Source organism: Streptacidiphilus rugosus AM-16, assembly GCF_000744655.1.
Taxonomy (GTDB): domain Bacteria; phylum Actinomycetota; class Actinomycetes; order Streptomycetales; family Streptomycetaceae; genus Streptacidiphilus; species Streptacidiphilus rugosus.
Window position 1 is genome coordinate 6,472,881 of record NZ_JQMJ01000004.1, and the last position, 115,343, is coordinate 6,588,223.

General features: G+C 72.6%; 95 protein-coding genes and 5 pseudogenes (2 of these 100 cut by a window edge). 33 read left to right on the forward strand and 67 right to left on the reverse strand.

Annotation, left to right across the window (positions count from 1 at the left end; translation table 11 throughout):
• The 3 genes in view from BS83_RS38240 to BS83_RS38250 are tightly spaced (each overlapping or abutting the next) and all read right to left on the reverse strand, a layout consistent with a single transcriptional unit that may run on beyond the window.
• On the reverse strand, positions 1–1,040 hold the beginning of the coding sequence (locus tag BS83_RS38240) for an FtsX-like permease family protein (protein ID WP_037607898.1). 1,801 nt of this gene lie to the left of the window's left edge; only the first 1,040 of its 2,841 coding nucleotides appear in the window; it begins with the start codon at positions 1,038–1,040; the stop codon falls past the left edge of the window.
• A complete protein-coding gene (locus BS83_RS38245) occupies positions 1,037–1,831 on the reverse strand; it encodes an ABC transporter ATP-binding protein (protein WP_037607899.1) in 795 nt (264 codons plus the stop codon). Before BS83_RS38245 ends, BS83_RS38240 begins: the two co-directional genes overlap by 4 nt.
• A complete protein-coding gene (locus tag BS83_RS38250) occupies positions 1,828–2,436 on the reverse strand; it encodes a PadR family transcriptional regulator (protein ID WP_037607901.1) in 609 nt (202 codons plus the stop codon). Before BS83_RS38250 ends, BS83_RS38245 begins: the two co-directional genes overlap by 4 nt.
• 62 nt (positions 2,437–2,498) lie before the next feature.
• Here BS83_RS38250 and BS83_RS38255 point away from each other — a divergent pair, with 62 nt between their 5' ends.
• On the forward strand, positions 2,499–3,437 hold the full coding sequence (locus BS83_RS38255) for an endonuclease/exonuclease/phosphatase family protein (protein WP_198035390.1): 939 nt from the start codon (positions 2,499–2,501) through the stop codon (positions 3,435–3,437).
• 181 nt (positions 3,438–3,618) lie between these two features.
• Here BS83_RS38255 and BS83_RS38260 read toward each other — a convergent pair whose 3' ends face one another.
• From BS83_RS38260 to BS83_RS38280, 5 genes are all read right to left on the reverse strand, one after another.
• Positions 3,619–4,815 carry a PP2C family protein-serine/threonine phosphatase gene (locus BS83_RS38260; protein ID WP_051944930.1) on the reverse strand — a complete coding sequence of 399 codons (1,197 nt, stop codon included), beginning with the start codon at positions 4,813–4,815 and terminating at the stop codon, positions 3,619–3,621.
• Between the two features lie 160 nt (positions 4,816–4,975).
• Complete coding sequence (locus BS83_RS38265; protein ID WP_051944933.1) at positions 4,976–8,218, reverse strand: ATP-dependent helicase; 3,243 nt, start codon at positions 8,216–8,218, stop codon at positions 4,976–4,978.
• Positions 8,219–8,278: 60 nt separating this feature from the next.
• Complete coding sequence (locus BS83_RS38270; RefSeq protein ID WP_037607902.1) at positions 8,279–9,037, reverse strand: hypothetical protein; 759 nt, start codon at positions 9,035–9,037, stop codon at positions 8,279–8,281.
• A gap of 67 nt (positions 9,038–9,104) precedes the next feature.
• Positions 9,105–12,941: an ATP-dependent helicase gene (locus tag BS83_RS38275; RefSeq protein WP_063774312.1), complete on the reverse strand. Its 3,837-nt coding sequence runs from the start codon at positions 12,939–12,941 to the stop codon at positions 9,105–9,107.
• A 198-nt stretch (positions 12,942–13,139) separates the two neighbouring features.
• Positions 13,140–13,487, reverse strand: a complete 348-nt coding sequence (locus BS83_RS38280; RefSeq protein WP_037610859.1) for an MGMT family protein — start codon at positions 13,485–13,487, stop codon at positions 13,140–13,142.
• A 225-nt stretch (positions 13,488–13,712) separates the two neighbouring features.
• Here BS83_RS38280 and BS83_RS38285 point away from each other — a divergent pair, with 225 nt between their 5' ends.
• Together BS83_RS38285 and BS83_RS38290 are read left to right on the forward strand one after the other, a co-directional pair.
• A complete protein-coding gene (locus BS83_RS38285; RefSeq protein ID WP_037607904.1) occupies positions 13,713–16,442 on the forward strand; it encodes a lysylphosphatidylglycerol synthase transmembrane domain-containing protein in 2,730 nt (909 codons plus the stop codon).
• A gap of 244 nt (positions 16,443–16,686) precedes the next feature.
• Positions 16,687–17,325, forward strand: a complete 639-nt coding sequence (locus BS83_RS38290) for an SIMPL domain-containing protein (RefSeq protein ID WP_037607905.1) — start codon at positions 16,687–16,689, stop codon at positions 17,323–17,325.
• 69 nt (positions 17,326–17,394) lie between these two features.
• Here BS83_RS38290 and moeZ read toward each other — a convergent pair whose 3' ends face one another.
• The 6 genes and pseudogenes from moeZ to BS83_RS38315 form a co-directional block, all read right to left on the reverse strand.
• Entirely contained in the window at positions 17,395–18,573 is a 1,179-nt protein-coding gene (moeZ, locus tag BS83_RS38295) for an adenylyltransferase/sulfurtransferase MoeZ (RefSeq protein ID WP_037607908.1), read from the reverse strand.
• Between the two features lie 196 nt (positions 18,574–18,769).
• A pseudogene (locus BS83_RS49060) lies at positions 18,770–18,880 on the reverse strand (reductase); the annotation flags it as partial.
• A pseudogene (locus BS83_RS38300) lies at positions 18,860–19,681 on the reverse strand (NAD-dependent epimerase/dehydratase family protein); the annotation flags it as partial. The pseudogenes BS83_RS49060 and BS83_RS38300, both read right to left, overlap by 21 nt.
• 303 nt (positions 19,682–19,984) lie before the next feature.
• The gene (locus tag BS83_RS46870; protein ID WP_198035391.1) at positions 19,985–20,710 is read right to left on the reverse strand and encodes a hypothetical protein; all 726 of its coding nucleotides are present in this window, start codon (positions 20,708–20,710) and stop codon (positions 19,985–19,987) included.
• 176 nt (positions 20,711–20,886) lie between these two features.
• Positions 20,887–22,362, reverse strand: coding sequence for a glycosyltransferase (locus BS83_RS38310; RefSeq protein ID WP_051944939.1), 1,476 nt, complete (start codon positions 22,360–22,362; stop codon positions 20,887–20,889).
• Positions 22,363–22,999: 637 nt separating this feature from the next.
• Positions 23,000–23,953 (reverse strand): alpha/beta fold hydrolase, encoded by a 954-nt coding sequence (locus tag BS83_RS38315; protein ID WP_084715270.1) that lies wholly within the window; start codon positions 23,951–23,953, stop codon positions 23,000–23,002.
• A gap of 61 nt (positions 23,954–24,014) precedes the next feature.
• Here BS83_RS38315 and BS83_RS38320 point away from each other — a divergent pair, with 61 nt between their 5' ends.
• The 4 genes from BS83_RS38320 to BS83_RS38335 all read left to right on the forward strand — a co-directional run bounded on the left by BS83_RS38320 (position 24,015) and on the right by BS83_RS38335 (position 25,774).
• Positions 24,015–24,215: a hypothetical protein gene (locus tag BS83_RS38320; RefSeq protein WP_037607913.1), complete on the forward strand. Its 201-nt coding sequence runs from the start codon at positions 24,015–24,017 to the stop codon at positions 24,213–24,215.
• 153 nt (positions 24,216–24,368) lie between these two features.
• Positions 24,369–25,010, forward strand: coding sequence for a TetR/AcrR family transcriptional regulator (locus tag BS83_RS38325; protein WP_037607915.1), 642 nt, complete (start codon positions 24,369–24,371; stop codon positions 25,008–25,010).
• Between the two features lie 96 nt (positions 25,011–25,106).
• Positions 25,107–25,334, forward strand: a complete 228-nt coding sequence (locus BS83_RS38330; RefSeq protein ID WP_037607916.1) for a DUF3107 domain-containing protein — start codon at positions 25,107–25,109, stop codon at positions 25,332–25,334.
• A gap of 164 nt (positions 25,335–25,498) precedes the next feature.
• Positions 25,499–25,774, forward strand: coding sequence for a hypothetical protein (locus tag BS83_RS38335; RefSeq protein ID WP_037607918.1), 276 nt, complete (start codon positions 25,499–25,501; stop codon positions 25,772–25,774).
• A 268-nt stretch (positions 25,775–26,042) separates the two neighbouring features.
• On the opposite strand, the gene BS83_RS38340 is transcribed toward BS83_RS38335, so the two are convergent.
• Complete coding sequence (locus tag BS83_RS38340) at positions 26,043–26,876, reverse strand: ferritin-like fold-containing protein (RefSeq protein ID WP_084714756.1); 834 nt, start codon at positions 26,874–26,876, stop codon at positions 26,043–26,045.
• Positions 26,877–27,416: 540 nt separating this feature from the next.
• Between BS83_RS38340 and BS83_RS38345 the strand changes: the two are divergent.
• The 6 genes and pseudogenes from BS83_RS38345 to BS83_RS38365 all read left to right on the forward strand — a co-directional run.
• Positions 27,417–29,638 (forward strand): annotated as a pseudogene (locus BS83_RS38345) (DEAD/DEAH box helicase); the annotation flags it as partial.
• Between the two features lie 869 nt (positions 29,639–30,507).
• On the forward strand, positions 30,508–31,389 hold the full coding sequence (locus BS83_RS38350) for an alpha/beta fold hydrolase (RefSeq protein WP_037607920.1): 882 nt from the start codon (positions 30,508–30,510) through the stop codon (positions 31,387–31,389).
• A 258-nt stretch (positions 31,390–31,647) separates the two neighbouring features.
• The gene (locus BS83_RS46875) at positions 31,648–31,824 is read left to right on the forward strand and encodes a hypothetical protein (protein ID WP_198035392.1); all 177 of its coding nucleotides are present in this window, start codon (positions 31,648–31,650) and stop codon (positions 31,822–31,824) included.
• A 72-nt stretch (positions 31,825–31,896) separates the two neighbouring features.
• Positions 31,897–32,535, forward strand: a complete 639-nt coding sequence (locus BS83_RS38355; protein WP_037607921.1) for a DUF6758 family protein — start codon at positions 31,897–31,899, stop codon at positions 32,533–32,535.
• 95 nt (positions 32,536–32,630) lie between these two features.
• Entirely contained in the window at positions 32,631–33,479 is an 849-nt protein-coding gene (locus BS83_RS38360) for a PHP domain-containing protein (protein ID WP_037607923.1), read from the forward strand.
• Positions 33,480–33,595: 116 nt separating this feature from the next.
• Positions 33,596–34,069, forward strand: coding sequence for a hypothetical protein (locus BS83_RS38365; protein WP_037607924.1), 474 nt, complete (start codon positions 33,596–33,598; stop codon positions 34,067–34,069).
• A 62-nt stretch (positions 34,070–34,131) separates the two neighbouring features.
• Here BS83_RS38365 and BS83_RS38370 read toward each other — a convergent pair whose 3' ends face one another.
• Both BS83_RS38370 and BS83_RS38375 read right to left on the reverse strand, forming a co-directional pair.
• Entirely contained in the window at positions 34,132–34,749 is a 618-nt protein-coding gene (locus BS83_RS38370) for a suppressor of fused domain protein (protein ID WP_051944942.1), read from the reverse strand.
• 10 nt (positions 34,750–34,759) lie between these two features.
• Entirely contained in the window at positions 34,760–35,701 is a 942-nt protein-coding gene (locus BS83_RS38375) for a DMT family transporter (RefSeq protein WP_037607925.1), read from the reverse strand.
• A 262-nt stretch (positions 35,702–35,963) separates the two neighbouring features.
• On the opposite strand from BS83_RS38375, the gene BS83_RS38380 reads away from it, so the two are divergent.
• The 4 genes from BS83_RS38380 (at position 35,964) to BS83_RS38395 (ending at position 39,635) form a co-directional block, all read left to right on the forward strand.
• Positions 35,964–36,497 (forward strand): hypothetical protein, encoded by a 534-nt coding sequence (locus BS83_RS38380; protein ID WP_037607927.1) that lies wholly within the window; start codon positions 35,964–35,966, stop codon positions 36,495–36,497.
• 84 nt (positions 36,498–36,581) lie between these two features.
• Positions 36,582–37,889 carry a magnesium transporter MgtE N-terminal domain-containing protein gene (locus BS83_RS38385; RefSeq protein WP_051944945.1) on the forward strand — a complete coding sequence of 436 codons (1,308 nt, stop codon included), beginning with the start codon at positions 36,582–36,584 and terminating at the stop codon, positions 37,887–37,889.
• Positions 37,873–38,391, forward strand: a complete 519-nt coding sequence (locus BS83_RS38390; protein WP_051944948.1) for a DUF1003 domain-containing protein — start codon at positions 37,873–37,875, stop codon at positions 38,389–38,391. Before BS83_RS38385 ends, BS83_RS38390 begins: the two co-directional genes overlap by 17 nt.
• Before the next feature lie 89 nt (positions 38,392–38,480).
• Positions 38,481–39,635, forward strand: a complete 1,155-nt coding sequence (locus BS83_RS38395; protein WP_157597487.1) for an Mrp/NBP35 family ATP-binding protein — start codon at positions 38,481–38,483, stop codon at positions 39,633–39,635.
• Positions 39,636–40,307: 672 nt separating this feature from the next.
• On the opposite strand, the gene BS83_RS38400 is transcribed toward BS83_RS38395, so the two are convergent.
• From BS83_RS38400 to sigE, 5 genes are all read right to left on the reverse strand, one after another.
• Entirely contained in the window at positions 40,308–40,958 is a 651-nt protein-coding gene (locus BS83_RS38400) for a hypothetical protein (RefSeq protein WP_037607929.1), read from the reverse strand.
• Positions 40,959–41,133: 175 nt separating this feature from the next.
• Positions 41,134–41,565 carry a sec-independent translocase gene (locus BS83_RS38405; RefSeq protein ID WP_037607931.1) on the reverse strand — a complete coding sequence of 144 codons (432 nt, stop codon included), beginning with the start codon at positions 41,563–41,565 and terminating at the stop codon, positions 41,134–41,136.
• A gap of 112 nt (positions 41,566–41,677) precedes the next feature.
• Positions 41,678–43,030 carry a S1C family serine protease gene (locus BS83_RS38410; protein WP_051944950.1) on the reverse strand — a complete coding sequence of 451 codons (1,353 nt, stop codon included), beginning with the start codon at positions 43,028–43,030 and terminating at the stop codon, positions 41,678–41,680.
• Between the two features lie 157 nt (positions 43,031–43,187).
• The gene (locus BS83_RS48095; RefSeq protein ID WP_051944953.1) at positions 43,188–44,099 is read right to left on the reverse strand and encodes a zf-HC2 domain-containing protein; all 912 of its coding nucleotides are present in this window, start codon (positions 44,097–44,099) and stop codon (positions 43,188–43,190) included.
• Positions 44,096–44,809: an RNA polymerase sigma factor SigE gene (sigE, locus tag BS83_RS38420; protein ID WP_051944958.1), complete on the reverse strand. Its 714-nt coding sequence runs from the start codon at positions 44,807–44,809 to the stop codon at positions 44,096–44,098. Before sigE ends, BS83_RS48095 begins: the two co-directional genes overlap by 4 nt.
• A gap of 338 nt (positions 44,810–45,147) precedes the next feature.
• On the opposite strand from sigE, the gene BS83_RS38425 reads away from it, so the two are divergent.
• A complete protein-coding gene (locus BS83_RS38425) occupies positions 45,148–45,774 on the forward strand; it encodes an O-methyltransferase (protein WP_037610878.1) in 627 nt (208 codons plus the stop codon).
• Between the two features lie 105 nt (positions 45,775–45,879).
• On the opposite strand, the gene BS83_RS44615 is transcribed toward BS83_RS38425, so the two are convergent.
• On the reverse strand, positions 45,880–46,047 hold the full coding sequence (locus tag BS83_RS44615) for a DUF3117 domain-containing protein (protein WP_075003713.1): 168 nt from the start codon (positions 46,045–46,047) through the stop codon (positions 45,880–45,882).
• Between the two features lie 302 nt (positions 46,048–46,349).
• Here BS83_RS44615 and BS83_RS38430 point away from each other — a divergent pair, with 302 nt between their 5' ends.
• Positions 46,350–47,192, forward strand: coding sequence for an enoyl-CoA hydratase-related protein (locus BS83_RS38430; protein ID WP_198035393.1), 843 nt, complete (start codon positions 46,350–46,352; stop codon positions 47,190–47,192).
• Positions 47,193–47,527: 335 nt separating this feature from the next.
• Here BS83_RS38430 and BS83_RS38435 read toward each other — a convergent pair whose 3' ends face one another.
• Both BS83_RS38435 and BS83_RS43030 read right to left on the reverse strand, forming a co-directional pair.
• Positions 47,528–48,097, reverse strand: coding sequence for a DNA-3-methyladenine glycosylase I (locus BS83_RS38435; protein ID WP_037607932.1), 570 nt, complete (start codon positions 48,095–48,097; stop codon positions 47,528–47,530).
• The gene (locus tag BS83_RS43030; protein ID WP_063774314.1) at positions 48,094–48,573 is read right to left on the reverse strand and encodes a DivIVA domain-containing protein; all 480 of its coding nucleotides are present in this window, start codon (positions 48,571–48,573) and stop codon (positions 48,094–48,096) included. Before BS83_RS43030 ends, BS83_RS38435 begins: the two co-directional genes overlap by 4 nt.
• Positions 48,574–48,659: 86 nt before the next feature.
• Between BS83_RS43030 and folP the strand changes: the two genes are divergently transcribed.
• Entirely contained in the window at positions 48,660–49,535 is an 876-nt protein-coding gene (gene folP / locus BS83_RS38445; RefSeq protein ID WP_037607933.1) for a dihydropteroate synthase, read from the forward strand.
• 22 nt (positions 49,536–49,557) lie between these two features.
• Here folP and BS83_RS38450 read toward each other — a convergent pair whose 3' ends face one another.
• Positions 49,558–50,382 carry an LOG family protein gene (locus BS83_RS38450; protein ID WP_084714758.1) on the reverse strand — a complete coding sequence of 275 codons (825 nt, stop codon included), beginning with the start codon at positions 50,380–50,382 and terminating at the stop codon, positions 49,558–49,560.
• 82 nt (positions 50,383–50,464) lie between these two features.
• The gene (dapE, locus tag BS83_RS38455; protein WP_051944961.1) at positions 50,465–51,556 is read right to left on the reverse strand and encodes a succinyl-diaminopimelate desuccinylase; all 1,092 of its coding nucleotides are present in this window, start codon (positions 51,554–51,556) and stop codon (positions 50,465–50,467) included.
• A 197-nt stretch (positions 51,557–51,753) separates the two neighbouring features.
• On the opposite strand from dapE, the gene BS83_RS38460 reads away from it, so the two are divergent.
• Together BS83_RS38460 and BS83_RS42610 are read left to right on the forward strand one after the other, a co-directional pair.
• Positions 51,754–52,749, forward strand: coding sequence for a hypothetical protein (locus tag BS83_RS38460; RefSeq protein ID WP_051944964.1), 996 nt, complete (start codon positions 51,754–51,756; stop codon positions 52,747–52,749).
• 315 nt (positions 52,750–53,064) lie between these two features.
• Positions 53,065–53,787 (forward strand): hypothetical protein, encoded by a 723-nt coding sequence (locus tag BS83_RS42610; RefSeq protein WP_051944967.1) that lies wholly within the window; start codon positions 53,065–53,067, stop codon positions 53,785–53,787.
• Positions 53,788–53,925: 138 nt separating this feature from the next.
• On the opposite strand, the gene dapC is transcribed toward BS83_RS42610, so the two are convergent.
• Positions 53,926–55,074 (reverse strand): succinyldiaminopimelate transaminase, encoded by a 1,149-nt coding sequence (dapC, locus tag BS83_RS38470; protein ID WP_037607935.1) that lies wholly within the window; start codon positions 55,072–55,074, stop codon positions 53,926–53,928.
• 5 nt (positions 55,075–55,079) lie between these two features.
• On the reverse strand, positions 55,080–55,400 hold the full coding sequence (gene fdxA, locus BS83_RS38475; protein ID WP_037607936.1) for a ferredoxin: 321 nt from the start codon (positions 55,398–55,400) through the stop codon (positions 55,080–55,082).
• Positions 55,401–55,512: 112 nt separating this feature from the next.
• Between fdxA and BS83_RS38480 the strand changes: the two genes are divergently transcribed.
• The 3 genes from BS83_RS38480 (at position 55,513) to BS83_RS38490 (ending at position 58,179) form a co-directional block, all read left to right on the forward strand.
• Entirely contained in the window at positions 55,513–56,541 is a 1,029-nt protein-coding gene (locus BS83_RS38480) for a GNAT family N-acetyltransferase (protein WP_084715276.1), read from the forward strand.
• A gap of 62 nt (positions 56,542–56,603) precedes the next feature.
• A complete protein-coding gene (locus BS83_RS38485) occupies positions 56,604–57,494 on the forward strand; it encodes a transglutaminase family protein (RefSeq protein ID WP_051944970.1) in 891 nt (296 codons plus the stop codon).
• A 106-nt stretch (positions 57,495–57,600) separates the two neighbouring features.
• Positions 57,601–58,179: a potassium channel family protein gene (locus tag BS83_RS38490; RefSeq protein ID WP_051944973.1), complete on the forward strand. Its 579-nt coding sequence runs from the start codon at positions 57,601–57,603 to the stop codon at positions 58,177–58,179.
• Between the two features lies 1 nt (position 58,180).
• Here the strand turns inward: BS83_RS38490 and BS83_RS38495 are convergent, their stop codons facing one another.
• The 5 genes from BS83_RS38495 to BS83_RS38515 form a co-directional block, all read right to left on the reverse strand.
• Positions 58,181–58,786, reverse strand: coding sequence for a response regulator transcription factor (locus tag BS83_RS38495; protein WP_037607940.1), 606 nt, complete (start codon positions 58,784–58,786; stop codon positions 58,181–58,183).
• Positions 58,783–60,027 (reverse strand): histidine kinase, encoded by a 1,245-nt coding sequence (locus BS83_RS38500; protein WP_037607942.1) that lies wholly within the window; start codon positions 60,025–60,027, stop codon positions 58,783–58,785. Before BS83_RS38500 ends, BS83_RS38495 begins: the two co-directional genes overlap by 4 nt.
• Before the next feature lie 15 nt (positions 60,028–60,042).
• The gene (locus BS83_RS38505; RefSeq protein ID WP_037607944.1) at positions 60,043–60,759 is read right to left on the reverse strand and encodes an ABC transporter permease; all 717 of its coding nucleotides are present in this window, start codon (positions 60,757–60,759) and stop codon (positions 60,043–60,045) included.
• 2 nt (positions 60,760–60,761) lie between these two features.
• A complete protein-coding gene (locus BS83_RS38510; RefSeq protein WP_084714762.1) occupies positions 60,762–61,739 on the reverse strand; it encodes an ABC transporter ATP-binding protein in 978 nt (325 codons plus the stop codon).
• A 69-nt stretch (positions 61,740–61,808) separates the two neighbouring features.
• The gene (locus tag BS83_RS38515) at positions 61,809–63,959 is read right to left on the reverse strand and encodes a S9 family peptidase (protein WP_037607946.1); all 2,151 of its coding nucleotides are present in this window, start codon (positions 63,957–63,959) and stop codon (positions 61,809–61,811) included.
• Between the two features lie 266 nt (positions 63,960–64,225).
• On the opposite strand from BS83_RS38515, the gene BS83_RS38520 reads away from it, so the two are divergent.
• The 4 genes from BS83_RS38520 to BS83_RS46020 all read left to right on the forward strand — a co-directional run bounded on the left by BS83_RS38520 (position 64,226) and on the right by BS83_RS46020 (position 68,130).
• Positions 64,226–64,420: a hypothetical protein gene (locus tag BS83_RS38520; RefSeq protein ID WP_037607948.1), complete on the forward strand. Its 195-nt coding sequence runs from the start codon at positions 64,226–64,228 to the stop codon at positions 64,418–64,420.
• Between the two features lie 76 nt (positions 64,421–64,496).
• Positions 64,497–65,474, forward strand: a complete 978-nt coding sequence (gene mshB / locus BS83_RS38525; RefSeq protein WP_051944979.1) for an N-acetyl-1-D-myo-inositol-2-amino-2-deoxy-alpha-D-glucopyranoside deacetylase — start codon at positions 64,497–64,499, stop codon at positions 65,472–65,474.
• Positions 65,471–65,950: a DUF6113 family protein gene (locus BS83_RS38530; protein WP_051944982.1), complete on the forward strand. Its 480-nt coding sequence runs from the start codon at positions 65,471–65,473 to the stop codon at positions 65,948–65,950. Before mshB ends, BS83_RS38530 begins: the two co-directional genes overlap by 4 nt.
• Positions 65,951–66,474: 524 nt before the next feature.
• Positions 66,475–68,130 (forward strand): hypothetical protein, encoded by a 1,656-nt coding sequence (locus BS83_RS46020; protein WP_051944986.1) that lies wholly within the window; start codon positions 66,475–66,477, stop codon positions 68,128–68,130.
• A gap of 154 nt (positions 68,131–68,284) precedes the next feature.
• On the opposite strand, the gene BS83_RS38540 is transcribed toward BS83_RS46020, so the two are convergent.
• From BS83_RS38540 to BS83_RS38590, 11 genes are all read right to left on the reverse strand, one after another.
• The gene (locus BS83_RS38540) at positions 68,285–69,988 is read right to left on the reverse strand and encodes an ABC transporter family substrate-binding protein (protein ID WP_051944989.1); all 1,704 of its coding nucleotides are present in this window, start codon (positions 69,986–69,988) and stop codon (positions 68,285–68,287) included.
• A 65-nt stretch (positions 69,989–70,053) separates the two neighbouring features.
• Positions 70,054–72,138, reverse strand: a complete 2,085-nt coding sequence (locus BS83_RS38545; protein ID WP_051944992.1) for an ABC transporter ATP-binding protein — start codon at positions 72,136–72,138, stop codon at positions 70,054–70,056.
• Positions 72,135–73,163: an ABC transporter permease gene (locus tag BS83_RS38550; RefSeq protein ID WP_063774315.1), complete on the reverse strand. Its 1,029-nt coding sequence runs from the start codon at positions 73,161–73,163 to the stop codon at positions 72,135–72,137. The genes BS83_RS38545 and BS83_RS38550 overlap by 4 nt, the downstream gene beginning before the upstream one ends.
• A gap of 51 nt (positions 73,164–73,214) precedes the next feature.
• Positions 73,215–74,177 carry an ABC transporter permease gene (locus BS83_RS38555; RefSeq protein ID WP_037607950.1) on the reverse strand — a complete coding sequence of 321 codons (963 nt, stop codon included), beginning with the start codon at positions 74,175–74,177 and terminating at the stop codon, positions 73,215–73,217.
• Positions 74,178–74,877: 700 nt separating this feature from the next.
• Entirely contained in the window at positions 74,878–75,996 is a 1,119-nt protein-coding gene (locus BS83_RS38560; RefSeq protein ID WP_037607951.1) for an ABC transporter ATP-binding protein, read from the reverse strand.
• A complete protein-coding gene (locus BS83_RS38565; RefSeq protein WP_037610892.1) occupies positions 75,989–77,047 on the reverse strand; it encodes an ABC transporter ATP-binding protein in 1,059 nt (352 codons plus the stop codon). Before BS83_RS38565 ends, BS83_RS38560 begins: the two co-directional genes overlap by 8 nt.
• A 19-nt stretch (positions 77,048–77,066) precedes the next feature.
• Positions 77,067–78,095 carry an ABC transporter permease gene (locus tag BS83_RS38570; RefSeq protein WP_084714764.1) on the reverse strand — a complete coding sequence of 343 codons (1,029 nt, stop codon included), beginning with the start codon at positions 78,093–78,095 and terminating at the stop codon, positions 77,067–77,069.
• Entirely contained in the window at positions 78,088–79,011 is a 924-nt protein-coding gene (locus BS83_RS38575; RefSeq protein ID WP_037607952.1) for an ABC transporter permease, read from the reverse strand. The genes BS83_RS38570 and BS83_RS38575 overlap by 8 nt, the downstream gene beginning before the upstream one ends.
• Positions 79,012–79,112: 101 nt before the next feature.
• On the reverse strand, positions 79,113–80,756 hold the full coding sequence (locus tag BS83_RS38580; protein ID WP_037607953.1) for a peptide ABC transporter substrate-binding protein: 1,644 nt from the start codon (positions 80,754–80,756) through the stop codon (positions 79,113–79,115).
• Positions 80,757–81,240: 484 nt separating this feature from the next.
• Complete coding sequence (gene typA, locus BS83_RS38585; protein WP_037607954.1) at positions 81,241–83,109, reverse strand: translational GTPase TypA; 1,869 nt, start codon at positions 83,107–83,109, stop codon at positions 81,241–81,243.
• 321 nt (positions 83,110–83,430) lie between these two features.
• Positions 83,431–85,164 carry an ABC transporter family substrate-binding protein gene (locus tag BS83_RS38590; protein WP_037607956.1) on the reverse strand — a complete coding sequence of 578 codons (1,734 nt, stop codon included), beginning with the start codon at positions 85,162–85,164 and terminating at the stop codon, positions 83,431–83,433.
• Between the two features lie 253 nt (positions 85,165–85,417).
• On the opposite strand from BS83_RS38590, the gene BS83_RS38595 reads away from it, so the two are divergent.
• The 4 genes from BS83_RS38595 to BS83_RS38610 are packed head-to-tail and all read left to right on the forward strand — an operon-like array spanning position 85,418 to position 89,294.
• Positions 85,418–85,663 carry a hypothetical protein gene (locus BS83_RS38595; protein ID WP_051944995.1) on the forward strand — a complete coding sequence of 82 codons (246 nt, stop codon included), beginning with the start codon at positions 85,418–85,420 and terminating at the stop codon, positions 85,661–85,663.
• Between the two features lie 52 nt (positions 85,664–85,715).
• On the forward strand, positions 85,716–86,552 hold the full coding sequence (locus BS83_RS38600; RefSeq protein ID WP_408641074.1) for a hypothetical protein: 837 nt from the start codon (positions 85,716–85,718) through the stop codon (positions 86,550–86,552).
• Positions 86,553–86,571: 19 nt separating this feature from the next.
• Positions 86,572–88,530, forward strand: a complete 1,959-nt coding sequence (locus BS83_RS38605; protein ID WP_084714768.1) for a fumarate reductase/succinate dehydrogenase flavoprotein subunit — start codon at positions 86,572–86,574, stop codon at positions 88,528–88,530.
• On the forward strand, positions 88,527–89,294 hold the full coding sequence (locus BS83_RS38610; RefSeq protein ID WP_037607958.1) for a succinate dehydrogenase/fumarate reductase iron-sulfur subunit: 768 nt from the start codon (positions 88,527–88,529) through the stop codon (positions 89,292–89,294). The genes BS83_RS38605 and BS83_RS38610 overlap by 4 nt, the downstream gene beginning before the upstream one ends.
• A gap of 115 nt (positions 89,295–89,409) precedes the next feature.
• Here the strand turns inward: BS83_RS38610 and BS83_RS38615 are convergent, their stop codons facing one another.
• From BS83_RS38615 to BS83_RS38715, 22 genes and pseudogenes are all read right to left on the reverse strand, one after another.
• On the reverse strand, positions 89,410–91,845 hold the full coding sequence (locus tag BS83_RS38615; protein ID WP_051945818.1) for a SpoIIE family protein phosphatase: 2,436 nt from the start codon (positions 91,843–91,845) through the stop codon (positions 89,410–89,412).
• Between the two features lie 437 nt (positions 91,846–92,282).
• The gene (locus BS83_RS48100) at positions 92,283–93,038 is read right to left on the reverse strand and encodes a SpoIIE family protein phosphatase (RefSeq protein ID WP_051944998.1); all 756 of its coding nucleotides are present in this window, start codon (positions 93,036–93,038) and stop codon (positions 92,283–92,285) included.
• 145 nt (positions 93,039–93,183) lie between these two features.
• Positions 93,184–94,791 (reverse strand): annotated as a pseudogene (locus BS83_RS48105) (SpoIIE family protein phosphatase); the annotation flags it as partial.
• 339 nt (positions 94,792–95,130) lie between these two features.
• Positions 95,131–95,556 carry a (deoxy)nucleoside triphosphate pyrophosphohydrolase gene (locus BS83_RS38625; protein ID WP_037607960.1) on the reverse strand — a complete coding sequence of 142 codons (426 nt, stop codon included), beginning with the start codon at positions 95,554–95,556 and terminating at the stop codon, positions 95,131–95,133.
• A gap of 618 nt (positions 95,557–96,174) precedes the next feature.
• Entirely contained in the window at positions 96,175–96,681 is a 507-nt protein-coding gene (locus BS83_RS38630) for a winged helix-turn-helix domain-containing protein (protein WP_157597488.1), read from the reverse strand.
• A gap of 33 nt (positions 96,682–96,714) precedes the next feature.
• Complete coding sequence (locus BS83_RS42630; protein WP_051945009.1) at positions 96,715–97,305, reverse strand: hypothetical protein; 591 nt, start codon at positions 97,303–97,305, stop codon at positions 96,715–96,717.
• A gap of 1 nt (position 97,306) precedes the next feature.
• Complete coding sequence (locus BS83_RS38640; protein ID WP_051945012.1) at positions 97,307–97,879, reverse strand: RNA polymerase sigma factor; 573 nt, start codon at positions 97,877–97,879, stop codon at positions 97,307–97,309.
• 322 nt (positions 97,880–98,201) lie between these two features.
• A pseudogene (locus BS83_RS38645) lies at positions 98,202–98,633 on the reverse strand (RpiB/LacA/LacB family sugar-phosphate isomerase); the annotation flags it as partial.
• Positions 98,634–98,663: 30 nt separating this feature from the next.
• Positions 98,664–100,187 carry a wax ester/triacylglycerol synthase domain-containing protein gene (locus BS83_RS38650; RefSeq protein WP_051945015.1) on the reverse strand — a complete coding sequence of 508 codons (1,524 nt, stop codon included), beginning with the start codon at positions 100,185–100,187 and terminating at the stop codon, positions 98,664–98,666.
• A 97-nt stretch (positions 100,188–100,284) separates the two neighbouring features.
• Complete coding sequence (locus BS83_RS38655; protein WP_037607961.1) at positions 100,285–101,163, reverse strand: 4'-phosphopantetheinyl transferase family protein; 879 nt, start codon at positions 101,161–101,163, stop codon at positions 100,285–100,287.
• Positions 101,069–101,959, reverse strand: a complete 891-nt coding sequence (locus tag BS83_RS38660; RefSeq protein WP_063774316.1) for a 2-oxo acid dehydrogenase subunit E2 — start codon at positions 101,957–101,959, stop codon at positions 101,069–101,071. The genes BS83_RS38655 and BS83_RS38660 overlap by 95 nt, the downstream gene beginning before the upstream one ends.
• Positions 101,956–102,195 carry an acyl carrier protein gene (locus BS83_RS38665; protein WP_232248631.1) on the reverse strand — a complete coding sequence of 80 codons (240 nt, stop codon included), beginning with the start codon at positions 102,193–102,195 and terminating at the stop codon, positions 101,956–101,958. The genes BS83_RS38660 and BS83_RS38665 overlap by 4 nt, the downstream gene beginning before the upstream one ends.
• 61 nt (positions 102,196–102,256) lie before the next feature.
• Positions 102,257–103,279 carry a 3-oxoacyl-ACP synthase III family protein gene (locus BS83_RS38670; protein ID WP_232248632.1) on the reverse strand — a complete coding sequence of 341 codons (1,023 nt, stop codon included), beginning with the start codon at positions 103,277–103,279 and terminating at the stop codon, positions 102,257–102,259.
• 30 nt (positions 103,280–103,309) lie between these two features.
• Positions 103,310–106,324 carry a type I polyketide synthase gene (locus tag BS83_RS38675; RefSeq protein ID WP_037607963.1) on the reverse strand — a complete coding sequence of 1,005 codons (3,015 nt, stop codon included), beginning with the start codon at positions 106,322–106,324 and terminating at the stop codon, positions 103,310–103,312.
• Positions 106,321–106,611 carry an acyl carrier protein gene (locus BS83_RS38680; protein WP_037607965.1) on the reverse strand — a complete coding sequence of 97 codons (291 nt, stop codon included), beginning with the start codon at positions 106,609–106,611 and terminating at the stop codon, positions 106,321–106,323. Before BS83_RS38680 ends, BS83_RS38675 begins: the two co-directional genes overlap by 4 nt.
• 61 nt (positions 106,612–106,672) lie before the next feature.
• On the reverse strand, positions 106,673–108,409 hold the full coding sequence (locus tag BS83_RS38685; RefSeq protein WP_051945018.1) for an acyl-CoA dehydrogenase: 1,737 nt from the start codon (positions 108,407–108,409) through the stop codon (positions 106,673–106,675).
• Positions 108,406–110,229, reverse strand: coding sequence for an acyl-CoA dehydrogenase family protein (locus BS83_RS38690; RefSeq protein WP_063774317.1), 1,824 nt, complete (start codon positions 110,227–110,229; stop codon positions 108,406–108,408). Before BS83_RS38690 ends, BS83_RS38685 begins: the two co-directional genes overlap by 4 nt.
• Positions 110,230–110,232: 3 nt before the next feature.
• Entirely contained in the window at positions 110,233–112,020 is a 1,788-nt protein-coding gene (locus BS83_RS38695; RefSeq protein WP_037607967.1) for a fatty acyl-AMP ligase, read from the reverse strand.
• A 79-nt stretch (positions 112,021–112,099) separates the two neighbouring features.
• Positions 112,100–112,408 (reverse strand): DUF6059 family protein, encoded by a 309-nt coding sequence (locus BS83_RS38700; protein WP_037607969.1) that lies wholly within the window; start codon positions 112,406–112,408, stop codon positions 112,100–112,102.
• 7 nt (positions 112,409–112,415) lie between these two features.
• Complete coding sequence (locus tag BS83_RS38705) at positions 112,416–113,654, reverse strand: cytochrome P450 (RefSeq protein WP_037607971.1); 1,239 nt, start codon at positions 113,652–113,654, stop codon at positions 112,416–112,418.
• Positions 113,655–114,061: 407 nt separating this feature from the next.
• Positions 114,062–115,099: a ketoacyl-ACP synthase III family protein gene (locus tag BS83_RS38710; protein WP_037607973.1), complete on the reverse strand. Its 1,038-nt coding sequence runs from the start codon at positions 115,097–115,099 to the stop codon at positions 114,062–114,064.
• A gap of 200 nt (positions 115,100–115,299) precedes the next feature.
• A protein-coding gene (locus tag BS83_RS38715; RefSeq protein WP_051945021.1) for a DHA2 family efflux MFS transporter permease subunit crosses the window boundary here: on the reverse strand, positions 115,300–115,343 show its 3' end. 1,483 nt of this gene lie beyond the right edge of the window; only the last 44 of its 1,527 coding nucleotides appear in the window; its start codon lies beyond the right edge, outside the window; its stop codon occupies positions 115,300–115,302.

Below are 115,343 nucleotides of genomic sequence, written 5' to 3' on the forward strand. Positions count from 1 at the left end.
TGCCGCCGCGAGCGACGCGCGCCGACCGCGAACGCGGGTCCGGCCAGCAGGACGATCTCCGCCAGGGCCATCGCCACCACGAGTTCCGCCGTCGTGGCGGCACCGCCCCCGGTCGTGACGAAGTCGCCGCGCGGGGTGGCCCGGTAGAACGGCACCTCGCTGTCCGGCGGTGGGGAGAGTTGCACCGCGCGCGAGTTCACCGTGAAGCCGGCCCGGTTGGCCCTCATCACCTCGGCCCAGGTGAACGGCGCTCCGCCCGGGAGCGTGACGAGGTACACCGTGTCCACGTCCGGCGCGCCCTCCGTCCCTGAGGCGACACTCAGCGCGGCGAACGCCGAGGGGCTCACCACCAGGGCGGAGCGCCTCAGGTCACCGGGGTACTCGACCTCGCCCACGATGCGCAGCGGCGTGCCGCCGCTGCCCCCCTGCGCTCCGGTGCCGCTCGCCCCGCCGGGGGCCAGGAGCCGCGTGACCGACCCGACGGACAGCCCCGAGTCGCGCAGGAACGCCGAGGTGGCCACGGTCTCGTCGGCGGCCCCGGGCACCCGCCCCCGCACCAGGGTCGTGATGCCACGGGACACGGGATCGCCGAGGGGCAGGCCTTCGAGCGTGACGGTGTCCTGCCCCGAGGCCGTGGTCGCCTGACGGGCCGTGCTGTCGTGCGGGATAAGCCTGGCCCCGGCCGGCAGCACCGACCGCAGCAGGGCCACGGGGTCGGTCGGAACGGACGCCGGGCCGGCGGTCGGAGCGGGTGCGGGCGACGCCGCGCCGTCCGAGAGGTCCCCGCTGGTCGTGTCGTCCGGCGTCTGGGCCAGCGGCCGGCCAGGCGTCACCGGGGCGATGCTCGCCTGGGCCCCGCCGAGTGCCCGGTCCTCGCGCTGCGCCACGGTCGGCGCGCTGCTCCGGGCCACGATGTCGGCTGCCGATACCCCCGCGACCGGCAGTGCGACCATCGCGATCACCAACAGGCTGCGACCGCGGGCGCGGAGCGCGTCACGACGGGCGAGGCGCAGGGCCACCCGCCAGGAACCGAGGCTCACCGTCCCTCACCCACGCCGGAGCCCGTATCGGAGCCCGCGCCGGAGCCCGTGCCGGTCGGGGCCGCGAGCAGCGACTCCGCCGAGGCGGCCACGGTCTGGTCCACGAGCCGTCCGTCCCGCAGGAAGGCCACGCGGTCCGCCCAGGCGGCGTGACGGGCTTCGTGGGTCACCATCACGACCGCCGCGCCCGCGTCACAGCGCGCTCGCAGGACGGCGAGGACCGCCTCGCCGGTGCCGGAGTCGAGCGCTCCGGTGGGCTCGTCGGCGAGCACCAGGCGGCGGTCGCCGATCAGTGCCCGGGCGATGGCCACCCGCTGCTGCTGGCCGCCCGACAACTCCTCGGGGAAGCGGTCCGCCAGCTCGGCCATGCCGATCTCGGCGAGCGCCGCATGCGCCTCGGCCCGGGCCCTGCGCATGGACAGTCCGTCCAGCTCCCGCGGCAGGGCGACGTTCTCGGCGGCGGTCAGCGCCGGTATCAGGTTGAAGTCCTGGAACACGTAGCCGATCGAGCGCCGCCGCACGGCGGCGAGGCGCTTGGGCGAGAGCGAGCGGAGCTCCTGCCCCTCGACCAGGACCTGGCCCGAGGTGACGGCGTCCAGCCCGCCGGCGAGTGTGAGCAGGGTGGACTTGCCGGAGCCGCTCGGTCCCATGACGGCGACGAACTCGCCGGCGCCGACGACCAGGTCGACCTCGCGCAGGGCGTGGACCTCGGCGGCGCCCCGCCCGTGAACCCGGGAGACCGACCGCAGTCGCAGCACCTGCGTGTTCGCCGCCCCTCGCTGTGACGTCACTTCTTCCCCCTTTTCGCGACGGGTCGGTTCACGGCCTCCGCCGTCCGAGCCGCGGGTCGCTGGACCGCGGCACGGAGGAGGCGGGTCTCGCAGTGGTCCAGCCAGCGGAGCTCGGCCTCCGCCTGGAAGATCAGCTGGTCGAGCACCAGCAGCCAGGCCAGCTCCTTGCCCTGGGCCGGCTCGGGATCCCCCGCCGCGCCGAGCGCACCGGCCTTGAGGCGGGTGTAGTCCTGCAGCGCCCGCATGGTGTGGCTGCGCTGCGCCTGGACCACGGCGGCCACGTCCACGCCGGGCACGGTGACGGCCATGGCCAGCTTGATCGCCAGCTCGTCGCGCGGCGGGCTGTCCCGGCGCACCGGAGTCCCGAACCAGGAGCTCAGCTCCGCCCGTCCCGGCTCGGTGATGGCGTAGAAGACGTGTCCCTCGGCGTCCTCGCCGTCCGGCTCGATCAGGCCGTCGCGCTCCAGCCTGCCCAGGGTCGTGTAGACCTGACCGACGTTCAGCGGCCAGGTCGAACCTGTCCGCGATTCGAACTCCAAGCGGAGTTGGTACCCGTAGCGAGGTCCCTCGTCGAGGAGGGCGAGCAGTCCGTGACGGATCGACATACCGCGTATGTATACCGAGTATGCATCCCCGCGACAAGCCCCCTCTGGCGTAGGTTCGACCCGTGAGTCAGCTGCGGATCGCGACGTTCAACCTCCTGCACGGCCAGCCGATGGACGCCCACGGGAGGCCGCTCCCCCTGCATGCGGAGGACCCCGCCGCGCCGCTGGCCGAGGCGATCGCCGCGCTGGACGCGGACGTGCTCGCACTGCAGGAGGTCGACCGCTTCCAGGAACGCTCCGGCCTCGTCGACCAGGCCGCCGTCGCCGCGAAGGCGCTCGGCGCGCGCGACCACCGCTTCGCCGCCGCGGTCGTCGGACGCCCCGCGCCCGTCGCCGGCTGGGTGCACGCGCCGGACGCGACCGCGCTTCGCGTCTACGGACCCGACAGCTCCGAGCGGGACGTGGACCAGCCCGCCTACGGGACCGCCCTGGTCACCCGCCTCCCGGTGTTGCACTGGCGCGCCCGGCGCTTTCCCGCCGCGCCGTTCGGTCTGCCGCTGCGCGTCGCCGGGCGGCGCGGACTGACCCCCGTACCCGACGAGCCGCGTGCGGCACTGGCCGCGGTGCTGGAGGGTCCGGCCGGTCCGTTCACGGCCCTGGCGGCGCACCTTTCCTTCGTCCCGGGCTGGAACATGGGCCAGCTGGCCGGGATGCGGCGCTGGATCGCGGACCTGCCCGCGCCGTATCTGCTGCTCGGCGATTTCAACCTGATCGGCCCGGTCCCCCGGACCGTCCTCGGCGGAGCCTCGGTCGTCGACGGCAGCCGGCTCCGGACCCGCCGCCCGCTGCGGGCGGCGTCACCGCGGGGTCGCCTCCAGGGCTGGCGCGACCTGGCCCGCACCCCCACCTACCCGGCCCACAAGCCCACCGTCCAGTTCGACCACGTCCTCGCCGTGGGCGTGCCCCGCACCGCGGTCCAGCGCATCGAAACGCCGACGACGAGCGTCTCCGACCACCGCCCGCTCCTGGTCCAGCTCTCCCTCCCCGAAGCAAGCCGCTGACCCTCGGGGCGCGAGCCGTGCTTGATCAACTGCCCGCGCGACAAGCCACCGAGGTGGTGGGTCGCCGAACGCGCATGCGCAGGGTCGTCCATCGCGGGTGGTTCTCGCGCTCGCAGTTGATCAAGGAGAGCCCCGCGTCCCCAGGGCAGCGCACCCGGCCCTCTCGCGAAGGCTGCGCCCCTCAGTCCGTGCGGCCCTGGGGCGTGCTGCGGTCGTGGACCGCGCGGGGGTGGACGACGGAGCGGACCGCGAGGGCGGTCCCCGGGGTGGGGACGGGCGCGTACTGGAGCAGGAGCATCGCGGCGTCGTCACCGAGCTGGTGACCGACGTGCCGACGCACGTCCTCGTGCAGGCGGTCCAGGACCACCGCCGGTGCGTCCGCGCTCGCGCAGTCGGGGACCCGCTCCGCCAGCGGGTAGAAGACGCCCCAGCTGTTGCGCGCCTCGATCACGCCGTCGGTGTACAGCAGCAGCCGGTCCTCCTCCTGCAGCGGCAAGCGCAGGATCGGCGCCACGACGTCCTCCGGCTCCAGGACGCCGAGCGGCGGGACGTTCGCCGGCGGGTCGAGGAAGCGCACCGGAGTGCCCCTGCGCAGCAGCAGCGGGGCGGGATGGCCGCAGTTGACGATCTCGACCACCGCGTCCGGGCGGACGCCGACCAGGACCAGGGTCACGAACTCCTCGTCGCTGCCCTCGTGCTCGCCGCCGTTCTCGTGCAGGGCGCGACCGAGGCTGTCGGCCAGCCAGGCGGCCACCTTGTCCAGGGCAGGCTCCTGGTGCGCGGCCTCACGGAAGGCGCCGAGGATCGCGGCCGCCGTCTCCACCGCCGCCAGGCCCTTGCCCCGGACGTCGCCGATCACCGCCCGGACGCCGTAGCGGGTCTGCACGACCTCGTACAGGTCACCGCCGATGCGGGCGTGCGCCGCGGCGGCCGCGTAGTGCACGGCGGCGCGGACCGGGCCGATCCGCTCCGGGATCGAGCGCAACAGGATGCGCTGGGCCACCTCGGAGACCAGCCTGGCGTCGGCCAGCGCCCGCTCCTGCCGGTTCCGCAGCATCACGCTCGCCGCGCCGATCGCGCTGATCAGGACGATGGCCAGGACGCTGGCCGTGTGCACGGAGGCCGACATGGTGCGGTCCTCCGCCGCGATGCCGAAGGCCTCCCCGATGGTCACCCCGCCCACCAGCAGCGGGAACCAGAGACTGTTGCTCACCACGGCCGCCAGCGCGGGGCCCGCGGTCAGCGCGGGCTCGAAGGTCACGTTCGGGTTGTTGCTGGTCCGGTCGAGTATGAAGACCACCACCACGCCGAGAAAGGGCAGCAGCAGTACCCACCGGCCCCAACGGCTGAGGTGGCGGAACCTTCCGGCGGCAGTCAACGTCGTCTCTCCTGCGGGCGCTGTGCAATGAGGCTGGGTGTCGAGTCGGGGCGGCCCGACGGGACGCCCTACCGCGGCCAGAATTAGTTCAAAATTGGATCGAAGTTGACTGGTTAACGACCCCACATTAGGCGCGAAATGGACAGGCTGCACAGTCCTTTCACAAAGCCTCCGTGGCTACTCCACCTATCTGCTCCCCATTCGGAGTAATGGTGTCGAGCAGCTCCTCCAGGGCCTCACGTCCCGGCAACGCCCCGGGCCGCACCACCGTTCCACTGCGAACATACAGAAACGCGGCGGAGACCCGATCGAGCGGAAGACCCTCCCGCTCGGCCCAGGCCAACCGGTAGACGGCCAGCTGCAGCGGGTCGGCCGTCTCGCGCTGGTTGGTCTTCCAGTCGACCACCTCGAAGCCGTCCTTCGTGCGGTAGACCGCGTCGATCCGGCCACGCACCACCCGGCCGCCGAGCAGCAGCTGGAACGGCTCCTCGACCCGATGCGGGGTGCGCGCGGCGTACTCGCTGCGCAGGAACGCCTCCTTGAGCCGCTCAAGCTCACGCTCGTCCTCGATGCCGGAGTCGTCCAGGCCCGGCAGCGCGTCCTCGCCGAGCAGCAGCAGCGGCTCCACCGCCAGGCGCGACTCCACCCAGGCGTGGAAGCGGGTGCCGCGCCGCGCTGCGGGCTGCGGCGGACGCGGCATCGGCCGGGCCAGTTCGCGGGCGAAGCCCTCCGGATCGGACGCGACGCGCAGCAGCTGGGACGCCGACAGCGAGCGCGGCAGCGGCACCTCCCGTGTCCGGCTGCGGGCCCGCCGCAGTTCGGCGGAGAGCAGTTCGAGATCGCGGTCCCAGGAGGCGACCGTGCGCCGCTCCTCGGGCGTCTCCACGGAAGGGGACTCCTCGCCGCGCGGACCGGCCAGCACCCGCGCACCGGCGCTCCGGCGCGCCGCCTGGGCGGCCGCGTCGAGCGGCAGGGGCCAGGCGTGCTCGACGCCGGTGTCCAGCGCCGGGTTGGCCGCGCCCTCGGCCGGCTGCTCGGCCCATGCCTCGATCTCCGCGCCGCTCTGCGGCCGCTCCTCCGCGAACTCACGCAGCGCGGTCAGGAACTCCGACGGCCCGCGCGGGCGCTTCTGCGTCGGCCCCCACCAGTGGCCCGACGCGTACAACCGGGCGCGCGGGCGGGTGAAGGCGACGTAGCCCAGGCGCAGTTCCTCCGTGGCCGCATGCCGCTTCATCTCCGCCTCGAACGCCTTCAGCCCCGCCGCCGTCCACGCCGGATCGGCGGCCAGCGAGTCGGCGTCGCCACGCAGGGCGTGCGGCAGCACTTCCGCGCGGGCGGTCCACCTCTCGCGCCCGGTGCCGCTCGGGAACGCGCCCTTGACCAGGCCGGGAACGAAGACGACGTCCCATTCCAGGCCCTTGGACTTGTGGGCCGTGAGCACCTTCACGGTGTCCTCCCCGCCCGGCAGGTTGTTGTCCAGGCCGCGGTCGTACTCCTGTGCCGTGCGCAGGAAGCCGAGGAAGGCCCCGAGTGAAGGGTCTCCGTCGAGGTCGGCGAATCCGGCGGCGATGTCGAGGAACGCCGACAGAGTCTCGCGACGGCGGGCCGCGAGGGCGTGCGGCGAGGCGGAGAGCTCGACCTCCAGGCCGGTGACGGTGAGCACCCGGTGCAGCACGTCCATCAGCGGCTCGGCCAGCGCCCGGCGCAGTTCGCGGATCTCCGCGGCCAAGCGCTCGAAACGGACGGCCGCCTCGGCCGAGAAGGGCAGCTCGGGCTCGCCGGCCTGGCCGGGATAGAGGAAGGACTCCAGCGCGTCCGCCAGCGAGACGATCTCGGTCGGATCGGCCTCCGCGACGGCCTCGGCCAGCTTGTCCGCCCCGCCGTCGGGCGCGGACGCCACCCTGACCAGATCGCGGGCACGGCGCCCGAGCAGCGCGAGATCGCGCGGTCCGATCCGCCAGCGCGGTCCGACCAGCAGCCGCACCAGCGCCGCGTTGGCCGTCGGATCCTGCAGCACCTCGCAGGTGGCGACCAGGTCGGCGACTTCGGGCAGGTGCAGCAGCCCGGACAGGCCGACGACCTCGACCGGCACGTCCCGCTCGACCAACGCGGCGTGCACGTCGGGGAAGAGCTCCCGCCCGCCGCGGCACAGGACCGCGATCCGGCCCGGCGCGGTGCCGGTGCGGACCAGGTGCGCGATGCTGTCGGCGAGCCAGGCGATCTCGCCCTCGTGCGTCTCCAGCAGGGCGCAGCGCATCCCGCCGGACAGCTCCTCCCCCGGCGCCGGGCGCAGGGCGGCGACGCCCTCGTGCATCGCGCGCAGCGGCGCGGCCAACTCGTTGGCGAAGGCGAGCAGCCGGCCGCCGGAACGGCGGTTCTCGCTGAGCGAGTAGCGCGCGGCGGCGGTGTCGTCCGCATGGCGGAAGTGGTGCGGGAACTCGTCCAGGTTGGCCACCGACGCCCCGCGCCAGCCGTAGATCGCCTGGCAGGGGTCGCCCACGGCGGTCACCGGGTGGCCGCTGCCGTCGCCGAAGAGCCCGGCGAGGAGCAGGCGCTGGGCCACGGAGGTGTCCTGGTACTCGTCCAGCAGCACGACGGCGTACTGCTCCCGCAGCAGCACACCGACCTCGGGTCTGGTCCGGGCCAGCTGTGCGCAGGCGGCGATCTGGTCGCCGAAGTCCATCAGCTGGGCGCCGCGCTTGCGCGCGCGGTAGCGGGTGACCAGCTCGGTCAGCTCGCGCCTGGCCTCGGCCGCGACGGGAACGGCGCGCAGCGCCTCGTTGCTGAGCTTCACCCCGTCCAGGCGGGCCAGCAGCGCGGTGTCGTAGGCGGCCAGCCGCTCCGGCTCCACGAGGTGCTCGGCGAGCTCGCCGTCGAGCTTCACCAGCTTGGCGATCAGCGAGGAGACGCCGTCCTTCAGCGCCGGGTACGGGCCGGGCGCCTGCCGCAGCACCCGCGCGGCGAGCTGGAACCTGGTCGCGTCGGCGAGCAGCCTGGCGTCGGGCTCCAGACCGATGCGCAGTCCGTGGTCCTGCAGCAGCCGGCCGGCGAAGGCGTGGTAGGTCGAGATCTCGGGCTCGCCGAGCTCGGCTCCGGCCTGCCCGCCGGGCTCCGGCTCGGGCTCGGCGACCCCGGCCTGGCGCAGCGCCTTCCGCACGCGCTCGGAGAGCTCGGCGGCGGCCTTGTTGGTGAAGGTCAGCCCGAGCACCTGCTCGGGCCGGACCTGCCCGGTGCCCACGAGCCACACCACGCGGGCGGCCATCACCGTGGTCTTGCCCGACCCCGCGCCCGCGACGATCACCGCGGGCGCGAGCGGCGCGGTGATCGCGCGCAGCTGCTCCGCGGTGAAAGGGATCCCGAGCAGCTCCTTGAGCTGCTCGGGACTGGTCAGGGGGCCGGGCATGCCTCACACGCTAGCGCGGCCCGCCGACAGTCGACGCACGCGTGACGGCTCGGCGGCGGCTCACGCTCCGGGTGCCGTGACCACCGCCGCGGCGGGCGGCGGCGTCAGGTCGACCGGTTTGTCGAACTCGGAGAAGCTGACCGTGCCCCCGTCGGCGCCCGGCGAGGTCAAGGACAGCAGGTACGGCTTCGCCGAGTCGCTGACCAGGACCGTGATGCCTCCGTCCCCCTTGAGCTGCAGTGCGGGAGTCCCGTCGACCGTGACGACCGCGCCGCGGGTCAGCCCCTGCGCGTCGTTCATCTGCGCGAACACACTCTTGCCCATGTCGCAGGCGGCGATCACCGAGGCGAACTTCCCCGACGTGGCGGAGGACACGGCCAGGTACTTGCCCCGTGCCCTTTCGGCGTTCGCGCCCAGCTCCTTCAACGCCTCGCCTTCGAGCTTGATCCACGCCTTGTTGCCGTCGACCACGAGGTCGACGGAGCCGTGACCGACGCCCGCCGTGAGCGTTCCCGCGCAGCCCCGGCCCGGGATCTCGTGGATGTCCCAGCTCGGCTGTGCCGGGTCGGTGAAGTGCGTGACGAAGTGCATGGACGTGAGGGCGAGCATGTTCGCCTTGGCCTTGGCCACGATCGCCGTCAGCGGCATCCCTGCCAGGGGGTCGGCGGAGCCCGCAGGCGCGGCGCTCGCGGTCTTCGCGTCGGCCCCGGCGACCTTCACGGGCGGGGTCGGGGCAGCGGCCGACGAGCAGGCCGTCGTTCCCAGGCCGAGCGCGAGGCAGGCGACAGCCGCGGCGGGTATGCGCTGGTACATCGTCATCCGAACCGAATCCTTGGTGATCAGTCTGTGAGAGCGCACATGCTCGCACAGACCCCCTGTCCGGCCCTTACTCGACGACCTGGCGCCCCTCCGGCCGGGCGGAGCAGCTGCCGTGGAAGGAGCAGTGACCGCACTGGTCCCCCGTGGTCGGCACGAAGCGCTCGCGGACGATCCGGTCCGCCGCCTCGGCCAACAGGCCCTCGATCCACTCGCCGCCCTCCGACAGCGACGCCTGGCTCTGGACGCGCGGAGCGTCCGGCTCCGCCTTGGACGCGGGCTGGCGCAGCTGCACCAGCTCGGCGCCGCCCGGCTCGGGGTGCCCGCCTTCCGACGTCGCGAAGACCTCGTCCACCGCTCCCTCGCGCACGGCGAGCTGGTAGACCCCGAGCTGCGGATGGGCGAGGACCTGACTCTGCGTCGGCGTGCGGCGGCCGGTCTTGAAGTCGACGACGTAGGCCGCGCCCGTCGACTCCTCCCGCTCGACGCGGTCCATCGTGCCCCGGATGCGGACCGCGTACGGGCCCGCCTTCAGCTCCACGTCGAAGGGCTGCTCGGTACCCACCGGCACCCGGCCGCGCTCGGCCGCGTGCCAGACCAGGAAGCGCTCCAGGGCGGCGCGGGCCTCCCCCTTCTCCTGCTCGGACTTCCACGGCGCGTCGAAGGCCAGCGCGTCCCAGACCCGGTCCAGGCGGGCCATCAGCACGTCCAGGTCCGCGGGCGTGCGGCCGGCGCCGACCTCCTCGGCGAGGACGTGCACCACGTTGCCGAAGCCCTGCGCACCGCTGGACGCCTCCTGCGCCCGCACCTCGCGGCCCAGGAACCACTGGAGCGCGCAGGCGTCGACGGACTCCAGCGCGCTGCCGGAGAGCTCCACCGGCTTGGCGGGATCGCGGACCGGCTCGGCGTTCTCGGTGACGTCGACCATCCCCCACCAGCGGTGCGGATCGGCCGCCGGGACGAGCGGCACGCCGTCCTCGTCGGTCAGCACGGCCAGCCTGGCCAGCCGCTCCGCCGCCGCCTCACGCAGGGCGGGCGAGGCCGTCACGTCGACGCTGGTGGCCCGCAGCTCCGCGACGAGCGCGGCGACGGAGAGCGCACGCCGCGGCCGGTGCGCGACGTCCTCCACCCTGACCTCCGGCACGCGGGTACCGTCCGGGCGCTCGCGGTACAGCTCGCGCAGGAAGCGCGAGGGCTCGTCGCCGTCCTCGGCGGCGGCCTGGACGGCGGTGACGACGAGCCGTTCCTTCGCGCGGGTGACGGCGACGTAGAAGAGGCGACGCTCCTCGGCGAGCAGCGCGCCCGACGGCATGGGTTCGGCCAGGCCGTCGACGCCGATCCGGTCCGCCTCCAGCAGCGAGCCGCGCCGGCGCAGATCGGGCCACAGGCCCTCCTGCACGCCGGCGACGACGACCAGGGGCCACTCCAGGCCCTTGGCGCGGTGAGCGGTCATCAGCCGGACCGCGTCGGCGCGGACGGCGCGACCGGAGAGCGTGTCGGCGGCGATGTCCTGCTGTTCCAGCTCGGCGAGGAAGTTCAACGCTCCACGGGGGCCGTGCGCGTGGGACTCGGCGCGGGCCGCGGTCTCGAACAGGGCGCAGAGCGCGTCGAGATCCCGGTCGGCGTTCCGCCCGGCCGCGCCGCCGCGGAGCGCGGCGCGCTCCAGCCGCTCACGCCAGGACGTGCTCGCCTCCCACAGCGCCCACAGCGCCTCCTCGGCGGTGGCGCCGCCGGCCAGCATCTCGCGGACCTTGCGCAGCAGCAGCCCGAGGTCCCTGGCCCGCCGGGCGGCGTGCCCGGGCAGCAGGGCCAACCGCTCGGGCTCCGCCAACGCCTCCCTGACCAGTGCCTCCGCCGATCTGACCGCGCGCTGCCGCTCCGCCGGCAGCCCCCGCAGCTCCGCCCGCTCCTCCTCCCGCAGCACACGCCCCAACCGCCGCAGATCCCCTCCGTCGAGCCCGGCCAACGGCCCGGTCAACAGCTGCTGCGCGAGCTCGGCGGTCAGCGGGTCGTCGGACTCCACCTCGGCGGGCGCCTCGGCCAGGGAGCCGAAGACACCCGGGTCGGCGGCGCCGGAGGAGGCGTCAGCCGCAAGGAATTCCGACTCGCCCGCTTCACCGCTCCCCGCGGCCTGCGGGTCCGCGGCCCCCGGGTCGAACCCGCCGTCCTGGCCGGCACCGCCGAGAACGCCGTCGGCAGGAAGCTCCGCCACGGGCCCGGCGGTGCGCGAGCCGAAGGCACCCGCACCGGGCTCACCGACCTGACCCGCGCCCCCGAGGACGCCGTCGGCAGGAAGCTCCGCCCCGGCCCCGGTGGTCTGCGCGTCGGAGGCACCCTGGGCGAGCCGGCCGATCGGGGCGGAGGCGTCGGTGAGAGCCGTGGCCTCGGGATCGGGGAGTGTCGATCCGTCACGCGGGCCGGGGACGGTCGGTGACCCGTCGAGAGCTGCGGCACCGGTGGCGGGCGTCGGCGCGGACGGGGCGGGGGCGTCGGAGGGCGCTTGCGCGAACGGCGGTGCGTCGGGGTCCTGGCCGGCGGCGAGGCGGCGGGCGCGGGTGGCGGAGAGGGCGCAGACGTGGAGGGCGGTGAGAAGGGGGGCCACCGCGGGCTCGGCGTTGAGGGGGAGGTCGTCGCCGTCGATCTCCACGGGGACGCCCGCGGAGGTCAGTGCGCGGCGCAGCCCCGGCAGGGAGCGGGCGCCGGCGCGGACCAGGACCGCCATGTCGCCCCACGGCATCCCCTGCTCCAGGTGCGCGCGGCGGAGCAGGTCCGCGATGTTGTCGAGCTCGGCGCCGGGCGTGGGGAAGGTGAGGATCTCCACCGCGCCGCCCTCGCGCGCGGGGAGCAGTCGCCGGTGCGCCTCCAGCGCCGCCGCGGGCAGCCGCCCCGCGGGGAGGCGTTCGGCCAGCACCCGGCTGGAGGCCAGCAGTCGGGCGCCCGCCCGCCGCGAGACGCGCAGCACCCGGATCGGCGCGGGGGTGCCGTCCGCCTTCGGGAAGCGGTGCGGGAAGTCGAGGATGCCGTTGACGTCCGCGCCACGGAAGGCGTAGATCGACTGGTCGGGGTCGCCCACCGCGACCAGCTCCCGGCCGTCTCCGGCCAGCGCGCGCAGCAGCCGGACCTGGGACGGGTCGGTGTCCTGGTACTCGTCGACGAAGACCACCCGGAACGAGCGCCGCAGCTGCTCCGCCACCTCCGGGCGCTCGGCCAGCAGCACCGCGCGCTGCACCAGCTCCGCGTAGTCGAGCACGCCCTGCAGGTCCAGCACGTCCAGGTACTCCGCCAGGAAGCCCGCCGCCGCCTGCCAGTCGGGCCGGCCCACCCCTGCGGCGAAGCGGGCCAGCGCCTCGCCGCCCAGGCCGAGCTCGCGCGCGCGGGCCAGCACCGCACGGACCTCGTCCGCGAACCCGCGGGTGGTCAGGGCGGCACGCAGCTCGGTGGGCCAGTCGAGCCCCTGGCCGTGCCGGGCGTCCTCGGCACCACCGGCCAGCAGCTCACGGACCATCACGTCCTGCTCGGGACCGGAGAGCAGCCGCAGCGGCTCCGCGTAGAGGTCCGGCTCCTGGTGCGCGCGCAGCAGCGCGTAACAGAAGGAGTGGAAGGTCGTCGCCTGCGGCACCGCGCCGCCGCCCACTCGGGCGGTGATCCGGTCGCGCAGCTCGACGGCGGCCTTCCTGCTGAAGGTGAGGACCAGGATCTCCTCGGCGGGGACCCCCTCCGCGATCCGCGCGGCGACCGCCTCCACCAGCGTGGTGGTCTTGCCCGTGCCAGGTCCGGCGAGGACCAGCAGCGGACCGCCGCGATGGTCCACGACCGCCTGCTGGTAGCCGTCCAGGGCAGGGACGGCCGCAGGCGTGACCGGCTCGCGCACGAGGCGGTACGCGCCGGCGGGAACGGAGCTGGTCATGGCGTGGTCCAGGGGAAGAACTGCGGCTGCGCGGAGGGACGGGGTGCGCCTCACGCACTCCGTCCGGTAGCGAGCCTACGATCCTGCCCCGACAACCCCTGCTCTGTCCCCCGCTTCGCGGGATTCGTCACGTTGCTCCGGCCGCAGCCGCCGCCCCCTGACCCGTACGTATCAAACGGCTCGGGGTGCGCTCGCACCTCACTCGGGGCGGCCGTCCCACCGGGCCCGGCGCAGGTCCACGCGCGGCATGTGCTGTCCGGCGACCTCACGCAGCGGCGTGCCCTCGACCCGGTACTGCTCCAGCGCACGCAGCTCGTGGCCCGGCAGCAGCCGGCCGTCCGCACGGATCACCCGCCACCACGGCACCGGCGCGCCGTACAGCGCCATCACCCGTCCGACCTGCCGCGGACCGCCCTCGCCCAGGTACTCGGCGACGTCCCCGTAGGTCATCACTCGTCCGGCCGGAATGATCTCTGTTACTTCCAGCACACGCTCCGCATACGGCGGAAGCTCCGTCCCGGGCGCCTCTTCGCTCACATCCAGCATTCTGGCGCACACCTCCGACAGCGTGTGCGGCACCGCGACACCCACGGGGGAGACCGGTGCGGAACCTCCTCGCTCACCCGGCCGGGGGAATGTAGCATCCGCCGAGGGTCGGCTCGGGAAGGCCTCACCGCCACGTGCTCGATCCGACCGTGCCACCCTTGAATGACCTGAGGGGACCCTGAGGGGACGATGGCAGGCGGACGGACAGAAGGCATACAGGTACAGATGACCGGATCGAGCGCGAGCGCGGATCAGTCCGCCGACGCGTCCCGAGGCATGCCCGAAACCGCGGCAGAGCCTCCGTCCGAGCCGGTCGTCGATCTGGTGAAGCGTTCCGCCTCCTCCCCTGGCCCGGTGAACTCCTCCCCGAAGCCGCCGGCCCGCCGGTCCGGCGCACCCGAGCTGCTGGTGTCCGAGCCGACCATGTCGGAGCGCTCCTCGTCCGAGCCTGCTCCGCCTCCCGCGAGGGTCACCCACCCCGACGAGTTCGACGGACAGGAGCAGGTCACCGTCGCGGTCAACGAGCCGCTGCTCGCCGCCCGCGCGCACCGCCCCTCCGACCTGCTGCGCTTCCTGCTCGGACTGCTCGGCATCGCCGGCGTGCTCGTGCTCGCCAGCATCGCCAAGTCGACCACCACCGGGCTGACCACGGACATCACCTCGGGCGCGACCAGGCTCCCCGGCTTCCTGGTCACCATCACAAGCTTCTTCTCCACCGCGGCCGTGCTGATCGTCCCCGTGGCCTTCGCCGTCGAACGGCTGATCAAGCGGGACGGCCTCCGCGTCGCCGACGGCGTCCTCGCCGCGGTCCTCGCGCACGGCCTCTCGCTCGGCATCGACCTGTGGGTCGTACGCGCGGCGCCGGAGTCGATCAGGGCGGCCCTGGTCGTGAACAACTCCGACCCCGTCCACGGCTACCTGACGCCGGTCATCGCCTACATGACGGCCGTGGGCATGTCGAGCCGGCCACGCTGGCGAGTCGCGCTCTGGCTCGTGGTCCTGCTCGACAGCCTCTCAGAGCTGGTCAGCGGGAACACCACGCCGCTGTCGATCGCCATCACCATCCTGCTCGGCCTGACCGTCGCCTACGGCACCCTCTACGCGGTCGGCAGTCCCAACGTCAGGCCGACCGGCGAGCACCTGCTGGCCGGTCTGCGCAAGGTCGGCTTCGACCCGATCACCGCGCACCGCTCCCCCGACGGCCCCGAGGGCACCCGCCGCTACCTCGTCGTCCAGCAGGTCGGCCCGCCGCTCGACGTCCACGTGATCGACAGGGAGCAGCAGGCCTCCGGCTTCTTCTACCGGTTCTGGCGACGGCTGCGGCTGCGCGCGGTGGCGACGCGCTCGAGTCCGCAGTCGCTGCGCCAGGCGCTGGAGCAGGAGGCGCTGATCGCCTACGCGGCCAACGCCGCCGGGGCGCACTCGCCGCACCTGATCGCCACGTCCGAGCTGGGCCCGGACGCGGTGATCCTCGTCTACGAGCGGATCGAGGGCCGGGCCTTCGCCGACATCCCCGACGAGGAGATCACCGACAAGATCCTGGTCGACGCCTGGACCTCGGTCCGGACCCTGCACGACCGGCGGATCGCGCACCGCCAGCTGACCGGCAAAGCGCTGCTGGTCACCGAGGACGACGGCACCTGCCTGGTCAACCTGGCCGGCGGCGACATCGCGGCCGGTGAGATGGCGCTGCGCATGGACGTGGCCCAGCTGCTCACCACCGTCGCGCTGCGGGTCGGCCCGGAGCGGGCGGTCACCTCGGCGACGGAGGTGCTCGGCACCAACCGGACCGCGGCGGCGCTGCCGATGCTCCAGCCGGTCGGACTGAGCCGGTCCACCCGTCAGGACCTGAAGCTCTATCAGCGGCATCGCAAGGCCGAGGTGCAGGCCGCCAGGGACGCGATGATCGCCACCGGGGTGAAGGTCGAGGAGGCCCTGGAGGCCAACCCGGACCCTGCCGATCTGCTGTCGCTGATCCGCGAGGAGATCCTGGAGCTGGTGCCGCAGGCCCCGGTCGAGCCCGCCAAGCTCGAAAGGCTCAGGCCGAAGACCCTGATCAGCCTGATCGCGGGCGCCTTCGCCGCGTACCTGCTGGTCGGCCAGCTGACCAACAACCCGCTGACCCATCTCGCGCACGCCCAGTGGGCCTGGATCGCGGTCGCGGCGGGCGCCTCCGCGCTGAGCTACGTCGGCGCGGCGATGAGCCTGGCCGGCTTCGTCCCCGAGCAGCTGCCCTTCTGGCGGACCATCGCCGCCCAGGTGGCGGGCTCCTTCGTGAAGCTCGTCGCCCCGGCCGCCGTCGGCGGCGTCGCCCTGAACGCCCGCTTCCTGCAGCGGGCCGGCGTCCGGCCCGGCCAGGCCGTGGCCAGCGTCGGCGCCTCGCAGCTGGTCGGCCTGGGCATGCACATCCTGCTGCTGCTGGGCTTCGGCTTCATCGCCGGCACGGCCAGCAGCTCGGACGTGCCCTCGGCGCGGACCGTGATCACGGTCGTGCTGGTGGCTGCGGTGGTCGTCCTGATCATCGCGGCGATCCCGCCGCTGCGGCGCTGGCTCGTCCAACAGCTGCGGGCGCTGTTCGTCGGCGTGATCCCGCGCATGCTCGATCTGCTGCGCACGCCCTCGAAGCTGGCCACCGGCTTCGGCGGCGTCATCCTGGTCTCGCTGGCCTTCATCGCCTGCCTCGACGCCTGCGTCCGCGCCTTCGGCGGCTCGGCCGGCTTCGCCGCGATCGCCGTCGTCTACCTCGCGGGCAACGCGGCGGGCTCGGCGGTGCCGGTCCCCGGCGGCATCGGCACGATCGACGCGGCGCTGATCCTGCTGCTCAGCTCCGCTGCGGGGGTCCCCGGATCGATCGCCGGTCCTGCGGTGCTGATGTTCCGCATCCTCACCTTCTGGTTCCCCGTCCTCCCCGGCTGGCTCTGCTTCGGCTACCTCCAGCGCAAGGGCGGTCTGTAGGCCGCCGGAAGCCACCCGGTCTGCGATCCCGCGTTCACAACGGGCGCCGGCCTCGCCCGGCGCCGGGCCGAAGAGCCGCTGACGGGCCGTCTGCGGGTGGTCGCCCAGGCGCGCCGCGATGTCGGGCGCGCTCACGGCGGACGGGCGCCCACGCCCGGTGAAACCCGGGGAGCCTCGGGGCCGGGACCCGTGGCGCTCCAGGTAATCCGTTGCGGCGGAGGGGTGTCGGTGTTTCCATCCTCGGATGGCTGAGATCAGGGAGCCCTGGGGGCTCAGTGTGCTGGGTGCCGGGCATGTGTCGGGTGAACCGAAGGTCGCCGAGGTGAAGCTCGCCGTCGACCTCGTGGCGGCAACGCCGAAGGAGGCCTTCGCCCAGGCCGGCGCCGCGGTCGCCCGGCTCCGCGCGGTGTTTCGGGAGCGCGGGATCGCGGAGGCGGATGTGTCGGGATCTCGTCTCGCGCTCCGTTCCAGTTTCAAGGGGTACGGCGCGGAACAGGTTTTCCTCGGCTACCGCTGCGAAGCGACCTACACCGTGCGGACCGAGGATCTCGACGGGCTCGAGCGCCTCATCGACGAGGGGGTGCAGGCCGGCGCGAACCGCGTGGACGACGTGCATTTCGACGTGCTGGACAAGCCCGCGCTCCGCGACGAGGCGCGGCGCAGGGCGGTCGCAGCAGCCAGGCGGAAGGCGGAGGTCTACGCCGAGGCGTGCGGCGTGCGGCTGGGCTCGGTGATCCACATTCAGGACGTGGACCCCGAGTCCATGGGGATCCGCAGCCACGGGAGCCGGATCGGCGGCGATCCGGAGAACGACGGCACGTTCACGCCCGGCGCGGTCCGCGTCGAGGCCGCGGTGCTGCTCGGCTTCGCCCTGCTTCCCTGAACGGCGAACGCCGGCCGCTCCCCCGCAGGTGGGGGAGCGGCCGGCGTTCGTGGCGCGGACCGGGGCCGGTCAGTAGACCGGCTTGTGCGGCTCGATCGTGTTGACCCAGCCGATGACGCCGCCGCCGACGTGGACCGCGTCCGAGAAGCCGGCGGAGTGGAGGACGGCCAGGACCTCGGCGGAGCGGACGCCCGTCTTGCAGTGCAGGACGATCTTCTTGTCCTGCGGCATCTTCTCCAGCGCGTTGCCGAGCAGGAACTCGTTCTTCGGGATCAGCGTCGCGCCCGGGATGCTGACGATCTCGTACTCGCCCGGCTCGCGGACGTCGACGAGGAAGATCTCCTCCTCCTCGTCCTGCCACTGCTTGAGCTGCTTCGGCGTGATCGTGTTGCCGGCGGCGGCCGCCTGGGCCTCCTCCGACACGACGCCGCAGAAGGCCTCGTAGTCGATGAGGTCGGTGACCGTCGGGTTCTCGCCGCAGAGCGCGCAGTCGGGGTCCTTGCGGACCTTGACCTGGCGGTACTGCATCTCCAGCGCGTCGTAGATCATCAGGCGGCCGACCAGCGGCTCGCCCACCCCGGCGAGAAGCTTGATCGCCTCGGTGACCTGGATCGACCCGATGGATGCGCAGAGCACGCCCAGCACGCCGCCCTCGGCGCAGGAGGGGACCATGCCCGGCGGCGGGGCCTCCGGGTAGAGGCAGCGGTAGCAGGGGCCGTGCTCGGCCCAGAAGACCGAGGCCTGACCGTCGAAGCGGTAGATGGAGCCCCAGACGTAGGGCTTGCCGAGCAGCACCGCCGCGTCGTTCACCAGGTACCGGGTCGCGAAGTTGTCCGTGCCGTCGACGATGAGGTCGTAGCCCGCGAAGATCTCCTTGACGTTGTCGACGTCGAGGCGCTCCTCGTGCAGGATGACGCTCACGTACGGGTTGATCTCCTTGACCGAGTCACGAGCGGACTCGGCCTTGGAACGGCCGATGTCGGACTGGCCGTGGATGATCTGGCGCTGCAGGTTCGACTCGTCGACGGTGTCGAACTCGACGATGCCCAGCGTGCCGACACCGGCGGCGGCGAGGTACATCAGCGCGGGGGAACCCAGGCCGCCGGCGCCCACACAGAGCACCTTGGCGTTCTTCAACCGCTTCTGCCCGTCCATCCCGACGTCCGGGATGATCAGGTGGCGGGAGTACCTGCGAACCTCGTCCACGGTGAGCTCGGCTGCGGGCTCGACCAGGGGTGGCAGCGACACGGGGGACTCCGGTGGTGGTCAGGCGATGTGTTCTCCTGGCCAACAGTGCCACGCGGCGACGTATTCCAGAGCCCCCGTTCCAGTGTGCGAGACATATCGTGAGACGAATCACGCACCTCAGGCCACCACGCCGACCCGCAGGTCGACCGGCTCGCCGCCGGACGCCCTCCCGCGCGCCCCGCGCCCGCCGGCCACCTCAGACCCGGCAGGCGGTCTCCATCCAGATGTCTGCCAGCGACTCCTCCAGCGGCACCCGCGGCCGCCAGCCGAGCCGTTCCCGCGCCGTGCGGATGTCGGCCTGGCGCCAGAGCACCTCCATCGGGCGGTCGGCGGCGTCGGCGCCCGAGATCGGGCTCCGGCTCTCCTCCATCAGCCGTCCCTCGAAACCCGAGGCGCGTACGAGCAGCGCGGCCGCGTCGCGCATCCGGACACCCGAGCCGCCGCCGATGTTGATCACGCCCGTGGCCGCGGAGACGGCGGCGGACTGGACGGCGCGGGCCACGTCCCTGACGTCCACGAAGTCTCGGAATGCGGACAGATCCGCGGTCCGCACATGCGGCTCGCCGCGTTCGAGCGCGCGGCGCAGGCCCTCGGAGAGCCGGCCGAAGAGCGAGCCAGCAGGGACGCCGGGACCGACGACGTCGAAGATCCGCAGCACGACCGCGTCGAGCCCCGAGGCGAGCGCCAGCTCGGTCCCGGCCAGCTTGGTGACGCCGTAGGGCCCCAGCGGGCGTGGCTCGGCCGTCTCGGCCGTCGCGGTGCCGATCGGCACCGGGCCGTACTCGGCGGCGGAGCCGACGTGCACCAGCCGGGCCGGGTCGTGGCTGCGCCGGATCGCCTCGCAGACCGTGGCGACGGCCTGGGTGTTGGCGCGGACGAGGTCGCGCGGACTCCCGTACGTCGCCCCCGCGCAGTTCACGACGACGCGGGGCATGACGGCGTCCAGGAACCTGGCCAGCGCGCCGGGACTCCCGGCGGCCAGGTCGAAGCGGATGTCGGCGGAGTCGCGTCGGCCGAGGACGGTGACCTGAAGCTCCGGGTCGGCGAAGAGTCGGTCGGCGACCCGACGGCCGATGAAGCCGTCGGCGCCCAGCAGCAGCACCCTCATGAGGTGGTCCTTCCGTTGTGCGGTTGATGCTCGGTCAGGAAAGTTCGGGGCCTGCCGCTTCGGCGGACGGACGGCACGGTGGCCTAGGCGCCCGGGGCGTGGGCTCGCCGGGCGCGCGGTGGGAGGTGGGGCTGAGCAGGACCGGCCAGGCGTGGAGGAGCAGCAGGGCTGCCGTCAGCGCGCAGGCCCAGCCGCGCACCTCCGTGTGCGCCGCCGTCACGTGGGCGGCCCCGGCGCAGAGACAGCACGCGGCGAGTGCCGTGAGCGCGGCGCGGGGCCGGCCGCAGTGCCACAGCAGCAGCGTCAGCAGCAGCCCGGAACCGGCGAGGCCCTGCGCCGCCCAGGCCCCGGGACCCCCGGCCCCGACCCGGCTCCGGCTCCGGTGGCGGCGCCGGCGGCGGCGCCGGCGGCGGCGCCGGCGGCGAGCGTGAGCAGGAGGAGCAGCACCAGGAAGAGCCCCGCCGTGGCCGGCAGCACGGGACGCATCCGCGAGCGGAACTCCTTCGACGACCGGGCCAGGGCATGCCGCCAACCGATGTGACGGAACCACCGGGCACACCAGTCGGCGACGCCGACCGCTGCCGCCAGCGCCGACTGCCGCGGCCCGAGGCCCGCGACGAGCGCCGGCAGCGCGCCGAGACCGAGGGCGAGCAGGGCGCGCTGCCACAGCACCGGCCCACGGCAGAGCAGTGCCGTCGGCACCGCGGCGAGCGCGAGAACCGCGATCCGCGCGGCGAGCGGGATCGGTGCTCCCCACCCCGCCGAGAGACCCCACAGGGCCAGGGCGGCTGCCAGCGGCGGACCGCCGGCCAGCAGCGCCGGACGCGTCCGCCGCCGCCAGGGGCCCGCGCCTCGCTGAGGGGCGACGGCACGCCTCGGCACGCGCGCGTACATCTCCTCGGCCAGCGAGAAGACGTCGGCGTGCCGGTAGCGTCCGGCCGTGCGGGGGCCGATGCCCGACCGCTCCAGCACCTCGGCGACGTCGAGCGGGTCGACCGCGTCCGCGCAGAGCTCCTGATGACGCTCCATCAGGGCGTGCACGGGATCCGCCCCCGACCGGGCCCGGGGCGGAGCCGACACGGGCCGGGCCGGACGGGCGGATGCACCGTGCCGACCGGGGCCGGAACGCGCCGCCGCGGCCTGACCGGCTCCACTCGCACCGCCGTGCCGGGGGGCGGAGCCGCCACGAGCGGCATGACGGGGCGTCATCGGACGGGCACCCCCTTCGGGAACGCGCCGACCCAGTACTCGGCCGGACGCGAGAACGGCTGCGAGTCCGGCTCGGGAGCGGGCGCGGGCAGCTCGGCCGCCAGCTCCAGGTAGAGGGCACGGAAGGCGTCGATCGCCGGCTCCACCGCGTACAGCTCCTGGGCCCGCAGCCGCCCGGCGTGCCCCAGCCGGGCGCGTCGCTCCTCGTCGGACAGCAGCGCGGTACAGGCGGCGGCCAGCGGCGCCGGCTCTCCGACGGGGACCAGCAGCCCCGTCGGACCGAGCACCTCGCGCGCGGCGCCGGCGTCGGTGGCCACGACCGGGCGTCCGCTGAGCTGCGAGGCCGCGAGCAGCTGGGGGCGGACCCCCTCGCTGCCGGAGAAGACGAGGACGGTCGCGTGTTCGTGGACCGAGCGGAGCCGCAACGGCGCGCCGTCGAAGGAGACGGCGTCCCGCTCCGCACCGAAGAGGCGCTTCGCCAAGGCCCGGCAGTGCGCCTCGTACCCGGACGCCCCCGCGGACGCCTCGCCGTGCACGCGCAGCACCGCGTCGGGCAGCTCCTCGCGGACCAGGGCGAAGGCGTGCAGCATGGGCTCCAGCCCACCGCCGGGCTCCATCGGTCCGAGCCAGGCCAGCGTCGGACGCTCCGGCTCGGTCCCGACCGGCGGCTCGTCGGCCAGCGGTGTGGCCTCGTAGACGACCCGGATCCGTTCGCGCTGCGCCCCGCAGTACTCCTGCCAGCGCTGGTCGAAGGCGCTGCCCGGCGTGATCACGCCGGCCTGGGCGTAGGCCTCGCCGGCGAGCAGCCGGTGGAAGGCCAGCAGCAGCGCGCGCACCGGACGGCGGTATGGGGACTCCCGGTAACCCCGGTAGCGCTCGCGCAGATGCAGGCTGTGCTCGGTCAGCAGCATCGGCAGGCCGAGGAGGCGCTTCGCGGTCAGGGCGACGAGCACGCTGGGCGCGCCCCCGACGACATGGCAGACGTCGACCCCGGAGAGGGCCCCGCTCCTGGCGCCCTTCGCTCCCTTGGCCCCGTACAAGGGGAGGGAGAGCGGGCGCAGCACCTGCTCCAGTAAGTCGGCGGCGACCAGGACGTCCTGCACGAGCGGCACCCCCGCGTCCCCCGGCCCAGCGGCGATGGCGGAGGCGGAGCCCAGCCACACCTGTTCCAGGGTTCGCACGGCCGCGCCGGACCGCAGCAGCGCGGGGAGCCCGCCGGAGCGGCCCGCCTCCGCGAGGGCGTACAGCGCGGGCGCGAAGCCTGCGGCGGCGCGGGCGTCGACCAGCGCGCGGACCAGTTCTCCGTAGGCGGCGAGCGCGGTGCGTCGTCTGCGCCTCCCGAGGAGCGTTCCCGTCCTCCTGGGCTCGGCGGCGGGAGACAGTCGTACGAACTCGTGCTCCGCGAGGGAGGTGACGAGGCGGTCGCTCCAGGCGACGGAGGCGGCACTCTCGGTGACCAAGGCGATGCGCATGGGACCTCCGGTCCGGAAGGGGACGACGTCAGCGGCAGGTTGAGCGCAACCGGAGAGGCCCTGCCCGGCCGCCGGACCTCGCCGGCACGACCGCAGACTCCCCACCACGCGTATACCGGCCGCTCGACCCCGATGCGGGGACGCGTGTTCGGCCGACGGCACGAAACTACGGCGCGGCGCTGACGCAGAGTCGGCCATCCAGCCCCCTACCACCCGAAGGAGTGAAGCCCACGCACCGCACCCACGATCCACCCACGCAGCACCCTGCAGCGCCCCAGGGGTGCGAGGCTCTGCCGGGCGCCTTCGGCGCGTCGGCGCGGGCAACCACCCCGGGGATGGCCCTGAGCACTCGGGAACACTGCACCGCCCCCAGCGGGCGCGAGGAACTGCCCGGGACCCACCGGCCCGCCGATGGCCTGCAGGCTCCGGAACCCTGCGCCACCCCAGGGGCGCGAGGAACCACCTGCCCGCCGATGGCCCTGCAGACTCGGGAACCCAGCACCACCCCACGGACGCGAGGAACTGCGCGGGGAACCACCTGCCCACGGATCGCCCTGCGCGTTCGGGGCCCCGCCCGCGTGGGCGGCTCGTCGCGCAGTCCCCGCGCCCCCTGGGGGCACTGCAACGGGACGCCGTGCTATTCGGCGGGCACCGAGTCCTTCACGCGGGGCGCGAGTTCCGCCAGGAGTTCCTCGAAGCGCGTGGCGACCAGTTCCGGGTACTCCATCATCGCCACGTGACCGGCCAGGGGAAGGACGAGGAGGCGGGAGTCGGGGAAGGCCAGGGACGCCCGGCGGGCCATGCGGTAGCCGACGAGCTTGTCCTTGAGGCCGTAGACCAGCAGGGTCGGGGCGGTCACCCGGGCCGCCTGACGCCAGAGCGAGCGCTCGCCGCGCTCGGTGTAGGCGCGGACGATGCCGCGGGCGCTGCGGGAGAGGACGTCGAGGGCGTAGGGCAGCTCCGCTCGGCGGCGGTACTCCGCCGCCATCAGCGCCCGCCGCTCGGCGGGGATCCGGCCGGGGTCGCCGTAGCAGAGGTCGAGCAGCGCCTGCGTCTGCTGTTCCAGCGCCCGGCCGCGCGAGGCCCTGCGGATGACTCCGGCGGCGCCGGGCATGCCGAGCAGCGCCGTCGGCCAAGCCGTGGTCTGCGGCGGCAGCTCGGGCAGCGCCGGGGAGATGAGCGTGAGTGTGCGCACCAGGTCCGGCCGGAGCGCCGCCAGGCGGGTCGACACCGCGCCGCCGAGTGAGTTGCCGAAGAGGTGGACCGGGCCGCGTCCGCTCAGCTCGATGAAGTCGATCACCGCCCGCATGTGCGCGTCGAGGGAGAGGTCGGCGTCGTCCGGGGGCGGGGACTGGCCGAAGCCGGGCAGGTCGAGCGCGTGGCCGTCGACCGTGCCGGCCAGCTCCGCCATCAGCAGTTCCCAGTTGCGCGTGCATCCGCCGAGGCCGTGCACGAAGAGCGCCGGCGGCAGACCGGCGCGGTGCGGAGGCTGCGCCTCGGCGAAGAGCGGACTCCCCGGCATCCGCAGCTCGCGCAGGTGGTCACTTCCGGCGGCGGTCTCGGCCTCGAATGTCTCGCGCAGTCCACTCATGAGGACGATGCTAAGAGTGCGGTGCCGCGAGGGCACCGGGATCCGGGCCAGGGAGGCAGCCATGTCCGAGGTGAACGAGGCCGCGCTCGACTCCCTCGAGGTCGCCGAGGCGGACGAGCGGCCGGAGGTCGAGCCGGAGGACGAGGGGAACGTGGACCCCGTGCCGGAGCTCAACGAGGACGATCTCGCGCTGGAGTCACCCGAAGCGGACACCGTGCAGCAGAAGGTCGAGGTTCGAATCGACGAGGACGAGTACCGCTAGCCAGGCCCCTTGTGGAATCCTCACAACCCATGGACCGTACTTTCTGGCCTCGACCTGCGGCGCTGGGGATTACCCACAAGTAGGATGGCCGTGAGTACGGCCCGACCGGCCCCGGGGCTCCCGGTGCCGCCGAGATGTTGAGTGAGGAGCACCGTGACGGCGATCCAGGACACGGCCGAGCGCCCCCGCGGCACTCGCCTGCCGCGCAGTGCCCGACGCAACCAGCTGCTGGGCGCGGCTCAGGAGGTGTTCGTCGCCCAGGGCTACCACGCCGCGGCGATGGACGACATCGCCGAGCGCGCCGGCGTCAGCAAGCCGGTCCTCTACCAGCACTTCCCGGGGAAGCTGGAGCTCTACCTCGCGCTGCTGGACAAGCACTGCGAGGCGCTGGTCGAGTCGATCCGCACCGCGCTCGAGGCCAACACCGACAACAAGCTGCGCGTCCTGGCCACCACCGAGGCGTACTTCGCCTACGTCGCCTCCGAGTCCGGCGCGTTCCGGCTGGTCTTCGAGTCCGACCTGACCAACGAGGACGCGGTCCGCGAGCGCGTGGAGCGGGTCACCAGGGACACGGCCACGCTGGTCAGCAAGGTCATCGCCGAGGACACCGACCTCCCCGAGGAGGAGGCCATGCTGCTGGCCGTCGGCGTGTGCGGCCTGTGCCAGATCACGGCGCGCTTCTGGCTCGCCCAGGGCGGCAGCATTCCGCAGGACGAGGCGGTCCGCATGGTGTCCAGCCTGTCGTGGCGCGGCCTCAAGGGCTTCCCCATGCACGGCGGGGACGCCGCGCACTGATCCCCAGGCCGTATCGTGGGGCCGTACGGCGCGCGGCCGGTCCGGTCACGCGCGGAACGACGAACGCCTGTTTGATGGGGCCGGAGGGACGAAGCCGTGGAGGTCAAGATCGGCGTGCAGAACGCGGCTCGGGAGATCGTTCTCGAGAGCGCGCAGTCTGCCGACGAGGTCGAGAGCGCGGTCGCGGCGGCGCTGGACGGCACTGCGAAGCTGCTGAAGCTGGCGGACGAGCACGGACGCAAGATCCTGGTCCCGGCCGAGCGCCTGGCCTACGTGGAGATCGGTGAGCAGGCGCCGCGCAAGGTCGGCTTCGGCACGCTCTGATCATCCTGAGCGACGATCGGAAGATCGCGCGAAGAAACCTGGAACGCCCCGATCTCCTCCTCAGGGAGGAAATCGGGGCGTTCCACTTGTCCGGGTATTTCCTGGACACCTTCTGGGTAGGCATGTCCCGACCGCACTGACGCCGTCGGCAGGAGGCCGCGACCATGACCGTCGAGCTGATCGCATTCTCGATCGTCGGCCTGGCCATCGGGTTGGGCGCCGCCGTGCTGCTCTCCGACCTGTTTCCCGCGCCGCGCGTCGTCACCGCGCTGACCGGCCTCTGCTCGGCCCTGCTGCTCGGCGGGGTCGCCCACGCCGCTTTCGGCGACGGACACCCGGTCGAGGCGATCGTGTGCGCCGCGCTGGGATCCGCGGCGATGGTCTCGCTGCTGGCCCGCCCGGACCAGCGTTCAGCCCGTCACCGCCCCAAGCACGCCTGACGCACGCCGAGACCCGCCGCCCTGCGCGGTTCGGGGCAGATCGGGCGTCCCACCGGAACCCGACGGGCCTCGGCCGACCATGTCGGCCGGACCCGCGTCGCCTGCCGCCGCATCTCGCACGGGCTTCCTCCCGGCCGGAAGACCGGCGGACTGTCGGGCCCGGCCGAGTACGTCCCGTACGAGACCGACCCTCCGCCCTGCGACGCACGGCGCCGCCCGTCACTGACGGCGCCGCCGGCCGATCCCGCCGCGAACGGTCGGTCAGGGCCTAGGAGGCGAGACCCAGCGCCGCCATCCGCCGCGTGTGCGCCTCGGTGATCCGGTTGAACATCTTGCCGACCTCCACCAGATCGAAGCCGCGCACCTCCACGCCGCCGATCAGCAGGTTCGACAGTGCGTCGCGCTCCGCGACGACCCGCTGGGCCTGGCTCAGGGCCTCGCCCATCAGCCGGCGGCCCCAGAGGGCCAGCCGGCCGCCGATCCGCGGGTCGGCGGCGATGGCCTCGTGGACCTTCTCCACCGCGAACTCGGCATGGCCCGTGTCCGCCATCACGCCCAGGACCAGCTCGCGCGTGTCGTCGTCGAGCCGGACCGCGACCTCGCGGTAGAAGTCGGCCGCGATCGAGTCGCCGACGTAGGCCTTGACCAGGCTCTCCGGCCAGTCGGCCGGGGCGGTCATGCGGTGGAAGGAGTCGAGCGGCTCCGCGAAGGGCTGCATCGCCTCGGCCGGGACCACGCCGATCTCCGCCAGCCGGTCCCGCAGCTGCCGGTAGTGCCCGAACTCCGCCGCGGCCATGCCGGCGAGCGCGGCCTTGTCCTCCAGACTGGGCGCGAGCTTCGCGTCCTCCGCCAGGCGCTCGAAGGCGCTGAGCTCGCCGTAGGCGAGCGCGCCGAGCAGGTCCACGACCGCCGCGCGGTACTCGGGGTCCGCCGAGCAGCCGGCCCAGTCGCCGATCGACGGGTACACCACCGCGGCCTCGTCGCTCCCGCCGTTCGAGTCGTTGTCGGCGTTCACAGCGGTTTCGGACGTCTCCGCGTTCACAGCCTTCCCCCCGGCCCCGGACCCCACGGACTCGTCCTTGCTTGCTTCAGGCGTCTCCATACGCGGCACCTTAGTGGCCCCAGGTGGCCGCAGATCGCACGAAAGCGGGCGCGAACATGCGTGATGTCGTCCGCGTCACATGTTCGATCTTCACCTTGCCGGTATGGTGGTAGTGAGGCCTGGCATGTTCCGCGATTCGGAAAGGTGCCGCGCCTCACGTACGCGGATGCCCGGTCGGTCGCACGATCGGCTCCGACCGACCCCGCAGTGGCCGAGCGAGGGCCGCCGCAGACCGCGCAGCCGCGGTCCCGCGCCGGGCCTCCGATCAATGCCTCTCACTGCGCTGCGTCGCGTCCGCTCCCCAGGGACGGGTCCATGGACGAATGGCCCCGCGACGCGCCGCCGCGTGAGCTGGCCGCGAGGAAACCGGTTGCGGTCTGCGCGCCCGTCTTGTGAGGGCGCCCGGCCCGCCCCGCGATCGGCCGCACCACTTCCGGAAGAGGCACAGCCCTGACTACGTTCCGTGAACTCGGCATTCTTTCCGAGACCGCAGAGGCCCTCGAGGCCGTCGGCATCACTACTCCCTTCCCGATCCAGGAGATGACCCTCCCGGTCGCCATGACCGGCCACGACGTCATCGGCCAGGCCAAGACCGGCACCGGCAAGACCCTGGGCTTCGGACTTCCCATCATCGACACCGTCCGCGTCGCCGCCGACGTGGACGCCGGCCGGATCACCGCCGCCGAGCTGCCGACCGCGCCCCAGGCGCTGGTCGTCGTGCCGACGCGTGAGCTCTGCACCCAGGTCACCAACGACCTGCTCGTCGCCGGCAAGGTGCGCAACGTGCGCGTCCTCTCCATCTACGGCGGGCGCGGCTACGAGACCCAGATCGAGGCGCTCGAGCGCGGCGTCGACGTCATCGTCGGCACGCCGGGCCGTCTGCTGGACCTCGCGCGCCAGCGCAAGCTGAACCTCTCGGCGGTCCGCGTCCTGGTGCTGGACGAGGCCGACGAGATGCTCGACCTGGGCTTCCTGCCCGACGTCGAGAAGATCATCGACATGCTGCCGGCGCAGCGCCAGACCATGCTGTTCTCGGCGACCATGCCGGGGGCGGTCATCAGCCTGGCCCGTCGGTACATGAGCCGCCCGACGCACATCCGCGCCACCGCGCCGGACGACGAGGGCGCGACGGTCGCGAACATCTCCCAGCACGTCTTCCGCGCACACTCGCTCGACAAGGTCGAGATGGTCTCGCGCATCCTGCAGTCCGAGGGCCGCAACCTGGCGATGATCTTCTGCCGGACCAAGCGGACCGCGGCCGACGTCTCCGAGCAGCTGACCAAGCGCGGCTTCGCCGCGGGCGCGGTCCACGGCGACCTCGGCCAGGGCGCGCGCGAGCAGGCGCTGCGCGCGTTCCGCAACGGCAAGGTCGACGTGCTGGTCTGCACCGACGTCGCCGCCCGCGGGATCGACGTCGAGGGCGTCACGCACGTCATCAACTACCAGTGCCCCGAGGACGAGAAGACCTACCTGCACCGCATCGGCCGTACCGGCCGCGCGGGCGCGTCGGGCACCGCCGTCACGCTGGTGGACTGGGACGACATCCCCCGCTGGCAGCTGATCAACAAGGCGCTGGACCTCAAGTTCAACGACCCGGAGGAGACGTACTCGTCCTCCCCGCACCTGTACGAGCAGCTGAACATCCCCGCCGGCACCAAGGGCATCCTGCCCCGCGCCGAGCGGACCAGGGCCGGTCTGGACGCCGAGGAGATCGAGGACCTCGGCGAGCCGGGCGGCGGTCGCCGTAAGCCCGCGCGCGACGCCGACCGCGAGCGTCCCGCGGGGCGCCGCGACCGCGACCGTCCCCGTCGCCGCACGCGCGGCGAGGCGAACGCCCAGGAGGAGCCCGCCACCGAGCGCGGCTCCGACAGCACGCTCGCCGGCACCGCCGGTGCGGACGCCCCGAAGCGCCGTCGTCGGCGTACCCGTGGCGGCGCGGACGGTCAGGTCGAGGCCGTGCAGGCCCTGGCTCCGTCCACCGCCGTGACGTCCGAGGCCGACACCGCGGTGGAGCAGGCTCCGGCCGAGCCGCGCCGCCGCCGCAGCCGCGGCGCGAAGGCGGCGCAGGCCGCCGAGGCCCCGACCACCGAGACCACGGAGGTCGCGCAGGTCACCGAGGCGTCGACGCAGCCCGCCGCGACCGCTGCCGCTCCCGAGGCCGCGGCCGAGGTGGTGGAGGCGGCTCCGACGCGTCGCCGCTCCCGTTCGGCGGCCGAGCCCGCCGCGACCGGGACCGCCGTCGGGACGGCTCCCGCGACGACCGAGGCCGTGGAGCCCGTCGCCGAGGCGACCCGTGCTCCGCGTCGCCGCAGCCGGGCCGTCGCGCAGGCGGAGCCGGTGGCGGCCGAAGCCGCGGCTGTGGTGGTCGAGGAGGTCGCCGCTCCGGCTCCGCGCAAGCGGACCCGCGCGGCGAAGGCCACGGCGGAGACCGCTCCCGCGGAGACCCCCGCCACGGCCCCCACCGCCGTCGAGGAGGCCCCGCGCCGCGGAAGCGCACCCGCGCCACCAAGGCCACCGCCCCGACCGCGGCAGAGCCCGTCACCGAGGCCCCCGAGGCCACCGCCGCCCCCGTGGCGGAGGAGACCCCGGCCCCCCGCAAGAGCACCCGCGCCACCAAGGCCACCACCGCGCCCGTCACCGAGGCCACGCTCGAGGCCGTCGCCCCGGCGACCAGGCCGATCGAGTCGGTCCAGGACGAGGTCACGGCCGCCCCGCGCCGCCGGACCCGCGCCGTGAAGGCGACGGACGAGGCTCCGGCCGCGGCTGTGGTGGTCGAGGAGGTCGCCGCTCCGGCTCCGCGCAAACGGACCCGCGCGGCGAAGGCCACGGCGGAGACCGCTCCCGCGGAGACCCCCGCCACGGCCCCCACCGCCGTCGAGGAGGCCCCCGCGCCGCGGAAGCGCACCCGCGCCACCAAGGCCACCGCCCCGACCGCGGCAGAGCCCGTCACCGAGGCCCCCGAGGCCACCGCCGCCCCCGTGGCGGAGGAGACCCCGGCCCCCCGCAAGCGCACCCGCGCCACCAAGGCCACCACCGCGCCCGTCACCGAGGCCACGCCCGTGGCGGTCGCCCCGGCGCAGCCGGTGGCGGCCGAGGTCCAGGCTGGTGCGGTCGCGCCGCGCAAGCGGCGGCGGGCCACGTCGGGGGTGACCGACCCTTCGGCGAAGCTCGCCAAGACCCCCGAGGCGCCCGCCGAGGCCGCTCCGGCTCCGGTCGAGGCCGCGCCCGTGCCCGCTCCGCGCAAGCGGCGCCGGGCCACGGCCGGGGTGACCGACACGACGGCCAAGGCCGCCGCCACGGCGACCGCCGTGGCGAAGGCCGAGAAGTCCGAGAAGGATGTTCCCGCCCAGCGTGCGGAGGCGCCGAGCGCCGAGGCCGAGGGGGAGCGTCCGAAGCGCAAGCGTCGCAGCGTGCGTCTGGCCGAGGCCGCGGCCAACAGCGCGGCCGCGGAGACGGCGCGGGCGTAACGCCGGATCGTGCGCGACACAGGGCGCGGCGGGTTCACAGGGCTTCGGCCCGGTGAACCCGCCGCGCCCTTCGCCTTGTCCGCCACCTGCGCGTCATCTGCCCTGACTACGCTCACAGGCGCAGTCCCGCACCGCGCTTCGCCGCACGCCAGGAGGTTCCACCGATGAGCACGCCGCCCTTTCTGACCCTGCCCGCGTGTGCGAGCAGCACGCGCCTGCGGACGGAGCGCGGTGAGTTCGCCGCCCTGCACGCGGTGCCGCGGACCGGGCCCGCCAAGGCGCTCGCGCTCCTGGTCCCCGGCTTCACCGGCAGCAAGGAGGACTTCATCGCGCTGCTGGAGCCGCTCGCCGAGGACGGCTACGAGGTCCTCGCGATCGACCAGCGGGGGCAGTACGAGACCGGCGGCCGCGACGAGGTCGCGGCCTACGCCCTGGAGCAGCTCGGTCTCGACCTGCTCGCCGTCACCGCCGAGCTGGGCGAGCGCGCCGCGGGACGGCCGCTGCATCTGGTCGCGCATTCCTTCGGCGGTTACGTCGCGCGGGAGGCGGCCCTGCGCGCGAGCGGCCCGGACCTGCCCTGGGCCTCGCTGACGCTGATGAGCACCGGCCCGGCCGCGCTGGAGGATTCGGAGACCGAGCGGGCGAAGCTGCTGCTGGCGGCCCTGCCGGTGATGACGCTGGAGGAGATCTGGCGCGCGATGCAGGAGATGGACCAGGGCAGCGGCGGTGCCGCGCAGCTCGCGCCCGAGATCGCCGACTTCCTGCACCGCCGCTGGCTGGCCAACGTGCCCGCCGCGCTGACCGCGATGGCGGAGCAGCTGATCTCGGAGCCGGACCGCGTCGACGAGCTGGCGGGCCGATCCTTGCCTAAACTCGTCGTGTCCGGCGAACGCGACTACGCATGGCCGGTGGAGCTGCAGGCCGAGATGGCCCTGCGGCTCTCTGCCGAGCACATCGTCATTCCCGGCGCGGGTCACTCGCCCAACGCGGAGCGGCCCGGAAGCACCGCGCTGTCACTGTCCGCCTTCTGGTCCAGCGTCAACTGACCGCTCGTCAGTTTTCTTCTGTTTCATCCCGGAATACCGCCGGGCGGGTGAGTCGTTGGACCCTTCGAGGGACGTGACAGCAGTGCATGCAGTGCATGCAGTGCATGCAGTGAGTCCAGTGGGTCCAGTGCGTGCGGTGCGTGCAGTGACCGGGACGAACGACTGCCGCGGACTTCGACACGAGCGCTCAACGGTTCGCTCATCGGCTCGAAACAGGCCTCGCGCAGTCTGGTGAGCACCAGGAGAAGGGAGAGGCCCATGCCATTCGAGATCTTCCGCCTCGACGAGGCGGGCGGTACCGCCACGGATGCCCTGATCGCCGAGGCGGACGCCGTCCGCGACATCATCGACACGGCCGCCGCTGCAGGCGAACGGCTGTACATCCGACCGGTCTCGGCCACCGGCACGACCGCTGCGGGCGCCTCCGCCTTCTGACGTACCCGGCCGGTCCCCCGGCCGGGTGATCGTCCTTGACGGACCGGTTCCGACGGAGGACCGTGGTCGTCTATGAGGGGCGAGCCCAGTTGCCCGAGGTGCGGGGGCCGAGTCCGCGCCCCGGGATTGTTCACCGACACCTGGCAGTGCGACGCGCACGGAACCGTCTACCCACTGCAACCGGTCGTCCCGCCGAGCGTCGAAGCACTGGGCGTCGCGGTGGCCCGCGCGGAGGTTCCCGTCTGGCTGCCCTGGCCCCTGCCCGTGGGCTGGCTCTTCACCGGAATCGCGCACGCCGGTGACGACGTCTCCGGAACCCGCGCGACCGCCGTCGCCTGCTCGGGGCCGGGCCCGCTCGGCGGTCCGGGCGAGCTGCTGCTGGTCGCCGAGGAGCTCGGCGTCGGCCTGGGCGCGCGCTACGCCGGACTACCCGGGCCCGATCCGGGGGACGCCATCGCGGTCCACCGGGCCCCGCACGCCAAGGTGCTGGCGGCCGGACGGCCGACCGCGCTATGGCACGTTCCCGACGCCCCGGACGACCGGGCGGTCTTCGTCGGCGAGGCGCGCGGGCTCTGGCTCTGGGCGGTGGTCTGGCCGGAGCGGTCCGGCCTGCTCATGTACGACGAGCTGGTGCTGACCGATCTGCGCGACGCGGGCGCGGAGCTCGAACTGCTGCCCTGCGGCGCGCTGTCGCCGCGCATCCTGCAGTAGCCGCGCCACCACGCCTGGCGTCCCGGCCCGGTCCGCGCTGCCCGTAGGCTGGGGGCACCGGCCGCAGTCCCGCCTCGTCCCCAGGAGTCCCTCCGGTGCGCATCGACCTCCACGCACACAGCAACGCCTCGGACGGAACGGACTCCCCCGCCGAGCTCGTCAGGAACGCCGTCGCCGCCGGACTCGACGTCGTCGCGCTGACCGACCACGACACCACCGGCGGATACGCCGAGGCCGTCGACGCCGTGCGCGGGACCTCGCTCACGCTGGTGCCGGGCGCGGAGCTCTCCTGCCGGGTCGAGGGGATCTCCATGCACCTGCTCGCGTACCTCTTCGACCCCGAGGAGCCGGCGTTCGCACGGGAGCGCGAGCTGGTCAGGACCGATCGGGTGCGGCGTGCGCAGGCCATCGTCGAGCGCTGCCGGGAGCTGGGCGCGCCGATCGACTGGGAGCAGGTCAGGCGGATCGCCGGCCGCGGCGCGGTCGGGCGTCCGCACATCGCCTCCGCACTGGTGGAGGCGGGGGTGGTGGCGAGCGTCGACGAGGCCTTCACACCCGAGTGGCTCGCCAACGGCGGGCGGGCGGACGTGCCCAAGCGCGAGACCGACCCGGCGGAGGCGATCCGCCTGGTACGCGGCGCGGGCGGCGTCCCGGTCTTCGCGCACCCGGGTGCGTCCAAGCGCGGCCGGACCGTCTCGGACGCGGTGATCGCCGATCTCGCGGCGGCGGGGCTGGCGGCGCTGGAGGTCGACCACATCGACCACGACGAGCAGACGCGTGCCCGGCTGCGGCTGCTCGCGGGCGAGCTGGGCCTGCTGGTGACGGGCTCCTCCGACTACCACGGCAGCCGAAAGACCGTCAGGCTGGGCGCGAACACCACCGATCCTGCCGTCTACGAGGCCCTCGTCGAGCAGGCGACGGGCGCGAAGCCCGTGGTCGGCTGAGCCCTCCGCCGGGCGCCCGCACGCCCGGCGCACTGGCGTGCGGACACCTGCTAATCTCTGGCCTCTCTCGACGGGCGCCACGGACGTGCCCGCGTTCAGCAGGGGTGGGATATTTCATGGCGATTCGCCGTGCCAAGCAGAAGCAGCAGGTCATCGAGAAGCTCAGCCAGGTCGCCCCGGCCGGCGAGACCTTCATCGCGTGCGTGCACGTGGAGACCGGTCCGAGCCCCTGGCTCAACGCCCTCTTCGACGAGGTCCCGGTGCTCGGCCTCGTCGTCGCGCTGACCCGCCGGTTCTACTTCCTGACGCTGACCAACACCTCGGTCGTCGTCAACAGCGCCAGCCGGTGGACCAACCGTCCCGGCGACGTGGTCATGGCCTTCCCGCGCGAGGCCTTCCCGGTCAGCCGCATCAAGCGGGCCTCGGTGTGGAGCTCGATGTACGTCGAGCTGACCCCGGGCGCGAAGCCGACCCGCCTCAACATCCACCGCTACTGGCGGACCGAGATGGACCAGCTCCTCGGCGCGCTGCCGCAGGCGCAGATCCCCGCCCAGGGCGGCGCCGTGAAGACGGGCCAGCCGCAGTTCTGATGCGGCACCGGACTGTCGGGGCCTGAGGCCCCGTCAGCCCCCGCCGGTCCGGGCGGTCCCGGTCAGTCACCGAGCGGGACGGACCTGCGCGTCTGGTCGCGCAGGTCCGTCCCGTGCCGGAGCCAGCGCTCCTGGAGGTCGGCGGCGCCGTGGACGCGCTTGTGGGCCGCCTCGTTCGGCGTCATCGGCAGCAGCGGCAGGAACCTGACCGCCTCGGCCGGCTCCGGAAGTTCGAGATCCTCGACCAGCCCACCGGGCTCGGCGACGAGGAAGCCGGTGAACGGCGCGCCCGGCCAGAGCGGTCCGCCGAGGTCCAGCGAGGCCCCGGGCGCCACGATCAACCCCTCCACCTGCGGCGAGGCCGCGAGCGTGGCGAGCGGGCGGAGCAGTTCGTCGCGTCCGCCCCGCAGCGTGACCACCAGCTCGGCGCGAGGTCCCGCGACCGGGTCGGCGACGACGGCGGTCGGATCGGCCATGGGCGCCGCCGACATGCCGAGCGTCGCGTAGCGGAAGAGGCCGTCGGCCTGCGGGAAGCGCAGGACCTCGATCCGGTCCGTGCCCAGGAAGGTGACCGCGGCGCGTCCGTCCGGCTCACCGAAGGTGCTGATCAGACGGGCTTCGACGGCGACGAGGACGGCGTCGGGCGCGGACGAGGCGGGCGAGGCGGCAGGGTGCGACATAGGCCAGAGCCTACGACTTCCGTCCGGCCCGGATGATCAGCAGCAGGCCGGACAGGATCATCGCCATCGCCGGATAGACCGCGACCGACGGCAGCTGACCCAGCCAGACCGCGGCGATGAGCGCCGCGCCCGGGGTCTCCAGCAGGATCGCCGTCGACACGAAGGACGGCCCGAGCGTGCGCACCACGCGATTGCTCAGCGAGTGTCCGAGGAACTGCGCGGAAGCGGTCAGCAGCAGGATCTGCCACCAGGCCGTGGCGCTGTAGCCGGACAACGACTGGCCCGAGAACAGGCAGGCGACCAGCAGCAGCACCGCGGTGGTGGCGTAACAGACGAAGGTGTAGGCGGTCGTGCTGACGGTCCGTCGGACCTCGCTGCCGAGCAGGAAGTACCCGGACGCGGCCATGCCCGCGCCGAGCGCCAGCAGGTCGCCGAGGACGGCGCGGGAGGAGAGCGTCAGGTCGAACCCGGTGAGCAGCACGACACCGGCGAAGGCCAGCCCGATGCCGATCCAGACGGCGCGCGGCGGGCGCTGGCCGCGCAGCCGGAGGTAGAGCGTCGTCCAGAGCGGCGTGGCGGTGCAGAGCGCGGTGGAGGTCGCGACGGAGGTCAGCCGCAGGCTGGGCAGCCACATCGCGAAGTGCAGCGCGAGAAAGCCTCCGGCGGCGAGGGAGAGCAGGACGGTGCGGCGGCTCATGGCGCGCAGTTCGCCGCGGTGACGCAGCAGCGCGATCGGCGCGAGGACGCCGGTGGCGAGGCAGTTGCGCCAGAAGGCGATCGCGACGGCGGGCGCGGCGATGGCGCTGATCAGCGGAGCGGAGAGGGCGACACCGCCGACCGCGAGCGCGAGCAGCAGGAAGTCGACGCGCGGCACGGCGGCGAGGTCGGGGTGCGCGGCGGTGGCGACGGGTGCCGTCGCGGTGGGGGGCGCACTCTCGGCGGTGCTCGACACGGGCTGCTCCTCGGACGTGCCCAGTAAGGGGCGTTTCGATACTAGGGGAATGACAGCCCCCGCTTCCACGCCCCCGCCACCCTGGGGGCGCGAGAAACCAATGGCGCGCGGATGGCCCTGCGCGCGGCACACCATCCGCATGCCGGACGGGGTACCTCCCGATCGAAGGCTGGGGAATTGTCGCGCAGCCCCGCCACCCCGGGGGTGCGAGGCTCTGAGGGCGGATCCTCAACCGCACAGGAAACGCAATACGCTGTGCGGCATGACTGCTGAGCCGAGTGCCGAGCTGCTGGACCGCGCCCTCGTGGAGGAGGCGGCCAAGAAGTCCGGACTGCTGTGGGTGCGCAGCGAAGGCGGGCGGGATCAGGCGCTGTGGCACGCGTGGGTCGAGGACGCCGTCGTGGTCGTCGGCGACGGCGGCGAGCAGCCGCTCGGCGGGCTGGCGGAGGGTGTGAACACCGTCGTCACCCTGCGGAGCAGGGACAAGTGGGGTCGGCTGATCGCCTTCCGCGCCACCGCGGAACTGTTGACCCCGTTCACGGCCCCCTGGAAGGCCGCCGTGGACGAGCTGAAGTCCAAGCGGCTGAACGCCCTCGACCACGAGGGCGTCACCGACCGCTGGGCCGCGGACAGCCGCGTGCTGCGGCTCGCGCCGCAGGGCCTCAGCGTGGAGAACCCGGACGCCATGCCCGACGCCGATCACGCCGCCGTCCCGGTCCCCACCGGTGCCACGACGCGCCGACCCGTGCCCGAGGCGCTCCCTCGGCTGCTGCTGCGCCGCAGGAAGAAGCGGTAGCGGAGATTCCAGCCGACGCGCCCGGTCCAGGTAGCCTGAGCCTCAGGGAGCAGTTCGGTTCGGGGTGATTCGGGAGGTGAACGCGTGAGCGGTGGCGCCTCCCGGGTCTTCGTCTCGCATCTTTCCGGGGTGGCGGTCTTCGATCCCAACGGCGACCACGTCGGCCGGATCCGCGATCTCGTGGTCACCCTCCGTCTGGGTGGCCAGCCGCCCCGCGTGCTCGGCTTCGTGGTCGAGGTGGCCGGCAAACGCCGGGTGTTCCTGCCGATGAACCGGGTCACCAGCGTCGAGTCCGGCCAGGTGATCATGACCGGTGTCATCAACATGCGTCGCTTCGAGCAGCGGTCCACCGAGACGCTCTGCCTGGCCGAGCTCCTCGACCGCCGGGTCGCCCTGCGCGAGACCGGGCCCTACGGCGAGGCCGGCGAGGAGGTCACGGTGCTCGACGTCGCCATGGTCCGTACCCGGACCCGCGACTGGGAGATCGACAAGGTCTTCGTCGAGAAGGGCAAGCCCGGCCGCCTCCGCCGCAAGGGCGAGACCCTGACCGTCGAGTGGTCCACCGTGACCGGCTTCGCGCTCAACGAGGCCGACCAGGGCGCGGCCAACCTGCTCGCCACCTTCGAGCAGCTGCGTCCCGCCGACCTCGCGAACGTGCTGCACCACCTCTCGCCCAAGCGCCGCGGCGAGGTCGCCGCCGCGCTGGACGACGAGCGGCTGGCCGACGTCATGGAGGAGCTGCCGGAGGACGACCAGGTCGCCATCCTGGCCACGCTGCACCAGGAGCGCGCCGCCGACGTGCTGGAGGCGATGGACCCGGACGACGCCGCCGACCTGCTCTCCGAGCTGCCCGGCGACGAGGCCGAGCAGCTGCTCCAGCTGATGGAGCCGGACGAGGCCGCGCCGGTGCGCCGGCTGCTCACCTACGAGGAGCACACCGCCGGCGGTCTCATGACAACCGAGCCGATCGTGCTGCCGCCCGACTCGACCGTCGCCGAGGCGCTGGCGAGGATCCGCAACGAGGACCTGAAGCCCGCGATGGCCTCCGTCGTCTACGTCTGCCGCCCGCCGCTGGAGACGCCGACCGGCAAGTACCTGGGCCTGGTCCATTTCCAGCGGCTGCTGCGCGAACCGCCGTACACCCTGCTCGGCGGGCTGGTCGACCGGGATCTCGACCCGCTCTCGCCGGCGACCGAACTGCCCCGGATCACCAGCTTCCTGGCCACCTACAACATGGTGGCCGCGCCGGTCGTCGACGAGGTGGGCAACCTGCTCGGCTCGGTGACCGTCGACGACGTGCTCGACCATCTGCTGCCCGAGGACTGGCGCGAGGCCGTCCTGCAGGGCCACGACGACCAGGAGGAGGTGGCTGTCCATGGCCTCCACGGGTGAGAACAAGCGTCCCAGACTGGACCAGCCGCAGCGTCGCCGCGCCCTGCTGACGCTGCCCCAACCCGACCCGGACGCCTTCGGGCGCCTCTCGGAGCGCATCGCGCGCTTCATGGGGACCGGGCGGTTCCTGGTCTGGATGACCGTCCTGATCCTGCTCTGGGTCGGCTGGAACACCCTCGCGCCGACGGCCATCCGCTTCGACCAGTACCCGTTCATCTTCCTGACGCTGGTGCTCTCGCTCCAGGCCTCGTACGCGGCCCCGCTGATCCTGCTCGCGCAGAACAGGCAGGACGATAGAGACCGGGTCAACATGGAGCAGGACCGGGATCGGGCCAACCGGAACGTCGCCGACACCGAGTACCTCACCCGCGAGGTCGCCTCGCTGCGGCAGGGCCTCGGCGAGGTCGCCACCCGCGACTTCCTCCGCTCGGAGCTGCAGCAACTGCTCAAGGAGCTGGAGTCGCGCAACAGCGGCCCCGAGCGCGAGGACGAGCTGGTCTGAGGGCCGACCAGGACGCATCGTCGCCCGTGTGACCTGCTGCACGCTACTGACGGGTCAGCGGGCGCGCCGCGCGGCCGTACCATTCCGGTATGGCTTCCGACACTCAGGCGACCCCCATCGAGGAGTCCGTGCGCGCCGCGCTGGCGACGGTGCAGGACCCGGAGATCAACCGGCCCATCACCGAGCTCGGGATGGTGAAATCCGTGGCGGTCGACGCCGCGGGCGCCGCGAAGGTCGCGGTCTACCTGACGGTGTCCGGCTGTCCGATGCGCGAGACGATCACCAACCGTGTCGTGGACGCGGTCTCCGCCGTCCCCGGCATCTCCTCCGTCGACGTCGAGCTCGACGTGATGAGCGCGGAGCAGCGGCAGGAGCTCGCGGCGCACCTGCGCGGCGGCCAGGCGGAGAAGGAGATCCCCTTCGCCAAGCCGGGCTCGCTGACCCGCGTCTACGCGGTGGCGTCCGGCAAGGGCGGCGTCGGCAAGTCCTCGGTGACGGTCAACCTCGCCGCGGCGCTGGCGGACCAGGGCCTGAAGGTCGCGATCGTCGACGCCGACATCTACGGCCACAGCGTGCCCCGCATGCTCGGCGCGGACGGCCGGCCGACCCAGGTCGAGAACATGATCATGCCGCCGTCGGCGAACGGCGTGAAGGTCATCTCGATCGGGATGTTCACCCCGGGGAACGCCCCGGTGGTGTGGCGCGGCCCGATGCTCCACCGCGCACTGCAGCAGTTCCTGGCGGACGTGTACTGGGGCGACCTGGACGTGCTGCTGCTGGACCTGCCGCCCGGCACCGGTGACATCGCGATCTCCGTGGCCCAGCTGGTGCCGAACGCGGAGATCCTGCTGGTCACGACCCCGCAGCAGGCCGCGGCCGAGGTCGCGGAGCGCGCGGGCACGATCGCGTTGCAGACGCACCAGACGATCGTGGGCGTCATCGAGAACATGTCGGGCATGCCGTGCCCGCACTGCGGCGAGATGGTCGACGTCTTCGGCACCGGCGGCGGCCAGACCGTCGCGGACGCGCTGACGCGCGCGACCGGCGCGAAGGTCCCGGTCCTCGGCAACATCCCGATCGACGTCCAACTCCGTCAGGGCGGCGACGAGGGCAAGCCCGTCGTCCTCTCCGACCCCGACTCCCCGGCCGGCGCGGCGCTCAGGGCTATCGCCCAGAAGCTGGCCGGCCGCCAGCGCGGCCTCTCCGGCATGTCGCTGGGGCTGACCCCGCGCAACAAGTTCTGACAACAGCCGGTTGCCTCACCTGCAGGGGCGTGACCTCTGCAGGTGAGCAACCAGGCAAGTGCCTCAGGGCGGGGGCCTCTGCAGGTGAGCAACCAGGCCCATGCTCAGGGGCGCGGGGAACTGCGCGAGAAACCACCCAGGGCGGACGGCCCTGCGCGTTGAGGACCATCCACATGTCAGTGGCTTGTCGCGCCGTTCCCCGCGCCCCTGGGGTGGTGCAACGGACCGTGTGCTGTGAGGTCCCGCGCCCGCGCCGGAGGCGCGCAGGTCCCCGCGCCCCTGGGGTGGTGCAACGGACCCTGTCCTGTGAGGTCCCCCGCCCGCGCCGGAGGCGCGCAGTTCCCCGCGCCCCTGGGGTGGTGCAACGGACCCTGTGCTGTGAGGTCCCCCGCCCGCGCCGGAGGCGCGCAGTTCCCCGCGCCCCTGGGGTGGTGCAACGGACCCTGTGCTGTGAGGTACCGCGCCCGCGCCGGAGGCGCGCAGTTCCCCGCGCCCCTGGGGTGGTGCAACGGACCCTGTGCTGTGAGGTACCGCGCCCGCGCCGGAGGCGCGCAGTTCCCCGCGCCCCTGGGGTGGTGCAACGGACCCTGTGCTGTGAGGTACCGCGCCCGCGCCGGAGGCGCGCAGTTCCCCGCGCCCCTGGGGTGGTGCCACTGGCCCTCTGGTGAGGACCTACGCGCCGAACTGGGTGAAGTCCGTGACCGTGGTGAAGCCGAGGCCGTAGGCGCTGACGCCGCGGCCGTAGGCGCCGAGGTGGACGCCGGGGGCGTCGCCGGCGAGGACCCAGCCGTACTCGGACTCGCGGTAGCGGAACGCCTGGGGGGTGCCGTTCACCGGGAGGGTCAGCGAGGACCAGCCGGGGCCGTCGATGTCGTCGGCGAGGTCCCAGGCCAAGGTGGTCTGCTGGTCGAGCCAGTCCTGGCGGAGCGAGCGCTCCATCGGGGCGTGCTCCGTCGCCGCCAGGAGGCCGGAGCCGGCCAGCCACGCGGCGGAGGCGACGGAGGTCGCCTCCAGCATGCCGGTGCCGTTGTCGAGGCGGCGAGCCGCCCTGCGGGCGACCGTCACGACGACGGCGAAGCGGCGGCCCTCGGCCGGGTCCTGCGCCAGGTAGGAACGCACCGGCTCGTCGCCGTGGCCGAGGGAGCCGTAGTCCACGACCCGGCCGTCCGTCGAGGTGCCCGTGGGCCCGTACCAGCGGCGGCCGGTCCAGGCGTCGTCGAGCGCGTACCAGGGGAAGTCCGCGTCAGCGAACCCCGGCGCCGCCCGTCCTGCGGGTGCCGTCTCGGCCTGCTGATCTCCCACGGCGTGGCTCGTCGTGTCCATACCGGCTCCTCCTACTGGTCCGCCCCGGGCAGAACCATACCGGGGCGGAGCGGGCCGATCGCGTACCGCAGCCGCAGCGACTGTTTTGCGTCCGGATCAGGTCGCGTCGAAAGGCGTCAGAAGGAGTCAGATCACGTCGAAAGGTGCGGGGGTCGTCCGATAGGTCCTCGGTACGTCAGGTGGCGTCGAGGTCGTAGGGCGGACGCTCGCCGTTCTCCAGCGGCGGGGCCGCCGGCGCGGCCTGCTCGGGCGCGACCTTGGCCAGCGGGTCGGTGCGGACCGACTTCACCGCGGCCGTCGCGTCCGCCGCGTCGCGGGCGAATCCGTTCTTCAGCTCCTGGATCTCGCTGAGGCCGAACTCCTCGCCGTGCCGTGCCAGCTGCTTCCGGACGAAGGTCTTCGGGTGGAGGTCCTGGAACTCGAAGTCCTGGTACTCGGGACCGAGCTCCTTGCGGATGTCCTCCTTGGCGCTGTCGGAGAACTCGCGCACCTTGCGGATGAAGCCCATCACGTCCTGGACGAGCTTGGGGAGCTTGTCCGGACCGAAGATGACCACGGCCAGGACCACCAGCGCGACCATCTCAAGTGGTCCTATGTCGAAGAACATGCGGTGGGCTCCCCTGATGACGTGGTGACGGCTCCAGCGTAATGGCCCGCGCGCCACTTCGGACCTGTGCCCCGGTGAACCGCACGTGTGAAAAACCGCCGCCGGACCGGCCTCAGGCCTTCGTGAAGCTGGTGTCCGCAGGGGCTGCGACGAGTTTCACCGCGATCGGCAGGCTCTGGCCGCCGCGCAGCACCGTGAGCACCGTCTCACCGCCCTGCTTCCGCCCGCGGACCAGGGCGATCAGGTCGTCCGCGTCGGTCACCGCCACCGAGTCCGCCGCCGTGACGATGTCGCCCGAGCGGAGAGGCTGCGCGCGCTGCACCGAGGTGATCTTCGCGCCGCCCTGGAACTCGCGGTCCAGGGTCACCCCGATGCTGGGCGGTGCGGCCTTGCCGGCCTTGATCAGCTGACCGGCGACCGCGGTCGCCTGGTCGATCGGGATGGCGAAGCCGAGGCCGATGCTGCCGTTCGTGGCGCTGCTGCCGAAGGGGTCGGAGCTGTCGGGGTCCGAGCTGCGGATCGCGGTGTTGATCCCGATCACGGCGCCGCTGTCGTCCAGCAGCGGACCGCCGGAGTTGCCGGGGTTGATCGAGGCGTCCGTCTGGATCGCGTCCAGGTAGGAGCGGCCGCTGGACGACTCGAGGCTGCCGGACGCGATCGGCCGGTCAACCGCGCTGACGATGCCGGAGGTGACCGTGCCCCGCAGCCCGTACGGCGCGCCGATGGCCATGACCGGGTCGCCGATCTGCACGTCGTCCGAGTCGCCGAGGACGGCCGGGTCGAGCCCGGACACGCCGCTGACCCGGAGCACCGCGAGATCGCTGCCCACGTCCCTGCCGACGATCGCCGCAGGGTGGCGCTGGCCGGTGCTGAAGGTGACCGTCACCCGGCCGAGGTGCCCGTCGGGGGCGATGACGTGGTTGTTGGTGAGGATGTTGCCGTTCGCGTCGAGCAGCACCCCGGTGCCGGACGTGCTCTGGCCCGCCGCGCTGACCTGCAGGTAGACCACGCCGGGCAGGGTCGCCTGAAGCACGGCGGCGGTGTGGCTGGACTCCTTGTCCGCCGCGGAGGTCGGGGCCTCGCGCAGGTTGAGCCGTCCGCCCTCGACCATCCCCTCGACCGCGACGCCGAAGCCGGCGCCCAGCAGGCTGGCCGAGACCACGACGACCATCAGCATGGTCAGACCGCGGGCCGAACGCAGCCGCAGCGGGGGGCGGGGCGGAGTGGCGGGCGGGGCCGCGCTCCCGCGCCGCCCGTCCTGGTCCCTGCGGCGCAGCAGCCGACCGAGACGGGACCGCTGGGACGGGATCCGGCCGTCGTCGGACGAGGCCGCCGACGCGGCGTCGTCGCACCGGAATATGGCGGCGCGTGCGCCGGCACCGTCAGGGTGGCTCCACCACGTCGGCCCGCTCGGGTCGCCGCGCTCGGGAGCCCGGTGCTCCTCCACGTGCTGCTCCGTTGCCATGCCGACCTGCTCCTCACACCTGTTGCCACGGCGATTCAAACAGGTTGGGGGTGTTCAGGGCTATGCCTCGGAGCACCTTCGCAGGAAACGAACAGCTGGGCCGGGGGCTTCGCGTCCCCCGGGCCTGGGCGGAATCGGTCGACGATCCGGCCGGTGATCAGCGGAACTGATCGGCGGGGAGCACCGTCGGGCCCGAGGTGGGATGCGAGAGCGCGACCGGACGGTTGGCCGGACCCTCTCGGGTGTCGGCACCGGTGTTGTCCAGGGCGAGCTGCCCGCCCGCGGGGGCGTAGTTGCCCGTTCCGGAGAGCGGGGAGACCCCGGACGGCGCCTCCGAGGTGGCGGTGACGCCCGTCAGGGCACTGCTCAGGGTGACCGCGGCGACGGAGAAGGCTCCTGCCGCCGCGAAGACCAGCCGTCGGCCGCGGGGGGCCGGGGAGCTCACCGGGGCCGGCGCGGCGGGCTGCACCGACAGCAGGCCGACGCCCGCACCGCTGCGCAGCCGGGCGGCGATCGGTCTCTCCGCGGCTGTCTCGCCGCGCTCGCGGCCGCGGTAGCGCTCGCGACGGGCCCGCGGGTCGACACCGGGCACCGGGTGGTCCGCGCCGAGCGCGCCGGAGCCGAAGCTGCTGCCGCGCAGGCCGCCGTTGCCCAGCCCTCCTGAGGTGCCGAAGGCCGAACCCGACCCGCCGAAGAGGGAGCGCACGCCGCGACCGGCGCCGATGGGGCCCGGCGCCGGTGGATCGGACTCGCTGTCGTCCTCGTCGTGCTCGGCGATGGCGAGCAGACGGCCCATGAAGACCATGCTCGGCTCGGGCGGCAGCACCTCGCGCAGGCGCGACTTCACTCTGCGCTCCGCCTCCGCCTCGGCCAGGCAGCCGCTGCAGGTGGCCAGGTGGGCCTGGACGCGCTCACGCGCGACGTGGCCGAGCTCTCCGTCCACGAAGGCCGCGAGCCGGTCGCCCAGGTGGTGCTCCTGCGCCACGGGGGCGGGGACCGCCACGGAGACCGGCGTCACGCGCAGCTCCGCCGCCTCCGGTCGCTGGGACCGACGAGGCTGTTCGTTCACGAGGACCGCCTCCCGTCCAGCGCCTCGCCCGCCAACAGCTCCGCCTCGGTGTCGACGTCGACGCCGGCACGGCGCTCGCGGCCCTGGCTCGCGCCGGGGGCGCGGTGCTGCAGCGCGGCACGGAGGTGCGCACGGCCGCGGTGGATGCGGCTGCGGACGGTGCCGAGCTTCACGCCCAGGGTGGCGGCGATCTCCTCGTAGGAGAGCCCCTCGATGTCGCAGAGCACGACGGCGGCGCGGAACTCGGGCGCGAGGGTGTCCAGCGCCTGCTGGACGTCGGCGTCGAAGTGGGTGTCGTGGAAGTGCTGCGCCGGGGACGGCTCACGGCTGGGCAGCCGCTCGGCCGCGTCCTCGGCCAGGGCGTCGAAGCGGATCCGCTGCTTGCGGCGGACCATGTCCAGGAAGAGGTTGGTGGTGATCCGGTGCAGCCAGCCCTCGAAGGTGCCGGGCGTGTAGGTGGACAGCGAGCGGAAGACCCGGACGAAGACCTCCTGGGTGAGGTCCTCGGCGTCGTGCTGGTTGCCGGTCAGGCGGTAGGCCAGGCGGTAGACCCGTGCGCTGTGGGTCTGGACGATCTCCTCCCAGCTGGGAGGGGTCCAGGCAGCCGCCGCGCTCTGCTCGTCGAAGGTGGCGGTCTGTCCGTCCACGACGGGCCGACCGTTCGAATCCGTCTGGGCGACGGGCGCGTACTCGGGCTGCGACTCACTCATCACGGGCTTCGGCGTACGGTCCGGCGCGGGGCCGCGAAAGTGCCGCGAACGAGCGCCCCCCTCAGCCACACCTCCTCGATCGGCTCTTCTGCCTAGCAGGGCCACCACCATATCCGCACCACCCGTTAGCACCGGATAAAAGCCAATCACCATACGACCCACCTGCGACGTTGTGTGCACGCCCGGTATGCCGCCGGCCTTCCCGACCGCGTTCACACGCGGCACTCATCTGTTTCCAACGGCCGGGCGTTGATCCCGGTTCCGCCCGGCTCCACTAACCTGTGGCCAGAAATCGACATTCGCCAACATGCCAAGACAAGGCGAGGCACGGCGCGGCACTGCGAGGCACGGCTCAGGAGGACTGCATCAGCGGCTACGGGGAAGCGGACGCGACCGTCGCCGACGCCTACGCCGTCGAGGACGCGGTACTGCTGCGCGCCCGCGAGCTGTCCGAACTCTCCTCGGTCCGCCCCGTCTCCCCCGGCAGCGGCGCCGCGCTTCGCCTGCTCGCCGCGGCGACGGCGGCACGCGCGGTGGTCGAGATCGGCACCGGGACCGGCGTCTCCGGGCTCTGCCTGCTGCGCGGCATGCGCCCCGACGGCGTGCTCACCACCGTCGACCTCCAGCCCGGCCTGCAGCGCCAGGCACGGGACGCCTACGCGGCGGCGGGCTTCGCGGCCAGCCGCGCCCGGCTGATCCCGGGGCCGGCCCTGGAGGTGCTCCCCCGGCTCGCCGACGGACAGTACGACCTGGTCTTCTGCGACGGCGATCCGGCGGAGTCGATCGGCTACCTTGCCGAATCGTTGCGGCTGCTGCGACCTGGGGGAACGGTCTGCTTCGAGGGCGCGCTCGGCGTGCGGACGCACGCGATCCGCGAGCTGGTGCGGACGATCAGGGAGCACCCCGACCTGGTCCCGGCGCTGCTCCCGGTCGGCGACGGCCTGCTGGCCGCGGTCAAGCGCTGAGGCGCTGGGGCGCTGGGGCTGTGGGGCTGCGTACAGCGAAGACCCCCGCCTCCACAGGACGTGGGGGTGGGGGCCTTCAGCGGAAGACTTGAGCGGGGGTGCAGCTCAGCCGCACACCTTCTTGAGGGCGTCACCGAGCGCCTCGGCCTCGTCGGGCGTCAGCTCGACCACGAGCCGGCCCCCGCCCTCAAGCGGAACGCGCATGACGATGCCCCGCCCCTCCTTGGTCACCTCAAGCGGGCCGTCGCCCGTCCGCGGCTTCATGGCCGCCATGCTCGTTCCCCTTCCTGCACCTGCTCCACCGGAACCCGCGGCCCGTCCACCGCTGGTTTCGAACGCTCTGATCGGAGTACCAGTATCCCGCATTCGACGGTCCGATGACCAACATCACGCATCTCGCCAGCCCCGGGGGCCTCTCCGTACACGCTCCGACGGACTCGAACAGGCACGCCGACCGCACCTCAGTTCCCCTCGCGCACCGGGGGCCTGCCGCCATGTGAGCTCTGCTCGCGTCCCATCGGGACCCGAGTAGAAAGTGGCCTACGTCACATCTTCTTCGCCGCATCGGATCCGTCATGCTGACCAGGAAGAAACGGGACGAGCAGGAGGAGACGGACGTGGCCGACAGCGTGCTGTACGAGATCGAGGACGGGCTCGCAACGCTGACCATCAACCGCCCCGAGGCGATGAACGCGCTGGACACCGCGACCAAGGTCGCTCTCCGGGACGCGGCGGCCGACGCGGCGGAGAATCCGGCCGTCCGCGCCGTCCTGCTGACGGGCGCGGGCGACCGCGCGTTCTGCGTGGGCCAGGACCTCAGGGAGCACGTCCACAACCTGGAGGCGGCGAAGCGCACGGGCGAGGGCGCGCTGTCGACCGTCCGCGAGCACTACAACCCGCTGGTCACCTCGCTGGCGACGATGCGGAAGCCGGTCGTGGCGGCGGTCAACGGCGTGGCGGCGGGCGCGGGCGCGGCGCTGGCGTGGGCCTGCGACTTCCGGATCCTGGCGGCGCACGGCGGCTTCAACACGTCGTTCGCGGGCGTGGCGCTGACGGCGGACTCGGGCGCGTCGTGGACGCTGCCGCGGCTGGTCGGCCACGCGAAGGCGACGGAGTTGCTGATGTTCCCTCAGACCGTCAAGGCGGAGGAGGCGTTGGCGCTCGGGCTGACGAACCGGGTGGTCCCCGGCGCGGAGTTGGCGGACACGGCACGGGCCTTCGCCCGCGGCCTGGCCGACGGCCCGACGGTCGCCTTCGGCGCGATCAAGTCGTCGCTCGCGTACGGGGCGTCGCACTCGCTGGTGGAGACCCTGGCGAAGGAGGACGAACTCCAGACCCTCGCAGGCGCGTCGGCCGACCACGGCATCGCCGTCCAGGCCTTCCTCGCCAAGGAAGCCCCCAACTTCACCGGCCGCTGACCCCTGCGGGGAGCAGGCGGGCAACCAGGCACGGGCTCAGGGGCGCGGGGCACAGGCGGGCAACCAGGCACGTGCTCAGGGGCGCGGGGAACTGCGCGAGAAACCACCCGGGGCGGATGGCCCTGTCCAGTGAGGACCATCCGCTCGCCGGTGGCTTGGCGCGCAGTTCCCCGCGCCCCTGGATGGTGCAACTGACCCAACGCAGCGAGGCTCACGCCCGCGCGCCGGAGGCGCGCAGTTCCCCGCGCCCCTGGATGGTGCAACTGGCCCAATGCGGTGAGGCTGGCGCCGGAGGCGCACAGTTCGCCGTGCCCCGGGGGGGCTGCCCCGCCGCGTCAGCGGGAGAAGCAGTCGGAGAGGTGGTCGTTGACCAGGCCGCAGGCCTGCATGAGGGCGTAGGCGGTGGTGGGGCCGACGAAGCGGAAGCCGCGGCGCTTCAGTTCCTTCGCCAGCGCCGTGGACTCCTGGGTGACCGCGGGGACGTCGGCCAGGGACTTGGGCGCGGCCGGGGCGGGGTCGGGGGCGAAGCTCCAGATCAGGGCGTCCAGGCCGGGGGCGTCCAGCTCCAGCAGGGCGCGGGCGTTCGCGATCGTCGCGAGGATCTTGGCGCGGTTGCGGATGATCCCCTCGTCCGCGAGCAGGCGCTCCACGTCCGCGTCGTCGTACGCGGCCACCACCGCCGGATCGAAGCCGTGGAAGGCCCGCCGGAAGCCCTCCCTGCGGCGCAGGATGGTGATCCAGGACAGGCCCGACTGGAAGGCCTCCAGGCACAGCCGCTCGTAGAGCGCGGCGTCGCCGTGTACCGGTCGGCCCCACTCCTTGTCGTGGTACTCGACGTAGTCCGGGGTCGACAGGCCCCACGGGCAGCGCAGCTGCCCGTCCTCGCCGCGGATCGCCTCGCTCACCGCTGCTCGTCCTCGCCCTTGTCCTCGTTCCCGGGCTCGCCGGAGACCTCGCCGGTGCCCGCGTCCGGAGCCGCGTCCTGCGGGGCGGCCGGCGCGGTCGGCTCGGAGTCCACCTTGCCCAGCGCCAGCGTGGGCCGGTACGTCGGGCGCTGCTCCAGCGCGACCGCGCCGGCCGCGCCGGGCGAGGCCAGCGCCGCGGCGAGCGCGGACTCCAGCTCCACCACGCGGTGCTCCCGCTGCGAGAGCTCCGCCGCCATGCGGTCCAGCGTGTCGTCGACCTCGTCCATGCGGTAGCCGCGCACGGCCATCGGGAAGCGCAGCTCGTCGATGTCCTCGCGGACGAGCGGGCGGTCCTCGGGGAGGCGTGCGGCAAGGCGGTCCCGCTCGGCGTCAGGGAGTGAGCCACCCGCGCCCAGCGCGGCCAGCGCGGCCGCGCCGACGACCAGCACCATCAGGACGAGGATCAACCAGAACACGGGCCCACTCCAGGCTGCCGGTGGGGGATCATGGACGAGCCCCAAACGTATGACTGCCATCATGGCGCAACAGCCCGGGAGGACGCATGGCCCGCTCGACCCTGAAACTCGGCTCGCGCAGCTTCGGCCCGGAAGAGCTGGTGATCATGGCGATCGTCAACCGGACTCCCGACTCCTTCTTCGACCAGGGCGCGACCTTCGCCGACGAGGCCGCCTTCGCCGCCGCCGACCGGGCCGTCGCCGAAGGGGCGGCCATCCTCGACATCGGCGGGGTCAAGGCCGGTCCCGGCGACGAGGTCACCGTCGAGGAGGAGCTGCGGCGCACCGTGCCGTTCGTCGCCGCGCTGCGGGAGCGCCACCCCGACGTGGTGATCAGTGTGGACACCTGGCGGCACGAGGTCGGCGAGGCGGTCTGCGAGGTCGGGGCCGACCTGCTCAACGACGCCTGGGGCGGCGTCGACCCGCTGCTCGCCGAGGTCGCCGCGAAGCATCGCGTCGGACTGGTCTGCACACACGCGGGCGGCGCCGAACCGCGCACCCGGCCGCACCGGGTCGAGTACCCGGACGTGATGGCCGACATCCTGGAGCGCACCGTCGCCGGTGAGGCGGAGCGCGCCCTGGCGCTCGGGGTGCCGCGCGAAAGCATCCTGATCGACCCCGGCCACGACTTCGGCAAGAACACCCGGCACTCGCTGGAGGCGACCCGGCGGCTGCCGGAGATGACCGCGACGGGCTGGCCGGTGCTGGTCTCGTTGTCCAACAAGGACTTCGTCGGCGAGACCCTGGACAAGCCCGTCGGCGAACGCCTGCTGGGCACGCTGGCGACCACCGCGGTCTCCGCCTGGCTCGGCGCGCAGGTCTACCGGGTCCACCAGGTGGCCGAGACCCGGCAGGTGCTCGACATGGTGGCCTCGATCCGCGGCAGCCGGCCCCCGGCGGTCGCCCGCCGGGGCCTGGCCTGACGGCGGGCGTTCCGCGGGCGGGCTACTCCGGGCTGTGGGCCGGCTGGGGGTGGCCGTTGGTGCGGCTGACCTCCAGGATCTTCACGGCCTCCTCGACGGAGTCGGTGCACTGGATCAGCTCCAGGTCGCCGGGGGACGCCTTGCCCTCGGCGATCAGGGTGTTCTTGACCCAGTCGAGCAGGCCCGACCAGTACTCGGTGCCGAAGAGGATCACCGGGAACTTGGTCACCTTGTGGGTCTGGACCAGCGTCAGCGCCTCGAAGAGCTCGTCGAGCGTGCCGAAGCCGCCGGGCAGCACGATGAAGCCCTGGCTGTACTTCACGAACATGGTCTTGCGGACGAAGAAGTACCGGAAGTTCAGCCCGAGGTGGATGTAGTCGTTCAGGCCCTGCTCGAAGGGGAGCTCGATGCCGAGCCCGACCGAGGTGCCGCCCGCCTCGTAGGCGCCGCGGTTGGCCGACTCCATCGCACCGGGACCGCCGCCGGTGATCACCGCGTAGCCGGCCTCGACCAGCGCATGGCCGATCCGGACGCCGGCCCGGTACTCCTCGGAGTCCACCGGGGTCCGTGCCGAGCCGAAGACGCTGACGGCGGGACCGAGTTCGGCGAGGGCGCCGAAGCCCTCGACGAACTCGGACTGGATCCGCATGACCCGCCACGGGTCGGTGTGCAGCCAGTCGGCCGGATCGGCCGAGTCCAGCAGGCGCTGGTCGGTGGTGCTGCTGTCCACCTGGTCCCCGCGCAGCAGGACCGGGCCGCGGTGCTTCATCCGGACCTTGCCGCGCAGGCGGACCTGCTCAGGGACGCCCGTGGGATCGGCGGGCTGGTTGCTGCGGTCGTCTGTCATACCTCCGCAGCGTACGACGATCAATCCGCAGACGGGGGCATTTGGGGTGCCGAAGCCACCGCGGGCCCGCCGGACCCCCGGCTCAGGACTGGAGCCAGGCGCTGATCCGCTTCTCGGTCTCCTCGATCGCGGACAGCGAGCAGTGCTCGTCCCGCTTGTGCGCGTAGTTCGGGTCGCCTGGGCCGTAGTTGACCGCGGGGATGCCGAGGGCGGAGAAGCGGGCGACGTCGGTCCAGCCGAACTTGGCCGCCGGGGTCGTCGAGGTCGCCTCGACGAAGGCCGCGGCGGCGGGCTGGGAGAGGCCCGGCAGGGCGCCTGCAGCGAAGTCGGTCACCACGACGTCGAAGCCCTCGAAGACCTCCTGGACGTGGGCCGTGGCCTCCTCGGGCGACCGGTTCGGCGCGTAGCGGAAGTTCACCACGACCATGCACTCGTCCGGGATGACGTTGTTGGCGACGCCGCCCTCGATGCGGACCGCGTTCATGCCCTCGTGGTACTCCAGGCCGTCGATCTCGACGCGCTTCGCCTCGTACGCCGCGAGCCGCGTGAGGATCGGCGCGGCCTTGTGGATCGCGTTCTCGCCGAGCCAGCTGCGCGCCGAGTGCGCGCGCTGCCCGGTGGTGCGGATCTCGGCGCGGAGGGTGCCCTGGCAGCCGCCCTCGACCTGCGCGTTGCTCGGCTCCATCAGCACGGCGAAGTCCGCCGCCAGCCAGTCGGGGTGGTTGCGGGCCAGCCGGCCGAGACCGTTGCGGCGCGCCTCGACCTCCTCGCAGTCGTAGAACACGAAGGTGATGTCCCGGTTCGGCTCGGGCACGGTGGCCGCGATGCGCAGCTGGACGGCGACGCCCGCCTTCATGTCGGAGGTGCCGCACCCGTAGAGCAGATCGCCCTCCACGCGGGAGGGCAGGTTGTCGGCGATGGGCACGGTGTCCAGGTGTCCGGCGAGGACGACACGCTCGGCGCGACCGAGGTTGGTCCGCGCGATCACCGCGTCGCCGTCGCGCTCCACGGTCAGGTGCGGAAGCTTGAGCAGCGCCCGCTCGACCACGTCGGCGATCGCCTTCTCCGATCCGCTGACCGAGGGGATGTCGACCAGCGCGGCGGTCAGCTGCCCCCCGGTCATGGTGAGGTCGAGCTCGGGGACGGCGGACTCGTTCGCGAGAGGGCTGCTCATGAACAGCCAGGGTACGTCTCCCGGGCCGCGCTTCGCTCGAGCACCGCTCCGAGGGCGGCGCAGGTCACAGATACGCAGGCGAACCGTAGTCCCTGGTTCCCCGTCCCAGTGGGTAGGGTGACGACGCGGCCGGACCGGTCGCTCGCTCCAGCTGGAAAGGCCGCCGGAGCAGCACGGACCGGAGGAGGGACGCCGGGGTGAGTCTGAGCGAGATGATGAGCGCGGGCGACGAGATCCCCCCGACGCAGCGGCGGCGACGTCGCTGGCTGGCCTGCCTGCCCCTCGTGGTGCTGCTGGCCGTCGCGGCGGTCGTGGTGGTCCTGCTGGTCGGCAAGGGCAAGAACCTGCTGCCGAACCCGGTCTCCGAGGGCTGCCAGGTGGACACCTCGGACGGCCTGGTCCAGCTCAGCCTGGACCAGATGCGCAACGCCAGCACCATCGCGGCCGTCGCGACCGCCCGCAACCTGCCCGAGCGCGCGGTGACCATCTCCCTCGCCACGGCCATGCAGGAGTCCAGGCTCACCAACCTCACCGGTGGGGACCGCGACTCGATCGGCCTGTTCCAGCAGCGTCCTTCGCAGGGCTGGGGGCGGCCCGAGCAGATCGCCGACCCCGTCTACGCGACGAACAAGTTCCTCGACCGGCTGATCGAGATCCCCGGCTACGCGCAGCTGCCGCTGACGCAGGCGGCGCAGGACGTGCAGCACAGCGCGTTCCCGGACGCCTACGCCCAGCACGAGGCGGACGCGATCACGCTGGCCTCCGCGCTCAGCGGCCGCATCCAGGCCGCGATGACCTGCAGCGTGAACGGCGTGGGAGCGGCCTCGACCGGGACCGGCACCTCGGCGCTGGCGGCGGAGCTGAAGAAGGACTTCGGCAAGGTGCTCAGCACGTCCGCGCTGGGCGCGGCCCCCACCTCGGGCGGCTCCCCCACGGCCGGGCCCAAGCAGCAGCAGCTCGCGGTCAGCCTGCGCAGCGGCAGCCTCCAGACCCAGCGCGGCTGGGCGGTGGCGCAGTGGTCGGTGGCCCACGCCAAGGACCTGCACATCACCGCGGTCGAGTACGCCGGCAAGCGCTGGACCAGCGCGGACTCCCAGAAGGGCTGGGTGGGCACGGCATCCCCCTCGGCCGGGGCGGTCTCCTCCTCCGACGCGTCGACCGCGGGGCTCAGGCTCACCGTCGCGTCGGCCTGACGCGACGGCAACGGTCGGCCATCCGACGGGCGCACCGGAGGGGTAATCCGATCCCGGCGGGTTGACGAATTCGGCCATTCGGGGCGAGTCCTCCGAATTCTCGCGCAACCGGCCGGAAATTCCTTGGGGGAACTGCGCCGAAACCTTTCAGCGGGCGAGTCGGCCGTCGTCTTGATATCAGGACAATTGCGGACAGAGAGTGCTCGTCGTTGGGGAACTCTTTACCCGGCTCGGCCGCAACCTTCTTGCTCCTAGGGCGGTAATCACCACGTCCGCTCGACGGACGGGTCCTGTCGTCCCACCTCAAGGAGCACCATGTCTCTCCCCCTCTCGCGCCGGATCGTTCAGGCCGCGCTCGTCGTAGCCGCCGGAGCGGTCCCGTCGGTCGTGGCGGGCACGGCGCAGGCCGCCCCGGCGCTGCCGTCGGTTCCGGACCTGGGTGGGCTCAGCCGGCTCTCCTCCCCCGACCTGGGAGGCACCGTCGAGAACACCGCGCACCAGACCGGCGAGCTGGCCGGCTCGGGCGCGGGCCAGGCGGTCAGCAACGGCCTCCCCGTGGTCGCCGACGCGGCGGGCAGCGCGGCCGGCCAGGCGGTCCCTGTGGCCAACCGCTCGATGGGCTCCTCCGCCATGCAGCTGGTCGGCGTCGTCGAGCAGGCCGTCAACGTGGCCCACGGCGCGGGCGCGACCCGGGCCATGCCCGCGGCGGGCGACGGCCAGGCGGTGACCGAGGCCGCGCCGGCGCCGGCGGCCGCTCCGGCCCCCGCCTCCGCTCTGCCGGCCTCCCCGCCGAACCAGAGCAGCCCGCTGAGCTCGCTGCCGCTGAGCTCGCTGCCCGTCAACAGCCTCCCGCTGGGCGCGGCGCAGGGTGCGCTCGGCGGCGCGCTGCCCCGCTCCGCGGCGGCCCCGGCCCAGCGTCTCGGCGGCCTCCCCAGCCTCGGCGGCGCGGGCCAGTCCCCGCTCTCCTCCGTGACCGGCGCGGTCCCCGGCCTCAGCGGCCTCCCGATCGACGGCCTCCCCGTCGGCGGCCTGCTGTAACGCGCCGAAGGCGCGTCAGGGGCGCGGGGAACCGCGCGAGCGACCACCCACTGCGGACGGTCCCGCTCGTGCCGCGACACACCACCTCAGTGGCTTGTCGCGCCGTTCCCCGCGCCCCCAGGTGTTGCCACAGGTGACTCAGGGGCGGAGGCGGGCGACGGCCGCGGCGACGCGGTCGTCGGTCGCGGTGAAGGCGATGCGGACGAAGTCGGCACCCGCGTCGCCGTAGAACTCGCCGGGGGCGGCGAGGATGCCGTGCTTGGCGAGTTCGGCGACGGTGTCCCAGCAGGGTTCGTCCCTGGTCGCCCAGAGGTAGAGGCTCGCCTCCGAGTGCTCGATGCGGAAGCCGTAACCCGTCAGGGCCTCCCGCAGGGCGGCGCGGCGGGCGGCGTAGCGCTCGCGCTGCTGCGCGACGTGCGCCGTGTCGCCCAGCGCGGCGATCGTCGCCGCCTGCACCGGAGCCGGGGTCATGAACCCGCTGTGCTTGCGCAGCTCCAGCAGCTCGCCCAGGATCGACGCGTCGCCGGCGATGAACGCCGAGCGGTAGCCGGCCAGGTTGGACCGCTTCGAGAGCGAGTGCACCGCGATCAGCCCGTCCACCGGGCCGCCGCACACGTCCGGGTGCAGCACCGAGACCGGCTCCGCCTCCCAGCCCAGCTCCAGGTAGCACTCGTCGCTGACGACGAGGATCCCGTGCTGCCGTGCCCAGGCCACGATCCGGCGCAGCTCCTCCACGGAGAGCACGCGACCGGTCGGGTTGGACGGCGAGTTGAGCCAGAGCAGCCGCAGCCCCTCAGGCTCCAGCTCGGTCGGGTCGTCGTAGACCACGTAGTCGGCGCGGGCCAGGCGCGCGCCCACCTCGTAGGTGGGGTAGGCCAGACGCGGGAAGGCGATCCGGTCGCCGGGGCCGAGGCCGAGTTGCCCCGGCAGCAGGGCGACGAGCTCCTTCGAGCCCATCACCGGCAGTACGTTGGCGTGCCCGACGCCGCGGGCGCCGAGGCGGCCCTCGACCCAGCCCACGAGGGCGTCCCGCAGTGCGGGGGTGCCCCAGACGGTCGGGTAGCCGGGGCTGTCCGAGGCCGCGGCCAGCGCGTCCTGCACCAGCTGCGGCACCGGGTCGACCGGCGTGCCGACCGAGAGGTCGACGATGCCGTCCGGATGTGCCGCGGCGGTGGCCTTGTAGGGCTCCAGCCGGTCCCACGGGAACGGCGGAAGGAGTGCGGAGACGCGGCGCGCCGCCCCTCCGAGGAGGGACGGCGCGGCGGTGCTGTCGTGCGACGAGGTCACGGGCGTCACTGGTTCTGCGGCGGGAGCGCCGCGATGAACGGGTGGTCCTTGTCGATCACACCGAGCTTGGAGGCGCCACCGGGCGAGCCGAGGTCGTCGAAGAACTCGACGTTCGCCTTGTAGTAGTCCTTCCACTCGTCCGGGGTGTCGTCCTCGTAGAAGATGGCCTCGACCGGGCAGACCGGCTCACAGGCGCCGCAGTCGACGCACTCGTCCGGGTGGATGTACAAGGACCGCTGGCCCTCGTAGATGCAGTCGACCGGGCACTCTTCGATGCACGCCTTGTCCTTCACGTCGACACAAGGCTGCGCGATGACGTAGGTCACGCTGTCATTCCTCCTCGTAGGGGCTGCATACGCGCAAGGGAAGCGCGGCGTCGTCGATGCCCGCCCCTAGTATCGCCGGTCGAAGGCAGTGGATGTAACGGAGGTGGCGGTCATGACGTCCCAAGCTATCGGACCCGATCGGTCGGGGTTCCGACTCACCCCTTCTGACCTGGGACGACGCGTCATGACCCGGCGTGTTGTCGGGGTGCTCGACGGCCGACTGCAGTTCGCCGACACGCTTGGCGTGCTCACATCCTGGGACGACGGGGTGCTGACGGTGGTGAACAGCGCAGGTGAGCCGGTCGCACTGCCCGAGAAGGAGCTCGTCGCGGGCAAGACGGTGCCGCCGAAGCCGGTGCGTCGCTCGGCCACGGCTCCCGAGCCGCCCGCTCCGGCGGAGCTGCAGCGGATCGCGGCACGCGGTTGGTCCGCACTCGAGCAGGAACCGCTGGGCGAGTGGATGCTGCGTGCGTCGGCGGGCTTCACCCGGCGGGGCAACTCCACCCAGACGCTGGGCGATCCCGGCCTGCCGCTGGCGGAGGCGCTGGACCGGGTGCAGGCCTGGTACGCGGAGCGCGGTCTGCCGGCCTTCGTGGAGGTGACGACGCCCGGCTCCCCGGAGGGGCTGACGGCGGCGCTGGCGGAGCGCGGCGCGCGGGAGGCGGCGACGCTGGTGCGGACCGCGCCGCTCGCGCAGCTGGTCGGAGCGGGTTCCGGACCGGTCGGGGCGGCCGATGTCCGACTCTTCCGCGCCGCGGACGCCGGATGGCTCTCGCGCTACCGCAGGGTCGGCGGCGACCCGGCCAAGGAGCGGGCCGCGCTCGCCCTGCTGCACAGCGGCCCGTCGGTGTGGTTCGCCTCGCTGCACCTGCCGGAGGTGGCCGACGGGCCCGCCGCGATCGGCCGCTGCGTGGTGGACGGCGAGTGGGCCGGTTTCGCCGCGATAGAGGTGGTCCCGGCGGCCCGCAGGCGCGGGCTGGCCACGGCGGTGATGTCGGCGCTGGCCGCGCGGGCGGCCGAGGAGGGCGCGACCGGCGCCTACCTCCAGGTCGAGGAGGAGAACGAGCGCGCCCGCGCCCTGTACGACAAGCTCGGTTTCCGCACCGCGTACCGCTACTGCTACGCGCAGCTCGACGCCTGACCGGCCTCGGCGGGGCGCTCGGCGGGCCCGCGGAAACCGCCCGGGATGCGCCCCGGAAGCTGATGCGGGCTCAGGTGGTGTCCGCGCGCATAGAATCCTCGCCCGTGAGCGAGGAGAGCAGAGCGCGGTTCGCCGAGGAGGCGCGCGAGGAGCGGCCGGACCTCGCCTTGTTGTGTCTGCTCATGGGTTTCGAGGTCGATCTCGAAGCGGTGGGCGGACATCTCGACGAGGCGCTCGCGCCCGCTTTGCGGGCGCTGGACCGGCTGGCCGCGCGGGTCGCCGCCGCCGTGCGCGAGCGGGCGCCGCAGGACGCGGCCGAGACGGCGGCCGTCCTGGCGGGCGTCCTGGCGGGCTCGGCGGACCTGCGCGGCGGACCGAGCGTCTACAAGCGGCTGGAGTCCTCGCTGCTGCACGAGGTGCTGCGCCGGGGCCGCGGGCTGCCGATCACGGTCAGCGCGGTCTGGATCGCCGTCGGCGGGCTCGCCGGCCTGCCGGTCTACGGGGTGGGCCTGCCGGGGCACTTCGTGGTCGGCGTGGGCGACCCGGCGGACGACCACGTGCTGGTGGACCCTTTTCGCGGCGGTCAGTTGCTGTCGCTCGACGAGGCCGCGGAGCTCGCCGCGGAGGCGGGCTTCCGTCTCTCGCCGGATCTGCTGCGCCCGGCGGAACCCCTGGACATCGTGCTCAGGGTGCTCTCCAACATCCGCAACTGGGCCGCGGCGCGGCCCGAGCACGCGCGCACGCAGCTGTGGGCGACGGAGCTGTCGCTGCTGCTGCCCCGGCATCCGGCGCAGCTGCGCCTGGAGCGGGCGGAACTACTGGTGAAGACCGGCCACTTCCTGGAGGGCGCGGCCGAGATGGAGGAGTACGCCACCATCCTGGACGCATTCGACCCCGACTCGGCCGCCCGCGTCCGCCTGGAGGCCAAGGCCTCCCGCCACCGCCTCAACTGACGGAGCGGACCGTATTGGTGACCTGCGCCCCGGACTGTCGTCAGGTCGTACTCACGGACAAATGGGAGCATGTTGTCCTCTCCCGAGCGACTTCAAGGCGGATGTCATGGACGACAGCACGGGGGCGGCGCCCCAGCGCCGGGTCGGGGCACGGCTCTCCCCGCGCCAGATCGTGTGGATCGGGCTCCGGGTGGCGGGCTCGATCACGGTCCTGATGACGGCGTACTACCTGCTGCCCCTGGACCGCACCTCCGAGGCGCTCGCGGTGACGACCCTGGTCCTCGGGCTGGTCGCGTTCACCGCCCTGGTCACCTTCCAGGTCTTCCAGATCCTCAAGTCGCCGTTCCCCGGAGCGACCGCCGCCGAGGCCCTGGCCATCAGCGTGCCGTTCTTCCTGCTGCTGTTCGCCGCCACCTACGTGGTGCTGGCGGCGATCTCGCCCATCTCGTTCGGCGTCCATCTGTCGCACACCGACGCGCTGTACTTCAGCGTCACGGTCCTGTCGACCGTCGGGTTCGGCGACATCACCGCCAAGTCCGAGACCGCCAGGCTGGTGGTCACCGGACAGATGATCACCGACCTGGTGGTCCTCGGCGTGGCGATCAAGGTCATCGTCGGCGCGGCCCGGAGGGGCGGCCGCCTGCAGGCCCAGCCCGCCGACGGCCCTCCGGAACCGGGACGATGAGCTACAGCCAGCCCTTCTCCAGGGCCAGCCTGACGGCCTCGGTGCGGTTGCGGGCGCCGGTCTTCTGGATCGCCGCGGAGAGGTAGTTGCGGACGGTGCCCTCGGAGAGGTGCAGGCGGGTGCCGATGTCCGCGTTGGCGGAGCCGTCCGCCGCGGCGGAGAGGACGTCGCGTTCGCGGGAGGTCAGCGGGTTCGCACCCTCGGCGAGGGCCGCGGCGGCGAGGACCGGGTCGATGACCCGCTCACCGCGGAGCACCCTGCGGATCGCCTCCGCCAGCTGCGACGCCGGTGCGTCCTTCACCAGGAAGGCGTCCGCACCGGACTCCATGGCCCGGCGCAGGTAGCCGGGGCGACCGAAGGTCGTCAGCACGACGATCCTCACCCCCGGACGGGCCTTCCGTAGCAGCGCCGCGGCCTCGATGCCGGTCAGTCCCGGCATCTCGATGTCCAGCAGCGCCACTTCGACGTCCCCGGCCTCCGCTGCCGCGACCACCTCGTCGCCGCGGGCGACCTGCGCCACGACGTCGATGTCCCCTTCGAGCCCGAGCAGCGCCGCCAGCGCCTCCCGGACCATCCCCTGGTCCTCGGCAAGTAGAACTCTGATCACTCCTGCACGGTACCGGCCACAGCCTCGCTCGCGACGGTGATCGGATCACGCAGCGGCACGCTCGCGCGGAGCGAGAAGCCGTTGCCGCCCTTCACGGGACCCGCCTCCAACGTGCCGTCGGCCAGGGCGAGGCGTTCGGTGAGACCGGTGAGGCCGTTGCCGGAGGTGCTGTGCTTGCCCGGGCTGCCGTTGTCGAGGACCTCGAGGGTCAGCACCCGGCCGCTGCGGGCGGCGCTGCCGGTGGTGGGCGCGTGGTCCTCGATCAGGCGGATCCGGCACTGCGAGGCGCTGCTGTGACGGACGACGTTGGTGACCGCCTCGCGCAGCGCCCAGCCGAGCGCGCCCTCGGCCTCGGCGTCGAGGCCGGGCCGGGCGTCGGCGAGCGAGAGCGGCGCGTCGATGGCGATGTCCGCGGCCGTGAGCGCGGTGCGGGCGGCGGCGAGCTCGACCGCCAGCTTCGGGCGGCGGTAGCCGCCGATCGCCTCGCGGACGTCGACCAGGGCCTGCCGGGAGACCTTCTCGATGTCGGCGACCTGCGCGCGGGCCTCCGGGTAGCGCTCCTGGTCCATGAACCGCGAGGTCAGCTCGGTCTTCAGGGTGATCAGCGAGAGCGAGTGGCCGAGCAGGTCGTGCAGGTCGCGGGCGAGGCGCAGCCGCTCGTCGGAGGCGGCGAGCGCCGCCACCGCCTGCCGCGCCTCACGCAGCTCCGCCATGGTCCGCACCAGGCGCTGCAGGCCGATCATCGCCATGCCACCGAGGAAGGCGCTGATCGAGATGCCGTAGAGCGCGTCGCCCGGCATGTGCGAGGTCAGCCCGAGGACGAACTGGATCCCGGCCGTACCGGCCACCCCGAAGAACGCGTACCGGGGAGGCAGGATCGCACCGGAGGCGATCGCCGTGTAGCTGAACAGGGCGAGCCAGTTGTTGTTCAGGCCCAGGGTGGTGATGATCGAGATGACCAGCATGGCGAGCAGGACCCAGGCCTGCCAGACGGCCCATTCGGCCGCCGTTCCGGCCACCTGGCGCCGCATGACCAGGTAGATGTAGCAGCCGAGGAACCCCGCCAGCATCACCCAGCCGAAGACCGTGCCCGCCGCGGTGTGGACGCCGCTCAGGAGATCGCCGACGGGATAGGCCAGGTAGATCATCCAGAGCAGCATCCAGCACAGCTTGACGAACATCTGCCGACGGTTCTCCGGGGGAACCCCGATCCGCGGCCCAGCCGTCACGTCCTCGCTCATCGCGTCCAGTCCCCGTCAGACGGTCTTGCGGTCACGCTGGTAGAGCCAGGCCGCCAGGGCGGCGAAGACCGCGAGGTAGGCGATCAGTCCGGCCACCTCGCCGGCACTCACCGAAACTCCCCCGAGAGGGGACTTCGCCAGCTGGTTGAAGAGGTAGACCGGAGTGTACTCGCCGGCCGACTTGAGCCCGCCGGACAGCGGGAACCAGGAGCCGCCGAGGAAGGCCATGCCCATGTAGCCGATCATGGTGATCGGCTGGACCGCGTCCGGCGCGGCCGCGTAGCCGAGTGCGACGCCCGCCGCCGCGAAGACGAACCCTCCGGCCCAGATCAGCAGGCCCATGGCGAGCCAGGTGCCGATCGGGAAGCGGACGCCCTCGGCGATGCCGGCGCCGAAGACGGCGAGGACGGCGGGGAGGGTCACCACACCTGCGGCGACGACCTTGGAGAGCACGTAGGCCCAGCCGGGCAGTGCGGTCAGCCGCAGCTGACGGGTCCATCCGCTCTTGCGCTCCAGCGAGATCCGCATCGCGGTGTTGAGCGCGGCGCCGACCGTGCCGAAGGTCGCCATCGAGACCATGTAGTAGGTCTTGGCGTCGACGCCGTTGAGGCTGCCGGGGATGTTCGCCGAGGCGTAGAAGAAGAACATCATCACCGGGAAGAGCACGGTGAAGAAGAGGTAGCGCCGGTTGCGCAGCACGCGCAGCACCTCGAGCTTGATCAGCTGCGACATGGTCAGTTCTCCTCGGCTTCCGCGGTGATGGTGATGAACGCCTGCTCCAGGCCGACCCCGGTGACCTCCAGGCCGCGCGGGTAGAAGCCGGAGCGGTAGACGGCCGCCATGGTGGCGTCCGCGTCCGAGGTGCTGATCCGGACCGTCTGACCGCTGAGGTCCAAGGCGGTGATGCCAGGGAGGGTGTTCAGCAGGCTCACGTCGCCGCCGTCCTGCGGGTGCAGGTCGAAGGAGATCCGGCGGAGGCCCGCCCGCGCCTTGATCTCGGCGGCGGTGCCGTCGGCGATCAGCCGGCCCTGGTGCATCACCAGGACGCGGTCGGCGATCGCGTCGGCCTCCTCCAGGTAGTGCGTGGCGAAGAGGATCGTCCGGCCGGCGTCGGCCTGGGCCTTCATCACGGCCCAGAAGGCCTGGCGGGCGTTGACGTCCATACCGGTGGTGGGCTCGTCGAGGACGATCAGGTCGCTGTCGCCCGCCGTCGCCAGGGCGAAGCGGACCCGCTGCTCCTGGCCGCCGGAGAGCTTGTCGACCTTGCGGTCGGCCAGGTCGAGGATCTGGGCGGTGCGGAGCACCTCGTCGACGTCGTAGCCGCGCGGGTGCACCTTGCAGGCGAAGGTGACCAGCTCGCGCACGGTCACCTCGGGCAGCAGGCCGCCGCTCTGCAGCATGACGCCGACCCGGCCGTCCAGGATGGCCTGCCGCGGGGTGCCGCCGAAGAGGCTGACCTCGCCCGCGCTCGGGTCCTTGAGGCCGAGCAGCATGTCGATGCTGGTGGACTTGCCGGCGCCGTTGGGGCCGAGGAAGGCGACCGTCTCGCCCGGGTGGAGGGTGAAGGAGCTGCTGTTGACCGCCTTCACGCTGCCGAAGGTCTTGCTGACGCTGCGGAAAGCCGCGACCTCCGCGCCGCCGCGGCCCTGTGCCCCGGCGGACGCGGAGACCTTCCGGTCCGCCCCCGTGAACTGCTCGGTGGAAGTTGTCATACCGAAAGACTCGCCGATCGGGGTGCGGCCCCGGCAGTGCCGCGCCTCCCGACCTGGGGATGACAGATGTCACGGGCGCGGCAGTGACCTCCGCAGGAACTCGACCTGGAGCAGCAGCAGGTTCTCCGCGACCTCCTCCTGCGGTGTCATGTGGGTGACCCCGGAGAGCGGCAGCACCTCGTGCGGGCGGCCCGCGGCGAGCAGCGCCGAGGAGAGCCGCAGGCTGTGGGCGACGACGACGTTGTCGTCGGCCAGCCCGTGGATGATCTGCAGCGGTCGGCTCAGCCCGGGCGCGTCGGTCAGCAGCGAGTGCGCGGCGTAGACCTCGGGGTGCTCGGCCGGATGGCCGAGGTAGCGCTCGGTGTAGTGGGTGTCGTAGAGCTCCATGTCCGTGACGGGGGCCCCGGCGACGGCCGCGTGGAAGACGTCGGGGCGGCGCAGCACGGCGAGCGCGGCCAGGTAGCCGCCGTAGGACCAGCCGCGGATCCCGACCCGGCCCAGGTCGAGCGGGAAGTCGGCGGCGAGCGCCTGCACCGCCTCGACCTGGTCGTCCAGGGTCGGGCCCGCCATGTCCAGCGCGATCGCCTTCTCCCAGGCGGGGCTCCGGCCGGGGGTGCCGCGGCCGTCCGCCACGACCACCGCGAAGCCCTGGTCGGCGAACCACTGGGCGGAGAGGTAGCTGTTCTGCGCCGCCGTCACCTGCTGGCCGTGCGGACCGCCGTAGGGGGCCATCAGGACCGGCAGCAGGCCGTCCCGTTCCCGGTCGTAGCCGGTGGGCAGCAGGACGGCGGCCGGGATCCTGCGCTTGCCCGCGAGGGTGACGACGGGCCGGGCGGCGATCACCGGCGTCTCGGCCAGGTTCGCGATCGTGGCCACCTCGACCGGCTCGGCGGCGGGCCCGGCGGCGCGCAGCACCCGCACGGTCGAGCCGGAGCGCTCCAGCGAGGCGGAGCTGAGCACGGTGAGTCCGCCGCCGCGCACCGCCGAGTGGTAGCCGGGCGCGGAACCGAGTCGACGGACGCCTTCGCCGGTGACCCGGTACACGTGCTGCTCGCCGATCTCCGGCGTCGTCGCGCCCTCCCCCGCCGAGGCGGTGATCAGCACGTCCTCGTCCGTCACGTCGAGCACGGCGCGGACGTGCAGGCCACGGTCGGTCAGCACCCGGTCCCCGACGACGAGCACCCGGGCGTCGGTCTCGGCGTCGTCGGCCACCCTGACCAGTCGGCCGTCGGGGGTCCACGCGGGGACCCCGGTGTAGGGCTCGACCCAGACCGGGTCGCGCTCGTCGTGCAGCACGGTGGTCGCGCCCGTCGCCGGGTCGAGGGCGAGCACCAGCTGCCGCCGCTGGTCCCTGGCCTGCACCTGGAGCAGCGGCGCACCGCCCGAGGACCACTGCACGCGGGCCAGGTAGGGGAAGGCCTCCCGGTCCCAGGCGACCTCGACCCGGCTCCCGTCCAGGCCCAGGACCGCGAGCGTGACGTCGGCGTTGGGGGTGCCCGCCTGCGGGTAGGCGATCTCGGCGGGTTCCCGCCCCGGGTTGGCCGGGTCGGCGATCCACCAGCGGTGGACCGGGCTGTTGTCGACCCTGGCGGCGATCAGCCGGTCCCCGGCCGGGGACCACCAGAAGCCGCGGCTGCGGGCCATCTCCTCCTGCGCGATGAACTCCGCCTGGCCCCAGCTGACCTCGGGGTCGTCCTCCCCGGCCAGCGCCCGGTCGCCGCTGCCGTCGGTCGCGACGACCCGCAGCGCGCCGTCGGTGGTGGCGTAGGCGACGTGACGGCCGTCCGGCGCGGGGTGCGGGTCCAGCACGGTGCCGCGGGCGGGCAGTTCCCTGGCCGGTGCGGCGCCGGGCAGCAGCGACACCGCGAAGAGGCGTCCGGAGAGGCCGAAGGCCGCGAGCGTGACCGCGGCGTCGGTGGCGTAGCCGACGACGCCGGCCGAGCCCTCCCTGGCCCGCTCGCGCCGGGCGCGCTCCTCCGCGGAGAGCTCCTCCGCGCCGCCCCCGAGCAGGTCGGCCGGGTCGGCCACGACTCGCTCGAACGGAGCAGCCTCGTTCGAAAGGTCGAGCACGAACAGCAGGTTCGCCCGTTCGGTCCCGCCGCGACTCCCGAGGAAGGCCACCCTTCGCCCGTCCGGGGAGGGCGCGAACGACCGGGGCGCACCCAGCGAGAACCGCTGGGTGCGCGAGAACTGACGGGGGAAAGTGATCTCCTGGGGCATTCTTCGACCCTAGCCCCGGAGCACCCCACGGACGGTGCCGCCCGGCAAACCGGCGCCGCCGCGGCCTCCCCCGTTCGGCCCCCTCGCACCGCCTCGGACGTCCGGATACGCGCCGCACATGCGGGCCCGGGTCGTGCATCCGCGCGACCGGCTATGCATGATGACGGAAAGTGACCTACCCATCACCCCACGGGTACCACCTGTGTGCGCCCGTCCTGCTGGCGCGGCAGTCCCCGCCGCGCCGAAACCGAGAGGTGTGAGACGCGATGGTTCTGCCCATTTCCGCAGCCGTGCTGATGATGATCATCGTGGGAATCCTGGTGAAGCGCTCCGGCCTCAAGCTCTGGCACGCCTTCGCCTGCACGCTGCTGGGCTTCTACCTGGCCTCCAGTTCGATCGCCCCGTCGATCAAGACCGTGACCACGAGCGTGGCCGGGATGATCACCGGCATCAAGCTGTAGCGCACACGGCCGCACGGCTCGGGAAGGGTCCCGGGCGCTGTCGGGTGCTGTCGGCCGGACCGCCTACGCTGACCCCATGACGGAATCAGCCCCGGCAGCCGGCGCCCGGCGCCTGCTCCTCGTCCACGCCCACCCCGACGACGAGTCGATCGGCAACGGCGCGACGATGGCCCGCTACGCCGCGGCCGGCACCGGCGTCACCCTGGTCACCTGCACCCTCGGCGAGGAGGGCGAGGTGATCGGCGAGACGCACGCTCATCTGGTCGCCCACCGTGACGACGCGCTCGGCCCGCACCGCATCACCGAGCTGGCCGCGGCGATGCGCGAGCTCGGCGTCACCGACCACCGCTTCCTCGGCGGCCCCGGCCGCTGGCGCGACTCGGGCATGATGGGTGTCCCCAGCAACGCCCGCACCGAGGCCTTCTGGCAGGCCGACCTGGACGAGGCGGCGGCGGAGCTGGCCGCCGTGATCCGCGAGGTCCGCCCGCAGGTCCTGGTCACCTACGACCCCAACGGCGGCTACGGGCACCCGGACCACATCCAGGCGCACCGCGTGGCCATGCGCGGCAGCGAGCTCGCGGGCGACACCTCCTTCCGCCCCGAGCTCGGCCCCGCCCACCACGTGGCGAAGATCTACTGGAACGTGATCCCCCGCTCGGTGGTGGAGGCGGGCTTCGCCGCGCTCAGGGCGGCCGGCAAGGACTCCCCCTTCCCCGGCATCGCGTCGGCGGACGACATCCCGGGCGTCGTCGACGACGCCGAGGTCACCGCGGCCGTCGACGGATCGGCCTTCGCCGAGGCCAAGGCCGCGGCGATGCGCGCGCACGAGACGCAGATCGCGGTCGACGGCCCGTTCTTCGCCCTCTCCAACGATCTGGGCCAGCCGCTGCCCTCGGTCGAGTACTACCGCCTGGTCCGCGGCGAGCCCGGTCCGGTCGACCCGGCCACCGGCTGGGAGGCCGACCTCTTCGCCGGCGTCGCCGCCGACGCCGGCAGCCCGAACGGCTCGAGCAGCTCCGTCGGCTCGAACGGCCCCGCCGGAGCGGCCTCGTGAGCCGGGACCGGGCCGAGGACCGCCCCGGCCGGCCCAGCGTTCCCGCGCCGCGCAACGGTTCGCCGCAGCCTCCCGCGCGCCGCTATCCGATCGGGCCGCCCGCCCGCTGGGCGAGTTACGTCGCCCTCGGCCTGCTCGGCGTCGTGGTGGCGGTGGCCGGCGCCCTGGTCGTCGACCTGTGGAGCGGCGGCGGCCTGGTCCTGGGCGCCGCGGGGATCCTCGCCCTCAGCTACGGGGGCAGCCTGCTGACCGGCACCAAGACCGGCGCGGCCGTCCCGACGCTCACCTGGCTCGGCACACTTCTCGCGGCGAGCATCAGCACTCCGGAGGGCGATCTGCTCTGGGGCGGCAGCGCGACGAGCGTCGCGCTGCTCTTCCTCGGACTGCTCGGATCCGTGCTCTGTATCGCACGTCCCTCCCTTTCCGGCTTTTCTGTTCTCCCTCCGACCGGCCACTCCCGGGACGCCTCCCAGTAAGGTGGTGCCCGCAACGCTGGAGACCGCGGTTCCACACACCGCAACCGCAGCCCCACGGGACGCGGGGAACGACGATCCACAACCGCACCTCGTCACGCCGACGGGGAGCGAACCGGAGCAGCAGTGAGTCGAGAATCTGACAATCCGATGTCACCTCGTCAGGGCGGGGACTCCTACCCTTCGGGCACGCCCCCCTATGGCGTTCCCGGCGACCACGCCTTCTCCCGGGCGGGGCAGCCCCAGTCGGGCCAGCCCGGTCAGCCGGGCCAGCCGGGAGGTCAGCCGGGGCAGGGCGAACCGGGCGACGAGCCACGCACCGAGACCACGCTCACCACGCGTATCAAGATCAACATTCCGGGCTCCCGGCCGATCCCCCCGGTCGTCGTGCGTTCCCCGCTGAACAGCGAGGAGACGGGCGATCAGCCCGCGCCGCGACGTCACCGCGCGGAGAGCGCGGGCTCCCCCGTGCTCGGCGTGATGGACTCGGGCCAGGGCTCCACCGCCACTCCGGACCTGCCCGCCGAGTGGCGCACCCCGGAGCCCGGCGCGCCCGCCGCGCCCGCGGACGGGGCCCCGGCACGCCGCCGAGCGAGTGGTTCGCCCCGCGCAAGAAGGGGCCCGCACCGGCCGCCGCCACCCCGGCCGCGCCCGCGCCCGCTCCGTCCCAGCCCGCCCAGCCGTCCGCGCCCGCCGCGCCGGCTCGCGAGCAGCAGCGCTTCCAGGAGCCGCCGGCCCAGCCGCCGTTCCAGGAGCGGACCCCCGGCGTCGACACCCGGAACTCCCCCTGGATGCCGCCCCAGCAGCCCGAGGCTCCCGCCCTCCGGACCGCCGCGCAGGCGCCGACGCTGCCGCCGCGCCCGGTGCCCGGCGGCGGCGTGCGTCCCGGCGCTGGCGGGCCGGTCGGCGCCCAGGGAGGGCCGCAGGGCGGCCCTCCCGGCGGCCCGAACTTCCCCGAGCCCGGGGCCGAGACCACGATGCAGTTCCGTGCCGTCCCCGACCCGCAGGCGACCCCGCAGGGTGCGCCCGCGCGCCCGAAGCGCGGTCCGCAGACCGGAAAGGCCCCGAAGACCAAGGGGGCCGCCGCACCCAACGCCGCAGAGCGGACCGCGGCGATGCCCGTCGTCCCGCAGTCCCAGCCGGTCAACGACGGCTTCGCGGGCGGCACCGGCGGCGCGGGCGCGCCGCCCCGCCCCGAGCCGGCCGAAGGCGGCCAGGGCAGCGCCGGCGGCTCGACCAAGTCCGCGGCCAGGCCCGCGGGCGGCGGCAGGAGCCGCAAGCTGGCGACCTACGGCGTCGGCGCGGTGGTCCTCGTCGGCGGCGTGGCCTACGGAGCGGGTCTGATGCTCAACCAGGCGGACGTCCCCAAGGGCACCACCGTGCTCGGCTACTCGATCGGCGGCGACACCCACGACCAGGCGGTGACCGCGCTCGACACCACCCTGGGTGCGATCGCCAAGCACCCGCTCACGGTCTCCATCGGCGGGAAGACGACGACACTGAACCCCTCCGTCGCCGGCCTGACCATAGACACCGGCGCCACGGTCGACAAGGTCGCCCAGCACAGCTACAACCCGGTCAGCGTCATCGGCTCGCTCTTCGGCGGAGCCAAGGCGGTCGCCCCGGTCGTGGTCATCGACGAGGACAAGCTCCGCTCCGCGCTGCAGCAGCTCTCCGCCGCCAGCGGCGCCCAGGAGGGCAGCATCAGGTTCACCGCCGCGGGCAAGGTCGTGGTGGTCCCCGCCAAGGCCGGCAGCGGACTGGACGTCAAGGCCGCCGTCCCGCTGGTCGAGCAGGCCTTCCAGGCCCGTGCCGAGGGCCGTCCCGACGCCGTGGTCCCGCTCACCGTGACGACGGTCCAGCCCAAGGGTTCGTCCGCCGCACTGACCCAGGCGGCGAACACGCTCGGCGCCTGGGCGATGAAGCAGAAGTTCAAGGTGGTGGCCGGCGGCAGCGCCGTGCCGTTCGGCAAGACCACCTTCAGCGAGTCGCTGACCCTGCAGGCCGACGCCTCCGGCAAGTTCGCCCCGACCTTCGACCTGGCCAAGCTGGCGGGCGCCTACGGCAACTCCTTCGACGGCAAGCACACCAAGAGCGGCAAGGCGGTCACCGCGCAGGACGTCGCCGCCGCGCTCACCACCCTGCTGAGCCAGCCCGACGGGCCCACGTCGATCACGATCTGACCTCCGGCCTAACGATCCGGGCGGACCACCCGCCCGGATCGTCCGCCCGGACACCGCGAGCGGCACGGCGGGCCGCACGGCAGACAGCACACAGCAAGCGAAGAACCCCCGGACCCTGTGGGCCCGGGGGTTCTTCGTCGTACGGTCAATCAGCTCACTTGGTGAAGCCGATCTTGGTCCAGTCGATGTCCTGGAAGCCGAAGGCACCGTAGTTCGCCAGCGCGGACTTGGTCGCCACGATCTGCGGACGCTGGTACAGCGGCAGGTCGACGCCGAGGTCCCAGATCATCTTGTCCGCGGCGTTGATGTCCGCGTTGTACTGGGTGAAGTCGGTGTCGTTGCCGGCCTTGTTCATCGCCGCGTCGATCTCCGGGGAGCCGATGCGGGAGAAGTTGGCGCCGATGCCCTGGGCGGTCGGGTTCAGGAAGCTGGCCTCCTGGTTGCTCAGGGTGAAGATCGGGGCCACACCGATGCCGGAGAACACGGTGAGGTCGAACTTGCCCGCCGTCAGGTCGTTGAAGAACGCATCTCCCTGACCCTGGGTCACGGTCACCTTGATGCCGACCGCCTGCAGCATCGAGGTGAACAGCTGCGACTCGTTCGTCGCGACCGCGACGCCCGCCGGGATCTCCATGTTGATGACGAACTGCTTGCCGTCCTTGGCACGGATGCCGTCGCTGCCGACCTTCCAGCCGGCCGCGTCCAGCTTCGCCTTGGCGTCGGCCACGTTGTACTGGCCGAGCGGGCCGGCGGTGTCCTGGTAACCGGCCTGGTTGTTGACGAAGAAGTGGTTGTTCAGCGGGGCGATCGGCCAAGGCAGACCGGCGAGGTCGGACTTGCCGACCGCGTCACGGTTGATCGCCTCGAAGACGGCCTGACGGACCGTCTTGTCGGAGAAGAACGGGCTCTTGCCGTTGATCACCGCGTGACGCAGCGCCCAGCCACCCGAGACGTGGATGGTCGTGTTCGAGACGGACTTCGCCTTCTTGTAGGCGGCCGTGTCCGGACCGATGTCCATCAGGTCGATCTCACCGGAGGCGAAGGCGCCCGGGGTGGCGTCCGGCGTCAGGGTGCGGAAGTTGATGGTGTCCAGGACCGGCTTGGTGCCCCACCAGTTGGGGTCGCGGACCTCGGTGACGACCTTGGTCGTCGCGTCCATCTTCTGGAGCTTGTAGGGGCCGCCGGTGACCGGGATCTTGCCCTTGTAGGAGTTGTTGAAGCCGTCGACCGTGCCGATCTGCGAGGCCGGGAAGAGCGTGCTGAACAGGCTCTGCCAGTCGGCGAACGGGGTCTTGTAGGTGACGACGACCTCGAACTGGTCCTTGCCCTGCGCCACGCTCTCGATCTGGGAGTAGCCGGTGGTGGCGTACGGGTTGTACTTGGTGTTGACGCCGTTGTCGGCCTGCCAGATGGCCTGGAAGTCCTTCCAGCTGATCGGCGTGCCGTCGGACCACTTGCCCTTGGGGTTGAGCTCGTAGGTGGTGACCTGCTTGCCGCCCACGGTCGCGACCGTGGCGCTGGTGAGGAAGTCCGTGTTCGGCGACAGCTTGTTGTCGGCCGAGGCGTGCCACAGCGACGGCATCATCGGGCCGAGGGTGTCGAAGATCGACAGCTCGTTCTGCGAGTCGGCCTGCAGGTTGTTCCACTGGGTGGAGTACTGGTCCACCGGGAAGTTCAGGACACCGCCCTGCTTCAGCGTAGCCGCGTCGACCGGGTTGATGTCATTCGCGTGGGACTGGACCTGCGTGGTCGGGTTCGTGCTGGGGGACTTGGAGCTGCTGCTGCAGGCAGAGGCCGAGACGACCATACCGGCGGTGAGCGCCACCGCGGTGGCGAGCTTGAGGGACTTGCGAGACAAGGCGGGTCCTCCCCTTGGGATTCTGTGAGATCACGTTTCTGACGATCGGCCCGAAGGCGGACGCGTCAGACGACTTCCAGTGCCGCCGCGTAGTGACAGGCGGCGAGGTGGTCAGCGGCCATCGACTGGGACGCGGGGTCCTCGGTCCGGCACCGCTCGGCCTCGGCCTCGGGAAGGCCGGAGAACTTGGGGCAACGCGTGCGGAAACGGCATCCCGAGGGGACGTCCGCCGGGCTCGGCAGGTCGCCCTGCAGAATGATCCGCTGGCGCTCCCGCTCCTTGCGCGGATCCGGCAGCGGAACCGCGGAGATCAGCGCCTGGGTGTACGGGTGCGAAGGCGCCTCGAAGACCTGGTCGGCTCCGCCGATCTCGACGATCCGACCCAGGTACATCACCGCGACCCGGTCCGCGATGTGGCGGATCACCGAGAGGTCGTGCGCCACGAACAGGTAGCTGAGGCCGAGCTTCACCTTGAGCTCGTCCAGCAGGTTGATCACGCCGGCCTGGATCGAGACGTCCAGGGCCGAGACCGGCTCGTCCAGCACGATCAGCTTCGGCTCGAGGGCCAGCGCGCGGGCGATGCCGATGCGCTGGCGCTGCCCGCCGGAGAACTCGGTCGGGTAGCGCTCGGCGTGCTCGGGCAGCAGACCGACCAGGCTGAGCAGCTCGGGGATCCGGGCCTGGATCCGGGCTTTGCTCCAGCCGTGGGTCTTCAGCGGCTCGGCGAGGATGTCGCCGATCGGCATACGCGCGTCGAGCGACGCCATCGGGTCCTGGAAGACGACCTGGAGGTCGCGGCGCAGCGCCCGGCGGGAGGCCCCGCGCAGAGTCTTCGACTCCTTGCCGAGCACGACGACCGAGCCCTCCTGCTTGGTCGGCAGCTCCAGGATCTCCAGCAGCGTCGTGGTCTTGCCACAGCCCGACTCGCCGACCAGGGCGAAGGTCTCGCCCTCACGGATGTCGAAGGTGAGGCCGTCCACGGCGCGGACGGTGCCGACGCGGCGCTTGAAGAGCTGGCCCTTCATCAGCGGGAAGTGCTTGATCAGGTTGTCGACCCTGAGGACCTCAGGGCGGGAGGCACGGTCGCTCTCGCCCTCCCACTCGGGGAGCTCGGGCGTGGGGTACATGCCCTCGCGCGGCAGGTCGACGCCGATCTCGGCGGCGCGGTGGCAGGCGCTGGCCGAGAAGTCGTCCCCGAGGGACACCAGCGGGGGCTCGACGGTACGGCAGAGGTCCACGGAGACGGGGCAGCGGGCCTCGAAGGGGCAGCCCTGCGGCAGCGCGACCATGGAGGGCGGGTTGCCCTCGAGCGGGGTCAGCGCCTTCTTGTCGGTCTGGTCCAGCCGCGGCACGGCGCTCAGCAGACCGACGGTGTAGGGCATCCGGGGCTCGTAGAAGACCTGCTCCACCGGGCCGCGCTCGACGGGCCGGCCCGCGTACATCACGGTCACCTCGTCGGCGATGCCGGCGACGACGCCCAGGTCGTGCGTGATCATCAGGATCGCGGCGCCGGTGACCTCCTGGGCCTTCTTCAGCACCTCGAGGACCTGCGCCTGGATGGTGACGTCCAGGGCGGTCGTGGGCTCGTCGGCGATGATGACCTTGGGGTCGTTCGCGATCGCCATGGCGATCACGGCGCGCTGCCGCATACCGCCGGAGAACTCGTGCGGGAACGCGTCGATGCGCCGCTTCGGGTCGGGGATGCCGACCAGGTTGAGCAGGTCCAGAGCCCGCTCACGAGCCTCCTGCTTGCTCATCCGCTGGTGGATCTGCAGGGCCTCCATCAGCTGCGTGCCGATGGAGTAGACCGGGGTGAGGGCGGACAGCGGGTCCTGGAAGACCATGCCGATGTCCTTGCCGCGGATCTTGGACATCTCGGCGTCGCCGAGGCCGATCAGCTCCCGGCCCTCGAGCTTGATGGAGCCGGTGACCCGCGCGCCGTCGGGCAGCAGGCCGAGCACGGAGGTCGCGGTGACGGACTTGCCGGAACCGGACTCGCCGACCAGGGCCAGGGTACGGCCGGGCCGCAGCGAGAAGTCGATGCCGCGCACGGCGCGGACCGGGCCTGCCTCGCTGGGGAAGGTCACCCGCAGGTCGCGGACGTCCAGCACGGAGCCGATCGTGTCGATCACGGAGGCGGGGGTGGTCACGAGTTGGTTCCTTCCGTGGCACGAGCGGTGGTGCTGGAGAGTTCGTCGTTCTGGAGCGGGGACTCCTGCGTCGGGAACCCGTCCGGGAGAGCCTTGAAGCTGGCCTTCGCCGCGGAGGCGGTCGGGTCGAAGGCGTCCCGCAGGCCGTCGCCGATGAAGGCGGCGGACAGGCCCATCAGCACCAGGAAGCCGGCGGGGAAGAAGAACATCCACGGCGAGGTGGTGGCGTCCGGGGTTCCGTTGGCGATCAGGGTGCCCAGCGAGACGTCCGGCGGCTGGATGCCGAAGCCGAAGTAGGACAGCGAGGTCTCGCCGAGGACCGTCAGGCCGACCTGGACGGTGGCGTCGACGATCAGGATCGAGGCCACGTTGGGCAGCACGTGCCGGAAGATGATCACCATGGGGTTGACGCCCATGTACTTCGCGGCGAGGACGTACTCGCGGTCCTTGAGCGTCTGGGTCATGCTGCGCACCACGCGGGCGGTGATCATCCAGCCGAAGGCGGAGAGCAGCACCACGAAGATGAGCCAGGTGCCGTGGGCGATGCGCGGGGCGATCAGCGCCAGCAGCAGGAAGCTGGGCACGACCAGGAGGAGCTCCAGGATCCACATCAGCGCGCGGTCGACCCAGCCGCCGAAGTAGCCGGCCGAGGCGCCCACCAGAGCGGCGATGAAGGTCGTCAGCGGACCGCCGACGAGGCCGATGACGAGCGACTTCTGCAGGCCGCGCATGGTCAGCGCGAAGAGGTCGACGCCGGGGTGGGTGGTGCCGAACCAGTGCGTGGCGTCCGGCCCGGTACCGAGGGCGTTCCAGTCGTTGTCCGTGTACTTCCAGGTCAGGAAGGACGGGATGACGTAGGCCCCCAGCAGCAGGAGGACCAGGATGGCCACGCCGGTCAGCGCGAGACGGTTGCGCAGGAAGCGGCGGAAGACCAGGGCGCCGCGGCTGCGGCTCTTGGCGGGTTTGCGGCTCTCGCCGTCGGCGAGCGCCGACTCCACGGCGGCGAAGGGTGCGTCGGTGGTCATGTCAGGGGTCTCCTCAGTCGTTCGGCTTTGATCCGGGTCAGGTCGCGTTCGTCAGACGCGGACCCGCGGATCCAGCGCCGCGTAGACCAGATCGGAGACCAGGCCGGCGACCAGCACCAGGCCTGCGGTGAAGACGCCGATCGCCGCAACGGCATTGATGTCGTTGTAGTTGATCGAGGTCACCAGCCACTCACCCATGCCGTGCCAGGAGAAGATGTTCTCGGTGAAGGTGGCGCCGGTGAAGAGCAGCAGGATGTTGTAGACCAGCAGCGGCATCACGGGGATCACCGCGGTGCGCAGACCGTGCCGGATCACGGCACGACGGCGGGTCAGACCCTTGGCGCGGGCCGTGCGCAGGAAGTCCGCGTTGAGCACGTCCAGCATGGTGCTGCGCTGGTAGCGGCTGAAGAGCGTGAACTGGATCAGCCACAGGGTCACCGTCGGCAGGATCAGGTGCTCCGCGTTGCTCACCGCCACCGCGAAGAAGCCCTGGGCGTCCGGGTCGTACATACCGGTGTACTGGATGGGCGAGCCCGCCCAGTTGTCGAACGTCTCCAGCGTGATCGCGATGACGAGCGTCGGCGTGGCCAGGATCCCGTAGGAGAGGATCGTGGAGATGCGGTCCGAGGGCCGGTACTGGCGCAGTGCGTTCCAGGCGCCCATGGCGACACCGGTGACGGCGCTCACGATCGTCGCGATGAGCAGCAGCTCGGTGCTGACGAAGATGCGGCGGCCCATCTCGGCGCGGACCGAGGCGCCCTGGTAGTCCAGGCCGAAGTCGCCGTGGAGGACGCCGACGAGCCAGTGCCAGTAGCGCTCCACCACCGGCGTGCTCGGGTCCTCGTTGCGGGACAGCAGGATGTTGTGGACCGAGGACAGCGGCGGCTGCGGGTGCTTGCTCAGGAAGTTGACGATGGGTTCGAGGCACAGGGCGGCCAGGAAGTACGTCATGCTCGCCGCCAGGAACACGAGGATCAGATAATTGATCGCCCGCCGCAGCAGAAACCGCCCCATAGGTCTAAGCCCTCGTCGTCGTTCGGGCCGCGTCCTGGTCGACCCTGACGCGGCAGTGCAATCCGGCCCCTCCCCCGCCTTGCTGTCGCAAATCCAAGAGCCCAGGGAGCCGCGTCGACCGGTGGATCGACTTGGCACCAAATCATGGCGTCGTCCGGGCTTCGTGACTACGGCCTATTGGTGAAGTTTCCGTAACGCACTCTTATGAGCACGTACGCCACCTCGACGAACCGCTCCCATCCTCCAGTGCATCTGATGGTATTTGTCCCATTAATTCCACCGGCACCGGGGCACGAGTCGCCCCCGGTAGTGAAGGGCTCACCTCTCGTGAAAGGTGCTCCGTAAGCGTCGTGAGGCTGTGCACCCCTGTCAGTGGTGCCAGAAAGGCGCGAATTCGATTCGGCGGTGAACAATCGGCGCGAAAGAAGACAGGTAAATGTCTCGGAAGGGCAACGGGCGGAAATCCCCCACTCAGGGGGGACATGCCCGACAACTGGGGGTGGTGCAGCACGTCGCCGCAGGCGGCGTCCGCAATCCTCACGGGGCCGGAGTGGACCGCTGGGACCCCTGTTGATGAAGGGAGGGCCGGGCGGGATTGGCATGTGCGCGACCATTATTTCCCCGGCCCAGGGTGGCGCCCCCGGAAACGCCGCAGGGCCGCCCCCGGACGGGGGGACGGCCCTGCGGAACTGCGTGGGGGTCAGGCGCTCTCGTCAGCACCGCCGTTGGTGGCGCCGACGATGTCGACGTCCTCCGCGAAGTGGCAGGCCGACTCGTGCGCCGCCGCGGTGTCCTGCCCGCGGAACACCTCGGGGATCGCCAGCAGCGGCTCCTCGACCGCGCAGCGCTCCTGCGCCTTGAAGCAGCGCGTACGGAAGCGGCAGCCCGACGGCGGGTTGGCCGGCGAGGGGATGTCACCGGCGAGGATGATCCGCTCACGGCCCTCGCGGCCCTCGGGGTCCGGCACCGGCACCGCGGAGAGCAGCGCCTGGGTGTACGGATGCGTCGGGTGCTCGTAGATCTCCTCGTCCGAGCCGATCTCGACCATCTTGCCGAGGTACATCACGCCGACACGGTCGGAGATGTGACGCACGATCGACAGGTCATGGGCGATGAACATGTAGGAGAGGTTGAACTCGTTCTGCAGCTTCTCCAGCAGGTTGATCACCTGCGCCTGCACCGAGACGTCCAGCGCCGAGACCGGCTCGTCGCAGATGATGATCTCGGGCTTGAGCGCCAGACCCCGGGCGATGCCGATGCGCTGACGCTGGCCGCCGGAGAACTGGTGCGGGTACCGGTTGATGTACTCCGGGTTCAGCCCGACGACGTCCAGCAGGTCCTGGACCGCCCGGCGGCGGTCGCCCTTCGGCGCCACCTCGGGGTGGATCTCGAACGGCTCGCCGATGATGTCGCCGACCGTCATACGCGGGTTGAGCGAGGTGTACGGGTCCTGGAAGACCATCTGGATGTTCCGGCGGACGGCCTTGAGCGCCCGGCCGGAGAGCCGCGTGATGTCCTCGCCCTTGTACAGCACCTGGCCGCCGGTGGCCGGCTCCAGGTTCATCAGCACCTTGGCGAGGGTCGACTTGCCACAGCCGGACTCGCCGACGATGCCGAGGGTCTCGCCCTGGTAGAGGTCGAAGGAGACGCCGTCGACGGCCTTGACGGCGCCGATCTGCTTCTTGACGAGGATGCCCTGGGTCAGCGGGAAGTGCTTCTCCAGCCCGCGGACCTGCAGGATCGGCTCACCACGCTCGACCTTCTTGTCCAGCACGGCCTCGATGGCCGCGACCTCGGCAACCTCCTGCGCGTCAGCCATGGATGGTCTCCTTCCAGAAGTGGCAGGCGCTGCCGCGACCGGGGAGCGCCGTGCCGTCGGCCTCGGTCACCGCGTGCAGCGGCGGGACCTCGGAACGGCAGATCTCCTGGGCCATCGGGCACCGCGGGTTGAACGCACAGCCGGAGGGGATGCGCAGCAGGTTGGGCGGGAGACCCTTGATCGCGTAGAGCTCCTGGCCCTTCTGGTCCAGGCGCGGGATCGAGTCGAGCAGACCCCGGGTGTAGGGATGTGCCGGACGCTTGTAGAGCTCGTGCACCGGGGCCGTTTCGACGATCCGGCCGGCGTACATGACCGCGATCTTGTCCGCGACGTCGGCGACCACGCCGAGGTCGTGGGTGATCAGGATCAGGCCCATGTTGTACTCGGACTGCAGGTCCGCCAGCAGCTCCATCACCTGCGCCTGGACGGTGACGTCCAGGGCGGTGGTGGGCTCGTCGGCGATGATCAGGTCGGGCTCCAGGGCCAGCGCCATGGCGATCATGATGCGCTGGCGCATACCGCCGGAGAACTGGTGCGGGTACTGGTTGACCCGCTCCTTGGCGGCCGGGATGCCGACCCGCTCCATCAGTTCGATGGCCTTGATCTTGGCGTCCTTCTTCGAGGTGCCCGCGTGCACGCGGTACATCTCGCCCAGCTGCGTCCCGACGGTGTGCACCGGGTTCAGCGAGGAGAGGGCGTCCTGGAAGATCATGGCCATCTGGGTGCCACGGATCCGGCGGCGCTGCTCCTTCGAGATCTTGAGCAGGTCCTGGCCCTTGAAGAGGATCTCGCCACCGGTGACGAAACCGGGCGGGCTGTCCAGGATGCCCATGACGGCCTGCGAGGAGACCGACTTGCCGGAGCCCGACTCGCCGAGGATGGCGAGGGTCTCACCGGCGCGCACGCTGTAGTTCACGCCGTTGACGGCCTTGGCCAGGCCGTCGCGGGTGCGGAACTCCACGTGCAGGTCGCGCACCTGGAGCAGCGGCTGGTCCTCGGAGTCGGCCGTCCGGTCGCGCCCGACGACGGAGGTGATTTCGGATGTCTGGATTCCCACGGTTCCGCCTCTCTCAGCGCAGCTTGGGGTCGAGAGCGTCGCGGACCGCGTCGCCGAGCATGATGAAGGCCAGGATGGTGATGCAGAGCGCCCCGGCCGGGAAGAGCAGCATGTGCGGCGCGTTGCGGAAGGTGTCCGCCGCGGCCGAGATGTCGATGCCCCACGAGACCGTCGGCGGCTTGAGCCCGACACCCAGGTAGGAGAGCGTCGCCTCCAGGGAGATGTACGTGCCCAGCGCGATGGTGGCCACGACGATGATCGGGGCCAGCGAGTTGGGCAGGATGTGGCGCAGCATCAGCCGCTGGTTGCCGGCGCCGAGGGCGCGTGCGGCCGTCACGTAGTCCTGCTGGCGGGCGGTGATCACCGCACCACGGGCGATACGGGCCAGCTGCGGCCAACCGAGGATGACGATGAACGCGACCACGATCCAGATCGACCGGCTCGGGATCACGGACAGGAAGACCAGGCCGCCGAGCAGGATCGGGATGCCGAAGAAGATGTCCGCGATGCGGGACACGATGGCGTCGAGCCAGCCGCCGAAGAAGCCCGCCAGACCGCCCAGAAGGGTGCCCAGCAGCGCCGTGCCCAGGGTCGCGAAGACACCGACCGTGATGGAGGCGCGGGCGCCGTAGATGGTGCGGGCGTAGACGTCGCAGCCCTGGGTGTCGAAGCCGAACGGGTGGCCGGAGGTCGGCCCCTGCTGCGAGTTGGCCAGGTCGCACTTGAGCGGGCTGGTCGAGTCGAACAGGCCGGGGAAGAACGCGACGATCACGAGGAAGACGATCAGGATCGCGGAGATGATGAAGATCGGGTTCCGGCGCAGCTCACGCCAGGCGTCCTGCCAGAGGCTGCGCGGCACCTCGCGGTCGACGACCGCGACCGTCTCGGTGGACTGCGCCTCCGCGTGGTTCAGGTCTTCCTTCTCGAGCATGCCCTCGACCTCCATCGCGCCCAGCGTGGGGGTCTGCGGGAAAGCGCTCGACAGCTCGGTGTTCGCGTCGTCGGGGACGCCGGTCGGCTTGTTCGGCTGCTGGTCAGGCATAACGGATCCTCGGGTCCAGGACCGCGTAGAGCAGGTCGACGAGCAGGTTGGCGAGGAGGAACACGATGACCAGGACGGTCACGAAGCCGACGACGGTCGGCGTGTTCTGGCGCAGGATGCCCTGGTAGAGGTAGTAACCCACGCCCTTGATGTTGAAGATGCGCTCGGTCACCAGCGCGCCACCCATCAGGGCGCCGAGGTCGGTGCCGAGGAAGGTGATCACCGGGATCAGCGAGTTGCGCAGCAGGTGGTGCGTGATCACCCGGCGGCGCGGCAGGCCCTTGGCGGTCGCCGTACGCACGTAGTCGGCCTTGCTGTTCTCCGCGATGGTGGTGCGGGTCAGCCTGGCGACGTAGGCGAGGGAGACCGAGGCGAGCACGAAGCCCGGCAGGATCAGCGCGTTGAACGGCGCGCCGTCCGGCACGGTGGCGTCGAAGATGCCCCACTTGACGCCGAACAGGTACTGCAGGACATAGCCGATGACGAAGGTGGGGATCGAGATCACGATCAGCGTCATCACCATGACACCGGTGTCCGCGAACCTGCCGCGGCGCATGCCGCTGATGACGCCGAGCGAGATGCCGAGGACGACCTCGAAGGTGAAGGCCACGATGGTGAGCTTCAACGTCGTCGGGTAGGCCGTCTTGAGCAGCTCGGTCACCGGCTGCCCGTTGAACGCGTACCCGAGGTTCCCGCTGAAGATCCCCTTCATGTAGTGCGCGTACTGGACGATGAGCGGATCGTTCAGTCCGAGCTGCTGCCGGATCTGCGCCGCGACCGCCGGGTCGGGGGCCTTGTCGCCGAAGAGTGCGGCGACCGGGTCACCGAGCGCGTGCACCATCGCGAAGATGATGAACGTGGTCCCGATGAAGACCGGGATCATCTGGAGCAGTCGTCGAATGACGTAGCGCCCCATGGAAAACCTCCAGGGATTCGTCGCGGCGGCGGCCGGGAGCCTTGTGGGCTCCCGGCCGCCGCCCGATTCGCGCGGCAGTCAGAGGCCGGCGGACAGACGACTTACTTGTTGACGGTGATGTTGGTGTAGACCGGGACGCTGAACGGGTCCAGGCTCACGTTCGAGACCTTCGAGGACCAGCCGACGGTGCCGTTCTGGTACCACAGCGGGATCGACGGCAGGTCGGTGACCAGCAGCTTCTCCGCGTTCTGGAAGTCCTGGACGGCCGTCGCCTTGCTCGACGCCGCGTTGGCCTGGTTCACCAGCGAGTCGAACTGCGAGTTGCTGTAGTGCGAGTCGTTCGACGCGGCGTTCGTGTAGAACAGCGGCTGCAGGAAGTCCTGGATCAGCGGGTAGTCCATCTGCCAGCCGGTGCGGAAGGCCGAGGTCATCTGCTTGTTCTGGATCTGGTTGCGGAAGTCCGCGAAGGTGCCGACCGGCTTGCCGACGCACGCGTTGGTGTTGCCCATCGCGTTGTTGATGCTGTTGCAGACCGCGTCGACCCACTCCTTGTGCGGGCCGTCGGCGTTGTAGCTGATGGTCAGCTGGCCGCCGGGGATGCCGCCGCCCTGCTGGATCAGCTGCTTGGCCTTGGTCGGGTTGTAGGTGCAGACGTCGCCGCAGAGCGTGCTGCTGTAGCCGCCCTCGGTACCGAGGACCGGCGAGGTCCAGTCGGTGGCCGGGGTGCGGGTGCCCTGGAAGATCACCTTCGTGATGGTCGGGCGGTCGATGGCCATCGAGATGCCCTCACGGACCAGCTTGGCTCCGGGGGTGTTCCAGTTCGCCTGGTTCAGCGGGAACGAGATGGTCTGGTTGATACCGGCCGGCTGGTTCAGGTAGCGACCGTTGAGGTCGGACTGGACCGTCTTCAGCGCGGTGTTGGACAGACCGTTGTCGATGTCCAGGTTGCCGGCCTGCAGGTCGGCGTAGGCGGCGTTCGAGTCGGTGTAGACCTTGAGGTCGATGCCGCCGTTCTTCGGCTTGTAGGTGCCGGAGTACGTCGTGTTCGGGCGCAGCTGCATGCCCGAGCCCTTGGTCCAGGAGTTGATGAGGTAGGGGCCGTTGCCGACCGGCTTGGCCTCCCACGCCGCCTGGTTGGTGAAGAAGGACTGCGGCAGCGGGTAGAACGCCGAGTACCCGAGCGTGTCCGGCCACAGGGAGAACTTCTGGGTCAGCGCGACCGTGAAGGTGTTGTCGTTGACGACCTTCAGGCCCGACATGGTCTGCGTCTTCGCCGTGCCGCTGGCCGGGTGGACGTCGCTGTAGCCCTGGATCGAGGTGAAGAACGGGTCGGTGTTGTTCTGCGCGTGCGGCAGGTAGGCGCCCCAGTTCCAGGCGTCCACGTAGGAGTGGGCGGTCACCGGGGTGCCGTCGCTGAACTTCCAGCCGGGCTTCAGCGTGATCGTGAAGTGCTGCTGGTCGTTCGTGGTGATCGACTGGGCGTTGGCGAGCTCCGCGGCACCGGTCTTCGGGTTGTAGTGCTGCAGCCCCTCGAAGATCATGTTCAGCACCGCACCGCCGTTCACCTCGTTGGTGTCGGTCGGGATGAGCGGGTTCTGCGGGTCCCCCCACCACGCCGTCACCACGCCGTTGGCGTTGCTGCCCGAGCTGGAGCTGCTGGAGCTCCCGCTGCTGCTGCAGGCCGTGGCTGCCAGGGCGATGGCGATGGCCCCAGCGGCAAACTTCGCTTGCGTGGCTCCACGCATTGGACGTGCCTCCTCAGACGTGCTGTTGCAGTCGTTCAGTGGCGCCGGCGCCCACCCCTGGGCGACGGCGTCTGAGCTCGCGAACCGTCGCCGGGGTTCGGCGGGCGGCCCGGTGACCCGAGCGTCGTTTCTCTACTATCCGTTACTCTCGGCGATGCTTATGACCAAATGACATTTCTGTTTGATCACACGCCTGTGAGCTATGTCTCGCAACTCGGGCATCCCCAGGTGGGTGCAACGGGTGTCGAATCGGACATGGAACACCGCCAGAAGACATCCTGACACCGATATCCGTACACTCCGACTCTGACACTCGGCCGGGGCTTCATCACAATGAGTGAGGCCCATTGGGCGTACAAAAGCCGCCGGGAGCTGGGCTCCCGGCGGCTTCTGTCTGCCTTGTCCGGTCTGTCCTACCTGTCTGACCTGCGACGTTACGGAACGGTTCGGCCGATCCGGCCGAGCCGATCGGTTACGGCCGGAATCAGGCCTTCGCGACGCGGCCGCGGGTGCGGGCGCGGGTCTGCGCGTCGAGGACGACCTTGCGGATGCGCACGGTCTCCGGCGTCACCTCGATGCACTCGTCGTCGCGGCAGAACTCCAGCGACTGCTCCAGCGAGAGCTTGCGCGGCGGCACGATCGACTCGGCGACGTCGGCGTTCGACGACCGCATGTTGGTGAGCTTCTTCTCCTTGGTGATGTTGACGTCCATGTCGTCGGAGCGGGAGTTCTCACCGACGATCATGCCCTCGTACACCTCGGTGGTCGGCTCCAGGAAGAGCACGCCGCGCTCCTGCAGGTTGGTCATCGCGAAGGCGGTGACCACGCCGGCGCGGTCGGCGACCAGGGAGCCGTTGTTGCGGGTGCGCAGCTCGCCGAACCACGGCTCGTGGCCCTCGAAGATGCTGTGCGCGATGCCGGTGCCGCGGGTCTGGGTCAGGAACTCGGTACGGAAGCCGATCAGACCGCGGGACGGGACGATCCACTCCATCCGGATCCAGCCGGAGCCGTGGTTGGTCATCGTCTCCATGCGGCCCTTGCGGGTCGCCATCAGCTGCGTGATCGCACCCAGGTGCTCCTCGGGCGAGTCGATCGTCATGCGCTCGATCGGCTCGTGCAGCTTGCCGTTGATCTCCTTGGTGACCACCTCGGGCTTGCCGACGGTCAGCTCGAACCCTTCCCGGCGCATGGTCTCGACGAGGATGGCCAGCGCCAGCTCACCGCGGCCCTGCACCTCCCAGGCGTCCGGGCGCTCGGTCGGCAGCACGCGCAGCGAGACGTTACCGATCAGCTCGCGGTCCAGACGGTCCTTGACCAGGCGCGCGGTGACCTTGTGGCCCTTGCCGCCCTTGCCGACCAGCGGCGAGGTGTTGGTGCCGATGGTCATCGAGATGGCCGGCTCGTCGACCGTGATCAGCGGCAGCGCGATCGGGTTCTCCGTGTCGGCGAGGGTCTCACCGATCATGATCTCCGGGATGCCCGCGACGGCGCAGATGTCGCCGGGGCCCGCCTTGTCGGCCGGCTTGCGGGTGAGCGCCTCGGTCATCAGCAGCTCGGTGATGCGGACGTTCGAGATGGAGCCGTCGCGCTTGATCCAGGCGACGGTCTGCCCCTTCTTCAGCTCGCCCTGCTCCACGCGGAGCAGCGCGATACGGCCGAGGAAGTTGTCGGCGTCCAGGTTGGTGACGTGCGCCTGGAGGGGGGCGCCCTCGTCGTACGTCGGGGCCGGGACGGCGGACAGGATGGTTGAGAAGAAGGGCTCCAGGCTGTCGCTGTCGGCCGGGACGGTGCCGTTCTCCGGCTTGGTCAGCGAGGCGATGCCGTCACGGGCGCAGGCGTAGACGATCGGGAACTCGATCTGGTCCTCGTCCGCGTCCAGGTCCAGGAACAGGTCGTAGGTCTCGTTGACGACCTCGTCGATCCGGGAGTCCGGACGGTCCGTCTTGTTGATGCAGAGGATGACCGGCAGCTTGGCCGAAAGAGCCTTGCGGAGCACGAAGCGGGTCTGCGGCAGCGGGCCCTCGGAGGCGTCCACGAGCAGCACGACGGCGTCGACCATGGAGAGGCCGCGCTCGACCTCGCCACCGAAGTCGGCGTGGCCGGGGGTGTCGATGATGTTGATCGTGATGGGCTCGCCGCCACCCTTGGGGTGGTACTTGACCGCGGTGTTCTTCGCGAGAATGGTGATGCCCTTCTCGCGCTCCAGGTCGTTGGAGTCCATCATCCGGTCGTCCAGGTGCTGGTGCGCCGCGAAGGCGCCCGCCTGCTTGAGCATGGCGTCGACCAACGTGGTCTTGCCGTGGTCGACGTGGGCGACGATGGCGACGTTCCTGATGTCATTGCGCGTGGGCATACGGAGTACAGTTCTCCCGAATCGACTGGGCGTGGCACCCGCCGAGCTCCCCGCGTGCCTCGCACGCGACAACTGCCGCCGGTCCACCCACCGGGCACCACAACATGCCACGGCTTTGTCCTATGGTACGTGGTTACGCCCGCGCGCTCTCCCGCTGCCCGGCCAACGGCGGATGACACCCGGCGAAACGCCCCTCAGGGGCGCGGGGAACTGCGCGGAAAACCACCCCCGCAGGTAGAGCCCCGAACGCGCAGGGCCATCCGCTCGCCGGTGGTTTCTCGCGCAGTTCCCCGCGCCCCTGAGGTCGTGCAACAGCCTGTCTCAGCGCTTGAAGCCGATGTCCTGCCAGCGCGGAGTCGCGAAGCCGAAGGCGCCCGCGTTGACCACGTTGTCGCGGGTGCCGACCAGCTGGGGGGTCTGGAAGAGGGGGAGCGACGGCGCCGCCTGCCAGATGCGGACGTCCGCCTCGTTGGTCAGCCGGGTCGCGTCGGACGCGTCCGTCGTGGACGCCGCCCTGGCGAGCAGCTGGTCGATCTCGTCCGTGCCCGTCGCCGAGAGGTTCTGTCCGACCGAGAGCGAGCCGTCTGCGTTGACCTGCGGCTTCGCGAAGAGAGCCCGCTCGTCCGCGATGGGGAAGCGGGAGGCCGGCCAGTCCACCAGGGCCAGGTCGAAGTCGCCGGAGGCGATGTGGTCGGTGAAGAAGCCGGACGCAGGGACCGCCTTCGTCTGCAGGCCGATGCCGACCTTGCCCAGCTGGGCGGTGAGCAGCTTGGCGATCGCCGCCTCCCGCGCCGAGCCGGCGCGGGTCAGCAGGGTGAGCGAGAGCGGCTTGGCGTCCTTCGCGCGGGTGGAACCGCCCTGCGCCGCGTCGCTGTGGGCGCCGAGCTTCCAGCCGGCGGCGTCCAGCAGCTTCGCCGCGTTGTCCGCGCTCGCGCCGAGCGCGGCCGCGTCGTCCTGGTAGCCCTGCTGGTCCGCCATGAGCAGATGGTTGCCGAGCGGCACGGCGGGCAGGCCGAGCGGCTTGAGCACCGCGTCCGCGATGGCCTGGCGGTCGACCGCGTCGGCGACCGCGCGGCGCAGGTCGGGGTCGGCGAGCAGGCCGGTGCCGCCGTTGAAGGCGATGCCGAGGTAGTCGGGCGCGGAGGCGCGCAGCACCCGGGTGCCCGAGGTGGCCTCGGGGCCGTCGCCGGAGTCGTCCGCGGCCCGGCTGAGGTCCGCGACGTCGACCTTGTGCGCGGAGAGCGCCGAGGCCGCGTCGTCCGCGGGGAGCGCGGTGAAGGCGATCGCGTCCAGCTTGGCCGGGTCGCCCCACCAGTGCGGGTTGCGGGCCACCGTCAGCGTCTGCGCCTGGGCGTCCTCGCCCTTCGCCCCGTGCAGCGTGAACGGGCCGGCGTCCGCGCTCAGCGTCGCCTTCTGGCCGTCCGTGAACGCCTGCGGGGTCGCCGTCGCGGCGGCCGGGTAGAGGGGCGTGAACAGGCTGCGCCACGGTGCGTAGGGCTTGGCGAAGACCACCTTCACCTGGTGCGGCTTCGCCCCCGGCGTCACCGAGGCGATGCTGTCGTAGCCGTCGGCGCGGGCCGTGCCCGCCGCCGCGAAGGCGGGGTCGGCGCCGCTGAGCGCGCGCCACTGGCCGGCGAAGTCCGCGACGCCCAGGGGCGTGCCGTCGGACCAGACGGCCTTCGGGTTGAGGGTGTAGACGACCGTCTGCGGCGACTGGGAGGTCTGGTCGGCGCTGACGAGGTAGTCCCCGTCGACCGCGGCCCGCCCGTGGGCGTCCAGCGTGAAGAGCGTGGGCAGCAGCGCACCCGCGGCCAGCGCGGTGGCCTGGCCCGCGTCGCCGCGGAAGACGTTGAGGGTGGCGGGGACGCTGTCCACCGCCCAGCGCAGCGTGCCGCCCTGGGCGACGGCGGCGCGATCGGCGCGGGTGAGGTCGTCGACGCGGACGCCGGCCGTGCCGCCACTGGAGCAGGCCGCGAGCGCGACGGCGACGGCCGCCGCCAGAACGACGGCGAAGGTCTCACGAGGGAGGGAGGGAAGCGCTTTGCGTTGGACCACGGCCCCACTCAAGAGGCTTGCACGGCAATGGGACTGACGACACGTCGATTACATGGTCGAAGGCCACTCGTTCGGGGCAGCGGATTGGGCCACCCGGGGGCGCGCGCCGGACGGACGTAATCCGCCAATCGTGAGCAAGCCCTTTTCAATCCATGGTGATCGGGGCCACACTCGCTTGCGCGCGATCCCTGACGCCATATCAGGCCCGCACACCACAAGCGTGATCTTCCATCGCGTGGAGGGGAGCACAGGCATGCCCTCGAACATGTCCGGCCAGGTCGGCCTGGCGGAGGCACACCGCCGACTGGAGGAGCTGGACCGCGCCGTCGACGCGACGCGGCTCGCCCTCTCCCGGCTGCGGGACTGCCTCCCGCCGCCGGGCGTCCCTGAGCAGTGCTCGGCGCCCGGCACGTCGGTGGTCGAGATCCCGGACACGCCGTACGACCCGGCGATGTGGCGGGACGCGGAAGACGAAGGCATCGGCGGACGGCGCCCGTAACCCAACGGAGCAGGACACCCGCGTGCCGGCCCAGGAGAGGACAGAGAAGGCAGTGACCACGGAGATCAGGCCCCCCGAGGCCTCAGAGCAAGCCGGACGGGGGGTCCACTCCCCTGGGCGCGCGGCCATCCCGCAGCGGCACCTGCGGCTCGACCGCTGGTGGGTTCCGCAGCTGGCGACGGCCCTGGGCCTGCTGGCGTTCATCGGCTACTCGACCTGGCGGGCCTTCTTCGGCCTGAGCACCGCCTACGCCGCGCCCTACGTCTCGCCGTTCTACTCCCCCTGCCTGGCGGCCAACTGCCCCAAGATGAACGGCGGCGCGGACTGGGCCCTGTTCGGCAGCTGGTGGCAGCTCTCCCCCGCGCTGATCGTGCTGATCTTCCCGCTGGGCTTCCGGATGACCTGCTACTACTACCGGAAGGCCTACTACCGCTCCTTCTGGTCCTCCCCGCCGGCCTGCGCCGTGGCGGAGCCGCACGCGACCTACAGCGGTGAGACGAAGTTCCCGCTGATCCTGCAGAACATCCACCGCTACTTCTTCTACTTCGCCATCGTGGTCGCCGGGATCCTCACCTACGACGCGGTCCTCGGCTTCCGCAACGCCCAGGGCGACTGGGGCCACATGGGTCTCGGGACGCTGGTGCTGCTCGCCAACATCACGCTGATCTGGGCGTACACGGTCTCCTGCCACTCCTGCCGGCACATCGTCGGCGGCCGGCTGCGGCACTTCTCCAAGCACCCCGTCCGCTACAAGCTGTGGACCTGGGTGGGGAAGCTCAACGCCCGGCACATGCAGCTCGCCTGGGCTTCCCTGATCAGCGTGGGCGTGGCCGACCTGTACGTCTACCTGTTGGCGAGCGGCGCGTTCAGCGACCCCCGCTTCTTCTAGTGCCCGAAGGAATCACGCAATGACCGAGGTGGAGCGCCACGTCTACGACGTGGTGGTGGTGGGAGCCGGCGGGGCCGGACTGCGGGCCGCGATCGAGGCCCGCGCCCAGGGCAAGCGCACGGCGATCATCTGCAAGTCGTTGTTCGGCAAGGCCCACACCGTGATGGCCGAGGGCGGCATCGCCGCCAGCATGGGCAACGTCAACGACCAGGACAACTGGCAGGTGCACTTCCGCGACACGATGCGCGGCGGCAAGTTCCTCAACCACTGGCGGATGGCCGAACTGCACGCCAAGGAGGCCCCCGAGCGGGTCTGGGAGCTGGAGACCTGGGGCGCGCTCTTCGACCGCACCAAGGACGGCCGGATCTCGCAGCGCAACTTCGGCGGCCACGAGTACCCGCGTCTCGCGCACGTGGGCGACCGGACCGGCCTGGAGCTGATCCGCACCCTGCAGCAGAAGATCGTCAGCCTGCAGCAGGAGGACTTCCGCGAGTTCGGCGACCACGAGGCGCGGATCAGGGTCTTCCAGGAGTACACCGTCACTCGCGTGCTCAAGGACGGCGACCGGGTCAGCGGGGTCTTCGGCTACCAGCGGGAGTCCGGGCGTTTCTACGTCATCGAGGCCCCGGCCGTCGTGCTCGCCACGGGCGGCATCGGCAAGTCGTTCAAGGTGACCTCCAACTCCTGGGAGTACACCGGCGACGGCCACGCGCTGGCGCTGCTGGCCGGGGCGACCCTGCTGAACATGGAGTTCGTCCAGTTCCACCCGACCGGCATGGTCTGGCCGCCGTCGGTGAAGGGCATCCTGGTCACCGAGTCGGTGCGCGGCGACGGCGGGGTGCTGCGCAACAGCGACGGCAAGCGCTTCATGTTCGACTACATCCCCGACGTGTTCAGGGAGAAGTACGCGCAGTCGGAGGAGGAGGGCGACCGCTGGTACACCGACCAGGCCAACAACCGGCGTCCCCCTGAGCTGCTGCCGCGCGACGAGGTGGCCCGCGCCATCAACAGCGAGGTCAAGGCCGGGCGCGGCACCCCGCACGGCGGCGTCTACCTGGACGTCTCGACGCGCCTGCCCGCCGAGGAGATCAGGCGGCGGCTGCCGTCGATGCACCACCAGTTCAAGGAGCTGGCCGACGTCGACATCACGGCCGAGCCGATGGAGGTCGGCCCGACCTGTCACTACGTCATGGGCGGGGTCGAGGTGGACCCGGACACCGCCTCGTCCAGCGTGCCCGGCCTGTACGCGGCGGGCGAGGTCGCCGGCGGCATGCACGGCTCCAACCGGCTCGGCGGCAACTCCCTGTCCGACCTGCTGGTCTTCGGCCGCCGGGCCGGCCTGCACGCCGCGGAGTACGCGGCGGCGCTGGCCGAGGACCGTCCCGTGGTGGACCAGGAGCAGATCGACGCGGCGGCGGCCGAGGCGCTGGCGCCCTTCGAGGGCGAGGGCGGCGAGAACCCCTACACGCTCCACCAGGAGCTGCAGCAGTCCATGAACGACCTGGTCGGCATCATCCGCCGGGAGGGCGAGATGGCCGAGGCGCTGCAGCGGCTGGCCGCGCTGCGGGAGCGCGCGGAGGCGGCGGTCGTGGAGGGGCACCGGCAGTTCAACCCCGGCTGGCACCTGGCGCTGGACCTGCGGAACATGCTGCTGGTCTCCGAGTGCGTGGCGCGGGCCGCGCTGGAGCGCACGGAGAGCCGCGGCGGCCACACCCGTGAGGACCACCCGGACATGGCGGCGGAGTGGCGCCGGGTCAACCTGATCTGCTCGCTGGCCGACAAGCCCAGCGCGGCGGACGGCGCGATCACCGTGCAGCGGAAGCCGAACCCGCCGATCCGCGAGGACCTGCTGGCGCTGTTCGGCGTGGACGAGCTGAAGAAGTACCTGACCGAGGACGAGCTGCCGGCCAAGGACCTGCCGCCGCAGCGGGCCGACAACGAGGCTGACAAGCCGAGCGCGAACGGAGCGGGACATTGAGCTACGAGGCCACGTTCCGGGTCTGGCGCGGTGACGCCGAGGGCGGCGGGCTGACGGACTTCCAGGTGGAGGTGAACGAGGGCGAGGTCGTCCTCGACGTGGTCCACCGGATCCAGGCCACCCAGGCGCCGGACCTCGCGGTGCGCTGGAACTGCAAGGCCGGCAAGTGCGGCTCGTGCAGCGCGGAGATCAACGGTCGGCCCCGGCTGATGTGCATGACCCGGATGTCGACGCTGCCGCCCGACGAGACGGTGACGATCACCCCGATGCGGGCCTTCCCCGTCCTGCGGGACCTGGTGACGGACGTGGGCTTCAACTACCAGAAGGCCCGCGAGATCCCCGCGTTCGTGCCGCCGCAGGGGCTGGCGCCGGGCGAGTACCGGATGCAGCAGGAGGATGTGAACCGCTCGCAGGAGTTCCGCAAGTGCATCGAGTGCTTCCTGTGCCAGGACACCTGCCACGTGGTCCGCGACCACGAGGAGAACAAGCCCGCGTTCGCGGGCCCGCGCTTCCTGATGCGGGTGGCCGAGCTGGACATGCACCCGCTGGACGCTGCCGCCGAGGCCGGCCTTGACCGCAAGCGGACGGCGCAGGACGAGCACGGCCTGGGCATGTGCAACATCACCAAGTGCTGCACGGAGGTCTGCCCGGAGGGCATCAAGATCACCGACAACGCGCTGATCCCGCTGAAGGAGCGCGCGGTCGACCGCAAGTACGACCCCCTGGTCTGGCTCGGCAGCAAGATCAGTAGGCGGAAGGTGTAGGCAAGCGGTACCCCGGGGGGCGGGGAACTGCGCGACAAGCCACCGGCGTGCGGATGGTCCTCGATGGACAGGGCCATCCGCACGGGGTGGTTGCTCGCGCAGTTCCCCGCGCCCCTTACGGGGCTGTCGGTACTGCCAGTTCGAACCAGACCGCTTTGCCGTTGGGAGTCCTACGACTCCCCCAGCGGTCGGCGAGCAGGCTGACCAGTTGCAGGCCGCGGCCGCCCTCGTCGGTGTCGCGGGCCCTGCGCTGCCTCGGCTGCGCGTAGCCGTTGTCCCAGACCTCGCAGACCAGGACGGAGTCCCGCAGCAGGCGGACCCGGATGTCGCCGCGGCCGTGCCGGAGCGCGTTCGTCGCGAGCTCGCTGACCAGCAGTTCGACCGTGTCGACCAGCTCGTCCAGGCCGCAGGCGAGCAGCCAGCCGCAGGCGAGCTCGCGGGCGCGGGCCACCGAGGTCGGCGCGGAGGGCAGGACCCAGTCGCCGACGGAGTTGCTCGGCAGGGCGTGGACGCGGGCCATCAGCAGCGCGATGTCGTCCTCGCCGTGGTGCGGGTCGAGCTCCGTGAGGAGCTGGTCGCAGAGGGCTTCGAGCGGGCGCTGCGGTCCGCTCAGGGCCGAGCGGAGCGCGGAGAGGCCCTCCTCCAGCTGGTGGGTGCGGGACTCGACGAGGCCGTCCGTGTAGAGCCCGAAGAGCGCGCCGTCCGGCAGGTCGACCACGACCTCCTCGAACGGCTCGCCGCCGACGCCCAACGGGAGGCCCTCGGGGACGTCCAGCATCAGCGCCGGGGCGTCGCCGCCGGCCGGGTCGACGACGACGGGCGGCAGGTGGCCCGCGTTCGCGATGGTGCAGCGGCGGGTGACCGCGTCGTAGACCGCGTAGACGCAGGTCGCCAGATAGAGCTCGGCGGACTGGCCGTCGTCGGACTCCGGGTCGGCGCTGAGGCCTCTGGCGATCTCGTCGAGCTGGGTCAGCACCTCGGCGGGGTCCAGGTCGAGCATCGCCAGGGTGCGCACCGCCGTGCGGAGCTGGCCCATCGCGACGGCGGCCCGCAGGCCGCGGCCCATCACGTCGCCGACCACCAGGGCGGTGCGGTTGCCCGGCAGCGGGATCACGTCGAACCAGTCGCCGCCGACCTCCGTGCCGCTGCCCGCGGGGCGGTAGCGGCAGGCGATCTCCAGGCCGGAGGCGGCCGGGTTGCCCGGTGGCAAGAGGGACCGCTGCAGGATGAGCGCCCGCTCGTGTTCACGGCGGTAGAGGCGGGCGTTGTCGATGCACACCGCCGCCCGCGCGACGAGCTCGGTCGCGATCGCGACGTCACGGGTGTCGAAGGGCTCGCTGCCCTTGGCCCGCGACAGCTGGACCAGGCCGAGCACCTTCTCCCTGGCCACCATCGGCACCACGACCGCGCTGTGGATCAGCGGGTTCGGGTCCGGGTTGCCGGGGCCGATCAGGGTGAGGCTGCGGCCGGTGCGCAGCGCCTTCGCGTACGGGGAACGCGGCGGGTAGCAGAACGCGCCGCCGACCTCGGCGGCCGGGGTGGGGGCGCCGTCGTGGTGCACGGTGCTGGCCGAGGCGACACGGCGCAGCTCGCCGGTGCCGTCGCCGTCGTCGACCCTGCGGCCCTCCGCGTCGGCGGTCAGCACCGCGTTGTACAGGTCGACGGTGGCCACGTCGCAGAAGCCGGGAACGGTGACGTCGAGCAGTTCCCTGGCCGTCGTCTCCAGGTCCAGGGTGGAACCGATGTGGCCGCTGGCCTCGTTCAGCAGCGCGAGGCTGCGTCGTGCGCTGGCGGCCTCGCGCTCGGCGCGGGCCCGGCCGGTGACGTCGACGACCTGACCGGCGACACCCATCGGCCGGTCGGCGGCGCTGAGCAGGCGGTAGAGCGAGATGGACCAGCGACGCCGGCCGGGACGGCTCGGGAGCTCCCCGGCGAAGTGCAGATCGACCACCGGGTCACCGGTGAGCAGCACCTCCTCCAGGGCGCGTCCCAGGCGGTTGGCGTCCTTGGGCGACATCAGCTCGCGCACGGTGAGGCCGGTGAGGTCCGCCGCGCCGACGCCGAGGGCCTCGGCGAAGCTGTCGTTGACCCGCTGGATCCTGCCCTCGCGGTCGAAGAGCACGAAACCGGTCGGCGCCTGGCCGAAGACGGCCTCCGAGGCGGCCAGCTCGGTCTCGATGGTGCGCAGTTTGCGCAGGTCGACGGCCATGCAGACGACGCCGGCCCGCCCGTCGGGCCCCTGCGCGGGCATCAGGTAGAGCTCGGCGACCCGCTCCTCGCCGTCGCTGTCGCGGTAGGGCGCGGTGCCGACCCACTCCTTGCCGGCCAGGATCTCGCCCATCCGTTCACGGCCGCTGCGCCAGAGCTCGCGCGGGGCGAAGGTGGTCACCGGGTCGCAGCCGACGACCTCCTCGGCGGACACGCCGAAGAACTCGGCGGCCCGGTCGCTCCACTGGCTGATCAGACCGTCCGCGTCGATGGAGAAGGCAGCGACCTGTATGTAGTCGTAGATCGAGCCGGCTTCGCCGTGCCCCCAGAGCCGGCCCTCCACGTCCGGCGCGCCCACGGCTGCGGGACCCTCGGCCGACGCTCCCGCGGCGGCGGACGGCACGGCGCCGGGGGCCTCGGCGTCCGAGGCCCCGGCGCCCAGCGGTCTGGTCTCGGCGGTCGGGTGCGGGATGACCGCATCCGTGCCTGCACCGGGCGCGCGGGCAGCCGTCTCGGCGGCTTCGCGTGACGGCGTGTCGCTCAACCTCGACTCCTCCGGCGATCGGCGAGGGGGCACCTCCCAGCCGATGGCTGGGGGAGGGTGTCGCGTTCCGAGTATTCATCATCTCGACGATGTCGCCTACGCCCCGAGGCACTCAACATCAAATCGAGCGTAGGAACATGGTGCGACACCCGGCACTTCTCTTCACGGAGTGTCCGGAATCGGAACCTTACGCCTCAGTCCGACCGAGCGGGAGGTAGTTGAACCGGCGAGCCGGATCACGGGGCGTCGTCGGACCCCGCCCCGTCCGGCAGGGTCTGCTCGAACCAGACGACCTTGCCGCCGCCCTGGGCCCTGGTCCCCCAGCGGTACGCGAGCCGGTGCACCAACTGCAGGCCACGGCCGCCCTCGTCGGTGCCGGCCGCCTGGCGTTCGAGCGGGGGGTCGGGCAAGGGGTCGGCGACCTCCACCAGCAGGGTGCTCGCCAGCGTGAGCCGCAGGCCGATGGGGGCGCGCGCGTACCGGACGGCGTTCGTCACCAGCTCGCTGACCAGCAGTTCCGCCGTGTCCAGCAGCGGTTCGAGCGCCCAGTCGCGGAGCGTCTCGCGGACCAGGCGACGGGCCAGCGCGGGCGCGGAGGGTTCCCCGTTCAGCGTCCAGTCCGCCTCCCGCTCGGCGGCGGGCCCTGGCGCACCGCCGAGGCGGGCCAGCAGCAGGGCGACGTCGTCCGGCTCCTGCCCCTGGTCGAGGGTCCGGACGACCGCCTCGCACGCGTCCTCGACGGAGGCGTGCGGAAGCTCCAGGACGGCGCTCAGTCTGCGTGTGCCCACGTCGATGTCCTCCGTGCGCGACTCGACCAGGCCGTCCGTGTACAGGGCCAGCAGGCTGCCCTCGGGCACGGTCAGCTCGGTGCATTCGAAGGGGACGCCGCCCACGCCGAGCGGCGCCCCCGAGGGCAGTGCCAGTACGTGCGCCTTCCCGCCCCCGAGCCCGCCCGCCTGCGGGGCGTGCGCGGTGCGGGCCGTCCCGACCACCTCGGCGGGACGCGGGGGCCCGCCGCGGGGCCGTGCCCGGGCGGGCGGCCGGGTGCGCGGCCCGGCGCGCCGTGTCGTCGGCCGGGCCGGGGACGATCAGGAGCGGCTCGGTGTGGCCCGCCTTGGAGAGCAGCAGTCTGCGGGTCGCCGGATCGTAGACCGCGTAGACGCAGGTGGCGATCAGCGCCTCCTCCGGACCCTGGGCCAGGTCGTCCGCGAGGTCGTGGACGTGCTGGAGCAGGCGGTCCGGCGGCAGGTCGAGACCGGCGAGGGTGCGGACCGCCGTCCGCAGCCGGCCCATGGTCGCGGCGGCGCGCAGGCCGTGGCCCATGACGTCGCCCACCACCAGCGCGGTGCGCCCCTCGGGCAGCGGGATCACGTCGAACCAGTCGCCGCCGACCTCGGTGCCGCTGCTGCCGGGGACGTAGCGGTAGCCGACCTCCATGCCGGGCGGCTGCACCACGGTCTGCGGCAGCAGGCTGCGCTGCAGCATCAGCGCGGCCGCGCGCTCACGGGCGTAGAGCCTGGCGTTGTCGAGGGAGGCGCCGGCCCGGTCGGCCAGTTCGGTGGCGAAGGCGACGTCGTCGTGGTCGAAACCCTCGCGGCGGCCGGCCCGGTCCAGGATCAGCAGCCCGAGCACGATGCCGCGGGCTCGCAGCGGCACCGCCAGCACCGAGTGCACGCCCAGCCGGTAGGCGGCGCGTACCCGCGGATCGCCCTCGTTCCCGACGTCCTCCAGCTGGGTCGCCGCGTCGAGTGACTGCGGGAGCCCGGTGCGCAGCACCCGGCCGAACAGCGAGTCCTCGTGGATGGGCACCCGTCCGCCGGGGGTCTGCATGGCCTCGGTGTCCGGTCCCGGGTCGATCGCGGCGGTCCCGGCCATGACCACCGGCGTCAGCCGGGTGTGCGGGTGGCGCGGCAGTTCCGCGCCTTCGAGGACGGCCTCCAGCAGGGCGACCCCCGAGTGGTCGGCCAGGCGCGGCACGATCGCGTCCGCGAGCTCCTGGGCGATGAGGCCGCCGTCCAGGAGGTCGCCTATCCGGCTGCCGACCTCGTTGAGCAGGGCGAGACGCTGGCGGGCCTTCTCCACCTTCGCGACGGCGCGGTAGCGGTCCGTGACGTCCATGATCATGCCGGTCAGCCCGAGGATCCGTCCGGCCCGGTCGTGCAACCGCGAGTAGGAGGCGGAGCGGTAGCCGGGTTCGGTGGGGTTGGCGCTGGTGATGGTCAGGTCGACCACGGGCTCCCCGGTCGCCAGGACCTGCCGCTGGACGGCCATGAGTTCGTCCGCCGCCAGCTCCGGCAGCGCCTCCCCGGCGGTCCTGCCGAGGTGGGCCTCGACGGGGAGGCCGTTCATCCGGGCGAGGGTCTCGTTGATCCGCACGTAGCGCAGGTCGCGGTCGAAGATCGCGAGTCCGAGCGGGGACTGTTCGAACAGGGCGTCCTGGACGGCGAGGTCCTGCTCGACGTCGACCAGCGCGGCGGCGTCGGCCAGCCGGCAGAGGAGATAGGGAACGCCATCGCCGTTCTCCAGCAGGGAGAGCCGGGCCTCCAGCCGCATGCCGTGGCCGTCGTGGTGCCGCAGCACGGCGGTACCCGCCCAGGGCTCGCCGTCGCGCAGCACGCCGGCGATGGCCTCGCGGGCCGCCTTGACCATCTCCGGATCATCGCCCAGCAGCGCGTCCAGGCCGCGTCCCACCAAGGCGTCGCTCGGCCAGCCGAGCAGGTCCTCGGCCGCCTGGCTCCAGAGCATCACCCGGCCCTGCTCGTCCAGCAGCGCGATCGCGAGGCGGACCACGTCCAGCAGGCTCCCGCCCCGGCGCCCGGTCGCCTCCTCGTACTCGGCCCCGACGGCGAGCGGATCGGGGAACCTCGCCGGACCCTGACTGCGCGACGTGGCCCCGCCTGCGGCCGACCGCCTCCCGGTACCACCACCCGTCGACGGCCTCCGCCGCAGGCGCGCACGCGCGTCAGCTTGCCTCACGTCTCCCCAGTCCCGGCCACCAGCTCGGGAAGGCGGCCGGATACTGACATACCCACCTAAACCTTGCCGTACCCCGCCGTACGGGTCATCTTGGCCATTTGCAGATGATCATCCGGATGGCGGAGCGACACGCGCCAGCAGAGCCGCGACGTGCGGAAGTGCGAAGCGGTCCTGGGGCAGCCAGTCGACGGAGTAGAGGTCCGCGGGAGCGAGCCAGCGCAGCTCGTCGTGGTCCTGCAGCGGGAGGGGTTCGCCGTCGAGCAGGTCGGCGGACCAGATGTGGAGTTCGAGACCCTCCCTGACCTCCCACGCACCGGGCAGCCGGTCCCGTGCCCGCGCCTCCACGCCGAGCTCCTCCCGCAGCTCGCGCTCCAGCGCGTCCGCCACGGTCTCCCCCGGCTCGACCTTCCCGCCGGGAAACTCCCACCGCCCCGCCAACGCCTCCGGCGCGGACCTCCGCGCGGCCAGCACCAACCCCCCACGCACCAGCGCCGCGCCGACGACGACGCGCTTCTCCCCACTCGACCCACTCACAACCCCCGAGCCTAGCCCCGCCCCACCCGCCCCCGATCGCCCCCAAGCCCCGGCCCCCGGCCTGAGGCCCACTCAGCGACCGTGACCGGGGCGACGACTCGGCGAACCTGGCCATGCGCGACGGGCCCGGCCGTCCGGGCGAGCGAGGGCGCGGACGATCGATTGCCCCCCGCCTGATCCCTGAACGCGGGGCCCGCGAGGGCAGAGCCAGGGCCTACTCGGGCCCCGGCCCAGGAGCCGCCGGTCACGCGGGGCGGGTAGGCCCGAGCGGGGTCGGGCAACCCACCCAGCCACCCCCATCGGTGAAGCCCGTGGCGAGCGCCGGCCAGGGCCCGCGCGGCGGCCGGCCCGACCCGACCGGGGGCAGGCAGCCCACCCAGCCGCCCCCATCCGTGGAGGCCGTGGTGAGCGCCGCCAGAGCCGGAGCGGTGGCCGTTCCGGCCCGAGCGGGGTCGGGCAACCCACGCAGTCGCCCCCATCGGTGGAGGCTGTGGTGAGCGCCAGCAGAGCCGTAGCGGTTGCCGGCCCGCCCCGAGCGGGGTCGGGCAACCCACCCAGCCACCCCCATCGGTGAAGCCCGTGGCGAGCGCCGGCCAGGCGGGGCTACCCGGTGGGGGGTCAGCGTTCCCATTCCCCCGGGGGGACGTAGCGGTAGCCCGCGCTGCGGACGGTTTCGATGGAGGCGCGGTAGGTGGGGCCGAGTTTGCGGCGGAGGCGGGCGACCAGGACGTCGACGGAGCGGCCGGAGCCGATCGGGTCGAAGTCCCAGACCTTGGTGATCAGCCGGGCCCGGCTCTGCACCTGACGCGGGTAGGCCATCAGGTGCGAGAGCAGCTGGTACTCCAGGAACGTCAGCGGTTGCGAGCGGCCGTCCATGACCACCGTGCGGTGGTCGGGGTCGAGCCGGAGGCCGCCCGAGGGGCGGGGTGGGTCCGGCCGGGGGGAGCCGTTCTGAGGAGTGGTCAGCGTGATGCCGGTGAGGTCCGCCAGCCCGTGGGCGGCGGAGGCGTCGGCGAGGCCGACGAGCTCGCCCGCCTGCAGGCGGGCCAGCAACTCGTCGGAGAACCGGTCCGCGGAGACCAACAGCAGAATGCCGATCATCGCCGGCCGCTCAGGAGTTGCCACGCCGCCTCGCTTCCTGGTCGCGGGCGGCCGCGCTCAGTCGCCCTGAGCGTTCCCGTTCCCGTTCCCGCCGCCGTTGCCGTTCCCACCGCCGTTGCCGTTGCCGTTCCCGCCGCCCTTCGCCTTGCCATGGCTCTTCGCCCGTCCGGTCGTGCTCTCCGTCGGGGTCGCGTGCGGCGCCGACGTCGCCGGGGCGGACGCGGGGGACGAGGGGGACGGGGACGCGGACGAACCGGGCCGGTCGCCCGGGTTCTGCGAGGGGGCCGCGTCCGGAGTCCGCTGCGGCGACGGGCCGTTGCGGGTGGGCACACTCGGCGAACCCGACTGCGGGCCGACCACCGAGACGCCGGGCGTCGGCGCGGACCGGCCGCCCGGCCCCGATCCGAACAGCGCGACCGCCGCGGCGATGCCGCCGACCGCCACCGAGGCCAGGGTCACTCGCAGCCATCGCCACCGCGCCCTCGCTGTGAACCCCGTTCCGGCCCCGGCAGGGCTGTGAACACGGCGGAACGCGGCGAGCGCCTCCTCCTCGCCGGCCCGCTCGCTGTCGTGCGCGGGTGCGCGAGCCGCGGCGAGCAGCCGTGCCACGCCCGTGTGGCTCTCCCCGGAGTCCCTGGTGTCGTCCATGTCACTCTCTTTCAGCGCCGCGCGCCCGAGAAGTGTCACACCCGGGCTCGTCGAGCACGGCGGCGAGCCTCCGGAGACCGCGATGGGCGGCGGTGCGCACCGCGCCGGGGCGCTTGCCGAGCACCCGGGCGGCATGCCGGGCGTCGAGGCCGAGGACCACCCGCAGGTACACCGCCTCGGCCTGGTCGACCGGCAGGCCGGCGATCAACTCCAGTGCGGAGACGGTGGCGAGGGCGTCGAGCGCGGACGCCTCGGTGTCGTCGGCCCCCGGCCGCTGCAGCAGGGATTCCGGTCCGGCCGCGGAGAGCGGGCGTCGGCGCACGCCGCGCAGGTGGTCGAGCGCGCGGTGCCGGGCGATGGTCAGGCACCAGGCGCGCAGGCCGTCGCCGTCCCCCCGGAACCTGGCGAGGTCCCTGACGATCTGCAGCCACGCCTCGGAGGCGACGTCCTCGGCGTCCTCACCGACCAGGACCCGCAGGTACCGGAGCAGCGCGGGGTGCACCGCCCGGTACAGGACGCGGAAGGCCTCCTCGTCGCCGTGTCGGGCGTCGTCGAGAGCCGCAGCAAGATCCAAGGCGCCTCACAGTTCCCCCCAAGGGCCGTCCGCTGCCCCCACCTTCGGTCACGGGCTACCCGTATTTGTGCTGATCAGGCATCAGATCAGGACTCTAGCCCAGCTCTTGCGGCGGCTCCACCGGTTGCGCAGCTTCGGTGCGGGCCACCCAGTAGAGCTGCTTGTGGCCGCGTGCCTCGAACTCGGAGGCGGCGGTCTCCGCGTCGATCCGGTCCTCGAAGCGGGCCACCTCGTAGCGGTTGCCGTTGTCGTCCTGCCGCATCAGCGTCCACACGGGCTTCCGGTCGCCGGCGGCGACGCCCACGCCGGGCAGGCCGAGGCCGATCCGGCCCAGGTGCCGGATGTTCTCCTGGTCCCCCGGCTCCTGGCTGGGCGTGCCGTCGAACCAGGCGTCGAGGATCTCCTCCAGCAGCGCCGGCGAGGTGAGCCGGAGGCTGAGCGCCAGCACGTTCGCGTCGTTCCAGCGCCGCGCGCCGCCGGCCGTGTACGCGTCCGTGCAGAGCGCGGCCCTGATGCCGGGCAGCTTGTTGGCCGCGATGGAGGCGCCGGTGCCGGTCCAGCAGCAGACGACGGCCTGGTCGGCACGACCCTCGACGACGTCACGCCCGGCCGTCTCCGAGCAGAAGGCCCAGTCGTCCTTCTCCTCCGGACGGAGCGCCCCGTGCGGGATGACCGAGTGCCCCCGGCGTCGCAGCTCGGCGACCAGCTGCCGCGCGACGCCCTCGTCCATGTCCGAGGAGACCGAGATCCGCATGCCGGAAGCGTATCGACCGGGCCACGACAATCAAGCCCGCCGCCGCGCGACGGCCTCGGGGCGTGCCCCCTCGCCCGGCGCCGCGGCCACGGCGGTGAGGGCGCTCAGCTCGGCCAGTTCGGCGTGGACGGCGTCGGTGAGGCCCCGCGGGTCGTGGTGGGCGTCGGCGAGCCCGTGGACGCCCAGGTGCACCTTGTCCCTGAGGCGGGAGACGGCGACCGCCACCCGGTGGCCGTGGGCCAGCGGCGCCAGCGGATGGACCGCGGCGAGCGGGGCGCCACCCAGCGTGAAGGGCAGGCCCGGCAGCGGGACGTCGCTGATCAGGGCGTCGAAGAGGAGCGCCGCCGAGGGCCGCAGCAGCGGGCCGGTGAAGCGCTGCACTCCGGCCGGCAGCAGGTCGGGGAGGGTGGCCACCGCGCCCGCGCCGCGGAGCGGCCCCTTCTCCTTGTGCGCCGACATCGCCTCGTGGATCCGGTGCAGCCGGACCAGCGGGTCGGCTTCGGCGAGCGGCAGCGTGACCAGGAATCCGGAGAGCTGGTTGCCCAGCTCGGCCTCCCCCGCCCTGGGCCGGTGGCTCACCGGCACCAGCACCTGGGTACGGCGGGCGGCCGGGTCGTAGCCGAGTTCGAGGAACCAGCGCCGCAGCGCGCCGGCGAGCACGACCAGGGTCATGTCGTGGAGCGTGCCGCCGAAGGTGCGCCGCAGTTGGCGGAGCTCGCGCAGGTCCAGCGAGGCGAGCGAGACGACGGGCCGGCCGGGCTCCCCCGAGGTCGAGGGCGAGGTGCGCAGCGGCGTCGTGGCAGGCAGCAGCAGCGGGCTGCCCAGGGGCTTGCGCGGCACGCCGACGAGGTGGCCGTGGTAGGGCGCGGGGACGACCGGGCGTCTGCCCTGGCCCAGCCGGGTGCCGACACTGGTGGCGACGTCGGCCAGGATCCCCGCCGAGCGCACGGTGCGGCGCACCAGCCGGTCCACCCCGGACCAGAGCGGCTGCCCCGCCCCGGCGGAGCCCTGGTCGGCGGGATCGGCGGGGTCAGGGCCGACGGCATCGGGGGCGACCGCCTCGGCCAGCGCCCGGCCGCGGCCGAGGCGGTCCAGCAGTCTGACCGCCACCTCCACCGCGCGCAGTCCGTCGGCGGCGGCGTGATGCAGTTTCAGCAGCAGGTCGAAGCCCAGCTCCGGCCGCCCGTCGGTGAGCAGGTGCAGCTCCCAGGGTGCACGGTCCCGCGCCAGCGGCGCCGCCATCAGCTCGGCGGTCAGCCGCTCCAGCGCACCAGGACCGACCAGTCCGTGCACGCGCACGTGCCGCAGCGCGTCAAAGGACGGGTCCTCGACCCAGCGCGGCGGGTCGAACGGGTTCCACGGCACGTGCACCCGCTGCCGCAGGCGCGGCGCCTGCTCGGCGCGCCCGGCCAGCAGGGTGGCCAGGGCGGCGGGGTCGGCGGGGCCACCGGGGCCGAACCTGAGCAGCGCCCCCAGGTGCATGGGGGACCGGGTGGACTCCAGGCTCCAGAACGTCATGTCCAGAGCGCTGAGACTCGCGGTCGTGGCCGCCACGGGCACCGCCTCTTCGGGTGGGTGGGTCGGGGTGGGTTCGCACTGGGGAACGGCTCCACCCTGACGGACGCCCCTTGCGGCCCGCCTAAGACCCGCCTCACCATGGGTCGATTCCGCTCCCGTCCGCGTCGTCCTCGCCGAGCACCGAGACGACGGCGTCGACGAAGGTGGTCTCCAGCATGGAGTGGGCGGCGGTGTCCGTCGTGGGCCCGAAGCCCGCGCTGTAGACGGCCGCGGTGACGGTGAAGTCGTCCCCGACCGGGAATGTGGCGAAGGTCCAGCCCTGCTCGTCGGGACCCGTTCCGTGGTCGACTCCGTGGACGGTGACCCGGTCCCCGTCCAGGCCGAAGCCGAAGTCGGTGAAGCGGAGCTGCATGCCGAGACCGATCGCCTTGCTGTACGCCTCCTTGAGCGTCCACAGCCGGACCAGCTCGGGGTCGCGCCGCTCGGGCGGCAGGCCGGCGACGAAGGAGAGCTCGTCCTGGGTGCACCAGTGCCGGGCCAGCCCCTGCTCGTAGAACTCGCGGCGGGCGTCCTCCACGTCGACGCCCACGAAGCCGTGCGAGGTGATGCCGACCAGGATCAGCCCCTCGGTGTGACTGAGGCTGATGTCCAGGGCGTCGTTGCCGCGCAGGTAGGGGCGGCCGGTGGAGCGGTAGCCGAGTTCCACCGCGTCCGGCGGGACCTGCAACGCCGCGCCCGCCGCGAACTTGAGCAGGATGCGGGAGGAGGCGAAGCGGTTGCGCACGTCGGGCCTGGCCAGCTCCAGATAGCGGTTCCAGTCCCGGCCCAGCAGACGCCGCAGCCGAGGACCGGCGGCCTCGTGGGGGCGCCAGTCCTCGGTGCGGGCGTAGACGAGCGTGGTGCCGCGCAGGGCCAGGTCAGCTCCGATCTGCTGCCAGGGCCCTTCCGGTCCGGTGATCCGGATCGGCGTGCCGATCGTCGCCGGCGTCGCTGGGTGGGGCGACGCGTTCATCGAAGTCCTCCAGATTCTGCTTGAGCGCACCGAGCACCTCGGCGGCGAGCGCGCCGTCGACGACGCGGTGGTCGAACGCGAGGCCGAGCCGCATGACCGGAGCCACGGCCAGGCTGCCCGCCCGCACCACCGGCCGGTCGAGCACCCGGCCCAGGTTGACGGTCAGTGCGGTGCCGCCGGCCGAGTGGAAGCCGTCCACGACGCCGTGGCCCAGGGAGCTGACCGAGACGGTGCCGAAGACCTGCTCGCGTCGGCGCGGGTCGCGCAGGACGCGGGCGAAGGCCAGCCGGCCGACGGGCACGGGCAGCCGGCCCAGCGCCCGCACCCCGTCGAACTCCGGCAACTCGCCCAGGTCGGCGGCGCGGTAGCGGTCCAGGCGCAGCTGGATCTCGTCCAGGTCCGCCCGGTCCACGCCCGGCAGCAGCGCCGACAGCACCCGGCGCTGCCCGTCCAGCCGCCGGTCCAGGGCGAGCTTCGCGGTGACGCCCCCGGTGAAGCGGGTGATCCGCGGGCCGCGCCAGCGACTCGGCCAGCCCGGCGCCATCACCGCGTTGGCCTCGGGGTGCGCGGCCAGCGCGCGGCCCACCGCGTGCAGCACGTAGCTGACGTAGGAGTAGCCGCGACCCGCCTCGCGGGAGGCGGTGCGGTGCGCCACCACCCGCCCCATGTCCACCTCGGTGTCCAGGAAGACCGGGCGCTGCCGGTCCGCGGACTCCAGGAAGTAGAGCGTGTGCCGGCGGCCGGTGACCGGCTCGGTCCGGGGCGCGGCGGCCGGCCCGGTCGGGGGCGCGGTCATCCCGCCACCGCCACCTGTCGGATCTGGTCGAGGCTGCGGGCCTCCAGCACCCGGCCCACAGGCACCCGCGTGCCGGTGGCCCGCTCCAGGGCGGAGACGAGCTTGAGCAGGTGCAGCGAGTCCCAGCCGGGCAGCGCGTCGAAGTCGCGGTGCAGCGCCTCCGCGTCCAGGTCGAGGCCGGTGGCCTCACGCACCAGCGTGAGGTAGTCGTCGGCGGTGGAGATCAGGGTGGTCACGGACAACTCCCAGCGTGTCGGAGGCGGTTCGGTGGGTCGGGGAGGCGGCGCGGCCGCGGCATCACAGCTTCTCCAGCGCGAACCCCGCCTTGATCCACTTGCTGGACTCGACCGCGACGGCCAGCGCCTTCTGGCCGCTGGCCATCTGCTGCAGCAACCGCTCGGTCTGCAGGAAGGGCAGCGCGTTGCCGTTGTTCCCCGTCTCCGCGACGCAGGAGACCTCGACGGCGGTCGGCAGGTCCAGGTCGGCGACGATCCTCGCGGTCATCACGCCCGACAGTTGTGGCGGCAGCAGATAGTTCAACTCCTCCGGGGACCAGCCGAGTTCGCCGAGAAGCTCCCAGAGGATCTCCCCCGCCATCACCGGCACCGACTCCTCGATGGCCTTGTAGTCCTCGTTGATGGCCTGCTTGTCGCTGTCGCGGTCGGCGACGCCGAACCACTCGATGACCTGGCCCGGCTTACGGCCCAGTCCGGTCACCCGGTTCAGCACCCGGCGCAGCGCGACGGCCTCGCCGACCGGCTCGGGGCCGAGCACGGCCGCGCCCGCCCCGTCGCCGAACAGCACGTAGTTGACCAGCTCGCTCGGCGCGGCCGAGGCGAGGTCGCGGCGCAGGTCGAGGTGCTTGCTGCAGACGTCGCCGCCGATCACCAGGCCGGTCGCGCCGGTGCTGGTGACCAGGGTGCGGGCCAGGTCGAGCGCCTGCACCGCCCCGGCGCAGCCGGACTGCAGCTGGTAGGTGGGGATCTGGTCCAGTCCCAGCAGGTCGGTCACGTGGTTCACGGTGGCCGGCATCAGGGTGTCGGGCGTGGCGGTGCCCATCACCACGAAGTCGATGCCGGACGGGTCCAGCCCGGCCGCGGCCATCGCCCGCTCCCCCGCCGACGCGGCCAGGTCGGCGAGGTTCCACCGGACCTCGCCGGTGGCGAAGTCGCGGGCGAAGTGGCGGGTCTTCGTGCCGATGAAGAGCTCGATCCACTCCTCGCTGACTCCCAGCGTCTTGGCCAGCTGGGCGTTGTCCACGGGGTCGCCCGGCAGGGCGGTTCCCAGGGAGACCAGGAATGCGTCCTCGGTCTGCGTCACCTTCTCCACCTTCTCCTCGATGCGTCGCGGTCAGGAGGCCGCGACTGCTGCGGTGCTGCGCTGCTCGTAGAAGCCGATCAGCTCGCCGAGCGAGCCGAGCGCCGGCAGCAGTTCCGGCACGGAGACCTCGCCGATCTCGGGAAGTGCCTTCTCCAGGTCCTTCTTCAGCTCCATCACGGTCACCGAGTCGAAGCCGAGGTCCTCGTAGAGCCGTGCCTGCGGGGAGAGTTCGTCGAGCGCGTAGCCGCCGATGGCGGCGATCGCCTCGGCGACCCGCTCGGCCACCCGGCCGCTGAACGCGGCCCGGCTCGGGGCCAGGCGGACGACGCCCCGCTCCCGCTCGGCCTGGGCCCCGGCGCCCTCTGGGGCGAAGCCGGTCGGCGCCGGCGCGGACGCGAGCCCGGTCCTGGCGTGCCGGGTGGCCGGCGCGACCCAGAAGCGGTGCGCGTCGGAGAACGCGTACGGGGCCAGACGGGCCTGGCTGCGCTGCTCCTCGGAGTAGAAGGCCTCCCAACGGGGGTTCAGGCCGTCCTGGTACAGCTGGGCCAGCAGCCCCGCCAGGTCGTGGCGGCCGGACTCGGCCGTCGGCAGCGGGTGCAGGTTGCGCAGGCCCGCGGGCGGACGCAGCCGGCGGACCAGACCGCCGAGCACCGGACGGGGCCCGATCTCCACGGCGTGGGTGGGGCCTGCCGCCAACAGCGCCTCCGCGCCGTCGGCGAAGCGCACACCGGCGGAGATGTGCTCCGTCCAGTAGTCGGCGTCCATCGCCTCGCCGGGCTCCAGCAGCCGACCGCGCACGGTCGAGTAGACGGGCAGCCTGGTCACCCCGCCGATGCCGCGCGCCGCCTCGGCGAAGTCGGCCAGCATCGGCTCCATCAGCGGCGAGTGGAACGCGTGCGAGACGGTCAGCCTGCGGACCTCCAGGTCCGCCTCACCCAGTTCGAGTGCGATCCGGTCGAGCGCGGCCAGGTCCCCGGAGAGCACGGTCTGGCGCGGCCCGTTGACCGCGGCGACGCCGACCAGCGGCTCGCCGACGAGCAGCGGGGCGATCTCCGCCTCGGGCGCGAAGACCGAGAGCATGCCGCCGCCGTCCGGCAGCGCGTCCATCAGCTGGCCCCGGGTGGTGATCAGCCACGCGGCCTGGTCGAGGGTCAGCGCCTCGGCCACGACGGCCGCCGCGTACTCGCCCACGCTGTGGCCCAGCAGCATGGCGGGCTCGACGCCCGTCTCCTGCAGGGTGCGGGCGAGCGCGTAGCCGACCGCGAACAGGGTCGGCTGGGCGAAGCCGGTGCGGTGCACCCGCGGATCCTCGGAGCGGAGCAGTTCCACCACCGACTCGCCCAGGTGCGGCCGGAGGGCCGCGTCCGCACGGTCCAGCTGCCTCCGGTAGGCGGGCGACTCCCGGTACAGCCGCATGGTCATGCCCGGCGACTGGACGCCCTGCCCGGCGAAGAGGAAGGCGGTGGTCGGCCGGCCGGTGGGCCGGTTGGCGTGCCGGGTGAGCAGGTCGTCGTCGGCCGCGGCGGCGCGCAGGGCGGCGGAGAGCCGCCCCAGGTCGTCGGCGGGCAGCGCGAAGCGGATCCGGTGACCGGTCTTCACCTGGTTGCTGCTCCAGCAGACCCTGGCGACCGGCATCCGGCGCCGGTCCAACTCCTCGGCCTGGACCAGCAGGTTGCGCCGCAGCGCCTCCGGGGTCACCGCGCTGAGGGTGAACACGCCGCCGTCCGAGGCCGCCTCGTCCGCGGCTCCTCCGCCGGCGACGGGCCGGACGGCCTGTGACGGGGCCGAGGCGAGGACCGCGTGGGCGTTGGTGCCGCCCATGCCGAAGCTGCTCAGTCCGGCGACGCTGCTGTCGCTCGGCAGCCGCAGCGGGGCCTTGAGCAGCTTGATCCCCTGCTCGGCCAGCTTCAGCTTCGGGTTCTCCCTGGTGGCGAACCGGCTCGCGGGGACCACCCGGTGATGGAGCGACAGGGCGACCTTGATCAGCCCGGCGATGCCGGCGGCGCCCTCGGTGTGCCCGAGGTTGCCCTTGACCGAGCCGAGCGCCATCGGCTTGTGCGCCCGCGAGGAGTGCAGCGCGCCCAGGGCCTTCGTCTCCATCATGTCGCCGAGCTCGGTCCCGGTGCCGTGGCCCTCGGTGAAGACCACCTCGGCGGGGTCGATCTTGGCCCGCCGGTAGGCGGCCTCCAGCACGGCCTGCTGGGCCCAGCGGTTGGGCGCGGTGATGCCGTTGCTGCGCCCGTCCTGGTTGACCGCGGTGCCGCGGATCACCGCGTACACCTGCTGGCCGTCGGCCAGGGCGTCCTCCAGCCGGCGCAGCACCACGACGCCCACGCCCTCGCCGCGGCCGATGCCGTCGGCCTGGGCGCTGAACGGCTTGCAGCGCCCGTCCGGCGCGGAGAGTCCCGCCTGGGTGTAGAAGATGCTGAGCGCGGGCGAGACGGTGACGTTGACGCCCGCGGCGAGTGCCGTGTCGCACTCCTCCGCGAGCAGCGCGTTGCAGGCCAGATGGACCGCGACCAGCGAGGACGAGCAGGCCGTGTCCACGGCCAGGCTCGGGCCCTTGAGGTCGAGGTGGTAGGAGATCCGGTTGGCGGTCATGCAGTAGCCGTTGCCGGAGCCGACCTGGGCGGTGATCCGGTCGTAGTCGGTGAGGTGACGGTGGGCCCACTCGTTGCCCATGATCCCGACGAAGACGCCGGTGTCGGAGCCCGCCAGGGAGGCGGGCGCGGTGCCGGAGTCCTCCAGGGCGCGCCACGCGGTCTGCAGAAGCAGCCGCTGCTGCGGGTCCATGGCGGCCGCCTCGCGCGGCGAGATGGTGAAGAACTCGTTGTCGAAGGCGTCCGGGTCGTCGATGAAGCCGCCCTGGTCGGTGTTGGACGAGCCCTCGCCGCCGTCGGAGGAGCGGAACTCGGTCGCGTCCCAGCGGTTGGCCGGCACCTGGCCGACCGCGTCGCCCGAGCGCATCAGCAGCTCCCAGTAGGCGCGGGCGTTGGCCGCGCCGGGGAAGCGGCAGTCGAGGCCGACTATCGCGATCTCTCTCATCGGCCGTCACCCGACTGGGTCTCGAACTCCTCCAGCAGGTGGGTCGCCAGCGCCTCGATGGTCGGGTAGTCCCAGGCCACGGTCGGCTCCAGCACGAGGTCGAAGTCCTCCTCGATGTCGCCGCAGAGGCTGAGCGCGGCGACGGAGTCCAGGCCGTACTCGGCCAGCGGCACGGTCGGGTCGATCTGGTCCGGCGTGCGCTTGAGGTAGACCGCGATGCGGTCGACCAGCCAGACGCCGAGCGACTGGGCGGTGTGCTGGGCGGGGCGTGCGGCGATGTCGGTCATGGAGGCCTCCTGGCGGGCTTGCGGGTTCAGTACGGACGTGGGTCGGGCGGACACGGTGCGCTCAGCCCGCGAGGGGCGTGTCGTAGAGGTCGAAACTGCGGCGCTCCTCGAACCGGCGCAGCAGCTCCTGGTGCACCCGCTCGGTGCAGGAAGCGGGCAGGGCGGACGGCTGGTAGCCGAGCCTGCGGACCAGCCGGTCCAGGGCGGCCGCGGCCCAGGCGGGGTCGGCCAGGAAGGCGTCCTCCTCGCCCGCGCCGCGGGCCCGGGCCTGTCGCCACACGCCGAGCACGGCGGCGCCGGCCAGCACCACGGTGTAGCGGTCGGCGAGCGCGAAGCTGGCGGGAGAGGCCAGTGCGGTGCGGTCCTCCAGCGAGAGCGCGAGGCTCTGCTCCTGCACCTGGCGCAGCTCGTCCATCAGACGCAGCGCCAGCACCTGCAGCGCCACCTCCTCCGGTGAGCCGTCCGGCAGGTCGTCGACGGAGGCGACCAGCGCGGCCGAGAGGCTGTCCCTGCCGCTGGCCAGTGCGAGCCGCTGATACGGCACCGGCGGCAGTTCGGCGTCCGGCTGGAACAGCGCGTCCGGGGCCGGCTCGTCCTGGAACCAGGAGCGCCGGGCCAGCCGGGGCAGCTGGGGGATGATGGTGGCCTGGCAGGCGGCGGAGCCGGCGTGGCCCAGGCTGAGCACCGGCAGGTCCCTGATGTGCTTCTGGAAGATGCCGAACTCGCCCTCGCGGACGTAGAACCGCGCGCCCAGCACGATCGACAGCTCGTACATGGTCTCGGTCAGCAGCTTGGGCACCAGGTACTTGACCGCGGAGCCGTAGACGCTGGTCTCCTCCGGCAGCAGGTGCACCGAGCGGGTGCCGACCAGGGAGAGGCTGTCGCTGATCAGCAGGTCCAGGAAGGCGTTGCCGAGGGTGGCCCTGGCGTGCGGGATGTCCATCACGGACTTCTTGTAGAGCCGGCGGCCGAGCGCGAAGGAGACCACCGTGCGCAGCGCCGTGTCGGCCGCGCCCAGCGCCATGCCCGGCACCGCGCTGCGGGTGATCTGGAAGGAGCGCAGCGCCAGTTCGACGCCCTGCCCGACGCTGCCGACCAGCGCCTCGGCCGGGACCGGAGCCTCGTCGAAGTCCAGGCCGGACAGCTGGCACCCGCGCACGCCCACGGTCTCGTAGCGCGGCAGCACGGTCAGCCGCTCGGGGTCGACCTGCTCGCGCTCGACCATCAGCACCGAGTGGCTGCGCGAGCCGGGCGCGGTGTCGGTGCGGCTGAACAGCAGCCAGGCGTCGGCACGGGCGGCGTTGTTGATGACCTGCTTGGCGCCGTGCAACGTGAACGAGCCGTCGGGCTGCCGCCTGGCCTCGAACTCGTTGCGCACGAAGTCGTTGCCGTGCGCGAGCTCGTGGTACGCCACCGACACCCGGCCGCCGCGCAACAGGATCTCGGCGAGCCTGGCGCGCTGGGCCTCGCTGCCCTGGGTCCAGACGTTGACCGAGGCCATGAACGAGGTCACGCCGTAGCCGAGGCCGAGCGCGACGTCCCTGCGGAACACCTGCCGCAGCACCCGCACCAGGGTGTCGATCCGCTCCAGCCTGCCGCCGTGCTCCACGGGCACGAACTCGGCGTTCAGCTCCAGCGCCTCCAGGGCCTTCTCCCCGGCCGCCGACAGCTCGCCGGCCTCGTCGGCCTCCAGCAGCCGGGCGTAGCCGACGGGGTTGGCGGCGTCGCCAGGATCGCCCAGCGCAGCCTCGATCTCGGCGACCCGAGCCGCGGCGCGGAGCTCCTGGCCGGTCATCATGATGCCTCCTCAATGGCCTCAAGGGCGTGGTGACCGGCGGCGTGCACCGCTCGGTCCGACGTGTGCGACGGGGGCTGCAGCGACGGGGGCTGCAGCGACAGCGGCAGCAGGGAGACCAGCCGGCCGGCGTCGCGCAGGGCGAGCGCCGTGTCCAGCACCGCGTCCAGTGCCTCGGCGTCGTCCGCGTCGGGCAGGCCCAGCTGGGTCAGCAGCCGGGAGAGCGCGGCGCGCAGCCACAGCGCGTGCTGCCACAGCTCCGCTGTACCGCCCCGCTCGGCCTCCGCGCGGGTGTGCACCCACAGGCCGACGCAGCCGGCCGCGGCGAAGCAGAGCGCGTAGCGGCGGGCCGCCTCGAAGGCCGCGGGCGGGACCTCGGTCACCGCGTCCTGGTGCCCGGCCATCTCCTCGTGCACCTGGTCGACCAGCGGCAGCAGCCGCTCGGCGGCGGCCAGGGCGGGCTTCAGCGCCGGGTCCTCGGCGGCGGCGCGGCGCAGCTGCTCCACCGAGCCGGGCAGCGAGGCGATCACGCCGCTGCCGTGCCGGGCCACCAGCGACAGCCGTTCCGGCGCCAGCGGGGGCAGCGGCTCGGCCAGCCGGTAGGCGCGGACCGCCCCGGTCACGTCGCCGCTGCCGCGCCGGTGCCCGCGCGCCAGGCTGCGGAACTGGCTGACCAGCGAGTTCAGGTTGACCAGCGTGTTGCCGTCGAAGAGTCCGACGATGCGGTGGTCCCGGTCGACCTTCTGGAACCGGCCGTCCGCGTAGACGCCCTTCAGGAAGGCCCGCGCGCCGAGCAGCCGGGTGAGCGCGCTGATCACGCCCTCGGTACGGGTCGGCACCAGGTACTTGGTGACCGCGGCGCTGACCGAGAGCTCGGCCGGGGCGACGTGCACCAGCCGCGCCGCGATCAGCGACAGCGCCTCGTCGGTCAGCACGTCGGCCGTGCTCTCCGCCAGGGTGCGGCGCGCCTGCGGCAGTTCGACCAGGGTGCGCCCGTACAGCGTGCGGGTGCGGGCGAAGTCCAGGCCGAGCGCCAGCGCGTGGTCGGCCGCGCCGAGCGAGAGGGCCGCGCACATGGTCCGGGTGAGCTGGAGCGCCTTCAGCACCGTCTCCAGTCCGCCGCCCAGCGCACCGACGACGGCGTCGGCGGGGACGGGCGCCCGGTCGAACGCGATGCCGGAGATGTCGGCGCCGCGGATGCCGTGCGTGCGCACCTTGTCGAGATGTCGGTAGCTCTCGGCGGGCAGTTCTCTCTTGTCGACCAGCAGCACCGAGAAGGACCGCGGTCCGCCGGCCGGGTCGGTCCGGGAGAGCACCGAGAGCAGCGAGCCCCGGGTGGCGTTGTTGATCAGCCACTTCTCGCCGGAGACCAGGAATCCGCCGTCCGCGTCGGGCTCGGCGCAGACCTCGCCCGCCAGCAGGTCGCTGCCGTGGGCGCGCTCGGTCAGTCCCAGCGAGACCGGCAGTCCGGCGCGGATCGCGACGCCGAGCCTGCGCGCCTGCTCGTCGGTGCCGGACACCCAGACGCAGACGCCGCCCAGGTAGGTCTTGCCGTGGCCGATCGCGACGGTCAGGTCGCGCCGGGCCACGGTCCGCATGATCTGCAGCAGCTGCTCGTAGCTCTGCAGCCGCCCGCCGTGCTCGGCCGGCACGTAGTACTCGTGCAGTCCCAGCTCCTCGAGCCGGGCGCAGATCTCGGCGGGGAACTCCTCGCGCTCGTCCAGCGCCAGGCAGTTGGTGTGGCTGAAGACGGTGTCCCGCAGCTCGGGGTCGCCGAGCTGCCACTCCAGTCGCTCGGCCGTGCGGTAGGCGGCGTGGTCCACGGCTCAGCCCACCGGTTCCAGCACGGCGTCGACGCGGGAGACGATCTGGGCGGCGACCCGCTCCTCCACCTGCTCGTGCAGCGGCGCGAGCTTGCCCTCCAGCAGCAGCTTGCGCATCAGGGTGCGCTGGATCTTGCCGCTGGTGGTCTTCCTGATCGTGCCGGGACGGACCAGCAGCAGGCTGCCGTTGACCTGGAACTCACGGCTGATCAGGGCGCGGGCGGAGGCGAGCAGCGCGGGCAGGTCCGCGGCGGAGGCCGCGTTGGGGCGGATCTCCTGGACCAGCACCAAGTGCTCCTCGCCGTCGTCCACCGAGAACGCGGCGCCGCCGCCGACACCGAAAGCCGGGTCGAGGGACTGCACCTGCCGCTCGACGTCGTGGGGGTAGATGTTGCGGCCGTTGATCAGGATCATCTCCTTGAGCCGCCCGGTGACGTAGAGCTCACCGGCCTCGAACGCGCCCAGGTCGCCGGTGCGCAGCCAGCCGGCGTCACCGGCCGCCTCCGGGTCGGCGGACGGACGCAGCACCGCGTTGAAGATCTCCTCGTTGACCTCGGGGCGCTTCCAGTACCCGGCGGCGACGCTCTCGCCCTTGACCCAGATCTCGCCCACATGGCCCTCGGGCCGCTCGACGAAGGTCTCCGGGTCGACGATGCGGACGTCGAAGTCGGTGACGACGCCGCTGCTGACCAGGGTGCGGACGCCGGCGCCCGAGGCGTCGCTCAGCTCGCCCTGCTCCAGGGTCTCGGCGTCGACCTCGCGGTAGATCGGGGCCCGGCCGACGGGGGTGCCGGAGACCAGCAGCGTGGTCTCGGCCATGCCGTAGCAGGGGAAGAAGGCCTCGGCGCGGAAGCCGGCCGGGGCGAAGCGCTCGGTGAAGGCGCGCACGGTCTCCGGGCGGATCGGCTCCGCGCCGTTGCAGGCCTGCTCCCAGCTGCTCAGGTCGAGTGTGGCCAGCTGCTCGTCGGTGACCCTGCGCAGGCAGAGGTCGTAGGCGAAGTTGGGACCGCCGCCGGCGGTGACCCGGTGCTCGGTGATCATCTGCAGCCAGCGCAGCGGCCGCTTCAGGAAGGAGATCGGCGACATCAGCGCCGCGGATCCGCCCAGGTAGAGGGGCTGCAGGATGTGCCCGATCAGGCCCATGTCGTGGTAGAAGGGCAGCCAGCCGCCCAGGCGGGTGTCCTGGTGGCCCTGGATCGCGTGCTGGATCGCCAGCTCGTTGGCGAGCAGGTTCCGGTGGGAGACCATGACGCCCTTGGGGGTGCTGGTCGAGCCCGAGGTGTACTGGAGGAAGGCGAGCGACTCGGGGGTCAGGCTCGGCGCGGTCCAGGCGGCGGCGTCACCCTGGTCTGCGGCGTCGCTCGCGAGCACCGCGACGTCGGTGATGCCGGCCTCGCGCAGCCAGGCGCTGATGTTCGGCTCGTTGGCCGAGTCGGTGAGCACCGCGCGCACCTCGGCGTCCCGCAGGATGCCGGTGACCCGCGCGAAGTGGTTGCCCTGGTCGCCCGGGAGCGGCGCGGGAACGGCGACCGAACCGGCGTAGAGGCAGGCCGTGAAGGCCTTGATGAAGTCCAGCCCGGAGGGGTAGAGCAGGAGGACCTGCCCGCCGGACGCCCCGTGCTGCTGCAGCCAGGAGGCGATCCGCTTCGCCTCGACGTCGAGCGCCGCGTAGGTCAGTCGCTCGACGTCGCTGCTCGACGCGTTGTCGTGCAGGAAGATGAACGCGTCCTTGGTCGGCAGGTCGGAGGTGCGCTGCAGCACCAGTTCCGTGAAGGTCTCGAAACTCTTCAAGGTCGTTCCCTCGCCTCGATTGGCTGTCGACGGATCTCTGGCCGGCTGGCACCGGTGTACCGATGCTCACCGACCGGCCTTAAGCCCTTCTTGCGCCCACCCCGCCGCTCGTCGGCTCCTCCTGGTGCTGGTCCAACTGCCGCCACAGAGCCGCCTCCTGGGCGCTCGGCGGGGTGCCGCGGACCAGCCGCTCGGGGTGGCCGGGCGCGGGCCTGTCGTCGAGGTCGGCGACGAGCGCCGCCGCGTACTCCGGGGTGACCAGGCCGAAGAAGCAGCCCGACTGGACCAGGCCGCGGTAGACCTCACGACCCAGCAGGCGGAGCCACCAGCGCAGCCGGAACGGCAGCCGCGGCGGCCTGCGGTCGCGGGCGGTGCGTGGGGAGGTCATACCGCCCTCACCAGGCGACCGGGAGCGAGCTGACCCCGGTGATGAGACGGCCCGAGGTGCGCGGCACCTGTTCGGCGGGGATCGCCAGGCGCAGCGTGGGAAAGCGGGCGAACAGGGTCGACAGGGCGATCTGCAGCTCCGCACGGGCGAGCCCGGAACCGAGGCAGTAGTGGATGCCGTGGCCGAAGCTCAGGTGCGCGTTCACCGACCGGCCGAGGTCGAGCCGGTCGGGCTCGGCGAAGCGGGCCGCGTCCCGGTTGCCCGAACCGAGCGAGGGCAGCACCGCCTCCCCCGCCCGGATCAGCCGCCCGTCCAACTCCACGTCCTCGACCGCGATCCGCAGCAGCGTCTCGTCACCGGGAAGGTGCAGCCGCAGCAGCTCCTCGACGGCCGCGGGCACAGCGTCCGGGTCGGTCAGGGTCCTGGCCGGCTGCTCGGGGTGGGCGAGCAGCGCGAGCACGCTGTTGCCGATCTGGTTGACGGTGGTCTCGTGGCCGGCCACGAGCAGACTGACGCCGAGGAAGACCAGCTCCTGCTCGCTCAGCCGGTCCTGCTCCCCGTCGCGGACCTGGACCAGCGCGGAGAGCAGGTCGTCGCCCGGCCGCACGCGCTTCTCGGCGAACAGGGCCGAGAAGTAGTCGCGCAGTCCGGCCTGCGCCGCCAGCATCTCCTCCGCGCTGCTGCCGGTGGTCGCGACGAAGGCCGCGGACCAGCGGGTGAACTGCTCCTGGTCGGCGAGCGGCACACCGAGCAGTTCGCAGATCACGCGCACCGGCAGCGGGAAGGCCAGCGCCTCGACGAGGTCGGCGCTGCGGCCCTCCGCCTCGCCACGGGCCGACATGTCGTCCAGCAACCCGTCCGTGAGCTCCTGGATCCTGGGGCGCAGCGAGGCGACCCTGCGCGCGGTGAACTCCCGTGACACCAGGGCCCGGACCCGCGCGTGCTCGGCCCCGTCGAGGTTGGGCAGGCTGGGGAAGCGCTGCGGTGCGGCCGCCAGCCGGGGCGCCCCCGGCTCCAGCGTGGCCGACCGGCTGAAGCGCGGGTCCGACAGCACCGTGCGCACCGCTTCGTACCCGGTGACCAGGTGCGCCAGGTCCCCACTGGGCATCCGCACCGGCGCCACCGGCTGCGCCTCGCGGAGCGCGGCGTAGTGCGGGCAGGGGGTGAGCGCGTCGGGGCGCGCGAAGGGGTAGGCCGGCGGCTCGGTGCTCGGCAACGCCTCGGTGCTCGCTGCGGACGGGGGCATCGCGGTTCCTCCTGGTCGCGCGGGGACGCGGTCGCCCCCAGCCTCCTGTGCGGCGCTAAAGCGCTTTTTGCGCGGCCGCCGGGCCGGGCGGGGCGAGCGGCGGGCCGGGGAACGGGCCGCCCGGCGCCGGCTCCGGAGCGTCGTGGGCGGGCGCGAAGCGCTGTCCCGCACGCCCGGGAAGAGGCGGAGGAAGCGCGTGCCCTGTTGGCGCCCGGACTCCGGGAGGCGCCGGCTGCGGAAGGGTCGGGCGGGTGGGCGGGTCGGCCTGAACGCCCCTACCGACGCCGGACGGCGAAGGACCCCGCCGGGACGGGGGTCGGCGGGGTCCTTCGGGGGGCCGTTCCCGCGTCGGCCGGTTCGGACGGTCGGCGGACGCGGGACGACAGGTCTGGCGGGTGGTCAGCGGGTCACCAGGAGGGGACGGACTCGATCTCCAGAACGGCCACGGTCCACATGAAGCCGACGCCGACGCCCATCGTGACGATCTTGTCCCCGGCCTTCACCCGGCCGGACTCGACCAGGTGGTTGAGGCCGAGCAGCTGGTCCGCGCCACCGCAGTGGCCGATGTCCTGGCCCCAGTCGTAGGTGGTCGTGGCCCGGTCGATGCCGAGGGTCATGTAGAAGGAGTAGGTCGCGATGCTCTCGGCGATGTTGGCGTGGACGAAGTGCTGCGTGTCCGCCAGCTTCGTGTCCGCGTCGTCCAGCGCCTCCTGCAGCACCTGACCGGCGTTGACCGTCATCTGGTTGATGGTCTGCTCGTAGGCGTCCTCGTGGCGCAGCAGGTAGTCGCGCTTGCGGGAGCGCAGGTCGACCGGCTTGCCCTCGGCGAAGGGGGCCGGGGTCCAGCCGGTGACACCGCGGTAGACCGGCTCCAGGGTCGCGTCGGTCAGACTGGCGGTGGAGAGCAGCCGGGCGAAGCCGCCGCGCTTGGACAGCACCAGCGCGCCCGCGCCGTCGCCGTAGACCTGCTGGTTGTCGCTGGCCCAACGGTCGAAGTAGGGCGGCTTGAAGGCGTCGGCGACGGTGACCAGCGCGGCCGTCTCGGACGGGCGCGCGCTCAGGTAGGAGGCGGCCAGTTCGACGGCGGCGAGCCCGCCGTTGGAGCCCTGCTTGATCTCCAGCGCGGTGCCGCGACCGCCGATCGTCTCGTTCTGGACGTAGTTGGCCGGCGTCCAGAACTCCTGACCCTGGTGGCCGATGGAGGCGTGCAGCAGCAGACCGAAGTCCTGGTCCTGGTGACCGGAGCGGTCGATCGCGCGGCGGGCCGCGGCCGCGGCCATGACCGGCGGCGCCTCCTCGTCGTTCGCGACGCGCACGGCGCGGATGCCGTTGCCGACGCTCTCCTCGGCGTCGTAGAGACCGAGTGCGACGGCCTCCTCCGCGGTCTGGACCTGCTCCGGCAGGTAGGCGCCGAGTCCGGCGACGTATACGTTCTCCCAGCGCATGCTGTCTCCAAGAGTGCGGGAAGGGGATGGGCGGCCCTAAGGTCCGGCGCCGAGCGCGGAACCAGTGTCGGCGGCGCCGCTAAAGGGACTCCTGTACCGGCTGCTCCGGCGTCCGGATGCTCCCAGGCAACGGCGAAGGGCGTGGCGACCGGCCGGAAGCCGGTGCGCCACGCCCTGTTGCTGACAAGCCGTCGGTCCGCTCAGCCCTGGACCGCGGAGGCGGCCGCGACGGCGGCGTCCGCGT

Excerpts from the sequence above, each read along its gene's own strand:
- BS83_RS38250 (WP_037607901.1), bottom strand. The coding sequence starts at position 2,436 with ATGTCGATCCGTCACGGACTGCTCGCCCTCCTCGACGAGGGACCTCGC.
- BS83_RS38265 (WP_051944933.1), bottom strand. The coding sequence starts at position 8,218 with ATGCCCGGCCCCCTGACCAGTCCCGAGCAGCTCAAGGAGCTGCTCGGG.
- BS83_RS38270 (WP_037607902.1), bottom strand. The coding sequence starts at position 9,037 with ATGACGATGTACCAGCGCATACCCGCCGCGGCTGTCGCCTGCCTCGCG.
- BS83_RS38275 (WP_063774312.1), bottom strand. The coding sequence starts at position 12,941 with ATGACCAGCTCCGTTCCCGCCGGCGCGTACCGCCTCGTGCGCGAGCCG.
- BS83_RS38280 (WP_037610859.1), bottom strand. The coding sequence starts at position 13,487 with ATGCTGGATGTGAGCGAAGAGGCGCCCGGGACGGAGCTTCCGCCGTAT.
- BS83_RS38285 (WP_037607904.1), top strand. The coding sequence starts at position 13,713 with ATGACCGGATCGAGCGCGAGCGCGGATCAGTCCGCCGACGCGTCCCGA.
- BS83_RS38290 (WP_037607905.1), top strand. The coding sequence starts at position 16,687 with ATGGCTGAGATCAGGGAGCCCTGGGGGCTCAGTGTGCTGGGTGCCGGG.
- BS83_RS46870 (WP_198035391.1), bottom strand. The coding sequence starts at position 20,710 with ATGGAGCGTCATCAGGAGCTCTGCGCGGACGCGGTCGACCCGCTCGAC.
- BS83_RS38310 (WP_051944939.1), bottom strand. The coding sequence starts at position 22,362 with ATGCGCATCGCCTTGGTCACCGAGAGTGCCGCCTCCGTCGCCTGGAGC.
- BS83_RS38315 (WP_084715270.1), bottom strand. The coding sequence starts at position 23,953 with ATGAGTGGACTGCGCGAGACATTCGAGGCCGAGACCGCCGCCGGAAGT.
- BS83_RS38320 (WP_037607913.1), top strand. The coding sequence starts at position 24,015 with ATGTCCGAGGTGAACGAGGCCGCGCTCGACTCCCTCGAGGTCGCCGAG.
- BS83_RS38335 (WP_037607918.1), top strand. The coding sequence starts at position 25,499 with ATGACCGTCGAGCTGATCGCATTCTCGATCGTCGGCCTGGCCATCGGG.
- BS83_RS38340 (WP_084714756.1), bottom strand. The coding sequence starts at position 26,876 with ATGGAGACGCCTGAAGCAAGCAAGGACGAGTCCGTGGGGTCCGGGGCC.
- BS83_RS38350 (WP_037607920.1), top strand. The coding sequence starts at position 30,508 with ATGAGCACGCCGCCCTTTCTGACCCTGCCCGCGTGTGCGAGCAGCACG.
- BS83_RS46875 (WP_198035392.1), top strand. The coding sequence starts at position 31,648 with ATGCCATTCGAGATCTTCCGCCTCGACGAGGCGGGCGGTACCGCCACG.
- BS83_RS38355 (WP_037607921.1), top strand. The coding sequence starts at position 31,897 with ATGAGGGGCGAGCCCAGTTGCCCGAGGTGCGGGGGCCGAGTCCGCGCC.
- BS83_RS38365 (WP_037607924.1), top strand. The coding sequence starts at position 33,596 with ATGGCGATTCGCCGTGCCAAGCAGAAGCAGCAGGTCATCGAGAAGCTC.
- BS83_RS38370 (WP_051944942.1), bottom strand. The coding sequence starts at position 34,749 with ATGTCGCACCCTGCCGCCTCGCCCGCCTCGTCCGCGCCCGACGCCGTC.
- BS83_RS38380 (WP_037607927.1), top strand. The coding sequence starts at position 35,964 with ATGACTGCTGAGCCGAGTGCCGAGCTGCTGGACCGCGCCCTCGTGGAG.
- BS83_RS38390 (WP_051944948.1), top strand. The coding sequence starts at position 37,873 with ATGGCCTCCACGGGTGAGAACAAGCGTCCCAGACTGGACCAGCCGCAG.
- BS83_RS38395 (WP_157597487.1), top strand. The coding sequence starts at position 38,481 with ATGGCTTCCGACACTCAGGCGACCCCCATCGAGGAGTCCGTGCGCGCC.
- BS83_RS38400 (WP_037607929.1), bottom strand. The coding sequence starts at position 40,958 with ATGGACACGACGAGCCACGCCGTGGGAGATCAGCAGGCCGAGACGGCA.
- BS83_RS38405 (WP_037607931.1), bottom strand. The coding sequence starts at position 41,565 with ATGTTCTTCGACATAGGACCACTTGAGATGGTCGCGCTGGTGGTCCTG.
- BS83_RS38410 (WP_051944950.1), bottom strand. The coding sequence starts at position 43,030 with ATGGCAACGGAGCAGCACGTGGAGGAGCACCGGGCTCCCGAGCGCGGC.
- sigE (WP_051944958.1), bottom strand. The coding sequence starts at position 44,809 with ATGAGTGAGTCGCAGCCCGAGTACGCGCCCGTCGCCCAGACGGATTCG.
- BS83_RS44615 (WP_075003713.1), bottom strand. The coding sequence starts at position 46,047 with ATGGCGGCCATGAAGCCGCGGACGGGCGACGGCCCGCTTGAGGTGACC.
- BS83_RS38430 (WP_198035393.1), top strand. The coding sequence starts at position 46,350 with ATGCTGACCAGGAAGAAACGGGACGAGCAGGAGGAGACGGACGTGGCC.
- folP (WP_037607933.1), top strand. The coding sequence starts at position 48,660 with ATGGCCCGCTCGACCCTGAAACTCGGCTCGCGCAGCTTCGGCCCGGAA.
- BS83_RS38450 (WP_084714758.1), bottom strand. The coding sequence starts at position 50,382 with ATGACAGACGACCGCAGCAACCAGCCCGCCGATCCCACGGGCGTCCCT.
- dapE (WP_051944961.1), bottom strand. The coding sequence starts at position 51,556 with ATGAGCAGCCCTCTCGCGAACGAGTCCGCCGTCCCCGAGCTCGACCTC.
- BS83_RS42610 (WP_051944967.1), top strand. The coding sequence starts at position 53,065 with ATGTCTCTCCCCCTCTCGCGCCGGATCGTTCAGGCCGCGCTCGTCGTA.
- BS83_RS38480 (WP_084715276.1), top strand. The coding sequence starts at position 55,513 with ATGACGTCCCAAGCTATCGGACCCGATCGGTCGGGGTTCCGACTCACC.
- BS83_RS38485 (WP_051944970.1), top strand. The coding sequence starts at position 56,604 with ATGCGGGCTCAGGTGGTGTCCGCGCGCATAGAATCCTCGCCCGTGAGC.
- BS83_RS38490 (WP_051944973.1), top strand. The coding sequence starts at position 57,601 with ATGGACGACAGCACGGGGGCGGCGCCCCAGCGCCGGGTCGGGGCACGG.
- BS83_RS38500 (WP_037607942.1), bottom strand. The coding sequence starts at position 60,027 with ATGAGCGAGGACGTGACGGCTGGGCCGCGGATCGGGGTTCCCCCGGAG.
- BS83_RS38505 (WP_037607944.1), bottom strand. The coding sequence starts at position 60,759 with ATGTCGCAGCTGATCAAGCTCGAGGTGCTGCGCGTGCTGCGCAACCGG.
- BS83_RS38510 (WP_084714762.1), bottom strand. The coding sequence starts at position 61,739 with ATGACAACTTCCACCGAGCAGTTCACGGGGGCGGACCGGAAGGTCTCC.
- BS83_RS38515 (WP_037607946.1), bottom strand. The coding sequence starts at position 63,959 with ATGCCCCAGGAGATCACTTTCCCCCGTCAGTTCTCGCGCACCCAGCGG.
- BS83_RS38520 (WP_037607948.1), top strand. The coding sequence starts at position 64,226 with ATGGTTCTGCCCATTTCCGCAGCCGTGCTGATGATGATCATCGTGGGA.
- mshB (WP_051944979.1), top strand. The coding sequence starts at position 64,497 with ATGACGGAATCAGCCCCGGCAGCCGGCGCCCGGCGCCTGCTCCTCGTC.
- BS83_RS38550 (WP_063774315.1), bottom strand. The coding sequence starts at position 73,163 with ATGACCACCGACGCACCCTTCGCCGCCGTGGAGTCGGCGCTCGCCGAC.
- BS83_RS38555 (WP_037607950.1), bottom strand. The coding sequence starts at position 74,177 with ATGGGGCGGTTTCTGCTGCGGCGGGCGATCAATTATCTGATCCTCGTG.
- BS83_RS38560 (WP_037607951.1), bottom strand. The coding sequence starts at position 75,996 with ATGGCTGACGCGCAGGAGGTTGCCGAGGTCGCGGCCATCGAGGCCGTG.
- BS83_RS38570 (WP_084714764.1), bottom strand. The coding sequence starts at position 78,095 with ATGCCTGACCAGCAGCCGAACAAGCCGACCGGCGTCCCCGACGACGCG.
- BS83_RS38575 (WP_037607952.1), bottom strand. The coding sequence starts at position 79,011 with ATGGGGCGCTACGTCATTCGACGACTGCTCCAGATGATCCCGGTCTTC.
- BS83_RS38580 (WP_037607953.1), bottom strand. The coding sequence starts at position 80,756 with ATGCGTGGAGCCACGCAAGCGAAGTTTGCCGCTGGGGCCATCGCCATC.
- typA (WP_037607954.1), bottom strand. The coding sequence starts at position 83,109 with ATGCCCACGCGCAATGACATCAGGAACGTCGCCATCGTCGCCCACGTC.
- BS83_RS38595 (WP_051944995.1), top strand. The coding sequence starts at position 85,418 with ATGCCCTCGAACATGTCCGGCCAGGTCGGCCTGGCGGAGGCACACCGC.
- BS83_RS38605 (WP_084714768.1), top strand. The coding sequence starts at position 86,572 with ATGACCGAGGTGGAGCGCCACGTCTACGACGTGGTGGTGGTGGGAGCC.
- BS83_RS42630 (WP_051945009.1), bottom strand. The coding sequence starts at position 97,305 with ATGGACGACACCAGGGACTCCGGGGAGAGCCACACGGGCGTGGCACGG.
- BS83_RS38655 (WP_037607961.1), bottom strand. The coding sequence starts at position 101,163 with ATGAACGCGTCGCCCCACCCAGCGACGCCGGCGACGATCGGCACGCCG.
- BS83_RS38660 (WP_063774316.1), bottom strand. The coding sequence starts at position 101,959 with ATGACCGCGCCCCCGACCGGGCCGGCCGCCGCGCCCCGGACCGAGCCG.
- BS83_RS38675 (WP_037607963.1), bottom strand. The coding sequence starts at position 106,324 with ATGAGAGAGATCGCGATAGTCGGCCTCGACTGCCGCTTCCCCGGCGCG.
- BS83_RS38680 (WP_037607965.1), bottom strand. The coding sequence starts at position 106,611 with ATGACCGACATCGCCGCACGCCCCGCCCAGCACACCGCCCAGTCGCTC.
- BS83_RS38685 (WP_051945018.1), bottom strand. The coding sequence starts at position 108,409 with ATGATGACCGGCCAGGAGCTCCGCGCCGCGGCTCGGGTCGCCGAGATC.
- BS83_RS38700 (WP_037607969.1), bottom strand. The coding sequence starts at position 112,408 with ATGACCTCCCCACGCACCGCCCGCGACCGCAGGCCGCCGCGGCTGCCG.
- BS83_RS38705 (WP_037607971.1), bottom strand. The coding sequence starts at position 113,654 with ATGCCCCCGTCCGCAGCGAGCACCGAGGCGTTGCCGAGCACCGAGCCG.
- BS83_RS38710 (WP_037607973.1), bottom strand. The coding sequence starts at position 115,099 with ATGCGCTGGGAGAACGTATACGTCGCCGGACTCGGCGCCTACCTGCCG.